This window comes from Paractinoplanes deccanensis (assembly GCF_016862115.1).
In the GTDB taxonomy this organism is placed as follows: Bacteria; Actinomycetota; Actinomycetes; order Mycobacteriales; family Micromonosporaceae; genus Actinoplanes; species Actinoplanes deccanensis.
The window spans coordinates 1-112516 of record NZ_BOMI01000148.1; the positions used below are offsets into that span (position 1 = coordinate 1).

Annotated in this window: 106 protein-coding genes, 1 tRNA gene, 1 other RNA gene and 2 pseudogenes (1 of these 110 cut by a window edge); 60 read left to right on the forward strand and 50 right to left on the reverse strand. The window is 71.7% G+C overall.

Annotated elements, in window-relative coordinates; all coding sequences use genetic code 11:
• The first annotated feature begins 103 nt into the window (after window positions 1-103).
• The 3 genes from Ade02nite_RS36405 (at window position 104) to Ade02nite_RS36415 (ending at window position 2849) form a co-directional block, all read left to right on the forward strand.
• Window positions 104-910 carry an ATP-binding cassette domain-containing protein gene (locus tag Ade02nite_RS36405; protein ID WP_239169315.1) on the forward strand — a complete coding sequence of 269 codons (807 nt, stop codon included), beginning with the start codon at window positions 104-106 and terminating at the stop codon, window positions 908-910.
• On the forward strand, window positions 907-1578 hold the full coding sequence (locus Ade02nite_RS36410; protein WP_203773737.1) for a hypothetical protein: 672 nt from the start codon (window positions 907-909) through the stop codon (window positions 1576-1578). Before Ade02nite_RS36405 ends, Ade02nite_RS36410 begins: the two co-directional genes overlap by 4 nt.
• 812 nt (window positions 1579-2390) lie before the next feature.
• Window positions 2391-2849, forward strand: coding sequence for a hypothetical protein (locus tag Ade02nite_RS36415; RefSeq protein ID WP_203773739.1), 459 nt, complete (start codon window positions 2391-2393; stop codon window positions 2847-2849).
• A 389-nt stretch (window positions 2850-3238) separates the two neighbouring features.
• Here Ade02nite_RS36415 and lexA read toward each other — a convergent pair whose 3' ends face one another.
• Window positions 3239-3856, reverse strand: a complete 618-nt coding sequence (lexA, locus tag Ade02nite_RS36420) for a transcriptional repressor LexA (RefSeq protein WP_203773741.1) — start codon at window positions 3854-3856, stop codon at window positions 3239-3241.
• Window positions 3857-3868: 12 nt separating this feature from the next.
• Window positions 3869-4957 (reverse strand): Lrp/AsnC family transcriptional regulator, encoded by a 1089-nt coding sequence (locus Ade02nite_RS36425; RefSeq protein WP_239169316.1) that lies wholly within the window; start codon window positions 4955-4957, stop codon window positions 3869-3871.
• Window positions 4958-5043: 86 nt separating this feature from the next.
• Here Ade02nite_RS36425 and Ade02nite_RS36430 point away from each other — a divergent pair, with 86 nt between their 5' ends.
• Window positions 5044-6243 (forward strand): M20 metallopeptidase family protein, encoded by a 1200-nt coding sequence (locus Ade02nite_RS36430; protein ID WP_203773745.1) that lies wholly within the window; start codon window positions 5044-5046, stop codon window positions 6241-6243.
• The gene (locus Ade02nite_RS36435) at window positions 6240-7628 is read left to right on the forward strand and encodes an MFS transporter (RefSeq protein ID WP_203773747.1); all 1389 of its coding nucleotides are present in this window, start codon (window positions 6240-6242) and stop codon (window positions 7626-7628) included. Before Ade02nite_RS36430 ends, Ade02nite_RS36435 begins: the two co-directional genes overlap by 4 nt.
• Before the next feature lie 127 nt (window positions 7629-7755).
• On the opposite strand, the gene Ade02nite_RS36440 is transcribed toward Ade02nite_RS36435, so the two are convergent.
• Window positions 7756-9720 carry a hypothetical protein gene (locus tag Ade02nite_RS36440; RefSeq protein WP_203773749.1) on the reverse strand — a complete coding sequence of 655 codons (1965 nt, stop codon included), beginning with the start codon at window positions 9718-9720 and terminating at the stop codon, window positions 7756-7758.
• A gap of 84 nt (window positions 9721-9804) precedes the next feature.
• Here Ade02nite_RS36440 and Ade02nite_RS36445 point away from each other — a divergent pair, with 84 nt between their 5' ends.
• Window positions 9805-10326, forward strand: coding sequence for an acyl-CoA thioesterase (locus tag Ade02nite_RS36445; RefSeq protein ID WP_203773751.1), 522 nt, complete (start codon window positions 9805-9807; stop codon window positions 10324-10326).
• A gap of 16 nt (window positions 10327-10342) precedes the next feature.
• The gene (locus Ade02nite_RS36450) at window positions 10343-12256 is read left to right on the forward strand and encodes an acetoacetate--CoA ligase (RefSeq protein WP_203773753.1); all 1914 of its coding nucleotides are present in this window, start codon (window positions 10343-10345) and stop codon (window positions 12254-12256) included.
• Here the strand turns inward: Ade02nite_RS36450 and Ade02nite_RS36455 are convergent.
• On the reverse strand, window positions 12240-12929 hold the full coding sequence (locus Ade02nite_RS36455) for a TIGR03089 family protein (RefSeq protein WP_203773964.1): 690 nt from the start codon (window positions 12927-12929) through the stop codon (window positions 12240-12242). The genes Ade02nite_RS36450 and Ade02nite_RS36455 overlap by 17 nt on opposite strands.
• A gap of 160 nt (window positions 12930-13089) precedes the next feature.
• Between Ade02nite_RS36455 and Ade02nite_RS36460 the strand changes: the two genes are divergently transcribed.
• Both Ade02nite_RS36460 and Ade02nite_RS36465 read left to right on the forward strand, forming a co-directional pair.
• On the forward strand, window positions 13090-14241 hold the full coding sequence (locus Ade02nite_RS36460) for a glycosyltransferase family 4 protein (protein ID WP_203773755.1): 1152 nt from the start codon (window positions 13090-13092) through the stop codon (window positions 14239-14241).
• An 18-nt stretch (window positions 14242-14259) separates the two neighbouring features.
• The gene (locus Ade02nite_RS36465) at window positions 14260-15381 is read left to right on the forward strand and encodes a mannose-1-phosphate guanylyltransferase (protein ID WP_203773766.1); all 1122 of its coding nucleotides are present in this window, start codon (window positions 14260-14262) and stop codon (window positions 15379-15381) included.
• Window positions 15382-15415: 34 nt separating this feature from the next.
• Here Ade02nite_RS36465 and Ade02nite_RS36470 read toward each other — a convergent pair whose 3' ends face one another.
• Window positions 15416-15592: a hypothetical protein gene (locus tag Ade02nite_RS36470; protein WP_203773768.1), complete on the reverse strand. Its 177-nt coding sequence runs from the start codon at window positions 15590-15592 to the stop codon at window positions 15416-15418.
• 599 nt (window positions 15593-16191) lie between these two features.
• Here Ade02nite_RS36470 and Ade02nite_RS36475 point away from each other — a divergent pair.
• On the forward strand, window positions 16192-16854 hold the full coding sequence (locus Ade02nite_RS36475; protein WP_203773770.1) for an HD domain-containing protein: 663 nt from the start codon (window positions 16192-16194) through the stop codon (window positions 16852-16854).
• Window positions 16855-17130: 276 nt separating this feature from the next.
• Here Ade02nite_RS36475 and Ade02nite_RS36480 read toward each other — a convergent pair whose 3' ends face one another.
• Window positions 17131-18183, reverse strand: a complete 1053-nt coding sequence (locus Ade02nite_RS36480; RefSeq protein WP_203773772.1) for a coenzyme F420-0:L-glutamate ligase — start codon at window positions 18181-18183, stop codon at window positions 17131-17133.
• 129 nt (window positions 18184-18312) lie between these two features.
• Window positions 18313-19269 carry a 2-phospho-L-lactate transferase gene (gene cofD / locus Ade02nite_RS36485; RefSeq protein WP_203773774.1) on the reverse strand — a complete coding sequence of 319 codons (957 nt, stop codon included), beginning with the start codon at window positions 19267-19269 and terminating at the stop codon, window positions 18313-18315.
• Window positions 19270-19385: 116 nt separating this feature from the next.
• Here cofD and Ade02nite_RS36490 point away from each other — a divergent pair, with 116 nt between their 5' ends.
• The 3 genes from Ade02nite_RS36490 (at window position 19386) to Ade02nite_RS36500 (ending at window position 23777) form a co-directional block, all read left to right on the forward strand.
• Window positions 19386-20447 (forward strand): hypothetical protein, encoded by a 1062-nt coding sequence (locus Ade02nite_RS36490; protein ID WP_203773776.1) that lies wholly within the window; start codon window positions 19386-19388, stop codon window positions 20445-20447.
• A gap of 236 nt (window positions 20448-20683) precedes the next feature.
• Complete coding sequence (locus tag Ade02nite_RS36495; RefSeq protein ID WP_239169317.1) at window positions 20684-23218, forward strand: bifunctional FO biosynthesis protein CofGH; 2535 nt, start codon at window positions 20684-20686, stop codon at window positions 23216-23218.
• Window positions 23219-23519: 301 nt separating this feature from the next.
• Complete coding sequence (locus Ade02nite_RS36500) at window positions 23520-23777, forward strand: WhiB family transcriptional regulator (protein ID WP_014688021.1); 258 nt, start codon at window positions 23520-23522, stop codon at window positions 23775-23777.
• A gap of 7 nt (window positions 23778-23784) precedes the next feature.
• Here Ade02nite_RS36500 and Ade02nite_RS36505 read toward each other — a convergent pair whose 3' ends face one another.
• A complete protein-coding gene (locus Ade02nite_RS36505) occupies window positions 23785-24246 on the reverse strand; it encodes a metallopeptidase family protein (protein WP_203773778.1) in 462 nt (153 codons plus the stop codon).
• Window positions 24247-24430: 184 nt separating this feature from the next.
• Here Ade02nite_RS36505 and Ade02nite_RS36510 point away from each other — a divergent pair, with 184 nt between their 5' ends.
• Window positions 24431-24796 (forward strand): DUF3499 domain-containing protein, encoded by a 366-nt coding sequence (locus Ade02nite_RS36510; RefSeq protein ID WP_203773780.1) that lies wholly within the window; start codon window positions 24431-24433, stop codon window positions 24794-24796.
• A gap of 28 nt (window positions 24797-24824) precedes the next feature.
• On the opposite strand, the gene Ade02nite_RS36515 is transcribed toward Ade02nite_RS36510, so the two are convergent.
• The 4 genes from Ade02nite_RS36515 to Ade02nite_RS36530 all read right to left on the reverse strand — a co-directional run bounded on the left by Ade02nite_RS36515 (window position 24825) and on the right by Ade02nite_RS36530 (window position 29285).
• Complete coding sequence (locus Ade02nite_RS36515; protein ID WP_239169318.1) at window positions 24825-25688, reverse strand: polysaccharide deacetylase family protein; 864 nt, start codon at window positions 25686-25688, stop codon at window positions 24825-24827.
• 391 nt (window positions 25689-26079) lie between these two features.
• Window positions 26080-26454 carry a DUF779 domain-containing protein gene (locus tag Ade02nite_RS36520; RefSeq protein ID WP_203773784.1) on the reverse strand — a complete coding sequence of 125 codons (375 nt, stop codon included), beginning with the start codon at window positions 26452-26454 and terminating at the stop codon, window positions 26080-26082.
• 2 nt (window positions 26455-26456) lie between these two features.
• Window positions 26457-27980, reverse strand: coding sequence for an aldehyde dehydrogenase (gene adh / locus Ade02nite_RS36525; RefSeq protein ID WP_203773786.1), 1524 nt, complete (start codon window positions 27978-27980; stop codon window positions 26457-26459).
• Window positions 27981-28016: 36 nt separating this feature from the next.
• On the reverse strand, window positions 28017-29285 hold the full coding sequence (locus Ade02nite_RS36530; RefSeq protein WP_203773788.1) for a GAF domain-containing protein: 1269 nt from the start codon (window positions 29283-29285) through the stop codon (window positions 28017-28019).
• A gap of 145 nt (window positions 29286-29430) precedes the next feature.
• On the opposite strand from Ade02nite_RS36530, the gene Ade02nite_RS36535 reads away from it, so the two are divergent.
• The 12 genes from Ade02nite_RS36535 to hpf all read left to right on the forward strand — a co-directional run bounded on the left by Ade02nite_RS36535 (window position 29431) and on the right by hpf (window position 42062).
• Window positions 29431-30810, forward strand: a complete 1380-nt coding sequence (locus Ade02nite_RS36535) for a phosphomannomutase/phosphoglucomutase (RefSeq protein ID WP_203773790.1) — start codon at window positions 29431-29433, stop codon at window positions 30808-30810.
• Window positions 30811-30850: 40 nt separating this feature from the next.
• The gene (locus tag Ade02nite_RS36540) at window positions 30851-31036 is read left to right on the forward strand and encodes a Trm112 family protein (RefSeq protein ID WP_203773792.1); all 186 of its coding nucleotides are present in this window, start codon (window positions 30851-30853) and stop codon (window positions 31034-31036) included.
• Window positions 31036-32268, forward strand: a complete 1233-nt coding sequence (locus Ade02nite_RS36545) for an SIS domain-containing protein (protein ID WP_379037197.1) — start codon at window positions 31036-31038, stop codon at window positions 32266-32268. Before Ade02nite_RS36540 ends, Ade02nite_RS36545 begins: the two co-directional genes overlap by 1 nt.
• Window positions 32265-33206, forward strand: a complete 942-nt coding sequence (locus Ade02nite_RS36550; RefSeq protein ID WP_203773794.1) for a cation diffusion facilitator family transporter — start codon at window positions 32265-32267, stop codon at window positions 33204-33206. Before Ade02nite_RS36545 ends, Ade02nite_RS36550 begins: the two co-directional genes overlap by 4 nt.
• Before the next feature lie 102 nt (window positions 33207-33308).
• The gene (gene manA, locus Ade02nite_RS36555) at window positions 33309-34496 is read left to right on the forward strand and encodes a mannose-6-phosphate isomerase, class I (RefSeq protein ID WP_203773796.1); all 1188 of its coding nucleotides are present in this window, start codon (window positions 33309-33311) and stop codon (window positions 34494-34496) included.
• A 471-nt stretch (window positions 34497-34967) separates the two neighbouring features.
• A complete protein-coding gene (locus Ade02nite_RS36560) occupies window positions 34968-35828 on the forward strand; it encodes a helix-turn-helix domain-containing protein (protein WP_203773798.1) in 861 nt (286 codons plus the stop codon).
• Window positions 35829-35834: 6 nt separating this feature from the next.
• Window positions 35835-36074 (forward strand): DUF397 domain-containing protein, encoded by a 240-nt coding sequence (locus Ade02nite_RS36565; RefSeq protein WP_379037195.1) that lies wholly within the window; start codon window positions 35835-35837, stop codon window positions 36072-36074.
• Between the two features lie 129 nt (window positions 36075-36203).
• A complete protein-coding gene (mtrA, locus tag Ade02nite_RS36570; protein WP_196414924.1) occupies window positions 36204-36893 on the forward strand; it encodes an MtrAB system response regulator MtrA in 690 nt (229 codons plus the stop codon).
• A gap of 45 nt (window positions 36894-36938) precedes the next feature.
• Window positions 36939-38576: an MtrAB system histidine kinase MtrB gene (mtrB, locus tag Ade02nite_RS36575; protein ID WP_203773800.1), complete on the forward strand. Its 1638-nt coding sequence runs from the start codon at window positions 36939-36941 to the stop codon at window positions 38574-38576.
• A complete protein-coding gene (locus tag Ade02nite_RS36580) occupies window positions 38576-40393 on the forward strand; it encodes an LpqB family beta-propeller domain-containing protein (RefSeq protein WP_203773802.1) in 1818 nt (605 codons plus the stop codon). Before mtrB ends, Ade02nite_RS36580 begins: the two co-directional genes overlap by 1 nt.
• Before the next feature lie 16 nt (window positions 40394-40409).
• Complete coding sequence (locus Ade02nite_RS36585) at window positions 40410-41153, forward strand: ComF family protein (RefSeq protein WP_203773804.1); 744 nt, start codon at window positions 40410-40412, stop codon at window positions 41151-41153.
• Between the two features lie 288 nt (window positions 41154-41441).
• A complete protein-coding gene (hpf, locus tag Ade02nite_RS36590) occupies window positions 41442-42062 on the forward strand; it encodes a ribosome hibernation-promoting factor, HPF/YfiA family (RefSeq protein WP_203773806.1) in 621 nt (206 codons plus the stop codon).
• A 15-nt stretch (window positions 42063-42077) separates the two neighbouring features.
• Here the strand turns inward: hpf and Ade02nite_RS36595 are convergent, their stop codons facing one another.
• On the reverse strand, window positions 42078-43211 hold the full coding sequence (locus Ade02nite_RS36595) for a GNAT family N-acetyltransferase (protein WP_344300899.1): 1134 nt from the start codon (window positions 43209-43211) through the stop codon (window positions 42078-42080).
• A gap of 149 nt (window positions 43212-43360) precedes the next feature.
• Between Ade02nite_RS36595 and secA the strand changes: the two are divergent.
• Together secA and Ade02nite_RS50995 are read left to right on the forward strand one after the other, a co-directional pair.
• Window positions 43361-45881 (forward strand): annotated as a pseudogene (gene secA, locus Ade02nite_RS36600) (preprotein translocase subunit SecA); the annotation flags it as partial.
• An 89-nt stretch (window positions 45882-45970) separates the two neighbouring features.
• A pseudogene (locus tag Ade02nite_RS50995) lies at window positions 45971-46279 on the forward strand (SEC-C metal-binding domain-containing protein); the annotation flags it as partial.
• Between the two features lie 254 nt (window positions 46280-46533).
• On the opposite strand, the gene Ade02nite_RS50835 reads toward Ade02nite_RS50995, so the two are convergent.
• The 3 genes from Ade02nite_RS50835 to Ade02nite_RS36615 form a co-directional block, all read right to left on the reverse strand.
• Window positions 46534-46932, reverse strand: a complete 399-nt coding sequence (locus Ade02nite_RS50835) for an Rv3235 family protein (RefSeq protein WP_203773813.1) — start codon at window positions 46930-46932, stop codon at window positions 46534-46536.
• A gap of 882 nt (window positions 46933-47814) precedes the next feature.
• Window positions 47815-48042 (reverse strand): helix-turn-helix transcriptional regulator, encoded by a 228-nt coding sequence (locus Ade02nite_RS36610; RefSeq protein WP_203773815.1) that lies wholly within the window; start codon window positions 48040-48042, stop codon window positions 47815-47817.
• Between the two features lie 25 nt (window positions 48043-48067).
• Window positions 48068-48535 carry an Lrp/AsnC family transcriptional regulator gene (locus tag Ade02nite_RS36615; RefSeq protein ID WP_203773817.1) on the reverse strand — a complete coding sequence of 156 codons (468 nt, stop codon included), beginning with the start codon at window positions 48533-48535 and terminating at the stop codon, window positions 48068-48070.
• 92 nt (window positions 48536-48627) lie between these two features.
• On the opposite strand from Ade02nite_RS36615, the gene Ade02nite_RS36620 reads away from it, so the two are divergent.
• On the forward strand, window positions 48628-49209 hold the full coding sequence (locus Ade02nite_RS36620) for a rhodanese-like domain-containing protein (RefSeq protein ID WP_203773819.1): 582 nt from the start codon (window positions 48628-48630) through the stop codon (window positions 49207-49209).
• Window positions 49210-49644: 435 nt separating this feature from the next.
• A complete protein-coding gene (locus Ade02nite_RS36625; protein WP_203773821.1) occupies window positions 49645-50154 on the forward strand; it encodes a DUF6912 family protein in 510 nt (169 codons plus the stop codon).
• Window positions 50155-50375: 221 nt separating this feature from the next.
• On the opposite strand, the gene Ade02nite_RS36630 is transcribed toward Ade02nite_RS36625, so the two are convergent.
• Entirely contained in the window at window positions 50376-51746 is a 1371-nt protein-coding gene (locus Ade02nite_RS36630) for a hypothetical protein (protein ID WP_203773823.1), read from the reverse strand.
• A gap of 322 nt (window positions 51747-52068) precedes the next feature.
• On the opposite strand from Ade02nite_RS36630, the gene Ade02nite_RS36635 reads away from it, so the two are divergent.
• The 8 genes from Ade02nite_RS36635 to ssrA all read left to right on the forward strand — a co-directional run bounded on the left by Ade02nite_RS36635 (window position 52069) and on the right by ssrA (window position 58636).
• A complete protein-coding gene (locus Ade02nite_RS36635) occupies window positions 52069-52584 on the forward strand; it encodes a PadR family transcriptional regulator (RefSeq protein WP_203773825.1) in 516 nt (171 codons plus the stop codon).
• Window positions 52585-52689: 105 nt separating this feature from the next.
• Window positions 52690-53802, forward strand: coding sequence for a peptide chain release factor 2 (prfB, locus tag Ade02nite_RS36640; RefSeq protein ID WP_203773827.1), 1113 nt, complete (start codon window positions 52690-52692; stop codon window positions 53800-53802).
• Window positions 53803-53957: 155 nt separating this feature from the next.
• Complete coding sequence (gene ftsE, locus Ade02nite_RS36645) at window positions 53958-54638, forward strand: cell division ATP-binding protein FtsE (RefSeq protein ID WP_203773829.1); 681 nt, start codon at window positions 53958-53960, stop codon at window positions 54636-54638.
• A 65-nt stretch (window positions 54639-54703) separates the two neighbouring features.
• Window positions 54704-55579 carry a permease-like cell division protein FtsX gene (gene ftsX, locus Ade02nite_RS36650; protein ID WP_203773831.1) on the forward strand — a complete coding sequence of 292 codons (876 nt, stop codon included), beginning with the start codon at window positions 54704-54706 and terminating at the stop codon, window positions 55577-55579.
• Between the two features lie 153 nt (window positions 55580-55732).
• Window positions 55733-56917, forward strand: coding sequence for a M23 family metallopeptidase (locus Ade02nite_RS36655; protein ID WP_239169321.1), 1185 nt, complete (start codon window positions 55733-55735; stop codon window positions 56915-56917).
• A 69-nt stretch (window positions 56918-56986) separates the two neighbouring features.
• Window positions 56987-57463 (forward strand): SsrA-binding protein SmpB, encoded by a 477-nt coding sequence (gene smpB, locus Ade02nite_RS36660; protein ID WP_203773833.1) that lies wholly within the window; start codon window positions 56987-56989, stop codon window positions 57461-57463.
• 44 nt (window positions 57464-57507) lie between these two features.
• Window positions 57508-58218, forward strand: a complete 711-nt coding sequence (locus tag Ade02nite_RS36665) for a cellulose binding domain-containing protein (protein WP_203773835.1) — start codon at window positions 57508-57510, stop codon at window positions 58216-58218.
• A 41-nt stretch (window positions 58219-58259) separates the two neighbouring features.
• Window positions 58260-58636: a transfer-messenger RNA gene (ssrA, locus tag Ade02nite_RS36670) on the forward strand.
• Between the two features lie 470 nt (window positions 58637-59106).
• Here ssrA and Ade02nite_RS36675 read toward each other — a convergent pair.
• The 3 genes from Ade02nite_RS36675 to Ade02nite_RS36685 form a co-directional block, all read right to left on the reverse strand.
• Window positions 59107-59481 carry a type II toxin-antitoxin system VapC family toxin gene (locus Ade02nite_RS36675; protein WP_203773837.1) on the reverse strand — a complete coding sequence of 125 codons (375 nt, stop codon included), beginning with the start codon at window positions 59479-59481 and terminating at the stop codon, window positions 59107-59109.
• Window positions 59481-59732 carry a type II toxin-antitoxin system Phd/YefM family antitoxin gene (locus tag Ade02nite_RS36680; protein ID WP_203773839.1) on the reverse strand — a complete coding sequence of 84 codons (252 nt, stop codon included), beginning with the start codon at window positions 59730-59732 and terminating at the stop codon, window positions 59481-59483. The genes Ade02nite_RS36675 and Ade02nite_RS36680 overlap by 1 nt, the downstream gene beginning before the upstream one ends.
• 150 nt (window positions 59733-59882) lie before the next feature.
• A complete protein-coding gene (locus Ade02nite_RS36685; protein ID WP_203773841.1) occupies window positions 59883-61268 on the reverse strand; it encodes a M1 family metallopeptidase in 1386 nt (461 codons plus the stop codon).
• Window positions 61269-61327: 59 nt separating this feature from the next.
• On the opposite strand from Ade02nite_RS36685, the gene Ade02nite_RS36690 reads away from it, so the two are divergent.
• Window positions 61328-62266, forward strand: a complete 939-nt coding sequence (locus Ade02nite_RS36690; protein ID WP_203773843.1) for an ArsR/SmtB family transcription factor — start codon at window positions 61328-61330, stop codon at window positions 62264-62266.
• 179 nt (window positions 62267-62445) lie between these two features.
• Here the strand turns inward: Ade02nite_RS36690 and Ade02nite_RS36695 are convergent, their stop codons facing one another.
• Together Ade02nite_RS36695 and Ade02nite_RS36700 are read right to left on the reverse strand one after the other, a co-directional pair.
• On the reverse strand, window positions 62446-63279 hold the full coding sequence (locus Ade02nite_RS36695) for a PHP domain-containing protein (protein ID WP_203773845.1): 834 nt from the start codon (window positions 63277-63279) through the stop codon (window positions 62446-62448).
• Window positions 63280-63308: 29 nt separating this feature from the next.
• Window positions 63309-63587 (reverse strand): hypothetical protein, encoded by a 279-nt coding sequence (locus Ade02nite_RS36700; RefSeq protein WP_203773847.1) that lies wholly within the window; start codon window positions 63585-63587, stop codon window positions 63309-63311.
• A 14-nt stretch (window positions 63588-63601) separates the two neighbouring features.
• On the opposite strand from Ade02nite_RS36700, the gene Ade02nite_RS36705 reads away from it, so the two are divergent.
• Together Ade02nite_RS36705 and Ade02nite_RS36710 are read left to right on the forward strand one after the other, a co-directional pair.
• A complete protein-coding gene (locus Ade02nite_RS36705) occupies window positions 63602-64225 on the forward strand; it encodes a hypothetical protein (RefSeq protein ID WP_203773849.1) in 624 nt (207 codons plus the stop codon).
• A gap of 72 nt (window positions 64226-64297) precedes the next feature.
• Complete coding sequence (locus Ade02nite_RS36710; protein WP_203773851.1) at window positions 64298-65167, forward strand: AraC family transcriptional regulator; 870 nt, start codon at window positions 64298-64300, stop codon at window positions 65165-65167.
• Between the two features lie 142 nt (window positions 65168-65309).
• On the opposite strand, the gene Ade02nite_RS36715 is transcribed toward Ade02nite_RS36710, so the two are convergent.
• Window positions 65310-65382, reverse strand: a tRNA-Ala gene (locus tag Ade02nite_RS36715).
• Between the two features lie 81 nt (window positions 65383-65463).
• Complete coding sequence (locus Ade02nite_RS36720) at window positions 65464-66021, reverse strand: YqgE/AlgH family protein (RefSeq protein ID WP_203773853.1); 558 nt, start codon at window positions 66019-66021, stop codon at window positions 65464-65466.
• Between the two features lie 124 nt (window positions 66022-66145).
• On the opposite strand from Ade02nite_RS36720, the gene Ade02nite_RS36725 reads away from it, so the two are divergent.
• From Ade02nite_RS36725 to Ade02nite_RS36750, 6 genes are all read left to right on the forward strand, one after another.
• Window positions 66146-66943, forward strand: a complete 798-nt coding sequence (locus Ade02nite_RS36725; RefSeq protein WP_203773855.1) for an S-methyl-5'-thioadenosine phosphorylase — start codon at window positions 66146-66148, stop codon at window positions 66941-66943.
• Window positions 66944-66967: 24 nt separating this feature from the next.
• Window positions 66968-67690 carry a class I SAM-dependent DNA methyltransferase gene (locus tag Ade02nite_RS36730; protein ID WP_203773857.1) on the forward strand — a complete coding sequence of 241 codons (723 nt, stop codon included), beginning with the start codon at window positions 66968-66970 and terminating at the stop codon, window positions 67688-67690.
• A 93-nt stretch (window positions 67691-67783) separates the two neighbouring features.
• Window positions 67784-68479: an aggregation-promoting factor C-terminal-like domain-containing protein gene (locus Ade02nite_RS36735; protein WP_203773859.1), complete on the forward strand. Its 696-nt coding sequence runs from the start codon at window positions 67784-67786 to the stop codon at window positions 68477-68479.
• Between the two features lie 75 nt (window positions 68480-68554).
• A complete protein-coding gene (locus tag Ade02nite_RS36740; protein ID WP_203773861.1) occupies window positions 68555-69352 on the forward strand; it encodes a class I SAM-dependent methyltransferase in 798 nt (265 codons plus the stop codon).
• Between the two features lie 292 nt (window positions 69353-69644).
• Window positions 69645-70151, forward strand: coding sequence for a hypothetical protein (locus Ade02nite_RS36745; protein ID WP_203773863.1), 507 nt, complete (start codon window positions 69645-69647; stop codon window positions 70149-70151).
• The gene (locus Ade02nite_RS36750; protein WP_239169322.1) at window positions 70151-70525 is read left to right on the forward strand and encodes a hypothetical protein; all 375 of its coding nucleotides are present in this window, start codon (window positions 70151-70153) and stop codon (window positions 70523-70525) included. Before Ade02nite_RS36745 ends, Ade02nite_RS36750 begins: the two co-directional genes overlap by 1 nt.
• Here Ade02nite_RS36750 and Ade02nite_RS36755 read toward each other — a convergent pair whose 3' ends face one another.
• Genes Ade02nite_RS36755 through Ade02nite_RS36765 form a run of 3 tightly spaced genes read right to left on the reverse strand, consistent with a single transcriptional unit; the run spans window position 70526 to window position 71939 of the window.
• The gene (locus Ade02nite_RS36755; protein WP_203773865.1) at window positions 70526-71119 is read right to left on the reverse strand and encodes a TetR/AcrR family transcriptional regulator; all 594 of its coding nucleotides are present in this window, start codon (window positions 71117-71119) and stop codon (window positions 70526-70528) included.
• Window positions 71116-71802, reverse strand: a complete 687-nt coding sequence (locus Ade02nite_RS36760) for a DsbA family oxidoreductase (protein WP_203773867.1) — start codon at window positions 71800-71802, stop codon at window positions 71116-71118. The genes Ade02nite_RS36755 and Ade02nite_RS36760 overlap by 4 nt, the downstream gene beginning before the upstream one ends.
• Entirely contained in the window at window positions 71802-71939 is a 138-nt protein-coding gene (locus tag Ade02nite_RS36765) for a hypothetical protein (protein ID WP_203773869.1), read from the reverse strand. The genes Ade02nite_RS36760 and Ade02nite_RS36765 overlap by 1 nt, the downstream gene beginning before the upstream one ends.
• 45 nt (window positions 71940-71984) lie before the next feature.
• Between Ade02nite_RS36765 and Ade02nite_RS36770 the strand changes: the two genes are divergently transcribed.
• Complete coding sequence (locus Ade02nite_RS36770; protein WP_203773871.1) at window positions 71985-74990, forward strand: toll/interleukin-1 receptor domain-containing protein; 3006 nt, start codon at window positions 71985-71987, stop codon at window positions 74988-74990.
• Here Ade02nite_RS36770 and Ade02nite_RS36775 read toward each other — a convergent pair.
• Genes Ade02nite_RS36775 through Ade02nite_RS36790 form a run of 4 tightly spaced genes read right to left on the reverse strand, consistent with a single transcriptional unit; the run spans window position 74987 to window position 77184 of the window.
• Entirely contained in the window at window positions 74987-75532 is a 546-nt protein-coding gene (locus Ade02nite_RS36775; protein ID WP_203773873.1) for a hypothetical protein, read from the reverse strand. The genes Ade02nite_RS36770 and Ade02nite_RS36775 overlap by 4 nt on opposite strands.
• The gene (locus tag Ade02nite_RS36780; RefSeq protein ID WP_203773875.1) at window positions 75529-76290 is read right to left on the reverse strand and encodes a hypothetical protein; all 762 of its coding nucleotides are present in this window, start codon (window positions 76288-76290) and stop codon (window positions 75529-75531) included. Before Ade02nite_RS36780 ends, Ade02nite_RS36775 begins: the two co-directional genes overlap by 4 nt.
• A 33-nt stretch (window positions 76291-76323) precedes the next feature.
• The gene (locus Ade02nite_RS36785; protein ID WP_203773877.1) at window positions 76324-76764 is read right to left on the reverse strand and encodes a response regulator; all 441 of its coding nucleotides are present in this window, start codon (window positions 76762-76764) and stop codon (window positions 76324-76326) included.
• Between the two features lie 12 nt (window positions 76765-76776).
• Complete coding sequence (locus Ade02nite_RS36790) at window positions 76777-77184, reverse strand: response regulator (RefSeq protein ID WP_203773879.1); 408 nt, start codon at window positions 77182-77184, stop codon at window positions 76777-76779.
• Window positions 77185-77327: 143 nt separating this feature from the next.
• On the opposite strand from Ade02nite_RS36790, the gene Ade02nite_RS36795 reads away from it, so the two are divergent.
• Window positions 77328-78158, forward strand: coding sequence for an LLM class flavin-dependent oxidoreductase (locus tag Ade02nite_RS36795; protein ID WP_203773881.1), 831 nt, complete (start codon window positions 77328-77330; stop codon window positions 78156-78158).
• On the opposite strand, the gene Ade02nite_RS36800 is transcribed toward Ade02nite_RS36795, so the two are convergent.
• The 10 genes from Ade02nite_RS36800 to Ade02nite_RS36845 form a co-directional block, all read right to left on the reverse strand.
• Window positions 78155-78802 (reverse strand): GntR family transcriptional regulator, encoded by a 648-nt coding sequence (locus tag Ade02nite_RS36800; protein ID WP_203773883.1) that lies wholly within the window; start codon window positions 78800-78802, stop codon window positions 78155-78157. The genes Ade02nite_RS36795 and Ade02nite_RS36800 overlap by 4 nt on opposite strands.
• A gap of 76 nt (window positions 78803-78878) precedes the next feature.
• Complete coding sequence (locus tag Ade02nite_RS36805) at window positions 78879-79487, reverse strand: type 4a pilus biogenesis protein PilO (protein WP_203773885.1); 609 nt, start codon at window positions 79485-79487, stop codon at window positions 78879-78881.
• Entirely contained in the window at window positions 79487-80173 is a 687-nt protein-coding gene (locus Ade02nite_RS36810; RefSeq protein WP_203773887.1) for a hypothetical protein, read from the reverse strand. Before Ade02nite_RS36810 ends, Ade02nite_RS36805 begins: the two co-directional genes overlap by 1 nt.
• Window positions 80173-81198: a type IV pilus assembly protein PilM gene (gene pilM / locus Ade02nite_RS36815; RefSeq protein WP_203773889.1), complete on the reverse strand. Its 1026-nt coding sequence runs from the start codon at window positions 81196-81198 to the stop codon at window positions 80173-80175. Before pilM ends, Ade02nite_RS36810 begins: the two co-directional genes overlap by 1 nt.
• 30 nt (window positions 81199-81228) lie before the next feature.
• Window positions 81229-82005 carry a prepilin peptidase gene (locus Ade02nite_RS36820; protein WP_203773891.1) on the reverse strand — a complete coding sequence of 259 codons (777 nt, stop codon included), beginning with the start codon at window positions 82003-82005 and terminating at the stop codon, window positions 81229-81231.
• Between the two features lie 44 nt (window positions 82006-82049).
• Window positions 82050-82553, reverse strand: coding sequence for a type IV pilin protein (locus Ade02nite_RS36825; RefSeq protein ID WP_203773893.1), 504 nt, complete (start codon window positions 82551-82553; stop codon window positions 82050-82052).
• A 50-nt stretch (window positions 82554-82603) separates the two neighbouring features.
• Window positions 82604-83836: a type II secretion system F family protein gene (locus Ade02nite_RS36830; RefSeq protein WP_203773895.1), complete on the reverse strand. Its 1233-nt coding sequence runs from the start codon at window positions 83834-83836 to the stop codon at window positions 82604-82606.
• 4 nt (window positions 83837-83840) lie between these two features.
• Window positions 83841-84986 carry a type IV pilus twitching motility protein PilT gene (locus Ade02nite_RS36835; protein ID WP_239169323.1) on the reverse strand — a complete coding sequence of 382 codons (1146 nt, stop codon included), beginning with the start codon at window positions 84984-84986 and terminating at the stop codon, window positions 83841-83843.
• Between the two features lie 99 nt (window positions 84987-85085).
• Complete coding sequence (locus Ade02nite_RS36840) at window positions 85086-86750, reverse strand: GspE/PulE family protein (protein ID WP_203773897.1); 1665 nt, start codon at window positions 86748-86750, stop codon at window positions 85086-85088.
• A gap of 77 nt (window positions 86751-86827) precedes the next feature.
• Complete coding sequence (locus Ade02nite_RS36845) at window positions 86828-87826, reverse strand: GlxA family transcriptional regulator (protein WP_203773899.1); 999 nt, start codon at window positions 87824-87826, stop codon at window positions 86828-86830.
• Window positions 87827-87879: 53 nt separating this feature from the next.
• Between Ade02nite_RS36845 and Ade02nite_RS36850 the strand changes: the two genes are divergently transcribed.
• Complete coding sequence (locus tag Ade02nite_RS36850) at window positions 87880-89169, forward strand: MFS transporter (RefSeq protein WP_203773901.1); 1290 nt, start codon at window positions 87880-87882, stop codon at window positions 89167-89169.
• Here the strand turns inward: Ade02nite_RS36850 and Ade02nite_RS36855 are convergent.
• Window positions 89159-90853 carry a putative bifunctional diguanylate cyclase/phosphodiesterase gene (locus tag Ade02nite_RS36855; RefSeq protein ID WP_239169324.1) on the reverse strand — a complete coding sequence of 565 codons (1695 nt, stop codon included), beginning with the start codon at window positions 90851-90853 and terminating at the stop codon, window positions 89159-89161. The genes Ade02nite_RS36850 and Ade02nite_RS36855 overlap by 11 nt on opposite strands.
• Before the next feature lie 213 nt (window positions 90854-91066).
• Here Ade02nite_RS36855 and Ade02nite_RS36860 point away from each other — a divergent pair, with 213 nt between their 5' ends.
• Together Ade02nite_RS36860 and Ade02nite_RS36865 are read left to right on the forward strand one after the other, a co-directional pair.
• Window positions 91067-91492 (forward strand): YbaB/EbfC family nucleoid-associated protein, encoded by a 426-nt coding sequence (locus Ade02nite_RS36860; protein ID WP_203773903.1) that lies wholly within the window; start codon window positions 91067-91069, stop codon window positions 91490-91492.
• A 49-nt stretch (window positions 91493-91541) separates the two neighbouring features.
• Window positions 91542-91874, forward strand: a complete 333-nt coding sequence (locus tag Ade02nite_RS36865; protein WP_203773905.1) for a hypothetical protein — start codon at window positions 91542-91544, stop codon at window positions 91872-91874.
• A gap of 18 nt (window positions 91875-91892) precedes the next feature.
• On the opposite strand, the gene Ade02nite_RS36870 is transcribed toward Ade02nite_RS36865, so the two are convergent.
• A complete protein-coding gene (locus tag Ade02nite_RS36870) occupies window positions 91893-92177 on the reverse strand; it encodes a DUF427 domain-containing protein (RefSeq protein ID WP_203773907.1) in 285 nt (94 codons plus the stop codon).
• Window positions 92178-92331: 154 nt separating this feature from the next.
• Here Ade02nite_RS36870 and Ade02nite_RS36875 point away from each other — a divergent pair, with 154 nt between their 5' ends.
• The 4 genes from Ade02nite_RS36875 to Ade02nite_RS36890 all read left to right on the forward strand — a co-directional run bounded on the left by Ade02nite_RS36875 (window position 92332) and on the right by Ade02nite_RS36890 (window position 95837).
• Window positions 92332-92886 carry a hypothetical protein gene (locus Ade02nite_RS36875; protein ID WP_203773909.1) on the forward strand — a complete coding sequence of 185 codons (555 nt, stop codon included), beginning with the start codon at window positions 92332-92334 and terminating at the stop codon, window positions 92884-92886.
• Complete coding sequence (locus Ade02nite_RS36880; protein WP_203773911.1) at window positions 92883-93947, forward strand: hypothetical protein; 1065 nt, start codon at window positions 92883-92885, stop codon at window positions 93945-93947. The genes Ade02nite_RS36875 and Ade02nite_RS36880 overlap by 4 nt, the downstream gene beginning before the upstream one ends.
• On the forward strand, window positions 93944-95347 hold the full coding sequence (locus tag Ade02nite_RS36885; protein ID WP_203773913.1) for a hypothetical protein: 1404 nt from the start codon (window positions 93944-93946) through the stop codon (window positions 95345-95347). The genes Ade02nite_RS36880 and Ade02nite_RS36885 overlap by 4 nt, the downstream gene beginning before the upstream one ends.
• A gap of 88 nt (window positions 95348-95435) precedes the next feature.
• Window positions 95436-95837 carry a DUF6232 family protein gene (locus Ade02nite_RS36890; RefSeq protein ID WP_275409977.1) on the forward strand — a complete coding sequence of 134 codons (402 nt, stop codon included), beginning with the start codon at window positions 95436-95438 and terminating at the stop codon, window positions 95835-95837.
• Between the two features lie 241 nt (window positions 95838-96078).
• Here the strand turns inward: Ade02nite_RS36890 and Ade02nite_RS36895 are convergent, their stop codons facing one another.
• From Ade02nite_RS36895 to Ade02nite_RS36915, 5 genes are all read right to left on the reverse strand, one after another.
• Window positions 96079-97869, reverse strand: coding sequence for a SpoIIE family protein phosphatase (locus Ade02nite_RS36895; protein ID WP_203773917.1), 1791 nt, complete (start codon window positions 97867-97869; stop codon window positions 96079-96081).
• 836 nt (window positions 97870-98705) lie between these two features.
• Window positions 98706-99380: an activator of HSP90 ATPase gene (locus tag Ade02nite_RS36900; RefSeq protein WP_203773919.1), complete on the reverse strand. Its 675-nt coding sequence runs from the start codon at window positions 99378-99380 to the stop codon at window positions 98706-98708.
• A 163-nt stretch (window positions 99381-99543) separates the two neighbouring features.
• Window positions 99544-100419 (reverse strand): bifunctional DNA primase/polymerase, encoded by an 876-nt coding sequence (locus tag Ade02nite_RS36905; protein WP_203773921.1) that lies wholly within the window; start codon window positions 100417-100419, stop codon window positions 99544-99546.
• A gap of 171 nt (window positions 100420-100590) precedes the next feature.
• Window positions 100591-101634, reverse strand: a complete 1044-nt coding sequence (locus Ade02nite_RS36910) for a beta family protein (RefSeq protein WP_203773923.1) — start codon at window positions 101632-101634, stop codon at window positions 100591-100593.
• A 16-nt stretch (window positions 101635-101650) separates the two neighbouring features.
• Complete coding sequence (locus tag Ade02nite_RS36915) at window positions 101651-102973, reverse strand: AAA family ATPase (RefSeq protein WP_203773925.1); 1323 nt, start codon at window positions 102971-102973, stop codon at window positions 101651-101653.
• Window positions 102974-103701: 728 nt separating this feature from the next.
• On the opposite strand from Ade02nite_RS36915, the gene Ade02nite_RS36920 reads away from it, so the two are divergent.
• Together Ade02nite_RS36920 and Ade02nite_RS36925 are read left to right on the forward strand one after the other, a co-directional pair.
• Window positions 103702-104370 (forward strand): hypothetical protein, encoded by a 669-nt coding sequence (locus tag Ade02nite_RS36920; protein ID WP_203773927.1) that lies wholly within the window; start codon window positions 103702-103704, stop codon window positions 104368-104370.
• A 63-nt stretch (window positions 104371-104433) separates the two neighbouring features.
• On the forward strand, window positions 104434-105222 hold the full coding sequence (locus tag Ade02nite_RS36925) for an SDR family NAD(P)-dependent oxidoreductase (RefSeq protein ID WP_203773929.1): 789 nt from the start codon (window positions 104434-104436) through the stop codon (window positions 105220-105222).
• Window positions 105223-105310: 88 nt separating this feature from the next.
• On the opposite strand, the gene Ade02nite_RS36930 is transcribed toward Ade02nite_RS36925, so the two are convergent.
• Complete coding sequence (locus Ade02nite_RS36930; RefSeq protein ID WP_203773931.1) at window positions 105311-106255, reverse strand: hypothetical protein; 945 nt, start codon at window positions 106253-106255, stop codon at window positions 105311-105313.
• A gap of 85 nt (window positions 106256-106340) precedes the next feature.
• Between Ade02nite_RS36930 and Ade02nite_RS36935 the strand changes: the two genes are divergently transcribed.
• Window positions 106341-111290 (forward strand): arginase family protein, encoded by a 4950-nt coding sequence (locus tag Ade02nite_RS36935; RefSeq protein WP_203773933.1) that lies wholly within the window; start codon window positions 106341-106343, stop codon window positions 111288-111290.
• Between the two features lie 111 nt (window positions 111291-111401).
• Here the strand turns inward: Ade02nite_RS36935 and Ade02nite_RS36940 are convergent, their stop codons facing one another.
• Entirely contained in the window at window positions 111402-112142 is a 741-nt protein-coding gene (locus tag Ade02nite_RS36940; RefSeq protein ID WP_203773935.1) for an alpha/beta fold hydrolase, read from the reverse strand.
• 91 nt (window positions 112143-112233) lie between these two features.
• Here Ade02nite_RS36940 and Ade02nite_RS36945 point away from each other — a divergent pair, with 91 nt between their 5' ends.
• On the forward strand, window positions 112234-112516 hold the beginning of the coding sequence (locus Ade02nite_RS36945) for an FkbM family methyltransferase (RefSeq protein WP_203773937.1). It continues 524 nt past the right edge of the window; 283 of the gene's 807 nt are visible here — the first part of the coding sequence; it begins with the start codon at window positions 112234-112236; the stop codon falls past the right edge of the window.

Consider the following 112516-nt stretch of genomic DNA (forward strand, 5'->3'; position numbering starts at 1 on the left):
ACGCGGCCTCGCCGCTCCCCGGCTCTGCCTTCCCGATGTCCGACCCGGCCTCGCCGCTTCCCGGCGCTGTTTCGCCGCGGACCGATGGCCCGGGGTCGCTCGCATGAGCGACTGGCCCCAGATGTTCGAGGCCGAGCTGCTGCGGCTCGGCCTCCAGCCCCGCCGCGCCCGCCAGCTGGCCGAGGAGACCACCCAGCAGGCCGCCGAATGCGCGGGCGCCCCCGCCGACGTCTTCGGCCCCGCCCACCTCTACGCCCGCCACCTGTGGGCCGAGCTCAACACCCCGGCCGACGGCCAGCGCCTGGCGCCCGGCCCGGTGCTGCTCAGCCTCGAAGGCGTCGGCAAGCGCTACCGCCGCCGCACCGTCTTCCGCGACGTCGACCTGCGCGTCCGCGGCGGCGAGGTGGCCGCGATCGTGGGCGCGAACGGCTGCGGCAAGTCCACCCTGCTGCGCATCTGCGCCGGCCTCACCCGGCCGAGCGCCGGGTCGGTCCGCCGCACCCGGCGCGTCGGTTTCGTGCCGCAGGACGGCGGCACGGCCGGCTGGCTGACCGCGGAGGAGCACTTCACGCTCTTCGGCGCGGCCGCCGGCATGGTTCCGGGACGGGCGCGCTCCACCGGCGTACACCTGGCCACGAAGCTCGCGTGGCGCCCCAGCCGGCGCCAGCCCGCCCAGCAGCTGTCCGGCGGCACCCGGCAGAAACTCAACCTGGTGCTCGGCGAACTGCACGCGCCCGACCTGCTCCTGCTCGACGAGCCCTACCAGGGCTTCGACCAGGGCACCTACCTCGACTTCTGGCAGCAGGTCTTCGCCTGGCGCGACGCCGGCCGGGCCATCGTCGTCGTCACCCACCTGCTGCACGACCTGCAAAACGTCGACCACGTGCTCGACCTGGGAGCCCGCTCATGACCTTCGTGGTGGCAAGCCTGTCGGCCCGCGAGGTCTCCCGGCGGTGGGTGGCGCTGGCCCTGGTGGTCGCGCTGCCGTTCTGGTTCTATCTCGTACGCCGCGACCTCGCCGGCCAGTCGACCCGCATGCTCACCCTCGGCATCGGCTGGGCAGTGTCCACATTGACGCTGTTTGTGGTGAACGCCTCCCGGGGCGTCGACCCCCGCCTCCGTCTGACCGGCGCCTCTACGGCCAGCATCATCGGCGGCCGCCTCCTCGCGATGACCGGCGTCGGCCTCTCCGTGGCCCTCGGCTACTGGCTGCTCGTGGGCATAGATCAGGACCTGCTGCACTGGTGGGCGGCCGGCCTGATGATGGCGGTGACCGCCCTGGTGGCGGCCCCGTTGGGCAGCCTGATCGGCGCCGTGCTGCCGCGCGAGCTGGAGGGTGCGCTGGCCTTGCTGAGCGTCTGCGCCGTCCAGATGCTGGCAAACCCCGACGGCACGATCGCCAAGCTGATGCCGTTCTGGTCGGCCCGCGAGATAGGCACCTACGCGGTGGACGGCGGCAGCTCGGACCTCGTGTGGCGCGGCTTGGGCCACGCGGCGCTGGTGTGGCTGCTCTGCGCGGGCGGCACGCTGGCCATCTTCCGGTGGCGTCTGCGGCTCGCCAGGTATCCGGAGCCGTAGGCGACCGGCCTCAGTGGACAGGCGGCGTGCACGCCGCGCCGTGCGGTGCGGATAGGCGCGCCGTCTTGCTCGCCACGCCGTCTTGCTCACCGCGCCGTCTTGCTCGCCACGCCGTCTTGCTCGCCACGCCGTTTTGCTCGCCGCACCGTCGCACCGCCCGCGACCGCCGCTCGGTGGCGCTACCCACGACCGCCGTCGCACCGCCCGCGACCGCCGCGCGGTGGCGCTGCCCACGACCCGCCGTCGCACCGCCCGCGACCGCCGCTCGGTGGCGCTACCCACGACCCGCCGTCCCACCGCCCGCAACCGCCGCTCGGTGGCGCTACCCGCGACCGGTAGCGGCCCCCGCCGCGCCACCACAGCCCGCCCTCCCAAGGGGGCCCCCGACCTACGAGGTCATTGTGGCTGAGATGGCGGGATCTTGCCGGTGGGCCTGTGGACAACCGCCACTGTGGAAAACCGCGATCCCGCCGTTGACAGCGGCGGCGGTCACAGGTTGTGCACGGTGCTGCGGGCTGTTCCCGGCACGGCCGCCGCGCGGTGCATTTATCCGCGTTTCTCCGGCCTGGTGGCGCTTGCGGGCGGCGCCGTCTGCCGCGCCTGCCGTCAGTGGCGCGCGGTCTTGAGGCTTCCGGTTAGCACTTGGCGCGGTCGGGTGGGGGTGGTCCGTGGTGTGCGTGGACGGTGGGAGTGATCTGCGGCACAAACGGTCAGGCAAGATCAGCCGAAAGTACGTATTCGCCTCCGCAAGACTCTTATGTCCGATATGCAACGATCTGTGGCGTAAGCGGAAAACAAGTTGGAGGTTAAATATGAACAAGGCAGTTCGGATGCTGACCATGGTCGGCCTGGGTCTGATGGCCGGCGCGACGGTGGGCACCGCCCCGGCCCTCGCCGCGGACGGTGGCTCCTCGGCCACGGCGAAGAGCAACACGTCGACCCAGGTGCAGCGGCACGACCGCGACCAGATCGTCGGCTTCTACCGGACGCTGCGGGCCTGCGAGAAGGCCGGGCGGATCGGCGAGTGGTTCGACCGCTGGGAGGACTACGACTGCGAGCGGGTTCGCTTCGGCTTCCGCCGCGGCTTCTGGGCTCTGGAGGTCGAGCGTGACTGGCGCTTCGGTGGCCACGGCCACCGCGACCGTGACTTCCGCGACCGCGACTTCCGCGACCGTGACCACGACTTCCGTGGCCACGACCACCGGGACGGCGACCACCACGACCGGGACGACCGGGACGACCGCGACGACCGCGGCCCGCGCGGCCGCTGACCCGGCTGCGACGACCGAGGCTCGTGCGGCCGCCGGCCTAACCGCGACGATTGCGACCGGCCGCGGCCGCTGACCCGACCGGGTCCGAGCCGCGGCCGGAGCGGCCGAAGCGGTTGAAGCGGCCGAAGCGGTTGAAGCGGCCGAAGCGGTTGAAGCGGCCGGAGTGGTCAAACGGCCGGAATGGTCGAAGCGGCCAGGGCAGTCGGAGCGGCCGGAGGCCGACTCCACGCCATGGCCGCGGTCGTCGGAGGCATGCATGACGCGTCGCCGGCCGTGACGTCCCGAACCGTCTCGGCCGGTGGCGGGTGGGAGCTCAGGGTCCCGTCCACGCTCTGAACCCCACGTCCACCCCGGTGCTCGGGCCGTGCCTGATGGCGCGGCCCGAGCGCTCATATGCGCCGCAGGACGCTGACGACCTTGCCCAGGATGGTGGCCTCGTCGCCGGGGATCACGTCGTAGGCCGGGTTGCGCGGGACCAGCTCGACGTGGCCGTTCGTGCGGCGCAGCACCTTGACGGTGGCCTCGTCGCCGATCAGGGCGGCCACGATCTCGCCGTCCTCGGCGACCTGTTGCCGGCGGACGACCACCGTGTCGCCGTCGCAGATCGCGGCGTCGATCATCGAGTCGCCCTTGACGCGCAGGGCGAAGAGCGTGCCCTTGCCGACCAGGCTGGCCGGCAGTGTGAGCTGCTCCTCGACGTGCTCGTCGGCGAGGATCGGGGCACCGGCGGCGATGGCGCCGAGCACGGGAACCGGCACGTTCGTGTCGGCGGGGGACTCGGGGCCGCGGATGTCGATCGCCCGGGAGCCGCGTGCGCCCCGGCGGATCAGGCCGCGGTCCTCGAGGACCTTGAGCTGGTGAGCGACCGACGACGGGGAGTCGAGCCCGACCGCGGCGCCGATCTCGCGGATCGTCGGCGGATAGCCGTGGCGGTCGATCCAGTCGCGGATCATCGCGTAGATCTGCCGTTGTCGATTGCTGAGGGGCACGTCATCCGGGGACGTCATGCGTGGATGATACTACAATCTTCGATCACCTGTACGAACACTTTCGGGTGACGGCGTCCCGCGCAGCCGTTCGAGCAGCTCGTTCTCCGCCACGTCCGCGTCCGGGTCCGACCAGAAGTCGAGCGGCACCGGCCGCAGGTTGCGGCCCAGCGGGTCGAGCAGGTGGCCGCCCAGCTTCATCACCCAGAGCGCGACCGCCCGGTCCGTCACGGTCATCTCGGGTACGCGCGCGGCCAGCCGGGCCTCGAACGCGGCGATCTCCTGCACCGAGCGCAGCCAGACCACGATCAGCAGGTTCGCCGTACCGGAGAGGGTCGCGCACAGCCGTGTCTCGCGCATGCCGCTGAGCTGGGCCACCACCCGGCTCGTCTCGGCGGGCGGCACACTGCCCCACAGCGACACCGAGATCGGCCAGCCGGACGCGTAGCGGGCGATCTCGCAGCGGTAGACGATCATGCGAGAGGCGTCGAGGCGGTCCAGCCGGCGCCGTACGGTCGTCGCGTTCATGCCGGCCAGCTCGGCTATCCGCGCGGCGGGACGGCGCGGATCCTCGGCGAGCACCCGGATCAGGTGCAGGTCGTCGGCGCTCAGCGGCCGGGACGCCGGCGGGGGACCGGGTGCCGGCCGGGGCTGGAGCTGTTCGCCCGGCTCGCCCAGCCGGTCCAGCCGCCACCGGCTGCCTTCCGTGTGCAGGGTGACGGCTATCTGCGTACGAGTCGCGGCTATCCCCGGCAGCGTGCCCAGCCGGAAGCCCAGGTAGCGCGCGAGCTGCACATGATCGGGGAAGAATGCGGTGACCAGCAGGTCGCGCGCGCCGGTCACGTGCTCGAGGGTCATCACGTGCTGGTCCTCGGCCACCTCGGCCGCCACCTCGTGCAGCCGGCCGGCCACGCAGTCGATCTCGATGAAGGCGAGCACGATGCCCGCCACCGCCAGCTGCGCCGGGAAGCAGCTGATCCACGCGTGCCCGCTGCGGTGCAGCCGGTTCCAGCGGCGGGCCGCCGTCGAACCGTCGACGCCGAGCGCCGCGCCGATGCGCTGCCAGTCGGCGCGCGGCGCCACCTGGAGGGCGGTCACGAGCTGGTAGTCCAGCTCCGACAAGCGCGTTTCCTGCGATTCAGGGCCGCGCATCGCAGGATCTCTGCAATCCGGCCGCCTCGACGATCATTCTCGGGACCATACCGCGCATGTTCTCGCTCGATGACGGCCATCGCCTGGCCGACAGCCTCACCGACCTCCGCCACGCGCTGCACCGGGAGCCGGAGCTCGGGCTCGATCTGCCGCTCACCCAGGCCAAGGTGCTCGCCGCCCTGCGCGGGCTGCCGCTGGAGATCGAGACCGGGAAGGCGCTCACCTCGGTCACCGCCGTGCTGCGCGGCGGCCGTCCCGGCCCGGCCGTGCTCCTGCGCGCCGACATGGACGCGCTGCCCGTGCAGGAGGACAGCGACGTCGAGTACGCCTCGCAGCTGCCCGGCCGGATGCACGCCTGCGGCCACGACCTGCACACGGCCGCCCTGGTCGGCGCGGCCCGCCTGCTGGCCGAGCGCCGCGACGAGCTGGCCGGCGACGTGGTGCTCATGTTCCAGCCCGGCGAGGAGGGGCAGGGCGGCGCCAAGCTCATGATCGACGAGGGGGTGCTCGACGCCGCCGGTGAGCGGGCCGTCGCCGCGTACGCCCTGCATGTGGCCGCCACCGCACTGCCGCTGGGCGCGATCGTCACCCGTCCCGGCAGCATCCTCGCGGCCAGCGACTCGGTGACGGTGACGGTGACCGGCTCGGGCGGGCACGGCTCGTCGCCGCACCTGGCGAAGGACCCGATCCCCGCGATGTGCGAGATGGTCACCGCGCTCCAGACCATGGTCACCCGCGGCGTCGACGCCTTCGACCCGGCGGTGGTCACGGTGGGTGCCATCCGCGCCGGCTCGGCCGGCAACGTCATCCCGCACTCGGGGACGTTCGAGGCGACGGTACGGACGTTCTCCACCGCCACCCACAAGGCCGTACGGGACGGGTTCGAGCGCGTCGTCCGGGGCATCGCGTCCGCGCACGACCTGTACGTGGGCATCGACTACCGCGAGAACTACCCGGTGACCGTCAACGACACGGCCGAGGCGGCGTTCGCCCTGCGTACGGCGGTCGGCCTGGCCGGGCACCAGCGGGCGTTCAACGCGCCGAAGCCGATGGCCGGGTCGGAGGACTTCGCCTTCGTGCTCAACGAGGTGCCCGGCGCGTACCTCGGCGTCGGCGCGGTGCCGCCCGGCATCGACCCGCGGACGGCGCCGATGAACCACGCGCCGCAAGCCGTCTTCGACGACCGTGCCATCCCGGTGTCGGCGGTCCTCCTGGCTCAGCTCGCGGCGCGCCGCCTGCAGGAAAGCGCCGCATGACCGCGCCGCCGCGGACCCGCCCGGCCGCCTCGGTCCGCGCGGTGGTGGGCCTGCTGGTCCTCTTCGAGATCACGAGCGGTTTCATCCAGGGCGGCGTGGTCCCGCTGCTGCCCGACCTCGGCGACGCGCTCGGCATCTCCACGGCCGACCTCAACTGGGTCATCTCGGTGCAGTTGCTTGCCGCGGCAGTGTCGGTGCCGGCGTTCGGCCGCCTCGGCGACCTCTACGGACACCGGCGCATGCTGCGGGTGGCGCTGATCTGCGTCGCGGCCGGCTCCCTGCTCGTCGCCGTGGCTCCCTCATTGCCGGTGCTGCTGCTCGGCCGGGTGCTGCTCGGCCCGCTCGCCGCCCTGCTGCCGCTCGAGATCGCCCTGGTCCGCGACCGGCTGCCCGTCGAGCAGGCGCGCTCGGCCATCGCCCGGCTCGTCGGCGCGCTGACGCTCGGCGTACTGCTGGGTGGGGTCTTGTCCGCCGGCCTGCACCAGGCGATCGGGAGCGTGCGCGGCACCCTGCTGGTGCCCGCCGTGCTCGCGCTGATCTGCGTGCCCATCTCGTTCGTGGCCGTGCCGGAGTCGGGCACCCTCGCCCGCGGCCGCCTCGACGTCCCGGGCATCGTCCTGCTCAGCCTCGGCATGATCGGCGTGCTCACCGGCATCTCGACGCTGTCCCACTCCGTCGTCCCCGGCCTGGTCCTGCTCGGCGCCGGGGTGGCGGTGCTGGCCGGCTGGGCGATCCTCGAACTGCGCACCGCCGACCCGCTGGTCGACCTGCGAGCCCTGGCGGTGCCGACCGTCGCGCCGTACTTCGCCTGCTCGTTCGTCTTCGGCATCGTCTACTTCGGCAGCCAGTCGCCGGACACCACGTTCCTGGCCGCGGACCCCGACACCGCCGGTTACGGCTTCGGCCTCTCGGCGCTGAGCATCTCGCTGGTCTCGCTGCCTGCCGCGGTCGCTGCCATCATCGGTTCGGCGGTGACGGTACGGGTCGCCGCCCGCCTCGGCTACCAGCGCACGCTCGCGGGAACCTTCCTCGCGATCGCCGCCGGTTTCACGGTGACCGCCCTGTTCCACGACGCCGTCTGGCAACTGGTGGCCATCAAGGTCATCCTGGGCCTGGCCCTGGGCGTCGCCCTGAGCGCGATGCCGACCGTGATCGCCGAATCCGCCGAGCCCGGCCGGACCGGCATCACGACGGCCCTCTACAACAACGTCAAAACCCTGGGCGGCGCGGTGGCCGGCGGCATCGTCGCGGCGATCCTGGCATCGGTGGTCCTCACGGCCTCCGACACACCGAGAGAGTCGGCGTACGTGACGGTCTGGCTGATGTGCGCCGCGCTCTGCGTGGGCGCCGCCACCTTGGCCGCCCGCACCCGCCGCGCCGCCTGAACGGGCGCGGTTCGCGCTCCGTGACGGACTCGGTTCGCGTCGCGTGACGAGCGCGCTTCGAGCTCGCCGGGTTGCCGCGTGACGGGCCGGCCGCCCGCGAACGGGATCCGGGGGCGGCCGGCGCCGGTCAGTCGTCGGCCGGCTTGCGCTGGGCGGGGATCTCGTCCGGCGGGCGCTCCATGCTCATGACGGTCATCTCCCGCTTCTCGGGCTCGCCGGTGCGAGGCGGGGGCGGAACCAGGCGGCCGGTCGGGTCGTCGGAGATGTCCGGTTGCTCCGCGTCCACGATGGAGACCGGCGCCAGGAGCTCCGGGCGGATGATCTCGGTGCGCTCACCCGGCGCCTCCACCGAGCCGGGACGGAGGTACTGCGTCTGCTCGGGATCCGGCTTCGGCGCCCGGATCACCTGAGTCTCGTCGCCGCCCACATCACCGGTGGCGGCGCCATTGCCAAGGTGACCGCCGTCGGTCGCGGCCGGCTCGCCCACCTTGATCGCCTGCGTCCGGTCCGCATCGGTCGCGCCGAGAGCGCGGGTGGCGTCGGGGTCGGCGGCGGTGAGCGAATGGGTCGCGTCCGGATCGGAGGTCGCCGTGTCCGGGGTTGGGGTGGCGGTGAGGGAGTGGGTAGTTTCCTCGCCGGCCGGCTTGGTGGCGGCGGAGTCCGTGGTTTCTTCGCCGGCACGGGTGAGGGCGTTCGTGGTCTCCTCGTCGGCCGCGGTGGTGGTGAGGGAGTGTGTGGTCTCCTCGCCTACCCGCGTGGGGAGAGAGTGCGTGGTCTCCTCGCCGGGCGGGGTGGTGCTGGGGCTGGTCGGCTCGGTGGCCGGCAGCTTGATCGCGCGGGTCTGGTCGGGGTCGGGCTCGGCCGGGGAGTCGGTGGGCTCGGGCTCCGGGTGGCCGTTGTCCACGGCGGCGACGGTGGCTGCCTCGTCCGAGGAGACGATCACCGCGGTGGGGTGCGGGCCGGGATCGACCAGCCGGGAGAGGGCCGATTCGAGGTCGCGCTCGCCGGAGGCGGGAGATGTCTCCACCGGCTCGACGTGCAGCGGCTTGGCGGGCGGCGCGGGGTGAGCAACGGTCGGCTCGTCGTCGGCGGCCACTGCCGATGTGGTGGCGAGGGCCGGTTCGCCGTCTGTCGCCGTCGCGGTGGCAACCGTGGGCTCGTCGCTCGCCGGAGCGTCGCCGTCGGTGGCCGGTTCGAGCCCGGCCGTGCCCCGCTCGTCACTCGCCGAGGCGGAACCGGCGCCGGACGCGGAGGCAGAGGCAGGACTGGCGGCGGTGGGCTCGTCGCCGGCAGAGGCGGGACCGGCGGCGGTGGCGGGACCGGTGGCGGGACCGGGGGCGGTGGCGGGACCGGGGGCGGTGGCGGGACCGGCGGCGGTGGCGGGACCGGGGGCGGTGGCGGAACTGGCGGCGGAGGCGGGACTGGCGGCGGTGGGCTCGTCGGTCGCCGTGGCCGGGTGGGCCGGGGCGACGACGATGGTCGGGTCGTCGGACGGATGCGGCGGGACCACGGCCGTCGTGTCGTCGGTTGTGGTGGGCAGGCGGATGGCGATCGTCGGGTCGCTGTCGGACCTGGTGAACGGCGTGCCGCTCTGGGGGATCACGGTCGTCTGGAGGACGGCGGCCGGAGTTCCCGGCGCGGGCGCGGCGCCGCGGGCGCGGCCGATCTGGCCGATCAGGGGGAGCACCGGCGGCTCGTAGCGTTCCCAGCGGCGGGCGCTCAACGCCGTACAGATCAAGGGAAGGGCGACCATCGCCGCCAGGCCGTAGCCCGGTCTGCTCAGGTCGAAGCCGTCCTTCGTCACGTTCTCGGGCCACAGGCCGGCGTACGCGTCCGGCGCGGCCAGGGCCCAGATCGAGACGCCCAGGAAGGCGAGGCCGGCCAGGAACGGGCCGAGCGGCGAGATGGGCGCGAACAGCAGGATCGCGAGGGCCGCGCCGGAGAGCAGGAGCAGGGAGAGGCCGCCGAGCGACTCCACGGCGAAGTCGTCGCGCCCGCGGGTGGTCAGGTCCTGGGTCAAGCCCGCGCCGGCGAGGATCCAGACCGCGGGGGCCAGGACGAGGGCGTACAAGATCGACCTGAGGTGGCGCAAAGCTGTCTCCCACGATTTTGCGGCTGCTCAGGCACCGTACCGTCGCCGGGCAAGGGCGGAGAAGGACGACGTAACGTACGCCGCATGAGCGAGCAGCCGAGCGGACGGCCGACGTCCTATTCGCGGGTCACGCTGAGCCGGATCATGACCGCGGTGGACGTCAATCTCTACGGCACCGTGCACGGCGGCGTGCTGATGAAGTTCGTCGACGACGTCGCCGGTGCGGCCGCGGCCCGGCACAGCGGGGGCACCGCCGTGACCGCCGCGATCGACGAGATCGTGTTCCTGGAGCCGGTGCGCGTCGGTGATCTCGTGCACGCGTACGCGCAGGTGAACTGGACCGGCACCAGCTCGATGGAGGTCGGCGTCAAGCTGGTCGCCGAGCGCTGGGACGTGGTCAGCCCGGAACCGCTCACCGTCGCCACCGCGTACCTGGTGTTCGTGGCCGTGGATGTGGCCGGACACCCCCGGAACGTCCCTCCGGTGTTGCCCGAGCACATGGACGACGAGCGCCGTTTCCGCGAGGCTCTGATCAGGCGTGAGCACCGGCTGGCCCGGCGGTCCGCGATTCAGCGGGCACGCGCCGAGGCGAACGTGGCTGAATGAACGTTAAGGTGGGCGCATGACGGGCACAGTGCTGTGGGAGCCACCGGCCGACATCCGCGAGACGTCGCGGATCGGCCACTACATGTCGTGGCTGGGCCGGCCCGGCGAGGACTACGCGTCGCTGTGGCAGTGGTCCGTCGACGACCTGCCCGGCTTCTGGCGGTCGATCTGGGACTACTTCGAGGTCGTCGCGCACGACCAGCCCACCGCGGTGCTCGCCGACGCGGCCATGCCGGGCGCGCAGTGGTTCCCCGGCGCCACACTCAACTACGCCGAGAACGTGCTCCGCATGCCGGGCGTCGGCGACGACGAGCCGGTCGTCATCTCGTACAGCCAGAGCCGTGAGCGCTCCCAACTGACCGCGCGTGAGCTGCGCGACGAGGTCCGCCGGGTCCGTGCCGGGCTGAAGGCCCGCGGTGTCGGCAAGGGTGACCGGGTCGCGGCCTATGCCCCCAACATCCCCGAGACGTACGTGGTGATGCTGGCCACCGCCAGCCTCGGCGCGATCTTCTCGTCGTGCGCGCCGGAGTTCGGGGTGCGCAGCGTGATCGACCGCTGGCAGCAGATCGAGCCCAAGGTGCTCGTCGCGGTCGACGGATATCGGTACGGCGACAAGGCCGTCGATCGCCGCGAGGAGGTCGCCGCGATCGTCGAGGCGCTGCCGTCGATCGAGCATGTGGTGACGATCGGTTACCTGCACGGCGGCGGCGACTACGACTCGCTGCGGCGGGACGAGCCGATGGCGTACGAGCACGTGCCCTTCGATCACCCGCTGTACGTGCTCTACAGCTCGGGCACGACCGGCCTGCCCAAGCCGATCGTCCACGGCCACGGCGGCATCCTGCTGGAGCACCTCAAGATGCTGGCCCTGCACCACGATCTCGGGCCGGGCGACCGCTTCTTCTGGTTCACCACCACCGGCTGGATGATGTGGAACTTCCTGGTCAGCGGCCCGGCGGTGGGCGCGGCCATCGTGCTGTTCGACGGCAACCCGGCCCATCCGGGCATGTCGGCCCTGTGGGACCTGGTCGACGAGGCCGGCATCACCTACTTCGGCACGTCGGCGCCGTTCCTGATGGCCTGCCGCAAGGCCGGGCTGACCCCGCGCAAGCGGCTCAAGGGCCTCGGCTCGACCGGCGCGCCGCTGCCGCCCGAGGGCTTCGACTGGGTCTACGAGGCGGTCGGCTCGGAGCTGCAACTTCAGTCGCTCTCCGGCGGCACGGACGTGTGCACCGGGTTCGTCGGCTCGGTACCGCTGCTGCCGGTCACCGCGGGCAAGATCGCCTGCCGCGCCCTGGGTGCCAAGGTCGAGGCGTACGACCCGGCGGGCCACCCGGTGATCGACGAGCTGGGCGAGCTGGTGATCACCGCGCCGATGCCGAGCATGCCGGTGGGCTTCTGGAACGACCCGGACGGCAAGCGCTACCGCGAGGCGTACTTCGACCACTTCCCGGGCGTCTGGCGGCACGGCGACTGGATCACCATCGGCGCCGACGGCACCTGCGTGATCACCGGGCGCTCCGACGCGACGCTCAACCGCGGCGGCGTACGCCTGGGCACCGCCGAGTTCTACTCGGTCGTCGAGAGCCTGCCGGAGATCGCCGACTCGGTCGTCGTCCACCTCGAACAGGCCGGCAACCCCAACGGCGAGCTGCTGCTCTTCGTCGTCCTGGCCGAGGGCTTCACCCTCGACGACACCCTGCGCAAGCGGATCGCGTCCGAGCTGCGTGCGGCGCTCTCGCCCCGGCACGTTCCCGACGAGATCCATGCCGTACGGGCGGTGCCCCGCACCCTGTCGTCGAAGAAGCTCGAGGTGCCGGTGAAGCGCATCCTCACCGGCACCCCTGTCGAGTCGGCGGCGGCCGCCGGCGCGCTGGCCAACCCGTCGTCGCTGCTCGAGTTCGCGGAGCACTTCAGAGCACGAGGGTGACCTTCTCGGTCTCGGCGCGGGCGGCCACCTTTGCCGCGTCCAGATTGGCGCAGAGCACGATGGACGCGCCGGCCACCAAAGGCGCGAGCAGCCACTCGACCGGGTCGGGGTGGGCGTTCGCGTCGATCAGCACGCGGGCGCCGGCCGGGATGCCCCGGTTCGCCGCCTCGGTGAGGACCTCACGATGCGTACGGCCGTCGAGCGCCTTGTCGTCGGGAGCGACCGGCTGCCCGGCGAAATAGTCGCCGTGCTGGCGCACTTCGAGCACATAGTCGGCGAAGCCCGCCGGAAGCTCGCGTAAAGGCATCGCGAACGGGAGCAGGCCCGTGGCGTACCGGTCTGGTGCTTTTGTCGTGGTGGTCTTTTCCGGCGTGGTCAACACGACATCCGCGGACTCTGTGTCCCCGGTCTCGGCCGCCACGCCCGCGGACCAGACGCCGAGCAGGATCGCGGCCGTCTGCCAATGGGGCGGCAGTTGCACGGCCGCGGTGTCGCCATTGCCCAGACCGAGGCCGTCGACCAGCAGATTTGCCGTCTTCGACACCCAATTGCCCAGGGTCGTGCCGGACAATTCGGTGCGGTCACCACTGGCGTCGTCATAGAAGGTCAGCAGCGGAGAAGCCGGGTCATTCCGGACGGCCGCGGCGAAGACCTGGGGAATCGTGGGTTGCACTTCGACCACGATAGTGTCGTGACTTTGGGTAATCGATCCTGGACGCGCGATGAGTTCGCCGAAACGCCGGAAACAAGGCGGTGTCGCCGTCACATGCGCGATGCATTCCGGGCGTAGGCTTGCCAGTGGTCTGAATTACAACCTCTTTGGGAGTTGCCTCGTGACCGCCGGTCGCCCCCCGCGAGTGCTCGTCGACGCCACCAGCGTCCCCGCTGACCGAGGAGGCGTCGGCAGATACGTCGACGGCCTGCTCGGTGCCCTCGGGCGGATGGACCCCGAGCGGGTCGATCTGGCCGTCGTGGCCCAGCGCTCGGATGCGGAGCGTTACAGCCGCATGCTCGACGACAAGGCCGAGGTCATCGCCGGTCCGGCCGCCGTCGCCCACCGGCCCGCCCGCCTCGCCTGGGAGCAGACGGGGTTGCCGCTCCTCGCCCAGCAGGTCGGCGCCCAGGTGCTGCACTCGCCGTTCTACACGTGCCCGCTGCGCGCGGGCTGCCCCGTCACGGTGACCGTGCACGACGCCACGTTCTTCACCGAGCCGGAGCACTACGACAACACCAAGCGGACCTTCTTCCGCAGCGCCATCAAGACGTCGCTGCGCCGGGCCGCCCGCGTGATCGTGCCGAGCAAGGCCACCCGCGACGAGCTGATCCGTCTCCTCGACGCCGACCCGACCCGCATCGACGTCGCCTACCACGGCGTCGACCAGGCCGCGTTCCACGCGCCCACCGAGGAGGAGAAGGCGCGCGTCCGGGCCCGGCTCGGCCTCACCGACTCCGGATACGTCGCGTTCCTCGGCGCCAAGGAGCCCCGCAAGAACGTGCCCAACCTGATCCGCGGCTGGGCCCGCGCGGTCGCCGACTGGCCCCACCCGCCCGCGCTGGTGCTCGCCGGCGGACAGGGCCACGACGACGAGATCGACCGCGCGGTGGCCGAGGTGCCGTCCCACCTGCGCCTGCTCCGCCCCGGCTATCTGCGGTACGCGGACCTGCCCGGCTTCCTCGGCGGCGCGCTGGTCGCCTGCTACCCGTCGTTCGGCGAGGGCTTCGGGCTGCCGATCCTCGAGGCGATGGCGTGCGCCACGCCCGTGCTCACCACCCCGCGGCTGTCCCTGCCCGAGGTCGGCGGCGACGCGGTGGCGTACACAACGGAGGATCCCGACCGCATCGCGTCGGACCTCGCCGACCTGCTCCACGACGAGCCGAGGCGGTTGACGCTCGCCAAGGCCGGCTTCGACCGCGCCAAGGAGTTCACGTGGCAGTCCAGCGCTGAAGTGCACGTCACAACCTGGAAACGAGTAGCGGCCCTCTGACCTTTACACTCTGTGCACATGAGCGATCAACTCGGTGGACTCTACGGTGTCGTGCTGGCCGGCGGCACGGGCACTCGCCTCTGGCCGCTGTCCCGGGCGGGTCACCCGAAGTTCCTGCACCCGCTGACCGGCACTGACGCCTCGCTGCTCCAGGCGACCGTCCAGCGTCTCGACCTGCTCGCGCCGCTCGACCGCATCTTCGTGGTCACCGGCGTGGCCCACGCGGCGGCGGTGTCCCGCCAACTCGACACCATCCCCGACACCAACGTGCTCGTCGAGCCCTCCCCTCGCGACTCCTGCGCCGCGATCGCCCTGGCCGCGGCCGTGATCGCCCGCCGCGACCCGCACGCGATCATGGGCTCCTTCGCCTCGGACCACCTGATCGCCGACAAGGAGCGCTTCACCGAGGTCATCCGCAAGGCGATGGCCGGCGCCCAGCAGGGCCTGCTGATGACGCTGGGCATCACGCCCACCCGCCCCGAGACCGGCTACGGCTACCTCCAGTGCGGCGGCGCGATCGGCGACGGCCCGGTCCTGGCCGTCGAGGAGTTCAAGGAGAAGCCGTCGTACGACGTGGCCGAAAGCTACGTGAAATCGGGCAACTACCTGTGGAACGCCGGCATGTTCGTCTGGCGCGTCGACGCGTTCCTGGCCGAGCTCTCCCGCCAGCAGCCGCAACTGGCAGCGGGCGTCTCCCGCATCGCGGCGGCGTGGGACGCCCCCGAGCGCGAAGAGGTCCTCGGCGAGGTGTGGCCGACCCTGCCGCGCATCTCCGTCGACTACGCGGTGATGGAGGGCGCGGCCACGGTCGGCCGCGTCGGCACGGTCCCCGGCGACTTCGGCTGGAACGACGTCGGCGACTTCCACACGCTGGGCGAGGTGCTGACGGCTGACCCGTCGGGCAACGTGGTGGTCGGCCAGGCGGTCGAGTCGGGCCCCAAGGCGGGCGTCCTGCTGCGCGACACCGAGGGCCTGGTGGTGGTCCCGACCCAGGGCCGCCTGGTGGCAGCCATGGGCGTCCGCGACCTGATCATCGTGGACACTCCCGACGCCGTGCTGGTGTGCCCCCGCGAGCGCGCCCAGGAGGTCAAGCACCTGGTCGACGAGCTGAAAGAACTGGGCGAGCACGACTACGTCTGAGCCGCGCGGCCGTTCCACCCGACCGCACTCGACTTCACTCGACCAGCGGCCGCACTTTCTTCGGCACTTCTTCGGCCACGAACCGCACAAAACCGGCGAGGTCGTTTTCTCGCTCCAGAACCACCTCGGTAGCGCCGGCGGCAGCGAATGAGCGAGTCAGCTCAGCGACGTCGCCGGCCCAGTCGTGCTCTCCGCCCCTGGCGAAGACCACGACCTCCCGCTTGGCGCGCGGTGCGCTGTCCCGCTTGTCGCGCGGTCTCTGTCCCGCTTGTCGCGCGGTGCGCTGTCCCGCTTGTCGCGCGGTCTCTGTCTGATGCTCTCTCAGCGGCGTTCTCTGGCTTTCTCTTTTGCGCGCTCTCGCCCGCGCGCTCCCGCTCGTCCCCTCCTCCCACGCCGATCACCCGTGCGCTTCGGTCGTCCCTTCTTCCGTGCGCTTCGGTCGCCCCTTCTTCCGTGCGCTCCGGCCGTCCCCCCGCCGCCCCTTCGTCCGCCCTCCTCTCGCGCTGTTCGACCGCGCGCTTTCTCGCTCGTCCGCCTCTCATCCCGCGCGCTCTCTGCCTGCCCCTCCCACGCGCTTCTGGCCGCCCCTCCTCCCGCGCGCTTTCTGCCTGCCCCTCCCACGCGCTTCTGGCCGCCCTTCCTCCCGCGCGCTTTCTGCCTGCCCCTCCCACGCGCTTCTGACCGCCCCTCCTCCCGCGCGCTTTCTGCCCTGCCCGCCCCCCTCCTCCTTTCGCGCTTCTCGCCCCGCGCTCCTCTGACTACGGCGCTGCGGAACATTTCGGGAAAGTCGGACTGCGATAGAGTGCCCGGATGTCTGATGACGACTTTCGGGCCGGGGTGGTCAGCGCGGCCGAGGAGTTGGTGCGCGAGCGGCTGGGTTCGGACGCCACCGGGCACGACTGGTTCCACGCGGACCGGGTGCGGCGGATGGCGTTGCGGATCGCCCGGGAAGAGGGCGCGGACCTCTTCGTGGTGGAGTTGACGGCGCTGCTGCACGACATCGCCGACTACAAGTTCTCCGGCAGCGAGGAGGCCGGGCCGCAGCTCGCGCAGGCCTGGCTGATCGGCAAGGGCGTCGACGCGGGCACCGCGGAGGCGGTCGCCCACATCATTCGCCACCTGTCGTTCAAGGGTGCCGGGGTGGCCGACGTGCCGCTGAGCCTGGAGGGCCAGTGTGTGCAGGACGCCGACCGCCTCGACGCGATCGGCGCCATCGGGGTGGGCCGCGCCTTCGCCTACGGCGGCTGGGACAAGCGCCTCATGCACGACCCCGACGTGCCGCCCACGATGCACGCGGACGTGGCCGCCTACCGGGCCGCGAAGGGCACGACGGTCAACCACTTCTACGAGAAGCTGCTGCTGCTCAAGGACCGCATCAACACCAAGGCCGGCGCCCGCATAGCCGAGCACCGCCACCAGGTCCTGTCGAACTTCCTCGACGAGTTCCTCGCCGAATGGGACGCGAAAGCCTGACCCGCCCCACCCGGCAACATCGCCCGGCACCAGCCAAGGCCCGCCCAACGAAGGCCCGCCCAACGAAGGCCCGCCCAACGAAGGCCCGCCCAACGAAGGCCCGCCCAACGAAGGCCCGCCCTCCCAAGGGGGCCCCCGCCTCTGCGCACCATTGTGCCGAAAGTCGAGCGATGGCGCGGAAGCCTGTGGACAACCAGAGACAAGCGGCGGAAGCCTGTGGACAACCAGAGACAAGCGGCGGGCGCCTGTGGACAACCAGGTCGGCGGCTGATGTGTCTAGGCGCCGGAGAGGTCGAGGCGGATGCCGTCCTCGTGAGGCAGTGACAAGGTGATCACGCCCTCGGCGGCGAGGGCGGCTCGCAGGCGGTGGGCGTCGGCGCCCAGGCGCATCCAGCCGGCGGGGCTCGCGTCTCGGGTGCTCAGGTGGAGGGCGGCTGTGGCGCCGCTGCCGGCAATGGCTTCGGCGGGCTGCAGGACGGTGGCGTGGGCGAAGTCGACGGCGGTCAGGGCCCGCTCGACGGCGGCCGGGTCGACCGGGTTGCCCGGCAGGGCTGCCTTGGGGCCGTCGGGGAGCTGGGCGGCGTCGCGCAGGCCGGCGGCTCGGGCCTCGGTGGTGCCGAGGCTGAACATGTCGGTGGCGGCTTCGCGTAGCAGGACCCGGGCGCCCTCGGCGTCGCGGATGCCGGTGCGGGGGTAGCCGCGGACCACGGCCACCGGTACGGCGTCGATCTTGCCTTTGACGAGCTCGCCGGCGGCGGCCAGCTCGTCGATCACGGCCATCTGGGTGATTTCGAGCTGGTTGCCGTACGGGTCGGTCTCGCCGCGGTGGTCGCGGAACGGCTCGATGCCGGCGGCGCCCAGGGCCACGTCGGTGAGGCCGTTGCGCCAGGCGCGGCCCATGGTGTCGGAGACGATGACGCCGACGTCGAGGCCGCGCTCGCGCAGGGCGTCGCGGAGGTGGCGGGCCGAGGCGTCGGGGTCGGCGGGAAGCAGCACCAGGTGGGTCTTGTCCACGTTGGAGGCGTCGATGCCGGCGGCGGCCATCACGAAGCCGTGGTGGGTCTGCACGATGGTCGTCGGGCCGCGGCGGGCGACCACGCGCGCCGTCTCGGACTCGAGCGCGGCGGCGCGGGCCGCGTCGCGCTCGGGGCCGTCGGCCGGCACCTCGACGAGGCGGCCCTCGGCCTTCGAGACGATCTTGCTGGTGACGACGAGGACGTCGCCGTCGGCCAGCCACGGCGCGGCCGTGGTGATCAGCTCGGCGAGGTCGTCGCCGGCCACCACGTCGCCGATGCCGCGCACCGGAAGGATCTCGAGCCCGTCAATCACGCTGCCTCCAAGTCTCGAAGTGGGAGTGGGCCGACGGGAACGGAAGGGGCGGAGGGGTGAGGGCCCGGCGACGAGGACCGACCCAGCATGCCCCCGCGGTGTCGCGGGCAGTCGCCGGGGAGAGGAGCGTCACGCCACGCCGGCCAGGGACAGGGCGTCCGCGACCATCTGGGCGGTCGCCTGCTCGGAACTCATCCAGAGCGGGACCGCGCGGGTCGCGACGCCGGGGACCTCGGCGCCGGCGTCGCTCGTGTCGACCAGCCAGCCGTCGAGCACGCCGCCGGCGGAACGGGCGCCGTAGAGGCCGCCGACCGCGGCGGGGGTGACCTCGACGCCGATCGTGGCCAGGCACTTGTCGGCCATGCCGCGGATCGGCGAGTCGCCGATGATGGGGGAGAGGCCGATCACCGGTGCGGAGCCGCTCACCAGCGCCTCGCGCAGCGGCGCGACCGCCAGGATCGGGGCGATGCTGACCACCGGGTTGCTCGGCGCGATCAGCACCACGTCGGCCTCGGCCAGCGCCTCGAGCACGCCGGGGGCCGGCTTGGCCGCGTCGGCGCCGACGAAGACGAAGCGGTGGGTCGGCACGTCGCCCCGGTAGCGCACCCACCACTCCTGGAAGTGGATGGCCTTGCGCTCGCCCTCGACGTCGGCGACCACGTGGGTCTCGAGCCGGTCGTCGGTGGCCGGGACGATCGTGACGCCGGGCTGCCATCGCGTGCACAAAGCCGCCGTGACCTGGGACAACGGGTAGCCGGCGGTGAGCATCTGCGTGCGTACGAGATGGGTGGCGGTGTCCTTGTCGCCCAGGCCGAACCACGACGGCTCGGCGCCGTAGGCGGCGAGCTCCTCCTTGACCACCCACGTCTCGCCGACCCGGCCCCAGCCGCGCTCGCGGTCGTGGGCGCCGCCCAGCGTGTACATCACGCTGTCGAGGTCGGGGCAGATCTGCAGGCCGTGCATGCGCACGTCGTCGCCGACGTTGACCACCGCGGTGACCTCGGCGCCGATCGCTCTCGCATGGGCGCGCACACCGACCAGGAATTTGGCGCCGCCGATGCCACCGGAAAGGACCACGATCCGCATGCCCACCATCCTCGCGTACGGGTATGACAGAACCGCCCGCCGGGTATCCGGGCGCCGTGCGGGGCCGGACTACGCTGAGCCGACCCGCCATCCCCATCGTTCGTCAGGGAGACTCCGTGACCAGCCAACCGCAGCCGCCGCCGGGCGAGGGCAAACCGGCCGGCCAGTTCCTTCGCCCGCTGCGCGACCTCGCGGCGTACGCGCTCGTCGGCGCGCCCGCGCTGCTGCTCTTCGTGGCGATCGTCCGGCTGATCCCGGACAGCAACGTCGGCTTCGGCCTGCGCACGCAGGACATCTTCGACGACTTCGTGAACGTCGAGACGATCTTCTTCCCGATCGCGGCCGTGCTGCTCGCGCTGCTGGTGCAGCCGCGCCATCCGAAGGCCCGGCTGATCGTGCTGGCCGCCCTGGCCGAATACGCGGTGGCGGCGTTCTTCGCGGTCTTCTTCGGCGTGCTGATCGGCCTGATCAACCTGGCGAGCAACAACGGCGCCCGGGTGGCCTTCGAGGAGCTGCTCGTGCGCGTGGCCTGGCTCGCCGTGTTCGGCGTGGCGGCCTACGCGGTGTTCCGCATCTGGCAGGGCATGTTCTTCGTGCCGCGGCCCAAGACCGAGCCCGGGGTGTACGGCCGTCCGCAGTACAACCAGCCGGGCGCCTACCCGGGCCAGCCGGGCTACGGTCCGCCGCCGGGCTACGGTCCCCCTCCGGGCCAGCCGCAGCCGGGCGCCTATCCGCCGCCTCCGCCGGGCGCCGCTCCCTACGGCCAGCCGGTGTACGGCCAGCCGCCGCAGGGCCAGCCGCCGCATGGCCAGCCGGCGCAGGGCCAGCCGGCGCAGGGCCAGCCGGTGCAGGGCCAGCCGGTGCAGGGCCAGCCGCAGCCGCCCTCGTGGAACCAGCCCGCCGTCCCGATCCCGGCGTCGGGCGTGCCCGCCCACCCGGCGGCACCGCCGTCGTCCGCCCCGCCCGCGCCCGCGTTCCCGGCGTCGGCCCCGCCCGCGCCGGCTCCCGGTTTTCCGGCGCCGTCCGCGCCTGCGGTCCCGCCCGCGGCCTCGCCGTTCAGCGAGCCGACCCAGGTGGTTCCCGCCGAGCCGCAGAAGGCGGGCGAGGACCGCACCGAGAAGATCCCGGACGAGCGCCCGGGCTTCGGCCCCGCCGACCAGGACCCGCCCCGGCACTGACCTCCGCGAGTCCCGTCTCCCGAACAGCGCGAAAGAGCGCGAAAGGCGGGAGACGGGCCGCCGGAAAGAGGGTTCGTCCGGCGCGCCAAGCGAGCGTCAGGCCGCTCGGAAAAGAGCGGTGGGGCCGCCCGGAGAGAGCGCGCGGACCGCGTGCGACGGGCCGCCGTGTCCTATCCCACTGCGTGCGGCCGGGCACCGCCGGGGCAGTCACGCGGAATCCGGCCTAGGCTGCTCTGGTGGTCGAGGTCAACGCCGTACAAACCGTCAGCATCACGCCCACCGAGAAGGCGCCCACCGAAGCGCAGATCAAACGGGCGTTGCGCCGCGCCGCCGACGGCAAGGCCGTCGATGCCGAGGAGGCCGCGGCGCTGCTCGCCGCGACCGGCGAGAGCTTCGACGAGCTGCTCGCGATCGCCGGCGGCATCCGCGACGCGGGTCTTCGGGAGGCCGGCCGTCCCGGTGTGGTGACCTATTCGCGCAAGGTCTTCATCCCGCTCACCCGGCTCTGCCGCGACCGGTGCCACTACTGCACCTTCGCCACGGTGCCCCACCGGCTGCCCGCCGCCTTCCTGGAGCGCGACGAGGTGCTCGCCATCGCCCGCGAGGGTGCCGCGCAGGGCTGCAAGGAGGCCCTGTTCACGCTCGGCGACCGCCCCGAGGAGCGCTGGCCGGCCGCCCGGCAGTGGCTCGACGAGCGCGGCTACGACTCGACGCTCGACTATGTGCGCTCGGTCGCCATCGCCGTGCTGGAGGAGACCGGCCTGCTGCCGCACCTGAACCCCGGCGTGATGAGCTGGGCCGAGCTTCAGCGCCTCAAGCCGGTCGCCCCGAGCATGGGCATGATGCTCGAGACCACGGCCACTCGCCTCTGGTCCGACAAGGGCGGCCCGCACTACGGCTCTCCCGACAAGGAGCCGGCCGTACGCCTGCGCGTGCTCGACGACGCCGGCCGCGTGGGCGTGCCGTTCACCACCGGCATCCTGATCGGCATCGGGGAGACCCGCGCCGAGCGGGTGGACGCGCTCTTCGCGATGCGCCGCGCCGCCCGCGAGTACGGGCACATCCAAGAGGTCATCATCCAGAACTTCCGCGCGAAGCCGGACACGGCGATGCGCGGCATGCCCGACGCCGAGCTGCGCGAGCTGGCCGCCACGGTCGCCGTGGGCCGGGTCATCATGGGCCCGCGCGCCCGCATCCAGGCGCCGCCCAACCTGATCGACGCCGAGTTCGCGCTGCTGCTGCGCGCCGGCATCGACGACTGGGGCGGCGTCTCGCCGGTCACCCCGGACCACGTCAACCCCGAGCGTCCGTGGCCCCAGATCGAGCTTCTTCGCGAGATGTCGGAGAAATCGGGCTTCCAGCTGCGGGAGCGGCTCACGATCTACCCGGAGTACGTCCGCCGGGGCGCCGAGGGCTGGCTCGACCCGCGCCTCGCCGCGCACGTGAGCGCGCTCGCGGGCGCCGACGGGCTGGCACGCGAGGACGCGCAGCTGAAGGGCCTGCCCTGGCAGGAGCCCGACGATGCGTACGGCCAGGGCCGCACCGACCTCTTCGCCACGATTGACACCGACGGCCGCACGGGCGACCGCCGCTCCGACTTCGACGACGTCTACGGCGACTGGAACGAGGTCGCCGCGCACGTCACGACCGACACCCGCAGGACGCTCGACAGCGATGTGGTCAAGGGCCTCAAGCTCGCCGGCGAGGACCCCGCCAAGCTGCTGCTGCCGGAGCACGAGGACGAGGCGATGGCGCTGTTCAACGCGGACGGCCCGGCCCTCGACGAGCTCGCCCGCATCGCCGACGACCTGCGCAAGCACGTCAACGGCGAGGACATCACGTACGTGGTGAACCGGAACATCAACTTCACCAACGTCTGCTACGTGGGCTGCCGGTTCTGCGCGTTCGCCCAGCGCGAGAAGGACGCCGACGCCTACCGGCTCTCCGTGGAGCAGGTCGCCGACCGCGCCGAGCAGGCGTGGCGCGACGGTGCCTCCGAGGTGTGCATGCAGGGCGGCATCGACCCCAAGATGCCCGTCACCGCGTACGCCGATCTGGTGCGTGCCGTGAAGGACCGCGTCCCCGGCATGCACGTCCACGCGTACTCCCCGATGGAGATCGTCACGGCCGCCGCCAAGGCGGGCGTCTCTGTGCGCGAATGGCTCACCGAGCTCAAGGCCGCGGGCCTCGGCACGATCCCCGGCACCGCCGCCGAGATCCTCGACGACGACGTGCGCTGGGTGCTCACCAAGGGCAAGCTGCCCGCCAGCGCCTGGGTCGACGTGGTCACCACCGCCCACCAGGTGGGCATCCGGTCGAGCTCGACGATGATGTACGGCCACGTCGATCATCCCCGGCAGTGGCTGGGCCATTTCCGGGTGCTGGCCGGCATCCAGGACGTGACCGGCGGTTTCACCGAGTTCGTGGCGCTGCCGTTCATTCACACGAACGCGCCGATCTATCTCGCCGGCATCGCGAAGGCCGGTCCGACCTGGCGGGAGAACAGGGTCGTGCACGCGATGGCCCGGATTCTGCTGCACGGCCGGATCGACAACATCCAATGCTCGTGGGTGAAACTCGGTGACGACGGAACGCGAGTGATGCTCAACGGCGGCTGTAATGATCTCGGGGGAACCCTGATGGAGGAAACCATCTCCCGAATGGCCGGTTCGGAGCACGGTTCGGCGCGTACGGTCGCCGAATTGAAGGAACTGGCAGCGGCGGCCGGCCGGCCTGCGGTGGAGCGGACGACCACCTACGGTCGACGGTAGGTCACAAATCGGGTTAAATTGGACTCGTGAGGTCGCGAGCGCGTTACCAACCGGGGCTCCGGAGAGATAGGGCAGGAACGGGACCACGACGCGCCGAAGGCGCGCCGGGGAAACGGGCCTATTTATCAGGTTCGGCTTGACGACGCACGTCTTACACGCGTGTAATTTCGGTGGGGTTGTGGGCTGCGACGCCGCGGATCCGCGGTCAGGGAATCCGTGTCCGGCTCACAAAAAACACGCACGCGTGCGTGGGGGGTCAGCGCCGGCATCGCTGCCGGCGCGGAAATTGGGAGGCACGCCGATGGAAGCGCAGGTTGAAGGGGTCGACCTGCTCGGGGACGCGCCCGAGTGGCAGGAGCGGGCGCTGTGTTCGCAGACAGATCCGGAGGCTTTCTTCCCGGAGAAGGGTGGGTCCACCCGGGAGGCGAAGAGGATCTGCGGCCGCTGTGAAGTGAAGGCCGAGTGCCTGGAATACGCGCTGGGCCACGACGAACGCTTCGGCATCTGGGGTGGACTGTCCGAGCGGGAACGTCGCAAGCTCAAGCGGCGGGTCGCCTGAGCCAGGCTCAGGACAGCTCGTCGGGATCCACCCCGAGCAGGTTGGCTACCTGCTCGATGATCACATCGTGGACGAGGTCGGCGAGGTCCTCGCGGTCCATCGCCCGGAATTCCAGCGGCCGCCGGTAGAGCACGATCCGTGGGGGGAGCTCCTGCCGGCCGGGGCGGCCGGGCAGCAGGCGGGCCAGTGGCACCTCGCCGTCCTCGAGCACGTCGGAGTCGTAGACGTTGAGCTCGGGCGGCACGTCCTCGACCGCGAACTCGACGCCGGCGAGCTCTTTGGCGTATCGCCGCTCGAGGCCCTCGACGGTGTCGAGCACGAGGTCGTCGAAGATCTCGGCCTTGGTGCGGGCCAGGGGGACCGTCGCCGGCACCAGCCGCCCGCGCAGCCCGCGGCCGTGCCGGTCGCGGCGGGCGGGATGGCCCGGGCCGGATCGGCGGGGCGAACGGGGTTCGGGGCTGGTGGTCACCGGACAACTCTAGTCCTCCGCCGGTGTGGCGCGGCTCCAGGCCACGTCACAAGCGTGTCGTGCCCGAATTCGCCCCATCGGGGCGGCGTGTCTGCCGCCCATCGCCGAATCGTGATGCATCGTGAGTCGGCGTGTCGCGGGCCTTCCGCGCCCACGCGGCCCTCCGGAGCGATAACGTGCCGCCGTGAGGTCACCACGGCGCTGCTCCCGGAACGGCTGTCCCCGACAGGCGGTCGCCACTCTGACCTACGTCTACAGCGACTCGACCGCCGTCGTCGGCCCCCTGGCGGCGTTCGCCGAGCCCCACACGTACGACCTGTGCGAGCCGCACGCCCGCAGCCTCACCGCCCCCCGAGGCTGGGATCTGGTCCGCCACGACGGCGACTTCGCGCCGCCCCCGCCCACCACGGACGATCTGGTCGCCCTGGCCGACGCCGTCCGCGAGGCTGCCCGCCCCGCAGCCCCGCCGCCGCGCACGGACGAGCAGGACGCCCCCGGCCACCAGACCGGCCGCCGGGGACATCTCCGGGTGATCCCGCCCTCGCACTGACCCGCCGCGCCCGCGGCGCGCCGGGTGGTCAGGGCAGCGCGACGAGCTGGAACCGCTTGCGCAGGTAGGGCAGCAGGGTGCGGTACGCCGCGATGGTGTCCGGCTGCGCGTAGTCGTGTGACAGGATGATCGCGCCCGGCCGGGCGTGCTTCTCGATCGTGGAGATGAGGCGCGCGCGGTGGGCCGCGGAGCTCTCGCCCTTCTTGTGGTCCCAGTCGCGCGGGTCGAGCTTCCAGTAGATCGACGTCATGTGCAGCTTGTTGGCCACCGACACCAGCCGGGGCGTGAAGTTGCCGCCCGGGGCGCGGAAGTACTTGACCTTCGCGTTCGGCGCGGCCCGCAGGATGGCGTTGTTGGTGCGCATCAGATCGGTGCGGATCTTCGCTTCCGGGTCCTTGCCGATCTTGAGGCTGTGGTCCCAGGTGTGGTTGCAGAGCGTGTGACCGCCGGCGACGATCTGGCGGACCAGCTCGGGGTGCCGCGCGGCGTTCTTGCCGACGAGGCAGAAGGTGGCCTTCACGTGCTGCTGGGCGAGCATCTTGAGCAGCTGCGGGGTGGTGGCCGGGTCGGGGCCGTCGTCGAACGTGAGCGCGATGCCCTTGGTGCCGGTCATCGTGCGGCTGCCGGCGGGCCCGCCCGCGTACGAGATGTTCTTGCCGTTGGGGTTGCCCTTGGCGGGTTTGCCCTTGGGCGGCGCCTGGATCGAGGGCTTCGTGGTGCTCTTCGGCGGGGCCGGCTTCGACGTGGCGGGCGCGGCGGGCTGCGAGGTGGCGGGCGCGGCGGCGGGCCGGGTGTCCGGCTCGTCGGGTGTGGACTGGGCGGCGGCCCGGCCGGTCAGGCCCACGGCGAGCACCACCACTCCGAGCAGCACGGCCTTTCTGGCGCGCGACATCCGCATGACAGCCTCCCCGAACGTTCCGGCTGCCGACGATGCCGCGTTCGAGGGGTGATTCGCCATGTCTGAGGCGCTTTCGGCACGATCGGGGGAGGCCGCGGCGGCACGATCGTTGCCGAATATGACGGATATCAGCCAGTTGTCGGCCCGGGCGAGGAAACGGCCGACGACAGCGAGGACCTGGCCGGCAACTGTGCGTACAGGAGCGAGGCGGCTGAAGGTTTTTCGCATGTCACGCAGGCTGGCATAGGCCCGCGACGGGAGGTTCGGCACGTTCGTCCTCTGTGATCCGGCACAACGACACGATGGAGTACGTGCCACAGTGGCCCACCGGATCAAGGCCGGGACCGGGCCGCACGGCCGGCCCGGCCCCGGGTACGGGGGATGTCTAGGCGGAGAGCTCGGCCAGCTCCTCCTCGGTGAGCAGGCGGGAACGGATCAGGAACCGTACGCCCTCGGGCGCCTCCAGCGAGAAGCCGGAACCGCGGCCGGGGACCACGTCCACCGTCAGGTGGGTGTGCTTCCAGAGCTCGAACTGCGCGGCGGACATCCAGAACGTGATGGGCTCGTCGACGCCCTCGATCCTCAGCGACTCGAGGAGCACGTCGGACTGGCCGGTGCGGAACTCGCCTTCGAGGTAGCACATGGGGGAGCTGCCGTCGCAGCACCCGCCGGACTGGTGGAACATCAGCGGACCGTGCTGTCCCCGCAGCCGCCGCATCATGTCGGCGGCCGCGGGGGTCACGTCGACCCTGGTGGCCATCTCTAGAAGAAGCCCATCGCCTTCGGGCTGTACGACACCAGCAGGTTCTTGGTCTGCTGGTAGTGGTCCAGCATCATCTTGTGGTTCTCCCGGCCGATGCCGGACTGCTTGTAGCCGCCGAACGCCGCGTGCGCCGGGTAGGTGTGGTACGAGTTCGTCCAGACGCGACCCGCCTTGATCGCGCGGCCGGCCCGGTAGGCCAGGTTGATGTCGCGGGTCCAGACGCCGGCGCCCAGCCCGTACAGCGTGTCGTTGGCGATTTTGATCGCGTCCGCGTAGTCGGCGAAGGACGTCACCGAGACGACCGGCCCGAAGATCTCCTCCTGGAAGATCCGCATGGCGTTGGTGCCCTCGAAGATCGTCGGCTGGACGTAGTAGCCGCCGGACAGGTCGCCGGGCAGCTCCGCGCGGGCGCCGCCGGTCAGCACCTTGGCGCCCTCCTGCCGGCCGATGTCCAGGTACGAGAGGATCTTCTCGAGCTGGTCGTTGGAGGCCTGCGCGCCGACCTGGGTGTCGGTGTCGAGCGGGTTGCCCTGCTTGAGGTTCTCCACCCGCTTCACGCCCGCGGCCAGGAAGTCCTGGTAGATGCTCTGCTGGATGAGCGCCCGGGACGGGCAGGTGCAGACCTCGCCCTGGTTGAGGGCGAACATCGCGAAGCCCTCGAGCGACTTGTCGAAGAAGTCGTCGTCGGCCCGGCTGACGTCTTCGAAGAAGATGTTCGGGCTCTTGCCGCCGAGCTCCAGGGTGACCGGGATGAGGTTCTCCGAGGCGTACTGCATGATCAGCCGGCCGGTGGTGGTCTCGCCGGTGAAGGCGACCTTGGCGACCCGGTTGGACGAGGCGAGCGGCTTGCCGGCCTCGACGCCGAACCCGTTGACGATGTTGAGGACGCCCGGCGGCAGCAGGTCGGCGATGAGCGACATCAGGTAGTGGATCGAGGCCGGGGTCTGCTCGGCGGGCTTGAGCACTACCGCGTTGCCCGCGGCGAGCGCCGGGGCCAGCTTCCAGGTCGCCATGAGGATCGGGAAGTTCCACGGGATGATCTGGCCGACCACGCCGAGCGGCTCGTGGAAGTGGTACGCCACGGTGTCGTCGTCGAGCTGGCCCGCGGTGCCCTCCTGCGCGCGGATCGCGCCGGCGAAGTAGCGGAAGTGGTCGATCGCGAGCGGCAGGTCCGCGGCGAGGGTCTCGCGGACCGGCTTGCCGTTCTCCCACGCCTCGGCGACGGCGAGCTTCTCGAGGTTCGCCTCCATCCGGTCGGCGATCTTGTTGAGGATGACGGCCCGCTCGGCGGGCGACGTGCGGCCCCACGCGTCCGCGGCGCCGTGCGCGGCGTCGAGGGCCTTCTCGACGTCGTCCGCGGTGCCGCGGGCGATCTCGGTGAAGTCCTGGCCGGTCACGGGCGACGGGTTCGTGAAGTACTGGCCCTTGGCGGGCGCCACGTACTCGCCGCCGATGAAGTGGTCGTACCGGGACTGGTAGCTGACGATGGCGCCGTCGGTACCGGGCGCGGAATACACGGTCATGAGCTGCCTCCGTACCTTCCTGGGGTACGGGCGACGCTAATTACGGGGACGTTGCACGAACGTTGCAAGCCCGTACTCGTTGCTGAGCTCGCGGATGCGCGCCCGGGCCAGCGGGTTCGAGGGCAGGAGCTTGGCGTACGCCTCCCAGACGGCCAGGTCGTCCGAGCCCCACGACGAGTTGAGCCAGCCGCGCAGCACCTCGGTGTCGCGGCTGGCCAGCACGGCGGCCCGGAGCTGGCCGTCGACGAGGCGGCGCAGGCGCACCACGCCGGGTGCCTCGGAGCCGGGGAGCAGCGGGCCGGCGTACTGCCGCAGGGCGTCGAGGGGACGCCGGGCCTCCAGCAGGCGCGGGACCGTACGGAAATCGGCGTCCAGCTCCGCGCGCAGGCGGTAGGGGCGCGACTCCATCAGCTCGGGGCCGAGGGTGCGGCGCAGCCGGGACAGCTCGGCGCGGATCGTCACCGGGCTGACGTCGTCGCCGTACAGCTCGAAGCCCAGCTCCTCGCCGGTGCTGCCGGCGGGCCGGGCGAGCAGCAGGACGAGCAGCTCGGAATGCCGCCGGCCGAGCCGCCACCGGCGCCCGCCGAAGGTCAGCAGCGCCTCGTTGCGGCCCAGGGCCGAGACGGTGCCCTCGGTCGGGGTGTGCACGCCGTGGCCGCGGAGGTAGGCCTCGGCGGCGAGCGCGGTCGCTCGTACCAGGGCGAGGCTGTGAGGGTTGGCCAGGTGATCGCCGCCGGTCACGTCGATCGCGCCGAGCAGCCCGCCGGTGGCCGGGTCGTGGATGGGCGCCGCCGCGCACGTCCAGCGCTGCACCGGGCGGCTGAAGTGCTCGGTCGCGAAGATCTGCAGCGGATGGTCGACGGCGAGCGCCGTGCCCGGCGCGTTGGTGCCCGCGTGCGCCTCGTCCCAGCGGGCGCCCGGCACGAAGTTCATGCGCTCCGCCCCGCGCAGCACGCTCGCGGTGCCTTCGACCCAGAGCAGCCTGCCGTACGCGTCGCAGACCGCCATCAGGTGCTCGCCGTCCTCGGCGAGCCCGCCCAGCAGGTCCCGGAAGATCGGCAACACCCGGGCCAGCGGGTGACCGGCCCGGTAGGCCTCCAGCTCGCCGTCGCCGAGCTCGATGGGCGCGGTGCTGTCCGCGCTCGGCAGGGCGACCGCCGAGCGCCGCCACGACTCGGCCACGACCGGCCGGATGTTCCCGCCCGCCTTCTCGCCGCCGACGAACCGCTCGTGGGCGCGCCCGACCTGCCGGATGCGCTCCGCTGGGTCGGCACCGGCGTCGAGGGCGAGCCACGGGTTGGCCACGGGAGCACCTCCAGACACCATCATCGTGACCCCCATCACGCCGGGCGACAAGCGGCACCCGTAATAGTGGTGGTACGGCGTTCCGCCTTTTCGTTCTTCCGGCTCCGCTACTCTCGGCGGGTCATCATGAGGAGCAGGGGGAGCTGTGTCCGATCTGTCCACCATCATCAAGGCGTACGACGTCCGCGGCACGGTCCCCGACCAGTTCGACGAGCGGATCGCCCGAGCCATCGGCACCGCCTTCGTCGAGATGTTGCGCGAGTCCGGCGACAACGCCGACCGGATCGTCGTCGCCCACGACATGCGTGAGTCCGGACCGGGCCTGGTCGCCGCGTTCGCCCGCGGCGCCAACGCGAGCGGCGCGGCGGTCGTCACCATCGGACTCGCCTCGACCGACGAGCTCTACTACGCCTCCGGCTCGCTCGGCCTGCCCGGCGCGATGTTCACCGCCAGCCACAACCCGGCGCAGTACAACGGCATCAAGATGTGCCGCGCCGGCGCCAAGCCGGTCGGCCAGGACAGCGGCCTGGCCGTCGTGCGCCGCCGCGCCGAGCAGCTCCTCGACGACCTGAACGCCGAGGCGGACGGTCCGTCCCAGGTGGAGGCCCGCGACCTGCTCGCCGACTACGCGGCCCACCTGCGCTCGCTGGTCGACCTCTCCGGCATCCGGCCGCTCAAGGCGATCGTGGACGCCGGCAACGGCATGGGCGGCCACACCGTCCCGGCCGTCCTCGGCGACCAGGTGCTGCCCGCGCTGCCGCTCGAGATCGTCCCGCTCTACTTCGAACTCGACGGCTCGTTCCCCAACCACGAGGCCAACCCGCTCGACCCGGCCAACCTGGTCGACCTCCAGCGGGCGATCCGCGAGCAGGGCGCCGACATCGGCATCGCGTTCGACGGCGACGCCGACCGGTGCTTCATCATCGACGAGAACGGCGACCCGGTCTCGCCGTCGGCGATCACCGCGCTGGTCGCCAAGCGCGAGCTGGCCAAGTTCCCCGGCAGCACGATCATCTACAACCTGATCACGTCGGCCGCGGTGCCCGAGATCATCTCGGAGAACGGCGGCAAGCCGGTGCGCAGCCGGGTCGGCCACTCGTTCATCAAGGCCGAGATGGCCCGCACCAACGCGGTCTTCGGCGGCGAGCACTCCGCGCACTACTACTTCCGCGACTTCTGGTTCGCCGACACCGGCATGCTGGCCGCCATGCACGTCCTCGCCGCGCTCGGCGGCCAGGACCGCCCGCTCTCCGAGCTCGCCGCCGAGTTCGAGCGCTACACCGCCTCCGGCGAGATCAACTCCACCGTGGCGGACGCCTCCGCCAAGATCGCCGAGGTCCGGGCCGCCTTCGTCGGCGCCGAGTTCGACGAGCTGGACGGCCTCACCGTCGCGCTGCCGGACGGGGCCTGGTTCAACCTGCGTGCGTCCAACACGGAGCCGCTGCTGCGCCTGAACGTCGAGGCGGCGAAGCCGGACCGCATGGTGTCGCTGCGCGACGAAGTGCTCGCCATCGTCCGCGGTTAGGATCGGCCTCACTGAACATCGCGACAGAAGGAGCCGTTCGGTGGCCCTCGATCCGCAGTTGCTGGACATCCTGGCCTGCCCGGACACGCATCACGCCCCGTTGACGTACGACGCGGCCGCGCAGACCCTCACCTGCACCGAGTGCGGGCGGATCTTCGAGGTCCGCGACGACATCCCGGTGCTGCTGCTGGACGAGGCCCGGCAGCCGCAGGGAGGTGCGGCCTGATGGCGGGCCCGCTGGAGGGCGGCGCGGCCGGGGTCCACGGCCACCGGCACGCCGACGAGAGCCTGCTCGACGACGAAAAGGCGATGCTCGCCAACGACCCGGGCGGCATGCTGCGCGCCACCGCGTCGGCCGGCGCGCAGGTGCGCGAGTCGGCGGCGCTGGCCGCCGAGACCGACCTGACGATGCTGGCCGACGAGGGCCGCCCCCGCGCGGTCGTCGTCGCCGGCATCGGCACGGCCGGGCTCACCGGCAACATCCTGGCCACGGTGGCCGGGCCGCGCTGCCCGGTGCCGATCATCGGGCACCGCAGCGCGGGCGTGCCCGGCTGGGTCGGCGCCGCCGACGTGGTCATCGCCGTCTCCGCCTCGGGCCGCAGCCCCGAGGCGCTGGCCGCGGCCGACGCGGCCGCCCGCCGGGGCGCCCGCCTGGTCGCCATCGGCAACCCCGACTCCGAGCTCCAGGCGGTGGCCGCCCGCGCCCGCGCGCCGTTCATCCCGGTGCCGCGCCGCGCGCCGGCCCGCGCCAGCCTCTGGGGCCTGACCGTGCCGGTGCTGCTCGCGGCTCGCGCGATCGGCCTGGTCAAGGTCGCCGAGGCCGACCTGGCCGAGACGGCGCTGCGGCTCGACGCCGACGCCGAGCGCTGCCGCCCGGCCGCCGACTCGTTCGTCAACCCCGCCAAGGCGCTCGCGCTCGGCCTGGCCGGCTCGATCCCGATCGTCTGGGGCTCGTCGCCGCTGGCCACCGTGGCGGCCCGCCGGTTCGCCGACACCCTGGCCGCCAACGCCCGCTACCCGGTGATGGCCGGCGCGCTCGGCGAGGCCGGCCGCGGCCGGGTGGGCCTGCTCGACGGCGTCTTCGGCGGCCTGGCCGAGTCGTCCCGCGACATCTTCGCCGACCCCGACGACGACACCGACGAGTCGGCCGCCACCCGGCTGCGGCTCGTGGTCTTCCGCGACGGCGGCCTCAACCCCGAGGACGACGCGGACGAGCCGGTCGCCGTCGAGGAGCGCCGCGCCGACGCCGTGCAGACGCTGGCGGAGCGCCGGGGCGTGCGCTGCGACGTGCTGACCGCCGAGGGCGGCTCGACGCTGGAGCGGCTGGCGTCGCTCACCGCGGTGCCCGACTTCGCCTCGCTCTACCTGGCGCTGGCGCACGGCCTCGACCCGATGGCCGTGCCCGCGATCAGCGAGATGAAGGAGCTGTCGAACCCGATGCCCGAGGCTATTCAGTGAGCGCTGAGGGCGGCACCAAGGCAATTCTGGCGGCGCTCGCCGCCAACCTCGGGATCGCGGTCACGAAGTTCATCGCCTGGCTGCTCACCAGCTCCTCGTCGATGCTCGCCGAGTCGATCCACTCGGTCGCCGACTCGGGCAACCAGCTGTTGCTGCTGCTCGGCGGCAAGCGCTCCCGGCGCCAGGCGACCCCCGAGCACCCGTTCGGCTTCGGCCGCGAGCGCTACATCTACGCGTTCATCGTGTCGATCGTGCTCTTCAGCCTCGGCGGCCTGTTCGCGCTCTACGAGGGCTACCACAAGGTCTCCCACCCGGAGCCGATCGAATCCTGGCAGTGGGTGCCGGTGGCCGTGCTGATCGTCGCGATCGGCCTGGAGTCCTACTCGTTCCGCACGGCGATCAAGGAGTCGAACCACACCCGGGGCAAGACCTCCTGGGTCGAGTTCGTCCGCCGCGCCAAGGCCCCCGAGCTGCCCGTGGTGCTGCTCGAGGACTCGGGCGCGCTGCTCGGCCTGATCTTCGCCTTCTTCGGCGTGGTGCTCACCCTGATCACCGGTGACGGTGTCTGGGACGGCATCGGCACGCTGCTGATCGGCGCGCTGCTGGTCTGCATCGCGGTCGTCCTGGCGATCGAGACGAAGAGCCTGCTGCTCGGCGAGGCGGCGAACCCCGAGGCGACCCGCAAGATCGAGCAGGCGGTGCTCGCCGGCGAGGGCGTGGAGCGGATCATCCACATGAAGACGCTGCACCTCGGCCCCGACGAGCTGCTCGTCGCCGTGAAGATCGCGGTGCCGAGCTCCGAGCGCGCCGACGAGGTGGCCCGCCACATCGACGAGACCGAGGCGCGCATCCGCGCGGCGGTGCCGATCGCCCGGGTCATCTACATCGAGCCCGACATCTACCGGCCCGCGCAGGCTTCGTCGCCCGCTCCGGCCTGACCCGGCCGGGGTGGGCGGCGTCGTCTGCCCCGGCCTCCGCCGGCCGGGGCGGGCTTCAGCCGCCCGCTCCGGCGCCACAATCGACCGAGAGACTTGTCCGCTATGAGCGTCTTCCCGCTGACCGGGGTCGTCCGGCCGTACGCCTGGGGTTCCCGCACCGTCATCGCCGAGCTCCAGGGCCGGCCCGCGCCGACCGGCGAGCCCGAGGCCGAGTTGTGGCTCGGCGCGCACCCGGGCGACCCGTCGACCGTCACCGCGAGCGACGGCCCCGCGAAGCTGGACGCCCTCATCGCCGCCGACCCGAAGGCCCAGCTCGGCGAGCAGGTGGAGGCGGCGTTCGGCCCGCGCCTGCCGTACCTGCTCAAGATCCTGGCCGCGGAGAGCCCGCTCTCGCTCCAGGCACACCCCGACTCGGCGTACGCGAAACAGGCGTACGCGAGGCAGGAGGCCGACCCGAACCTGCCGAAGAACTACACCGACGCCTACCACAAGCCGGAGATGCTGGTCGCCGTCACGCCGTTCGAGGCGCTGTGCGGCTTCCGGGCCCCGTCGGCCGCCGCGGACGCGATCGAGGCGTTCCAGCTGCCGTCGCTCGCGCCCGTGGTGTCCGCGCTGCGCGGGGGAGACCTGCGCACGGCCGTCGAGACCCTGCTGACGTGGCCCGCCGCCGACCGCCCGGCCCTGATCGACGCGGTGACGGCCGCGGCCCGCGCCGCCGGCCCGGCCCAGCCGCAGGCGGCGTCGTTCGCGCTCGCCGAGTCGCTCGCCGGCCACTACCCGGGCGACCCGGGCGTCCTGGTCGCGCTGCTGCTCAACCACGTGCGCCTCGCGCCCGGCGAGGCGATCTGGATGCCGGCCGGCAACCTGCACGCCTATCTGCGCGGCGCCGGCGTCGAACTGATGGCCGCCAGCGACAACGTGCTCCGCGGCGGCCTGACGCCCAAGCGGGTCGACGTGGCCGAGCTGCTGAACGTGCTCCGCTTCGAGGTGCTCGACGACCCGATCCTGCACTCCACGACGGTGGCGCCGGGCGTCGACACGTGGCAGGTCCCGGTCGGCGACTTCGTCCTCTACCGCATCACGCTCGACGGCACCCGCCCGCCGATCGAGGTGCCGGTCGGCGGCCCGCGCATCATCGTCGCCACCGCCGGCGACACCTTCGTGGGCGAGAGCGTCGACGGCACCCCGGTCGAGCTGACCCCGGGCACGGCGGCCTTCGCGCCGGCGGACGCGGGCGCCATCAAGGTCGCGGGCACCGGGCAGGTCTTCGTGGCGGCCGTACCGGCCTGACGCTCCTCCGGCCGTCGGCGTGGTGCCGCTCGGCGCCCCCATGGCGCACCCAAAGTGATCCCTTCGTCACCCTGAGCGTCATCCAAAATAGGAAATTTCCGGATTTGCTTGACACGGGCATGTGCGGAGTGTGAATCTATAAACACGCAGCGTCATTGGTGATCGGGGGGTCCCACGGACGCGCGCGGTACCAAACCGGGGGGATGAACGGGGCGGTGGGTCTAGGCCCGCCGTCCCGTTCGCTATGCGCGCTCCGGGCACCCGCGCGCCGACGCTGATCACGCGCCAAGAGTCGGGCTCCCGTCCGCCCGCCGGACGGGAGCCCGATCCCTTCGGGCCCGGCCGCGTTTGCCGCCACCGCCGGTCCCGTCGTTCGCCCCCTTATTACTTCATGGCCTCTGACCTGCGTGCAAGTGCATAGCGTGCGATGCAAGTTGCAGACAGCGACCGATATGCCGTTATGGTGTTCGCGTGGCGAGGGCGACATCGACGGCGCGGCATGAGCTGGGCAACGAGCTGCGCCGCCTGCGGGGCGAGCGGCGGGCTGCCGATGTGGCGATGGCGCTCGGCTGGTCCGAGTCCAAGCTCTCCCGCATCGAGACCGCGCACACGGGCATCAGCGAGGCCGACCTCGACCGGCTGCTGACCATCTACGGCGTACGGGTGGAGGACCGCACCCGGCTGCGCGACCTGGCCCGCCGTGGCCGCGCCCGCGCCTGGTGGACGCCTTACCGGTCCTCCGTGCCCGACCCGTACGACGAATATGTCGCCCTCGAGGCCGAGGCCGTCCTGATCAGCGAGTGGGAGTCGCAGATCGTGCCCGGCTTGCTCCAGACGGACGAGTACGCACGGGCCGTGATCGAGGTCGGCGCCGATGTCGGCGAAGCCGAGACGATCCAGCGCCGCCTCGCGCTGCGGATGGCCCGGCAGGCCGTTCTCACCCGGGAGCCACCGCCCCAGCTGCGCGTCGTGATCGACGAGGCGGTGCTGCACCGCGAGGTCGGCGGCCCCGAGGTGCTGCGCCGCCAGCTGGCCCGGCTTCTCGAGGCCGCCGGACGGCCGGGCGTCGAGCTGCTCGTGCTGCCGTTCTCCGCCGGGGCGCACGCCGGCATGACCGAGTCCTTCATGGTGCTGGAGTTCGAGCCCGGCACCCGCGCTCCCGTGGTGCACATCGAGGGACTGACCGGTGGTCTCTTCCGGGTGAAACCGACCGACGTCGACGTCTACCGCGACGCCCTGTCTGACCTGCGAGAACGCGCCCTGTCCGAGGAGATGAGCCGAACGGCCATCGCTGAGAGGGAGGAAGCGCTGCGCCAGGTCGCCACTTCCTGAGCTGAAATGGAGCTGCATTCCATCCTGGAAGGGGACACCACGATGCAGGACGCCACTCTCACCTGGCGCAAGAGCACTCGAAGCGGGGCCGCCGGGCACTGCGTCGAGGTCGCCAACGTTCCGTCGGCCGTGCTCGTCCGCGACTCGAAGGACGCCACGGGCCCGGTTCTCGCCTTCAGCGACCCGGATTGGGCCGGTTTCATCGCCGGCGTCCGGGCCGGGGAGTTCGACAGGCCCGCCGCCTGACCTCAGGTCCGGGGCGGCCCCCGCGGGGGTCGCCCCATCTTGCCGGTTCGCCTAAGCTGACCTGTGCATTCCGGCAAGATCGCCCCCGGGGTACGTGGGGTTCGGGAGGACAGTGCAATATTGGACCGCATGAGAGCCCGGGTACTCGTCGTCGATGACGACCCAGCGTTGGCCGAGATGCTCGGCATCGTTCTGCGCAGCGAGGGTTTCCTGCCCTCGTTCGTCGCCGACGGTGAACGCGCCCTGGCCGCCTTCCGGGAGAATCGTCCCGACATCGTCCTGCTCGACCTGATGCTCCCCGGCATGAGCGGCATCGACGTGGCGCGCGCCATCCGCGCCGAGTCGGGCATCCCGATCGTCATGCTCACGGCCAAGAGCGACACGGTCGACGTCGTGCTGGGCCTCGAGTCCGGCGCCGACGACTACGTGGTCAAGCCGTTCAAGCCCAAGGAGCTGGTCGCCCGCATGCGCGCGCGGCTGCGCCGGGGCGAGGACGCCGCGCCGGAGATGCTCACCATCGGGCCGCCCGGCAACCAGATCACCATCGACGTCCCGGCCCACACGGTGTCCCGCGACGGCGACGAGGTCAAGCTGACTCCGCTCGAGTTCGACCTGCTGGTCGCCCTGGCCCGCAAGCCGCGCCAGGTGTTCACCCGCGAGGTGCTGCTCGAGCAGGTGTGGGGCTACCGGCACGCGGCCGACACCCGCCTGGTCAACGTCCACGTCCAGCGCCTCCGCGCCAAGATCGAGCCGGATCCGGAGCGCCCGGAGATCATCCTGACCGTCCGCGGGGTCGGCTACAAGGCGGGCACGGGCTAAGGGGCTACTCTTGCCCGCGTAATGCGCGCACCCTCATGGCTTCCGATGCCGATCCGCCGCACCCTTCGCGTGGTGCGGCGGTATTGGCGTGTGGCCGCGCGGCGGCTCGAGGTGCACTCGGCGCCGGCGCGGCGGGCGTGGCGGCGGTCGCTCCAGCTGCGCGTCGTCACGCTCACCCTGATCGCGTCGAGCGTGCTGGTCGGGGTGTTCGGCTGGTTCATCGCCGCGCGCAGTGCCACGATCCTGCTCACGCGGGCGCAGGAGGAGGCCAAGGTCTCCATGCGCAACAAGATCGACTATGCGGAGCAGCAGCTCACCGTCTATCCGCAGTGGCGCGATCCCAAGCTGCCCAGCACGTTCGACCTGATCGTCGGCCAGCTCGCCGACGGTGATCCGGCCGAGTCCGGCGGTTCCGTGGTGTCGATGCGCGCCGGGCAATATCCCGAGCTGCGCGCGGCGACCCTGCCGACGAACGTGGACACCGGCGAGCTGATCACCCGCGACCTGGCGAGGACCGTCTCCGACGACGAGAAGGAGGCCAGCCAGGTCGTCACGGCCACGATCAACGGCCAGACCACCAAATACCTGGTGTACGGGGCTCCGGTCCCGACCAACTTCGGCCACGTCGAGCTCTACTACATGATGCCGCTGACCACCGAGGACAGCGCCGCCAACCAGATCCGTACCACGGTGCTGCTCACCGGCGTCGCGCTGGTGATCCTGCTCGGCGTGGTGGCCGGGCTGGTGACCCGCCTGGTCGTCACCCCGGTGCGCATCGCGGCCCGTACCGCCCAGCGCCTGTCGGCGGGCCTGCTCGACCAGCGCATGAAGGTCGACGGCGAGGACGACCTGGCCCTGCTCGCCGCCTCGTTCAACCAGATGGCCGCCAACCTCCAGCGGCAGATCGTCCGGCTCGAGGAGCTGTCCCGCCTCCAGCGCCGGTTCACCTCCGACGTGTCCCACGAGCTGCGGACCCCGCTGACCACGGTACGGATGGCAGCCGACCTGATCTTCGCCGAGCGCGACGAGTTCGACCCGGCCGTGGCGCGCAGCGCCGAGCTGCTCCAGGCCGAGCTCGACCGCTTCGAGAGCCTGCTCACCGACCTGCTCGAGATCAGCCGGTTCGACGCGGGCTTCGCCGCCCTCGACGCGGAGCACACCGACCTGGTGCCGATCGTCGAGCGGGTCGCCGAGCGGCTCACCGGCCTGGCCGAGCGGGTCGGCGTCACCATCGAGCTGCGCCTGCCGGAGACGCCGGTGATCGCCGAGGTGGATCCGCGCCGGGTCGAGCGGGTGCTGCGCAACCTGGTCGGCAACGCGGTCGAGCACGGCGAGGCGCGGCCGGTGGTGGTCACCCTCGCCTCCGACGACGCGGCCGTGGCGATCACCGTGCGCGACCACGGCATCGGCCTCAAACCGGGCGAGGAGCGGCTGGTCTTCAACCGGTTCTGGCGTGCCGACCCGTCCCGGGCACGGCAGACCGGCGGCACCGGGCTCGGCCTGTCGATCAGCGCGGAGGACGCGCGGCTGCACGGCGGCTGGCTCGAGGCGTGGGGCGCCCCGGGCGAGGGCGCCCAGTTCCGCCTGACCCTGCCGGTGCGCTCGGGTGACCGGCTGCTGGCCGCGCCGCTGCCGTTGATCCCGCGCGACCGCGCGGTCCTCGAGGCCCCGGAGGTGTCCTGATGCGTCGCTGGCTGCTGGGCGCCGTCGCGCTCGCCGTGCTCGTGCCCGGTGGGTGCGGCATCCCCGACCGCAGCGAGGTGACCGTGATCGGCGACGGCCGGGCCGCCGGGGTCTCGGCCATCGACGAGGGCACGCCCCCGACGCAGTACACGCGTGCCGAGGCCGCCAACCCCCGGGAGCTGGTGCAGTACTACCTCCAGGCCGCGGCCGGCGACCCGGAGACCGCTGTCGCCCGGGTCAAGGCGTTCCTCGCGCCCGAGGAGGCCGCCCACTTCCCGGCCAACACCGACGTCAAGGTGGTACGGGAAGCCGAGTCGATCCTCTACTCGCCCACCGACCCGGTGGTGACCATCACCGAGCAGCAGGTCGGCACGCTGACCGCGAACGGTGAGCTGGAGCCGGCCGACCCGTCCCCGTCCTCGACCGAATACAAGATCCGGGTCGGCTCGGTGGAGGGGCAGAGCGGCCTCTGGATCCTCGACGCGCCCCAGGTGATGCTGCTCAGCGTCGACGCCCTGAGCGCGTTCTACCAGCGCCGCGCGATCTATTTCTGGAACAAGGACAACACCAGCCTGGTGCCCGACCTGCGCTACATGCCCAAGAGCCTGCCGGCCGTCCAGCAGCCGACGACGATCCTCCAGTGGCTGGCCGCGGGGCCGGCCGACTGGTTGCGCGACGCCGTGCAGGCGCTGCCGCAGGGCACCGCGGTGGCCGACAACATCCCGGCGATCAACAACGAGACCCTCCAGATCAACCTGACCGCGCAGGCGCTGCCGGCGGGCGGCGACGCGGCGGCCCTGGACCGGCTCCGGCGGCAGCTCCAGTGGTCGATCTACCCGCTGGAGCCCCGTACCCTCGAGATCAAGATCGGCCGGCAGGACCCGGTGGTCTTCAAGGACGCCGACTACCGCGACAGCAACCTGGCCTTCTGGCTGGCCGACGTGCCCGAGCGCTTCGTCCTCTTCGGCGGGGTCGTGCGCCGGCTCAAGGACACGCCGCACGAGGACGACCCGGTGCCCGTCCTCAAGGACGCGGCCAACCGGGGCATCGCCACCGCGGCCTTCAGTGCCTCGCCCACCCACGCGTTCGCGGCGGTGGTCACCGGCTCGGGCGCCGGCGCACGGTTGCGGGCCGGGTCGGCGACCACCGGAGCGCAGGCCGATCTCCGGGAGGTCGGCGGGCTCAAGGGCGCTCTCGGGCAGCCGGTCTGGGCGCTGACCGGCGCCAAGGACGCCGCCGGTGCGGTCGGCCTGATCACCATGGGCGGCCGGCTCTACAGCTTCACCGCCGACGGCAGGCCGGCGCAGCGGGTCGAGTGGCAGGGCGACCCGGGCTCGATCACCGCGATCTCGGTGGCGCCCGACGGTCGCCGGGTCGCCCTGGTCAGCGGCGGCAAGCTGTATCGCACGGTGCTGAGCAGCAGCGTCGACGGCGTCGTGCTGAGCGGGCCGGAGCAGGTGCTGCCGCCCAACCTGAAGTCGGTCACGGCGGTGGCCTGGAGCAGCCAGACCTACCTGGCGGTGGCCGGGGTGCGCGCGGACAACAACCGCGTCTCGGTGATCGATGTGACGGTCGACGGGGCGCTGTCCACCTCGCGGCTCGGCGACATCGGCGCGGAGCCGGTGACCTACCTGGCGGCGTACCCGGAAAATCCGATCTCCGGCACCGAGACGTCCGACTCGGAGGCGTACGTGGCGGGCGGCGAGGCCTGGGACGTGTTCAGCGAGCCCAACCCGATCACCCGGGCGAACCTCGCGGGCGCCCCGGCCGGCGCGCCGGCCACGGTCAAGCCGACCACGCCGCTGTTCCTCAACTGAGCTCGCCGGCCCCGCGTTGAGCCTGCTGGCGGACCTCGCCGACCTGGTGCTGCCGAGCGCCTGCGCCGGCTGTGCCGCCGAGCGGGTGGCCCTGCGGTACGGCGCCTGCGCGGAGTGCGCCGCCCGCCTGGAGGCGCTGCGGCCGTTTCGTGCCGCGCCGGTGCCCTCTCCGCCCGGCCTGCCGCCGTGCGTCGCCGTGGGGCCCTATGCGGGGCCGCTGCGCGGTGCCCTGCTCGCGTACAAGGAAAGGGGCCGGCACCGGCTGGCGCGGCCGCTGGGGGCGCTGCTGGCGACCGCCGTGGCGGGCCTCGCGCCGCGCGGTGGGCCGCTGACGCTGATCCCGGTGCCGTCGACGGCGGCCGCGGCCCGGGAACGGCACGGCGATCACATGACGCGGCTCGCCGCACAAGCGGTGCGGCGGCTGCGCTCCGGCGGCTGGGACGCTGTCGTCCAACACCCTCTCGAAGCGTTACCCCGTCCTGACTCAACGTCACTGAGCGTGGCCGAACGCCGCGCCGCGGCTGAGAGTTCGCTGCGAATCCGCCGTGTCCTGATCGGGTTTTCCGGGCGCCGGAGGCCGCGAAAAGGCACGCTGGTCGTAGTGGACGACATCGTCACCACCGGGGCCACGCTGGCCGCCGTGACGAGTCGCCTCGAGGAGGCGGAGATGCAGGTCACAGGTGCTGCCGTCCTGGCCGCGACCCAATTGCGGCGATCGCCGCGCGGCGTTATCGACGGGATTGTGGGCCCGAGTTCCTGAAAGGTGGAACGTCCGGCATCTGGTATCCCGAACGAGGGGTGACGCGAGAGCATCGGCACGTTAGCGTCTTGGTGACGAGGGTATGAGCTTCCGCCTACCCACACCGCCGGCAAGGCGCAGCGTTCCGCGAACCGCCGCACCGGAAAGGAGTCGTCTCACTCACGATCGGTTACGCCCGGTGTCCAAGTCCCGGCGTAGCCAGAGCCAAGCACCACCGCGTCGCAGTTCGGCGCCCCCGGCACCCCGTCGCAGGGCGCCCGTTACACAGAACGTTGGGGGAGGTCACGAGTGGACATTGTCGTCAAGGGCCGCAACGTAGAGGTTCCCGATCACTATCGGGAGCACGTCGCCGACAAGCTGAGCAAAGTCGAGCGTTACGACCAGAAGCTGATGAGGGCGGACGTCGAGTTGTTCCACGAGCGCAACCCGCGCCAGTCGGACAATTGCCAGCGAGTCGAGATCACCGTCATGACGAGAGGCCCGGTCGTCCGAGCCGAAGCCTCCGCCAAGGACTTCTACGCAGCCCTGGACTGCGCCATCAACAAGCTCGACGGCAGGTTGCGCCGCTCGGCCGACCGCCGTCGCGTCCACCGCGGGCGCCGCGCGCCCGTCTCGGTAGCGGCCGCCACCGCGAGCCTGCCCACCGACCTCAGCCTCGCCCAAACGGCAGAGGCGTCCTCGTCCGTCGCCACCGCGCTGGCCGAGCACGACGAAGACCAGCCCTGGCGCATCGTGCGGGAGAAGGAGCACCCCGCCGACCCGATGACCGTCGACGACGCCCTCTTCCAGATGGAGCTCGTCGGCCACGACTTCTATCTCTTCCTCGACAAGGACAGCGGCCGCCCCAGCGTCGTCTACCGCCGGCGCGGCTACGACTACGGCATCCTGTCGTTGGAGACCACGGGGTAGCCGAGCCCTCGCCGGTTACCCGTCAAGCCGAGGGCCTTCGGCCAGGAGGTCCTCGGCGAGGAGGACGTACTGCACGTCGTCGACCCGGCCACCGTCCGGGCCGGGCAGGCGCGAGCGCAGGTACGCCTCCCGCTTGAACCCGGCCTTCTCGAGCACCCGCTGCGAGGCCAGGTTCGCCGGCACCGCGCCCGCGATGAGGCGGGCCACACCGGTCTCGGCAAAGACCCAGAGCGACAGCAGCTGGGCGGCCCGGGTCGCGAAACCGCGCCCGCGGAACGCCGGGAGCATGCTGTAGCCGATCATCGCCTGGGCCGTGGCCGGCTCGTCGTTGAACAGGCCGATGTCGCCGGCCGGCTCACCCGTGGCCGCGTCCTCGATGACCAGGTCGGCGCGGTTGCCGGCGAGCCAGTGCGCCTCGGCCCAGAAGCACCGCTGACGGATCTTGCCGGGGCTCGGTGGCTCCGGCGGGACGCTCGTCGCCACCACGTCGGGCAGGGTGATCAGCTCGGTGAGGAAGCCGAGGTCGCCCGGGCCCAGCGGGCGCAGCCGGACGACGCCGTCGGTGAGCTCGCCGCCCGGCAGGTCGGGCAGCAGCCGGGCGATCGGCTCGCCGTCGTCCTCGGCGAGCCGCGCGAAGGCGAGCATGTCGTCGCGGCCGCCGTCGCGCCGCGGCTGCGCGCCACGGCGTACGCCCTCTCGCCGGAAGCCCGAAGCCAGGGCGACACGCTGGCTGACCGGGTTGTCCCAATGTGTCAGAAGTTCCAGGCGCTGGAGACCATGCTTGAGGGCGTGCGCGCTCATCGCCCGTACGGCCGCGGTGGCCACACCCCGGCGGCGCGCCCACGGGCCCACCCAGTAGCCGATCTCGGCCTGGCCGCGGCTGGGCACCGACTTGTCGAAGCCGACCCCGCCGAGCAGCTCGTCGGTCTCGGGATCGGCGACCGCGTAGAAGGCGCCACCCTCGGCGAACAGGGCGTCGATCCGCTCGGCGATGAAGGTCTCGGCGTGCGCCACCGTGAAGGGCGAGGGGAGCACCGTGAGGAACCGCTGGGACACCGGATCGTTGTAGCCCTCGGCGAGCGCTTCGGCGTCCTCCGGCCGGAAAGCTCGCAGACGCACCCCTTCACCGTTGATCTCCGCGGTTCGCACGCGGCCCATCCTGCCCGAAGAACTGCGCTGTCAGCGAACTTGATGCACCGTTTCGCCCTTTTTGTGCGGTTAACCGGAGGCTCGGGTCACAGCTTCGGCGGAAGGGTGCCTACCATGGTTCCGCAGACTGTCTAGGGGAGCGCTGACCCGTGTCGATATTGGAAAAGGTCCTACGCGCCGGCGAAGGCCGCATGGTGCGCCGGCTCAAGGCGATCGCGGAAGCGGTCAATTCGATCGAGGAAGACTACGTCGACCTCACCGATGACGAGTTGCGCGAGTGCACCCAGCAGTTCAAGGAGCGATACGCGGACGGGGAGTCGCTCGACTCGCTGCTTCCCGAGGCGTTCGCGGTGGCCCGCGAGGGCGCCAAGCGGGTGCTCGGCCAGCGCGCGTACGACGTCCAGCTCATGGGTGGCGCCGCGCTGCACTTCGGCAACATCCCGGAGATGAAGACCGGTGAGGGCAAGACCCTGACCGGTGTGTTCCCCGCCTACCTCAACGCGTTGAGCGGCAAGGGCGTGCACATCATCACGGTGAACGACTACCTCGCCCAGCGCGACGCCGAGTGGGTCGGCCGGGTGCACGTCTTCCTCGGCCTCACCGTGGGCGTGATCCTGCCCAACCGGCCCGCCGCGGAGCACCGCGCGGCCTACCTGTGCGACATCACCTACGGCACCAACAACGAGTTCGGATTCGACTACCTGCGCGACAACATGGCGTGGTCGAAGGACGAGCTGGTGCAGCGCGGCCACAACTTCGCGATCGTCGACGAGGTCGACTCGATCCTCATCGACGAGGCCCGCACCCCGCTGATCATCTCGGGTCCCGCCGAGCACTCCGCCCGGTGGTACGGCGAGTTCGCGGCCCTGGTCAACCGCCTCCAGCGCGGCAAGGACGGCGAGGGCGACTACGAGGTCGACGAGGCCAAGCGCACGGTCGCCATCACCGAGCGCGGCGTCGCCAAGGTCGAGGACCGCCTCGGCATCGACAACCTCTACGAGTCGGTGAACACCCCGCTGGTCGGCTACCTCAACAACGCCATCAAGGCCAAGGAGCTCTACAAGCGCGACAAGGACTACATCGTCAACGAGGGTGGCGAGGTCCTGATCGTCGACGAGTTCACCGGGCGCATCCTGCACGGCCGCCGCTACAACGAGGGCATGCACCAGGCCATCGAGGCCAAGGAGGGCGTCGAGGTCAAGCAGGAGAACCAGACCCTCGCGACCATCACGCTGCAGAACTACTTCCGCCTGTACGACAAGCTCGGCGGCATGACCGGTACGGCGCAGACCGAGGCCGGCGAGTTCAACAAGGTCTACAAGGTCGGCGTCGTGTCCATCCCGACCCACCGGCCGATGATCCGCATCGACCACCCGGACGTCATCTACAAGACCGAGAAGGCCAAGTTCAACGCGGTCATCGAGGACATCGCCGAGCGGCACGCCACCGGCCAGCCGGTGCTGGTCGGCACGGTCTCGGTCGAGAACTCCGAGATCCTCTCCCAGCTGCTGCGCCGCCGCGGCATCCCGCACAGCGTGCTGAACGCGAAGTTCCACGCCCAGGAAGCCACGATCATCGCGCAGGCGGGCCGCAAGGGCGGCGTCACGGTCGCGACGAACATGGCCGGCCGTGGCACCGACATCCTGCTCGGCGGCAACCCGGAGTTCCTCGCCGCGACCGAGCTGGCCCAGCGCGGCCTCGACCCGGTGGAAAATCCGGACGAGTACGCGAAGGCCCTCGAAGAGGTCCTGCCGACGTGGAAGGAGGCCTGCGAGGCGGAGGCCGCCGAGGTGCAGGCCGCGGGCGGTCTCTACGTGCTCGGCACCGAGCGCCACGACTCCCGCCGCATCGACAACCAGCTGCGCGGCCGCTCCGGCCGGCAGGGCGACCCGGGCGAGTCCCGGTTCTACCTGTCGCTGCAGGACGACCTGATGAAGCGGTTCCGGGCGGGTGCGGTCGAGGCGGTCATGGAGCGCTTCAACATCCCCGAGGACGTGCCGATCGAGTCCAAGATGGTGACGCGCCAGATCCGCAGCGCCCAGACGCAGATCGAGGGCCAGAACGCCGAGATCCGCAAGAACGTCCTCAAGTACGACGAGGTCCTCAACAAGCAGCGCCAGGTGATCTACGCCGAGCGCCGCCGGGTCCTCGACGGCGAGGACATGCACGAGCAGGTCCAGCACATGATCGACGACGTGGTCACCGACTTCGTCATGGCCGCCACCTCCGAGGGCTACGCGGAGGACTGGGACCTCGACCAGCTCTGGACCAACCTCAAGCGCCTCTACCCGCTGACCCTCACGATCGAGGACATCGTCGAGGAGTCCGGCGGCGAGCGGCAGGCGATCGACCAGGAGTTCCTGGCCGAGCAGCTCAAGCAGGACGCCCAGGCCGCCTACGTGGCCCGCGAGGAGGAGCTCGGCGCCGAGGCGCTGCGCGAGCTCGAGCGCCAGGTGCTGCTCAACGTGATCGACCGCAAGTGGCGCGAGCACCTCTACGAGATGGACTACCTCCAGGAGGGCATCAGCCTGCGCGCGTACGCCCAGCGCGACCCGGTGGTGGAGTACCAGCGCGAGGGCTTCGACATGTTCAACGCCATGATGGAGGGCATCAAGGAGGAGGCGGTCGGCTACCTGTTCAACCTGGAGGTCCAGGTCGAGGAGCAGCCGACGGTCACGGTCGACCCGAGCAAGGCGGTGCCCCTCCCGGCCGGCGGCGTCATGGCCGACCAGAGCGACAACGAGACCGAGTCCGACCGCGTCGAGGTCCGCGCCAAGGGCCTGGGCGGCGCCCGCAGGCCGCAGAACCTCCAGTACACCGCCCCCGCCATCGACGGCGAGGCGGGCGAGGGCTCCCCGGTCATCCAGCCGCAGCAACAGCAGCAGGCTCCCGCCCTCGGCATCGGCCCCGGCGGCTCCCCGGTCCCCGCGTCCCCGGCCCACACGCCCCAGCGCCGCGGCGGAGCCCACGCCCAGTCGGAGTCCAACGGCCCGTCCCGCAACGCCCCGTGCTACTGCGGCTCAGGCAAGAAGTACAAGCGCTGCCACGGAGCCCCCGGAGCAGCCTGACCCACCCCGCCCGCTCGATCGACCCACCCGTCGACGGGTGGGTCGACGGACCCACCGCGCGACCGGTGACCGCTGCTCGACCGGTCACCATTGCGCGACCGGTCACCGCCGCTCGACCGGTCACCATCGCGGGACCGGTCACCGCCGCTCGACCGGTCACCATCGCGGGACCAGTCACCGCCGCTCGAACGACGGCCCGCCGGCACTCCTCGCCGGCGGGCCGTCGCTCTGGCCGGCCCGGGACGCTCGCTGCCTCAGTGGTCGGCGAGCGCCTCGGGGAACCGTGGCGGGTGATAGGCGTGCTGGATGAGCCGCAACGCGGTGGCGACCCACGCCTGCTGGTAGAACTCCATGCGCAACGCCATCGCCCACGTGTGCTCGCCGATCAGCAGCGGAGCGGCCGCCTCCACGACACCGGACCGCGGCTCGCACAGATGCAGGCTCAAAATCGCCACAGGCACCGGCTTGCGCGACGGATGCCGCCCCGCCCGCAGCGCCGCCTTGCGCACCGCGTTGAGCCGCTGGGCCCCCAGCAACCCCTCCGACACCACCTCAGCGGCCTCGAACGGCCGCGAGAGGCGCCGAAGGTGTGCCGAGGGCCGATAGCCGTTCAAAACCTCGACACAGGCATACAGGAACCGCTTGACGGCCAACGTGGCGTCCCGAGACACCCCGGACAGCGGCGCCCGCCCCGAAGCGGCAAGATGAGCCGCCCAGAACGGATATCCCACCGGCGGCGAATCAACGTCCCAGGCCCGCTCACCCACCGGCGCCGATCGGCCGCCCCGCGCGGGACGACCCACACCTGCTGCGTGCCCCGCGCCCGCTGCCTGGCCGGCGCCCGTTGCCTGCCTCGCGTCCGTTGTGTGTGCCGTGCCAGCTGCGTGCCCCGCGCTCGTTGTGTGTGCCGTGCCCGTTGCCTGCCTCGCGCCTGTTGTGTGCGCCGTGCCCGTTGCCTGCCTCGCGCCCGTTGTGTGTGCCGTGCCCGCTGTGTGTGCCGCTTCCGCCGCTCCTGCTGCGCCCGCCCTGACCGCGCCTGCGGGTTGGCCCCCTGCTCCCTCGGCTCCGCCGGCCGCGCGCACCAAACCGGCCTCGCCCGTCCGGCCTTCTCCCTCCACCCCACCGGACTGGTAGGCCGCCGTTGCCGGGGGATTGCCACCTGGCGGATGACTCGCCGCCGTTTCCCGGCCGGCGGTCGCTGAAGGGCCCGCCGAGGGCTCGGGGTGGCGCCGCTCCGGCGGTCTGCCGCGAGCCGGGCGCGCCGGAGCGGGCCGCGGCAGGTCGAGGGCCAACTGGTAGCGGTGGGTGGTGTGCCAGATGGCGGGGCCGAGCTCGTCGTCGAAGGGTGGCTCGCAAGGTGGGGCCGGGCGAAGGTCGATCGGCTGTCGCATCGGGCACTCCATCCTTGCCCTCCATCCCTCTAACGCTTTCGTTTGGCTTCGTTTGCCTTCGATGACGATTCTCCCGGAGCGTGCGAGGGAGGGTCAACGGCAAACGGAAGGCCTGGTTCGATGCGGGAAGAGGGGCAAAACGGGTCAGTCGGCCTCGGGGTTGACCAGCGGGTTCTCGGCCACCCACGCGGCCGTCTCGGCGTACTTCTGCTCGATGTAGGCCTCGAGCTTGGCGCGCTCGACGCGCCACTGGCCGCGGCCGCCGATCTTGATGGCGGGGAGCTCGCCGCTGCGGACCATGTGGTAGACCTGCGAGTCCGAGACGTTCAGCTCGGCGGCAACGTCTGCCAGCAGCAGGAATCGGGGCTCCATGCTGCGTCAGTTTGCCACTGATTGCCTACGACTGCTTGTCCTGCGGGGCGGCGACCGAGCGGCTGGGCAGCGGGCTCGAATAGACCACGCTGGTGGTGACGGCGCCGAGGCCGGAGATGCGGCCGGTCACCTCTTCCAGGTGACGCATCGAGCGGGTGAGCACCTTGAGGAAGAAGCAGTCCTCGCCGGTCACGTGGTGCGCCTCGATGATCTCGGGCGTCGACTCGAGCAGGGCGTGGAAGGGCCGGTAGTTGCCGGTGGGGTAGCGCAGGCGCACGAAGGCCATCACGTGCAGCCCGACGCGCTCCGGGTCGACCTCCGCGCGGTAGCCGGCGATCACCCCGGCCTCTTCGAGCCGGCGCACACGCTCGGCCACGGCGCTGGCGGACATGGCCACGGCACGGGCCAGATCGGCGTACGACGAACGGCCGTCCCGCTGCAACTCGGCCAGCAGGCGCCAGTCGGTGCGGTCGAGCGCGATTTCCGTGGCCATGGCGCTCATCTAAGCGCGTATCCCCGGCCCGACGCCAATCGCGCCGTCGAACCGGCATGGAGCAAGATCGTCGGCCGCCCTAGCTTGGTGGCATGACGACGACACCTCAGATCGAGAGCCTGTACGCGACCGACCGGTACGACCCGCGGCAGGCGGCAGCCTTCTTCGCGGCACGGCTCGGTTTCCAGACCGACGTGTCCGACGTGCGCGCCGGCCTCCTCGCCGAGAAGCCCGGTTTCGTGCTGATCGACTCGCGCTCGCGGGCCGCCTGGGACCAGGGCCACATCCCCGGCGCCCTTCACCTGCCCACGGCGGAGATCGCCGACCGGGCCGGTGAGCTGCTCGACCCGTCGGTGCCGGTGGTCACCTACTGCTGGGGCCCCGGCTGCAACGGCGCCACCCGCGCGGCGTTGGCGCTGGCGCTGGCCGGCTACTCCGTGAAGGAGATGATCGGCGGGATCGAGTACTGGATCCGCGAGGGCTTCCCCCTGCGCACGCTGACCGGCGACGTCACGGCCGCCGCGGATCCGCTCACCGCGCCCGTCACCTCGGCCACCGTGCCCGTCACCCGGGCCACCCCGCCCGTCGCCCCGGCCACCGCGCAACCGCTCGCCGCCCCCGTCACCGCGGCGGGTCTGGTCAAGGTGGGGGAGGGTCCCTCCTGCGGCTGCTGAGACGGCGCGCACGGTCGACGCGGTGCGGCGGAGGCCGTCGCAGGGGCGGTGGTGGGGGCCGTCGCTGGACGGTTGTGGTGCGGGCCGTGACGGGAAGGTGGTGGGGGCCGTCGCTGGACGGTTGTGGTGCGGGCCGTGACGGGAAGGTGGTGGAGGCCGTCTCGGGAAGGTGGTGTGCTGACCGACTCGAGAAGCCTGTGGCGGAGGCCGTCGCGATAAGGCGGTGGTGGCGGCGACCGTTGGGAAAGCGCTGCGGGTGGAAGGCCGCGGGGAGGCGGCGGTCGAGCCGGTCGCGGGAGGGCGGTGCGGCGAAGGCGGCTGCGGGACGGAGGCGGTGACCCGGCACGCCACGATCCGGACACGACTGGTGGAATGGGCCTTCCCGTACCCGCTGCGGCGGTGTACTACGGGGACGGTTCGAACGCAGGAGGAGACGTGCCGATCACCGAGCTGGTCCGGGTGTATGTGCCGGCCACCGTGCCGCTGCTCGGGGCCCTGCGCGCCTCCGGGCAGCTGGGCGCCGGGTCGCTGGAGGCGCACGCGGTGACGCCCGCGCTGCGCGAGTGGTATGCGGAGGGCGACGAGGAGGAGCTCGAATACGTGGCGTTCACCCGCGCCGCGCAGGCCGCCCTTCAGCTGTTGCGGCACGACCCGGCCGCTCCCCGGCGCCGGGTGGTGGTCTCGGCCGACGTGCCGGCGTCGTCGCTGGTCGTCCAGGACATCGAGCTCGGCTCGAGCACCGTGGAGATCCCGCAGCCGATCTCGCTCAAGGAGGTCGCCTCGATCCACGTGGACGGCGCCGACGCGGCCGAGTCGGTGGCCGCCGCGGCGGAGGTCGTCGACGAGGCCCTGGCGGGCGACCCCGACGCCCAGTTCACGGTCGACAGCGCCGAGGACCACGAGCTGGAGTGGTACGCCGTCTCCGAACTCGACGAACTGATCTGACCACCCCGCCGACTGCCCGCCGCGCCGCCGACCGAAGTGCGGCTGTGGTGCCGGCCGACCGAAATGCGGCTGTGGCGTCGGGCGGCCGAAGTGTGGCTGTGGCGCCGGCCGACCGAAGCTTGGCTGTGGCGCCGGCCGGCCGAAGTGCGGGTGTGGCGTCGGCCGACCGAAGCTTGGCTGTGGCGTCGGGCGGCCGAAGTGTGGCTGCCGTGCCGGGCGACCTAGCTGGAAGCCTCGCCGCGCTTCGCGCCGGCCGTCTCAGCGGTGATCTTGTCGCCGTCGGAGTCGCTCTCCGCCTCCGAGGCAGGCGACGCCTCCGAGGCCGGCGACGCCGCCGAGTTGGGCGACGCCGCCGAGTTGGGCGACGCGGCCGAGTTGGGTGAGCCAGCCGAGTTGGGCGACGCGGCCGAGTTGGGCGACGCGGCCGAGTTGGGCGACGCGGCCGAGTTGGGCGACGCGGCCGAGTTGGATGAGCCGGCCGAGTTGGGTGACGCCGCCGAGTTGGGCGAGGCGGCCGAGGCGGCGGCGCGCGGCTCGGTGGAGGCGTCGTCGGTGTCCGGATCGGCGGCGCTGTCCGCGGCGACGGTCGTGGCGGCGGCCGGCTCTTCCGGGGTGCGGCGGACGCGGCCCGAGCGGGACACCGGCGCCGCGGCCGGCGGCTCGTCGTCTTCGTCGTCCTCAGTGGGGCGGATCGTGCGGCCGACCGCGAACATCGCGGTGAGCGCGCCCACGAACAGCACCGTCAGCGCGCTGTTGAACCGCGCCCCGCTGAGCATCTGTTGCACCACGAGCTCCAGCTCGCTGACCTTGCCGGCCAGCTCGAGCACCCGCGACCCCGCCGTCCGCGTCAGCAGCTCGGCGATCACCAGCAGCAGGCCCGGGCCGCCGCCCGCGACGGCGTAGAAGCCCCACGGCACGTCCAGCTCGCCGCTGCGCCGGCGGGCGCGCCGCAGCAGCCGGTAAGCCACCAGGCCCGCCGCGAGACCACTGAGGAACGCCTGACCGTAGGAGAACCACTGCGCCGCATTGGCCTGTGAGGACTGTGAGTCGCGCGAGCCCAGTGCCGACAGCAGCGGGCTCTGGAAAAGGTTGAGCACGAAGCCGACCAGGAACACCGCGACCGAGCCCCACCCGACCGCGTTGATCACACGGGGGATGCGGAAGCCGGACAGCGCGCCGCCGATCGTGGCGGCGGCGGCGACCGTGCCGCCGACCACCGCGTACAGCCAGCCCTCGGTGTTGATGGTCACGATGGAGAGAGCGCCAAGCAGGCCGATCAGCAGGCCCGTGCCGGTGGCGACCGCGAACCGCGTGGTGGCGCCGAGCGCGCGGCGGCGTGAGATCAGGTTGAGCACCGCCAGGCCGGCCGCGGCACCGGTGACCAACGCGGCGGAGATCGCGCCGGGCAGCGCGTAGGCCGTGGAGGTCACCTCCATCTCCGCGTCCTCACGCCCTGTGATCGTCGCGCGGGCCGACCAGAGCATGGCGGCCATCCAGACGAGGGTGGCGAGCGCGAGCAGGAGACCCGTCGACGAGGGTTGCTCGGCGCTGGCGTCCGCTTGCGGCGCCGTTGGGGTGTCCTGCTCAGTCATGGGCCTCAGAGTAGCCGCCGAAGCTGGCGGGGCCGGTCCGGTGTCCGCAGCCCGGCTTGACCGGGAATGCCGCTTTTAAGGCTTGGAACGCCGAATTCCGGAACGTCTACGTACCTTTTCGGCCGTTTGCTGCCCGGCATCGCCGTCTGACCGTTTAGGACGCGCCATTTTACCTGGTCACAAGCAACTTTCACGGTCGAACGCGCCATCGCGACTCTCGAAGTCGGACTGTCTGTGCGGGACAGTCGTTTGTGGAGACGCAAAATGGACGGATCGGGCGAAATCCTGGACGTCGGCGCGACAAAGTGGCAGCTTAGAAGGCATGCCCGACTCTCAAATCAATCCCACGGCTGCCGCTTTGCTCGGCCTGCTTCACGAGGGGCCCATGACCGGCGGACAGCTCATGGCGGCTGCCGAACGCCGCCTCGGGCCATACTGGTCGATGACGCGGAGCCAGGTCTACCGCGAATTGCCGGTTCTTGCCGAAATGGGCTATGTGCGCCTCGGTAAGCCCGGCCCCAGATCCAGCCAGCCCTACGCCATCACCGCCTCCGGCAAGCGTGCCTTCAGCCGGTGGCTCGCCGAGTCTCCGGGCCGGGACGCCCTGCGTAATCCGGTCGCTCTCCGTGTCGCTTTCGGGGAGCAGCACAGCGGCAATCAGTTGCAGACCCTCTACACCGGCGCGAGCGAGTACCACTCCGAGGCGCTCGCGATGGCCAAGGAACAGGCGAAGGAGGCGAAGAAGGCGGGGGACCAGTACGGTGCCGCCGCCCTCGAGTTCGCCGTCGCCTATCACAAGGCCGCGCTCAGCTGGCTCAAGATCGCACCGGCCAATTGACGCGAGGCCTGCTCACGACCTGCGCGAGTGTGCGGCTCGTCGTGAGCGGCCCGCACCGTGCCGCCCCGGCCAGATCTTGGCCGGGGCAGCGTAGTCTTGACTGTCGTGACCGCTGCCGACTATCCCGAGCAACTCAAGGCCCTCGACGCCACCCTGCGCAACATCGAGAACGTCCTGGACGTCGACAAGCTGCGCCGGGACAAGGCCGACCTCGAGGAGCAGGCCTCCGCACCCGACCTGTGGGACGACCAGGCCCGTGCCCAGGAGGTCAACAGCCGCCTGTCGTACGTCTCCGGTGAGATCAGCAAGCTCGAGCGGCTCCGCTCCCGGCTCGACGACGCCGGCCTCCTGCTGGAGATGGCCGAGGCCGAGGGCGACAGCGCCTCGATCGACGAGGTCGGCGAGGAGCTCGTCACCCTCACCAAGGCGATCGAGGAGATGGAGGTCCGCACCCTTCTCTCCGGCGACTACGACGCCCGTGAGGCGGTGGTGTCCATCCGGGCCGGCGCCGGCGGCGTCGACGCGGCCGACTTCGCCGAGATGCTTCTGCGCATGTACCTGAGGTGGGCCGAGCGCCACGGCTACCCCACAGAGGTCTACGACACGTCGTACGCGGAGGAGGCCGGCCTCAAGTCGGCCACGTTCGCCGTCAAGGTGCCGTACGCGTACGGCACGCTCAGCGTCGAGTCCGGCACCCACCGGCTGGTCCGGATCAGCCCGTTCGACAACCAGGGCCGCCGCCAGACGAGCTTCGCCGGCGTCGAGGTGATGCCGGTGGTGGAGCAGACCGACCACATCGACATCCCCGAGAACGAGCTGCGCGTGGACGTCTACCGTTCGTCGGGTCCTGGTGGACAGAGCGTGAACACCACCGACTCCGCTGTGCGCCTGACGCACATTCCGACGGGCATCGTCGTGACGTGTCAGAACGAGAAATCGCAGCTTCAGAACAAGGCCTCGGCGATGCGGGTGCTCCAGGCGCGGCTCCTCGAGCGCAAGCGCCAGGAGGAGGAGGCGAAGCTCGCGGGCCTCAAGCAGGACACCACTGGATCATGGGGCGATCAGATGCGCTCGTACGTGCTCCACCCGTACCAGATGGTCAAGGATCTGCGCACTGAGCAGGAGACGGGCAACCCGAGCTCGGTCTTCGACGGCGAGATCGACGAGTTCATCGAGGCCGGCATCAAGTGGCGCAAGACGAGCCAGAAGGCCGAGTGATCCACCCGTCCTCCGGGTGATCCACAACCGGCTGTACGCATGGCGACGGTGTCCGGACGGACTGTCCGGACACCGTGATTTTTTGCCACCGCGGGTGCAATTTGGCGGACCCGGCGGACTTGGCGTTTCCGTTACACCGCGTAGACTGCGTTCCCGTGATTCAGCTCGAGAACGTGACGAAGACGTACCCCAAGGCGTCTCGGCCGTCGTTGGACGATGTCAGCGTCGGTATCGAGAAGGGTGAGTTCGTCTTCTTCATCGGCCCCTCCGGTTCCGGCAAGTCGACGATCATCAAGCTCCTCCTGCACGAGGTGTCGCCCACTCGCGGCAAGGTGATGGTGAACGCGAAGGACGTCACCACCCTGCGCTCGTGGAAGGTCCCGCACTTCCGCCGTTCGATCGGCTGCGTGTTCCAGGACTTCCGCCTGCTGCCCAACCGCACGGCGTACGAGAACGTGGCCTTCGCCCTCGAGGTCATCGGCAAGACCAAGGCGGTCGCCCGCCGGGTCGTGCCCGAGGTCCTCGAGCTGGTCGGCCTCGGCGGCAAGGAGCACCGCTACCCGCACGAGCTCTCCGGTGGTGAGCAGCAGCGTGTCGCGGTGGCCCGGGCGTTCGTCAACCGGCCGCTCATCCTGCTCGCCGACGAGCCCACGGGAAACCTCGACCCGGACACGTCGATCGAGATCATGCGCCTGCTCGACCGGATCAACCGGACGGGCACCACGGTCGTGATGGTCACGCACGACTCCAACATCGTCAACCAGATGCGCCGCCGCGTCATCGAGATCGAGAGCGGCCGCATCGTTCGTGACCAGGCCCGTGGCGTCTACGGCTGAGCCGGCTCCGCTACACAACATCCCCTAGCTGAAGTTCTGCGCGGAGTCCCGGAAGGAACCCCCCGATGCGCTTGAAGTACGTCCTCAACGAGGTCCTGGTGGGCCTGTGGCGAAACGTCACGATGACGGTCGCCATGATCATCACCATGTCGGTCTCGCTGACCATGCTGGGCGCTAGCGTTCTGCTGTACTTGCAGGTCGACCAGATGAAGAGCTACTACTACGGGAACATCGAGGTCTCGATCTTCCTGCGGTCGGACGTCACCGAGGCCCAGCGCCAGGCGATCGACCAGGCGATCTCCTCCAACCCGTTGGTCGCCGAGCGCACGTACGAGACGCGCGAAGAGGCCCTCAAGCGCTTCCAGGAGCTCTGGAAGGACTCGCCCGAGTTCGTCAAGTCGGTGGGCCCCAACAGCCTGCCGGAGTCGTTCCGGGTGAAGCTCAAGAACCCGGAGGAGTACAAGACCTTCGCCGACCAGATCCAGGGCCTGCAGGGCATCCAGGACGTCATCGACCAGCGCACGCTGCTCGAGAAGGTCTTCAACATCTTCAACGCCATCCAGGTGGGTGCGCTGGTGGTCGCGGGGGTGATGGCGTTGGCCGCGCTGCTCCTCGTCGGAAACACGATCCAGGTCGCGGCGTACAGCAAGCGGCGAGAAGTCGCCGTGATGAAGCTGGTCGGCGCCTCGAACTGGTTCATCCAGGCACCGTTCGTGCTCGAGGCGGTGGTCGCCGGCCTGATCGGCGCGATCCTGGGCTTCATCGCGCTGTTCGTCAGCAAGGTCGTGCTCTTCGACAACAAGCTGCAAGCGCTGACGAACATCCTGACGCCGATCGACAACGGCAACGTCTGGCTGATGTTGCCGCTGCTCGCCGGGGTCGGCGCCGTGGTCAGTGCGGTCACCGCCTGGGTCACGCTGCGCTTCTACCTGAAGGTCTGACAATCCCGAAACGCTGAACTCACGCGACGGCCGCATCTCCTCGACCGAGGGGATGCGGCCGTTGGGCGTTTTCGGGGGTTAGCGGCCGATACCGGAGTACGGTGGCACTCTGTGGGGTCCTATATCCGGGTTTTTGCCTTCTTGGCGATTTGTGTGAGTCTGCTCGCCGCGCCGGGTGTGGCCCGTGCCGACCCGAACGACCCCGGCAGCGCCGCGCGTGCCGTCCAGCGCGCCGAAGCCGTGCTCGAGGACGCCACCGAGACCGCCCGTGCCGCGGCCCGCCGTCTCGAAGCCGCGACCGCGGCCATGCCCGCGGCCCAGAAGCGCGTCGCCACCTCCCGGGGCGCGGTCGCCGCCGCCGTCACCGCCGCCAACACCGCCACCCGCCGCGCGCAGGCCGCGCGCGCCGCGTACGACCAGGTCGCCGCTCGTTTCCAACAGGCGCGGGACCGCGTCGACGAGTCCCGCGCCCGGGTCGACGAGATCGCCCAGGCCAGCTACATGGGCGGCAACATCGCGCGGATCAACCTGCTGGTGGAGGCGAGCGGGCCCGGCGACATGATGGACCGGTTGAGCCTGGTCGAGCAGATCATGCGTACGCAGCAGCGCGAGGTGGACACGTTGATCGACGCGCGCCGGGTCGCCCGTACCGAACAGGACCGTGCCGGGCTCGCCAAGCGCGAGGCCGAGGAGGCCGAAGCGGCGGCGAGGGCGAAGCTGACGGCCGCGAAGACGGCTCAGGCGGCCGCCGAACGAGCCCGGAAGGCGCTGGAGACCCTGGCCCTCAGCCGGGCCGAGGCGCTGCGCATGGCCAACTCGCAGCGAGCCGCGGTGCTCGCCCGTTATCGCGTGGCCAAGGCCGAGGAGGCGCGGATCCAGGCGGCGCTGCGCGGCTACTCGGTCAAATCGGGCGACAGCCGGTACGAGGGCGGGCGGCTCTACATGCCGGTCAGCGGCTGGAAGTCCAGCGACTACGGCCAGCGCTACGACCCGTACTACCGGGTGTGGCAACTGCACGCCGGTACGGACTTCGCCGCGGGTGGCGGCACACCGATCCATGCCGCCGCGTACGGGCGGGTGATCCGCGCCGGGTGGGCCGGCGGCTACGGGCGCTACACGTGCATCGACCACGGGCGGATCAGCGGCGTCGGCTTCACGACCTGCTACGGCCACCAGTCGGCGATCCTCGTGCACGTCGGCGAGTACGTGCGCCGCGGCGAGATCATCGGGCGGGTCGGCACCACGGGCGCCTCGACCGGCAACCACCTGCACTTCGAGACCCGCTTCGACGGGGAGCCCCGCAACCCCCTGAACTACCTGCCGGCGTGCCTCTGTTGACCGAGTAACATTGTGGGGTTGGCTTCAGCCGCACGCCGGCTTCAACCGTACAAAGGAATGGTGGGTCTCATGCCACGCGAACAGGGGCGCAAGGTCGTCGCCTCCAACCGCAAGGCCCGCCACGACTACAGCATCCTCGACACGTACGAGGCGGGTCTCGCCCTCACCGGCACCGAGGTCAAATCGCTGCGGGCCGGCCGCGCGTCCCTGGTCGACGCGTTCGGCAGCGACGACAACGGCGAGCTCTTCCTGCACGGCATGCACATCCCGGAATACACGCAGGGCACGTGGACCAACCACGAGCCGCGCCGCACCCGCAAGCTGCTCCTGCACCGCGACGAGATCGCCAAGATCCGCGGCAAGCTGCGCGACGAGGGCATCACGCTCGTCCCGCTCCAGGTCTATTTCAACAACGGGTACGCGAAGGTCGAGATCGGGCTCGCCAAGGGCAAGAAGAGCTACGACAAGCGGCAGGACCTGGCGGCCCGCGACGCCCAGAAGGAAATCAACCGGGCGATCGGACGACGTGCGAAGGGCATCTCCTGAGATATGCTCCGCCCGCTTCTTGATCATCGCGGGGGGATTCGCCGTTGTCTGCCAAGCACGCCGTGCGCCTGTTCGGCACCGCCCGGTTCGTTCTGAGCTTCGGGGTCGCGATCCTCGTCCTCCTGGTCGTCTGGATCGCCGTACGGGCGGTCGGCCCGGCCGAGGCCGCGCGGCAACCCCCGGTGACCCTGCCGTCGATGCCACAGGTGCCGCTGGTCGTCTCGGAGCCGCCGGCCACCTCGGCGCCCGCCCCGGCGGCGTCGCGCTCGGCCTCCCGCTCGGCCTCCGCGTCCCCGTCCGCCACGTCGCCGTCACCGACCCCGTCGCGCACGCCGTCGACCACGCCGCCCACCTCTGCGCCGCCGACGTCCGCCGCGCCCACCTCAGCGAGCCCGCGGCCCGAGGCGACGACCCAGAAGCCGACGTCGCCCGCCCCGCGCAGCGAGATCAACGCCCAGCTGTCGGTCACCGCGAGCTGGGACGGAGGCTACGTCGCCTTCGTACGCGTGGAGAACGAAGGGGAGGCGGCCGCGAACTGGCACGTGAGCGTCACCCACTCCGGCCTCGACGATCTCGAGCTGCGCGGCGTGTGGAACGCCTCGGGCAACCGGAACGGCAGCACCCTCGTCTTCGACGGCGGCTCCCTGGCCCCCGGCCGAAGCGCCACCTTCGGATACCAGATCTCCAAGAGCGGCCGAGGCGACGCCCGCCCCGCCGGCTGTAGCTCGGTGGGCGGATCTTGTAGCGTGCGGTAAACTTTTGTGGTTGCCGCCCGGGCTTGCGGGTGGCTCGACGAGGGGGTGACTGGTTTCGACTTCGTACGTGGAGACAGGGGAAGCGAGCCGAGGAAGCCGACGTCGTCTCGAGAATCGGTCGTCGGAAACTTATAAGCGCCAAGGATAACTCCCGCGCTGACTTCGCTCTTGCCGCCTGAGGTAATTGCGAGTCTGTCGGTCTGAGATCGCCTTCGACTCAGTTCACCGGCATCAGCTAGAAGGCTGGCCAAACAGTCCCAGTCGTGAGGACTGTGCGGCGAGATAAAACACGACTGGGCCCGTCATCCGGACTTGCTCACGTGAGCCGGAGGGCCGAGTAGAGGCATAGTGAGCTGCGCTCGGAGAAGCCCTGACGAAGCAACGAAGGACCCGGGTTCGATTCCCGGCACCTCCACTGCCTGGCGGCCCCCTGCTCGCGGAAAGCGCGAGCCGGGGGCCGTTCCGGTATGTCTGCTCAGGGGGCCGAGCCCCCTGAAACCCCACGGTGTCTGGTGGTTGCGCTCCGGGATGGTCGGGCTGGATTCAAGTACGCGGACACCACCCCCACTGCCTGGCGGCCCCCTGCTCGCGGAAAGCGCGAGCCGGGGGCCGTTTCGGTATGTCTGCTCAGGGGGCCGAGCCCTCTGAAGCCCCACGGTGTCTGGTGGTTGCGCTCCGGGATGGTCGGGCTGGGTTCAAGTACGCGGACACCACCCCCCACCGGAGGAAGCGGCACTGCCTGAACGGGGGTGCCGCCTTTGTTGGGCGTTGTCGACCGGCAGAGGCATGGGATCGGCCAAGTCGGCGGCGGCGTTCGGTTGGGCTGGCGTGGCGACGGTGGCGGCTCGCTCAGTGCTGAAGCCGGCGGGGCGGCTGCCGCGTGCGGGTCTATGCCGCCAAGATTTGAAGGTCGTATTTTGCGATCTCGGCGTCGCGGGTCACCAGTGTCAAGCGCTCGACTTTTGCCTGCGCGATCAGCATTCGATCGAACGGGTCGCGGTGGATGAGCGGGAGTCGGCCGGCTGCGATGGCATGTTCGGCGTTGATGTCCAACTGCCGGAAACCGCTGTCTCGGATACGCTCAGGGAGATCCTCGGGCTTCTGTAACTTGCCGATCGACTGTTTGACAGCCACTTCCCAAATCGTCGCGACGCTGACGTAGACGTCTGGTTCGTGGTCCAGCCGGTCCTTGATCTCATTGGCGAGGGTGGGGTCGTCCGATAGCCACCACAGCACGATGTGAGTGTCGAGGAGGAGGCTCATCAGGCGAGCCCGAAGTCCCGGGCGATGGCGTCGTTCACGTCAGCGGAGTCCCAGTCGTCAGTCATGACTAGCTGACCGGCGAGGCTTCCTCGGCCCGCCCGGTCAACCCGGCGGCTCAGGGGGATCACCTTGGCGACCGGTGTGCCGGAGCGGCTGATGATGATCTCTTCGCCGTGTTCGACGCGATCAATGATCCGCGAGAGGTTCGTCTTCGCGTCGTGGATGTTGAATTGTGCTGCTGCCTCCGCCATGACGACCTCCTTAGCTAAGAGGTTAGTCCAGTGCCCGCCTGATCGGCCAGTGGTGCCGCGGGTGGTTGCGCTTCTGGGTGGTTGTGCTGAGTTCAAGTACGCGGAGACCGCTTCCGGGCTGCGGTGGTCCGGCGGATGCCGGGCGTTCGCTCAGCCGGCGGTGTTGCGCCAGCGGATCCAGAAGTCGCCCAGGTCCATCGTCGTCGCCGACTGCAGCGCGGCACGCAGCTCCGCCGGTCGCGCCACGCCGAACTGCTGGGCGGCCAAGTAACGCCGCAGCCCGGTACGGATCGCGTCCCCGCCGATCAACGCCTCCAGCTCGTGGAACATGCAGGCCCCGTCGCCGTAGACGGCGGGAACGTACTCGTCGCGGCGGAGGTCGTAGTAGTCCATTCCGGCGTCGACGCGCATGGTGTCGGAGAACCAGAACGGCGCGCCGGCGCAGTAGTCCGGGATGCCGAGCAGCTTCGTGGTGGTGTAGTGGGTCAGCGACTCGTCCAGCCACGGATGGGCGTACTCGTCGTTGCCGACCAGGGCGTACCACCACTGGTGCGCGGCCTCGTGCACGGCCGGCAGCGTGGCCGGCTCGGTCAGGATGAGGGTCGGGTACTCCATTCCGCTGAAACCGTCGAAGCCGCCGATCACGGTGTCCATTTCGGGGTACGGGTACGGGCCGTACTCGCCGGCCGCGAACTCCATCGCCCGGGCGACCTGCCCCTGCACCTCCACGGCGGCTTCCGCGGTCACGTCCGGCGTGTACCAGGTGCGCAGGCGCACACCGGTCGCCGTGCGCGTCTCGGCGCGGCGGAACGGCCCCGCAGCCCAGGCGAAGTCGCGCACCAGCGGCGCGGTGATCGTCGTGGTGGTGCGGCCGCCGTTCCGCTTCTCCGCCAGCACGGTTCCGGTGGCCGGCACGCTGAGCGCGTCCGGGTGGTTCAGCGACACGGCGAAGTTGCTGGTCAGCGAGTAGAAGCTTTCCGCGTTCGCCACGTACGGGGGTAGCTGCCAGCCGCGCTCGTCGCGTACGGCGAGCAGCGGCAGGGCGTTGCCGAGGAACGAGTACGGCCCGACCCGGCCGAACCGGTCCGCCCGCTCCGGCACCCGGATGGTCAGGTCGAAGGCGACCACGGCGGGTGCTCCGGGTGCGGCCGGGCGGCTCAGGCGTACCGGCAGCGCGGTGCAGCCGACGGCGAGCGGGCCGGCCTTGCCGCCCTCGACGGCCGAGACGGCGATCGCCGGGGTGGCCGTACAGCCGTCCGGGCCGTTGCCCCACAGCCGCAGCCAGACGGTGTCGAGCGTGTCGGAGCCGTTGTTGACGAAGGCGACCCGCTGATGGCCGCGCCAGGTAGCGCCGGTGTCGTCGGCCGAGAGCCGGACCTGGTAGGCGACCGGCTGCGGCCCGGTGGCCGGGTAAGTGGCGGAGGCTGACCCGGCGACGGGTGCCGTGGCCGCGTCCGGGGTGGCGTACGCCGGCACGGCAGGTATGGCGGCCGCGACGACGATGGTCGCGGCACTGAACAGGCGTGCGTGTCTCATGGCGGTCAGGATCGGGGGCCGGGATCGACGTACGCGATCCTTTCGGGCAGGGTCGAAACATGCTGCGCCTGTTGTTCGAACCCGCCGACCGGGGCCGGGTCATCTTCGACATCGCCTGGCACGCGGAGACCATCGGCAGCGTCCAGGCGCTGCGGCAGCCCGTGTCCGGGCCGTTCCTGGACCGGTGGCGGCAGACCGTCCGGCCCCGGGTACCCGGTGCGGCGGCAGCCCTCTTCGACGTGATCCCCGCAGAGGGCCTGGTCCCGGACTTCCTGACCCCGGAGGGATACAGCGGATGGCCCACCGACCGGTTCGCCAAGGCGCTGCGCGCTACCGGCACGGCGACGGCCTGCGGCGAGCTGCGGGGGATCGACGACGCGCACCGCCGTACCCTCGCCGGACTCGCCGACGCGCTGGAGGCGTACCACCGGATCTGTATCGCACCCACGGTGACCACCGTCGACGCGCTGCTGCGCGCCGAGCTCGCGCACCGCGCAGGATTGATCCTGACCGACGGCGTCGATGCGGCGCTGGCCACCCTGGGCCCGGACATTCGCTGGACGCCGCCGGTGCTCGAGGTGCGCTCGCCCGCCGAGGGCGAGGTCCGGCTGGGCGGGCGCGGGCTGCGCCTGGTGCCGTCGGTGTTCTGGAGCCGCCCCGGGGTGATCGCGGAGGCGAGCGGCTGGCCGACGCTGACCTACCCGATCCATCCCGCCCCCGCGACCTGGGCGGAGCCCCGCGACGACCCGCTGGCCGCGCTCGTCGGCCCCACCCGCGCCCGGGTGCTGCGCGCCCTGGTCACCGGCCGCAGCACCACAGAGCTGGCCCGGGATCTGCGGATCAGCGCCGCCTCCGCGTCCGGGCACGTCACCGCGCTGCGGGCCGCCGGCCTGGCGGCCACCCGGCGGGCCGGGCGCGCCGTTCGGCACACCCTCACCCCGCTGGGCCTGCAAGTCCTCGCGTCGACCCGGCTCAGGGCAGGTCGAACGGAAGCTTGATCCCGGTGAACGCGCGTCTGCCACCCACCTCCGTCACCGGCCTCTCTGCCACTGACGAGGGTTGCCGGGATGCGGCTTCACCAGGGCGGCGCGGAGCGACCTGACGTCGCCGACCGAGTCAAGTAAGCGGAGAGCATGTCCACGAGACGGTGGGCGGCGCGTGTTCGCGGGGCTGTCGGCTAGGCATACCACCTGTCGTACGGGTGGCGGCCCGCGCGGAAGCCTGACGCCTCGACCAAAGCGACCGCTTCGGCGAAGCCGTTGCCGATGAAGGACGGGGCGTGTGCGTCGCTGCCGAAGGTGATCACCTCGCCGCCCACCTCGCGCCACCACCGGACGATCTCCGGGAACGGTTTGCGGTTGGTGTTGACCTCCAGGGCCCGGCCGGTCGTAGCGACTGCCGTCAGCGCGTACCGGAACTCCTCCTCGAAGTCTGCGGGGTCGAAGGGGCCCGCGGCGGCCGGCCAATACCGGCTGACGAAGTCGATGTGGGCGAGGGCTTCGAAGTCGGTGAAGCCGGCCACCAGCCGTGGTATCTCGGCGAGGTAGTCGCGGACCACGTCCGCGGCCGGGCGCTGCGCGAAATGCTCGCCCGGCTCGTTGAGGCCATCGCCCAGCGGCAGGGTGTGCAGGGAGGCGAGCACGCGGTCGAACTGGCCCGCTCCGAGGACCGTGGCGACCCGGTCGCGGTGCCAGTGCGGCTCGCCGGCCTCGACCCCGGTGAGGATCAGCAGGCCGGGGAATCGGTCGCGGCAGCGCTGGACGCAGGACAGGTAGCCCTCGACGTCGAGTGGTGGCGGGGTCAGCGTGCCGTCCTCGCTGATGAGGCCGGTCACCTTGGCGGGAGCGTCCGGCGCCGGCTCCACGTTGGTCCAGACGGTGAAGTCGAGGTGTTCGGTGAAGGCGACGGCCGGCAGGCCCATCCGCAACGCCCGGGCGCAGCTGGCCTCCATGTCGCCGGGCTCGCAGTCCCACGACCATTCGGTGTGCACATGGCCGTCAACGGGCAGCATGGACACTCACCTGCGCCACTGTCCGGACGTCAGAGACGTCGGGGTGTTGCCGGGCCCTCCAGGAAGAGCAGCACCTCGCGGTCCCCGCCCTCCTCGCGCCAAAGCTCGGCGGTGATGACGGTCCGCCGCTTCGGTTTTCGTTGCGCCTTGCGCCGGGTCCACATGCGGGCGACCAGCTCGCGCTTGTCCGCCCCGCCCGCGACCGGGTCCGCACCGCACCACTGCACCAGCCAGTCCCCGCTCCACGCCGCTGCCTCATCCGGCTCGACCCAATCCCGCACCCGTACCCACCCCTGCACACCCACCATGCAACCATTCGACGGTGATGGATGGGGAGCGTTTGCTGAGCGCTGCTGTGGTCGGGGCGCTGACTCGTTCTGTGGGCGCTGTGCCGGACGAGCGGGCTGTTCTGGGGGCGTTCTTCGAGGGGCTGCTGGCGGATTTGCCGTGGTGGGACCGCGCCTGGCGAGTTGTTGACGTGGGGGCGCCGCGTGCCAGTTCTTCGTCACGGGCGCTGACGCCCGGGGATGTGCAGGTCGTCGAGGTCACGGTGCCGGGCTTCGTCGGCCGGGGCGCGGGCGAGGTGCTGGCGTTCTCGGCGCGAGTCAGGCTGCTGGAGGACCGGCTTCTCCGGTGGCAGATGAAGGTCGGGGAGACGGTCATCGGGCCCGCGCTCGCCCCGGCCGGGGAACGCGAGCCGCATCCCTTCGGTGCCGTGTTCCAGCTGCTGGTGACGATGCGTGGCCTGAGGGTCCAGGAGGTGGCCTGGCGCACCGGGCGAGCGGTGTCGACGATCAGGATGCTCCGTGACGGCCGGCTGGCTCCCGAACGAGCGCTGATCGAGGAGGTGGCCCTGGCGCTGGACCTGCCGGCCGAGGATCTTGCCGTGATCGCCGGACTGGACCCGGCGGACCCCGGACGGGCGCAGCCTCGCACGCCCACATGATCGGATCGGACCGTGACGATCGGGCGCCGGCGGTGGGCTTCCCGGCAAGGTTGAGGCCGAGAAGGGGAGCCGATGATCTCTGCGCTGAACCGGCTTGTCGACCTGGTCGAGGAGCACCTTACGACGGGCTTCGACGTCAACGATGTGGCGGTGCAGCTCGGCACGACCGAGCATCACCTGCGGCGGATGTTCTCGTCGTTGGCCGGCATGCCGCTCTCGGAGTACGTCCGGCGGCGTCGCATGACCGTGGCTGCCGCCGAGGTGGTCCAGCACGAGCGGGACCTGTTGAGCGTCGCAGTCCGGTACGGCTACGGCTCGGCCGAGGCGTTCGGGCGGGCGTTCAAGGCGGTCCACGGTGCGAGCCCCGGCGACGTGCGCCGTGACGGCGGCCCCCTTCGCGCACAACCGCAGCTCAGGTTCCGCCTGAGCGTCGAAGGGAGCAATCGCATGGAGACCCGCATCGTCGACCGTCCCGCGTTCCGGCTCGTGGGGCACGCGGCCCGCGTCCCGCTGATCCACCAGGGCGCCAACCCGCACATCCAGCAGCACATCGCCGGGCTGCCGCAGGAGGAGCACGTACGCCTGAAAGCGCTGAGCAACGCCGAGCCGGCGGGCCTGCTCGCGGTCAGCGACGACCTCGATCCCGACCGCGCCGAGGGCAGCGAGCTCACATACCTCCACGGCGTCGCTGTCACCCTGGAAACGTCGGCGCCCGATGGCCTGGACACCATCGACGTGCCGTCCGGCCGGTGGGCGGTCTTCCGGGCCGAGGGGCCGTACCCGCGGACGTTGCAGGACACGTGGGCCGCGACCGCCACCGAGTGGTTCCCCTCCAACCCCTGGCGGCTACGTCCGGGCCCGGAGATGGTCGCCGTGTTGAAGCACGCGGACGACTTCAGCACCGCAACTTGTGAGCTCTGGCTGCCCGTCGAACCGGCATGACCTACGCCACACCATCCGTAACCGATACGCCGTGCGGGCCCACCGCACCGTGGGGTCTCCGGGGCTCGGCCCCGGAGCAGACATAACGAGAGCGACCCCTGCTCGCGCTGTCCGCGAGCAGGGGTCGCTCAATTTGCTCTCGTGGAGCTGAGGGGACTCGAACCCCTGACCCCCACACTGCCAGTGTGGTGCGCTACCAGCTGCGCCACAGCCCCTTGCCGTCCCCGGTTCACCCGGGCACGGAGGAAATACTACACACCTTCCGAGGGGAGCTGACGGGACCCCCTCCCCCCGGGTCAGTTGAGTGCCGGGTCCGGCGGGAAGTGGGCCACCGCCGCGAGGATGTCGCCCTGGCGGCGCAGGACCATGGCCCACAGGTCGTCGGGGCGGTTGATGAAGGGGTCGCCGGGGAGGGCGTCCAGCAGGAACCAGGAGCCCGCGGCGATCTCCTCCTCGAGCTGGCCGGCGGACCAGCCCGAGTAGCCGGCGAAGACGCGGACGCCGGCGACGCTGTCGCGGAGGCGTTCGGGGTCGGTGGAGAGGTCGACCGTGCCGAGGGCGCCCGACACCTGGTGGAAGCCGGACAGGCGCTTTTTCACCTCGGGGCGGGTGCGGGCCAGGCAGATCGCCGACTCGGGCTGCACGGGGCCGCCCTCGAAGAGGACCGCCGGGTCGCCGGCCAGCTCGCCCCAGGCGCCGAGCACGTCGGAGACGGGGACCTCGGTGGCCCGGTTGAGCACCACGCCGAGGGCGCCGCCGGTCTCGTGGGCGACCAGCAGCACGACCGTACGGTCGAAGTTGGGGTCTTTGAGGGTGGGTGTCGCCACCAGGAGCCGGCCGGTCATCGACTCCATCGACCGGCCTCCGATCCGCTGACCCTCGCTATTCACGGGTAGTCCGCAGCGCCACGCACAACGCTTCCACCAACGCCATGAACGCACATTAGCCCGAGTTTCCGGCCACCGATAAGGTCTGGCCATGAACGCAGCGGCGGAGATCGGCGTCATCGGCGGCTCGGGGCTGTACGCCCTCCTGGATGGCGCGGCCGAGCATGTGGTGTCCACGCCCTACGGTGAGCCGTCCGATCCGATCACTGTCGCCCGGGTGGGTGACCGTGACGTGGCGTTCCTGCCGCGCCACGGGCGCGATCACCGCTACCCGCCGCACAAGATCCCCTACCGGGCCAACCTGTGGGCGCTTCGCTCGTTGGGGGTACGCCAGATCGTCGCGCCGTGCGCCGTCGGCGGCCTGCGTCCCGAGCTGGGTCCCGGCACCTTTGTGGTGCCCGACCAGCTCATCGACCGCACGAGCGGGCGCGCGCAGACGTACTACGACACCGGCGCGGTGCACGTGAACTTCGCCGACCCGTACTGCCCGGACGGTCGCCGTGCCGTCCTGGAGGCCGCCCGGCCGGTGGAGCCGGTCGACGGCGGCACCATGGTGGTGGTCGAGGGCCCGCGCTTCTCGACGCGCGCGGAGTCCCGCTGGTTCACCTCGATCGGCGGCACGATCGTGAACATGACCGGGCATCCCGAGGCGGTCCTGGCCCGCGAGCTGGGCCTCTGTTACACGGCGATCGCCCTGGTCACCGATCTGGACGCCGGGGTCGAGGGCGAGCACGGGGTCACCCAGGAGGAGGTGTTCCGGGTGTTCGCGGACAACACCGCGCGGCTGCGTTCCGTACTGCTGGATGCGGTGACCAAGCTCCCGGCGGAGCGCACCTGCCCCTGCGCGTCGGCGCTGGACGGCCTGAAGCTGCCGATCGACCTGCCGTAGGCCGTCCGGCGCTATGGTCGGGCGATGACGGACACCGATGGCTTCTTCGGGGAGAAGGTCGCCGAGCGGTACGACATCCCGAACACTCCACCGTTCGATCCGGCGGTGATCGCCGAGACCGCCGACACGCTGGCCGAGCTGGCGGACGGTGGCCGGGCGCTCGAGTTCGCGATCGGCACGGGACGGGTGGGGCTGCCGCTGGCCGAGCGCGGCGTCGAGGTGCACGGCATCGACCTGTCCCGCGCGATGGTCGCCCGCCTGCGGGCCAAGCCCGGCGCCGACCGGATCGGCGTCACCATCGGCGACTTCACCACGACCCGGGTGGGCGGCGAGTTCGACCTGGTCTACCTGGTCTTCAACACGATCATGAACGTGACCACGCAGCGCGGCCAGGTCGAGTGCTTCCGCAACGCCGCGGCCCACCTGCGCCCCGGCGGCCGTTTCCTGATCGAGGTGATGGTCCCGGAGCTTCGCAAGCTCCCGCCGGGCCAGACCGCCGTCCCGTTCACCGTCACGCCCACGACGCTCGGCTTCGACACCTACGAGCCGGCCACCCAGGCGATGAGCTCGGTCCACGTGGTCGACGGCGAGATCTCCACCATCCCCTTCCGGTACGTGTGGCCGGCCGAGCTCGATCTGATGGCCCAGCTCGCCGGCATGGAGCCGGAACATCGATGGGCATCGTGGTCCCGGGCGCCCTTCGGCAACGAGAGCGGCGCCCACGTCTCCACATGGGTCAAGATTTGATGTGACTCATGCCACATCCGCGTTGTGCTGTTTCGCGAACAGGGTGCCGTGCGTGATGGTATTCGCCGTTGATCCTCGGCGAAGGGACTCCTCGTGGAACGGCGATGGGGCCGCGTCGGCGTGCGCGCGGCGTCGGTGGGCTTGCTGGTGGCGGGTCTGCTCGGCGGCGTCTATCTCGGCAAGGACCGCGTGACCGAGTCGCCCGCCGGGGCCGCCCAGGTCCTGGACCTCCAGGTCGAGTCGCAGGACCTCACCATGCTCAAGCAGCGCCAGAGCGAGCACGCCGCCGCCCGCGCCTGGCAGCGCGAGGCCGAGGGTGCCGCCGCCGCCAAGGCCGCCGCCGCCACGAGGCTCACGGCCGCCCGCGCCCACGACCTCGAGCAGGAGGTCATCGCGGACAAGAAGGCGGAGGAGGCGAGGAAGAAGGCGCTGGAGAACGGCGGCCCGGTCCCCTACGACGGCCCGATCCCCGGCTCCTGCAACGAGTTCAGCGGCAGCCGCCAGATCGGCTGCGCGCTGATGCTCGACTACGGCTTCGGCATCGACCAGTTCCCCTGCCTGAACAACTTGTGGACCAAGGAATCCGGCTGGAACTACAAGGCGACCAACAAGTCCTCCGGCGCGTACGGCATCCCGCAGGCCTACCCCGGCAGCAAGATGGCCTCCGTCGGCGCCGACTGGAAGACCAACCCGGCCACCCAGATCAAGTGGGGCCTGGGCTACGTGAAGGGCCGCTACGACACCCCGTGCGGCGCCTGGCAGAACTTCCAGAACAACGGCAGCTACTGACCCGCTCCCGGCTGTCGTTTACTGGAGGGCGTGGGCGACGGCGAGCCACTTCCTGGCCGGGCTGACATCAGGGCGATGTCGGCGGCCACCTACGCGGCCACCGTCGATCACTTCGACCACCCCGCCCTGTCGTTCTGGGACCGGTTCGGCCGCCGGACCGTCGGCCGGATCGGCCTGCGGGCGGGTGACCGGGTCCTCGACGCGTGCTGCGGCACGGGCGCGTCCGCGCTGCCGGCCGCGCACGCGGTGGGTGACTCCGGCCGGGTGCTCGGCGTCGATCTCGCCGAGCCGGCGCTGGCCCTGGCCCGGTCCAAGGCTCGGGCCCAGGGCCTGACCAACGTCGAGTTCCGCGTCGCCGACATGGAGCACACAAGGCTGCCCTCCGCATCGTTCGACGCCGTCATCTGCGTTTTCGGCATCTTCTTCCTGCCCGACATGCCCGCCGCCCTGGGCGAGCTGTGGCGGCTGGTGCGCCCGGGCGGCACGCTGGCCGTCACGGTGTGGGGCTCGGCGTTCCTCGAGCCGGCGACCACCGCGTTCTGGACCGCGGTCGCCACCGAACGCCTCGACCTGGTGGGCGCCTTCCACCCGTGGACCAGGGTCACCGACCCGGCGATCCTGTCCGGCCTCTTTCGGCAGGCCGGCGCGGCCACACCCGCCGTCGAGGCGGAGCCGGGCACACACGAGCTGGCCGGCCCCGAAGACTGGTGGACCATCGTGCTCGGCACCGGATACCGGGCCACCGTGGAGCAACTCACCCCGGCCGCCGCGCTCCGAGTGCGAACGGCCACCACCGCCTGGCTGCGCCGGCACGAGGTGCGCCGGCTGGAAACCAACGTCGTCTACGCCCACGCCCGAAAACCGGCCACCTAGCGCACCCACCCTCGTCATGCCTCTGCATCGTGCACCGATAGATGGACTTCGCTCGTTAAGCTCGCGTTGTGCTCAGGTGCCTCGGATCGGGTGAAGGGTGACCGGGCGTTCCAGGCCGCACGGCGGGGACGAGGGCCCGTCGCCGCGGCGAGCTCCTTCGGCGCGGAGTGTCGAGGAGGGTCAGCGGTCGGTCGCCGATGTGGCGGTCCGGGGCAGACCCACAGCCGGTGATCGTGGAACCGAGGGGCCGAAGCCGGCGGCACAACCGCATGACGCCGAGCTTGCCGCGGTCATGGATGTCTACGACCGGCTCGGTGACGAGCCGCCGGTGTTCAACGTCGCCCGGAATGATGACGCCTTCGAGGGGCAGGGGGCGCACACTGTCGACCGGCACGGGCCCGACATCCCGTTGCGGCGCGAGCCCGGAACCAAGACCGTGGAGGGGCGGATCTACGGCGACCACGGGTGGGACCGGCCGGACAACTGGTCGCTGCAATGGACTGATCACACGACCATGAACCGCGAGATCAACACGTACGTGCGGAAGAACTGGGACGCGATTCGGACCGATCTGTCGACCGAGGGCTCGCACACCGGCGCGTTCGATGCCGGGCACCGGGTCGGCGAGGGTTTCTTCAACAACGGCATGTACGGGGCCGGGCCGCGGCAGGCTCAGTACACCGCGGCGAGCCTCGTCAGGATCTCCATCGACCTGGTTCCGGGATCGGACCCGCCGCAGCCCTTCATCGTGACCGCCTTCCCGGCGGGCGTGCTGCCACCCGGGACTAGTGTGAGCTGATGGAGATGGCCGATCTTCCCGATTCGGTGCGGGCGCGGCTCGCCCAGCAGGGCGAGCGTCCGCCGCTGGAGGTTGTGCGGGAGTTTCTCCTGGGATACGTGGCCGACGCGGAGAGCCTGCACGAGGTCGAGACCCGGCTGCGGCGGATCGCCGGGACCAGCACCCGGATGCATCGGCGCGTTCTCGGCGCTCTGGAATCCGTTCTGGCGACGGAACTGCGGGAGGGAACGGCGGCTCAGCTCGTCGGGTGGGACGGCAACTGGGTGCTCGACGACCCGTCGGACGCCGGGGCGGCCGAGTTTCTCCGCGGGCTGGCCGGGATGCTGCGGTCGGTGATCGATCAGGCGGGCCGGGATGCAGCGGCCGGTGATTGATCAGGCGGGCCGGGGCCAGCTGCGGAGGCCGTGCAGCAGGAAGTCCAGGCGGCGGGCGTAGTCCGCGCGCGACTGGCCGGCGCAGGCGCGCAGGGCCGCCCCTCGTTCGAGGATCAGGTAGGTCAGGTCGGCCGGCGTGAGGTCGGGGCGGATGGCCCCGGCCGCTTGGGCCTCCTCCAGGAGGCGCCGGCCGAACCTGTTCGCCTTGTCGCAGAGGGTGGTCAGCTGGACGGAGTCCGGGAGGACCCTGGTCAGGACGTCGTTGGCGGCGGGCTCGTCGTATTGCAGCAGCCACATGCGCAGCAGGTAGTCCTCGAAGCGGGCCAGCGGGTCGTCCAGGGCCTCCACCGCCTCGATGATGTCGCGGAGGCGCTCGGCCACCAGGTCGTCCACGACGGCGTCGATCAGGGCTCGGCGGCTGCCGAAGCGGTGGTAGATGGTGCCCTTGCTGACGCCGGCGGCCTTGGCCACCTCGTCGAGCGGGGTGGTCAGGCCGGAGGTGCGGAAGACGTCGAGGGCGGCCTGGCGGATGCCCTCGACGTTGCGCCGCGCGTCCGCGCGCAGCCGCGGCTGGGGCGGACGTGGGTGGGTCATGCCGGCTGAGTCTCCCTGTCCTGCCAGGAGAGGTCCAGGGCGCGGCGGAACAGCTCCACCGGCTGGGCCCCGGAGACGGCGCGTTTGTCGTCGAAGACGAAGAACGGGACGCCGGTGATGCCGAGCTCGCGGGCGCGGGCCAGGTCGGCGCGGATGTCGTTCTCGTACGCGCGGGTCGCCAAGGCCTTTTCCGCCTCGGCGCGGTCGAGGCCCAGCTCGGCGGCGAGGCCGGCGAGGACCTTGTGGTCGGACACGTCGAGGCCGTCGGTGAACTCGGCGCGGAACAGGCGGTCGACCATGGCGCTCTCCTGGCCGTGCGCCTTGGCCAGGTGAATGATCCGGTGCGCGTCCAGCGTGTTGACCATGAGGGCTCGCTCGAAGCGGTAGTCGAGGCCGGCCTGGGCGCCGCGGGCGGTCAGCTGGGCGTGCGAGGCGGCGATCTGGGCCTTCGGCATGCCGTGCTGCCGCGCCAGGTAGTCGTCGGCGAGGACCGTCTCGCCGGGCGGGAACCCGGGGTTGAGCTGGAAGCTGTGGTAGCGCACCTGGACGGCGGAGCCGTGCGGGAACTGCTCGACGGCCTCGCGGAGCACGGCGTGGCCCAGGTAGCAGAACGGGCAGACGACGTCGCTCCACACGTCGATCACGATGGGCTCGGCGGCCCGGCCGAACACGCCGGCGGTCATCAGTCGCACCACCCGTCCACGGAGCAGGCGCCGGCGTCGTCCGCGGGCTCCAACAGGATCAGCGCGGCCGGCGCCGAGGGCTCGGCCGCGTCCGGGGCGGCCTCGGCGGGCTCCGGCTCGAGATTACTTGACTCCATAGTCAAGAAATGTAGCTCGCGTACGATCCCGGGCGGGGAGGATGTGTGGACGGGCACTACTTCGTCAGCTACTCGCGCCACGACGGCGCGGACTTCGTGAGCCGGCTCGCCGACACACTGGCGGCCGGCGTTCCCGCGTACCGTCTGTGGGTCGATGTCCGTGAGCTGCAACCGTGGCAGCAAGGGTGGGACGAGCAGATCGCGCAAGCGATCCAGGACTGCCGCGGCCTGCTCTTCGTGATGACGCCGGACAGCGTGCGCCCGACGTCGATCTGCCGGGACGAGTGGGGCTGGGCGCTGAAGTACAAGAAGCCCGTCATCCCGCTGCGGCTCGGGCCGGGCGCGGGACTGCCGTTCCGGCTCCAGTCGCGGCAGTACATCGACTTCGACGGTGCCTTCGACCAGGGGGTCGCGCGGCTGCGGCTCTTCCTCACCCAGCTGGACGGGCCCGAGGGCGTCCTGCGCGAGCTGCGGTTCCGCGTGGCCGACGCCGAACGCGACCTGCCGAGGGCCCGCGACGACAACGAGGCCGCCCGGATCCAGCAGGAGATGCGGGAGCTGAGCCGGCAGATCGCCGAGCAGGAGCGGGTGGTGGCCGACCCGGAGGGCGCGCTGACCCGCACCGACGTGCGCATCGCCACCGACATCGCCGTGCAGCGCGAACCCGAGCGCACGCCCTCGTCGCCGGTCTCCGGTGTGCGCGTGGTCAACCGGCCGCCGATGGACCGGCCCAGCTTCTTCCAGGACCGGCACGTCGAGACCGAGATGCTCGCCGGCTTCCTGCGCGCCGAGGACACCCGGCTCGCGACCGTGGTGGGCCGCGGCGGCGTGGGCAAGACGGCGGTCGTGTGCCGCCTGCTCCGGGGGCTGGAGACCGGCCGGCTCCCGGACGATCTGGGCGAACTGCCCGCGGACGGCATCGTCTACCTGAGCACGCGCAGCCGTCACCCGGTCAGCTTCGCCAACCTCTTCACCGACCTGTGCGCCCTGCTCCCGCCCGAGACCGCGGAGCCGCTGCTCGGCCGCTACCGTGATCCGCACGAGACACCCCAGGGCCTGATGTACGCGCTGCTGGAGGCCTTTCCGTCCGGGCGCACCGTCGTCCTGCTCGACAACTTCGAGGACCTGCTCGACCCGGAGCCGGGGGCGATCACCGAGGCCGCGCTCGACGAGGGCCTGCGCGCGCTGCTGTCCGCGCCCGCGCACGGCGTCAAGATCGTCATCACCACCCGGTTCGGCCCGCGGCCCCTGCTGCTGCACGAGCCCGGCCGCCAGCGGCGGATCGATCTCGACGAGGGCCTTCCCCACCCGTACGCGGAAATGCTCCTGAAGGCCCGCGACCCGGACGGCAAGCTGGGCCTCCGCGACGCCCCGCAGGAGCAGCTGGCGCTCGCCCGGGAACGCACCCGCGGCTATCCGCGCGCGCTGGAGGCGCTGGCCGGCATCCTCGCCGCCGACCGCGACAGCACCCTCGCCGAGATCCTCGACCAAACCGCCCGGCTGCCCGACAACGTGGTGACCGCTATCGTGGGGGAGGGCTTCCTGCGCCTCGACCCGCTCGCCCAGCAGGTCATGCAGGCGCTCGCCGTCTTCCCGATGCCCGTGCCGCCGGTCGCCGTCGACTACCTGCTCCAGCCCGGCCGTCCGACGATCAACTCGGCGCCGGTGCTGCGCCGGCTGGTCAACACGCAGTTCGCGCGGCGCGACGCCGGCCGCTACTACCTGCACCAGGTCGACCGGGAGTACGCGCTGGGCCGGCTCGCCCCGGGCGTGCTGGCCGAGCTGCGGTCACGGGGCGCCGACTACTTCACGCGGGTGCGCCCGCCGCAGGACAAGCTGCAAACCCTCGACGACCTCGCCCCGCACCTCGCCGAGTTTGAGATGCGCTTCCAGGCCGGCGACCACGACACTGCCGCCCAGCTGCTGCTGTCGATCGACTTCGCCTATCTGATGCAGTGGGGCCACTACCGGCAGAGCATCGAGCTGCACTCGCGGCTGGCGGGGCGCGTCACCGATCCGGCGCTGCGCGCGTCCAGTGTGTACAGCCGGGGCCTGTGCCACTCGTACATCGGCGACTTCCCCACCGCGATCGAGCTGCTGTCGTCGGCGCTCGACGGCTTCCGCGAGGCCGGCCTGCGCGAGAACGAGGGCACCGCGCTCTGCGGTCTCGGCACCTGCTACGCCGACCTGGGGCAGACCGGCAAGGCCATGTCCCTGTACGAGGAAGCGCTGTCGATCAGCCGCGAGATCGGCGACCGTGAGGGCGAGGCCGCCGCGCTCGGCAACCTGGGCAACCGTCACTCGGCGGCCGGGCGGATAGACCGGGCGATCGAGCTGTACGAGCAGGTGCTCGCCATCGCCCGCGAGGTCGGCTATCAGCAGGGCGAGGCCAACCAACTGCACAACCTCGGGGAGCGGTACGCCGAGCTCGGCCAGTACGACAAGGCGATGGCCCACTGCCGTGCGGCGCTGGAGCTGAGCACGCGCATCGGATACCGCCTGGTCGAGTCGGCCGCCACCAACAACATCGGCCGCTGCCTCGCCCAGCTGGGCCGCTGGCCGGAGGCGATCGACCACCAGCGCCGCGCCGTCGAGACGGCCGACGAGATCAGCTCGGTCCAGTTCCGCGCCGAGGCCCGCCGCGGCCTGGCCGAGGCCCACCTGGGCGCCGGCGACACGGCGGCCGCCCGAGCGGTGATCGACGAGGCCCGCACCCTCGTCTACCCGCCGTCGCGCGCGGGCATAGCGGTCCTCGACGGCATCATCACGCTACGCGCGGGAGGCGAGGCGGCGCCGGCCTTCGCGGAGGCGGTGACCCTGGCGGACCAGATCCTGGCGCACAACCCGGCGGACTACGAGACCCTGGACAGCAAGGCGCTGGCGCTGGCGGGGCTGGCCCTGAGCGGCCGTCCCGCCCTTGTGGACGAGGCCCGGGCGACGTTCCGCGCGGCCCGAGCGGTGTGCGCGGCACCCGGCGTCACGGCCCAGGTGAGCGCCCGCCTCGCCACGATGGCCCCGGCCGACCCCACCGGCCTGCTGAAAGACCTCTAGCCTGCGTCCCCGCGCTGGGCGGCCGCCCCGTCCCGGTCGAGAGCGTCGAGCTCGTCGGCCGCGAGGCTGATCGGCGGAGGGTTGTCGGCCCGGTCCTGCCAGCCCGCCATGCGAACGGCGACGTATTCGAGGTTGACCTCGCCGTTCTCGGTGTGGAAACCACCGCCCCGCTCGAAGAGCAGGACCAGGGGCTCGAAGGGGTCCTCGAGGTCGCCGGGCAACTCGACACCAGGGGTGGCACGCAGGGCGGCCCAGTGCAGGATGAACGGCACCACGCGGGGAACCGACCGGTTGCCCGGCCCGATCTTGCCGATGACCTCGTCGGCCACGCGCGGATCGGCGCGAACCCCCGGATCGACACATGCGGCGATGTCGTAGAACGGCACCGACGCCTCGCAGCCGTAGGCCCGCTGCCAACGAGCCGCACGGCGGAAGTACTCCTTCAACAGGGCGGCCTTGGACCACGACTTGTCGCCGCGGCGCTTCCAGTCGACGGCCTTGAGGCGCTCGGCCATCGCACGCACAGCTTCGTCGGGTGTCATCGCCCCAATCCTCCCAGCACCGCCTGCACGACCGCATCGAGGTTGGACAGGTCGGGCGCCATCTCCAGCGCGGATCCGTCCAACCCGAACCTTTGCCAATGCTCCAGCGGGGCGTCCGGCCGCCAGGCGTGCGGCGCCAGATCGTGGGCCCCGGGATGGAGACGGTTGACGACGTTGTCGCCCTCGGCGTTGAAGGAGTCCGGGTGCGCGGAGCGATACGGCAGCCCGGCCTCCATCAGCTTGTTCTCGACGTATTCGTGCGCCACGAGCGCCCGGAAGTCGGCCAGTCTCGTAGGCCCGAGCGTCCCTCGCGCCGCCGCGTCCCACAGCTCGGCGATGTCGTCGTCCGGCGTGAAGTAGCCGCGCTCGACCCGGTTGGGGCCGACCGCGACGTCGTGCTGCTCGACGAAGAGATTGCGGCGCATTCTTTCGACGACCGCGGGGTCGATTCCCGTGTGCGATGCGACGAGGGCCGTGTCCTCGGGGCTGTGGCGGATGCGCCGGTAGGCGTCGGCGGCCTCCGGTGAGAACCCGCCGCCGCTGTCGATGAAGTCGGCGCCGCGCGGGAATCCGGGCCGGAACTCGGCGGCGGGGCCGTGCGGGACGCCGGTGCCGCCGGCCGCTGCCGGGCGGCCCGAGCGGGCGATGGCCGCGACCGCTTCGTGGGCCTGGGCCACGGAGCCGGCGGCGCCCGGGCCGCGGCCGCGCCGGCCGGGCGACGGGGTGTCGTCGCCCGGTCCGCGGGGCCGTCCGCTCACCTCGCCGAAGCTAGCAAGCGATGTCCATCTATCTCAGCTGGACATGAGGAGCCAGTTGACCCGGCGCATCATCTCGTGGGAGGTGAAGGGCTTGGGCAGGAAGTCGTCGGCGCCCGTGGCGAGGAGGCGGGCCGGGTCGCCGGAGCTGCTGATCATCAGGACCGGGATCTCGGCGGTGGTGGGCGAGTTGTGCAGCTCGGAGCAGACCGTCAGGCCGTCGAGCTGGGGCATGGTCACGTCGAGGATGATGACGTGGGGGCGGCGCTGCACGGCCAGGGTCAGCGCCGAGAGGCCGTTGTCGGCGGTGAGGGTGCGGAAGCCGGCCACCTGGAGCCGGAACTCGATGATGTCGCGGACCTCGTCGTCATCGTCGGCGATGAGGATGCTGGGGCCGGCCGGGGCGCTGAACGGGCGGGAGGTCATGGCCCGGGTGAACGCGTCGGCGTCGGTGGGGCGATCGAGAAGCGCGGTCATGGGTCGTTCCTCCTAAGAGCGGGGCTGCGGGCCGGACGGGGAGCGGGACTCGAGCAGGTCGCGCAGTTCGGCGACGACCCGCGGGGGTGAGATCGGCTTGGGCAGGTAGCGGTCGGCGCCGGCGCCCAGGCCGGCGTCGATGTCGTGGGCGTGGGCGTTCGACGAGATCATGAGGATCGCGGTGTCGCGGATCGCCGGGTCGCGGCGGGCGATCTGGGCCAGTTCCATGCCGTTCAGGGCGGGCATCCGTACGTCGGTGATCAGGCCCGCCGGGCGGGCGACCCGGAGGATCCGGGCCGCGGTGTTGCCGTCCTTGGCGGCGACCGTGGCGAAGCCGGCCGACTCCAGCGTCACCGTGAGCAGGTCGCGGATGTCGCGGTCGTCCTCGGCGATGAGGATGAGGTGCTGGTGCTGTGCCATCGGACCGGCCTTTCTCTCGGACACCCGCCCCATCGGCCGCGCCGGGGTGACCTCCAGGGAGATTCCGGTTGCAGACCGGTAGCGCATTCGCCGATCGCGAAAAGGGCTGTCCGCCGGCCGAGGGCGGCGGCGAGGATCGGCGGATGGTGACCTTCTCGCTGCAGGCGCAGCCCACGACCGCCGCCGACTGGATCGGCCTGGCGCGCACGGCCGAGGATCTCGGCTTCGACGCGCTCTACGTCGCCGACCATCCGGGCGCCGCCGCGTCACCGTTCGTCGCGCTGGCCGCGGCCGCCGCGGTGACGTCCCGGTTGCGGCTGGGGTCGTACGTCTCGAACGCGGGCGTGCGGGAGCCGATCCTGCTCGCCTCGGACGTGGCGACCCTCGACGTGGTCTCCGGCGGCCGGGCGATCCTGGGCATCGGCGCCGGGCACACCCCGTCCGAGTGGGAGGCGGTCGGCAGGACCCGCCCGGACATCAAGGGCCGCGTCGACCGCTGCATCGCCGTCGCCGAGGAGACCGCGCGGCTGCTCGCCGGCGGCCTGGAGAAGCCGCGCCCGGTGCAGGACAAGGTGCCGCTGCTGTTCGGTGGCGGCAACACCCGGCTGCTGCGCTGGGCCGCCGCGCACGCCGACCTGATCGGCCTGTCCGGGCTCGGCCGTACGCTGCCCGACGGCCACATGCACGAGACCCGGTGGAGCGTCGCCGAGATCGACGCGCAGGTGGAGCTCTGCGGCGACAAGCCGAAGGAGGCGCTCGTGCAGCGCTTCGAGATCACCGACGACGCGGGTGCGGGCTATGCCGCGTATGCCAAGGAGACCGGCGAGACGGAGCGCGACCTGATCGCCGCGCCCTTCGTCCTGATCGGCACCACGGGCGAGATCGCCGCCAAGCTCAGCGAGATCGAGCGGCGATGGGGCATCACCCGGTTCGCGGTACGCACGACCGACGCCGCCGAGCTCATCGAGCGCTAGTCGAACAGCTCGCGTTCGACGCGGGCGCGGTAGTCGACGTAGATCTGCCGGTAGCGGTTGAGCGCGCCCTTGCGGTCGCCGGCCTCGAGGAGCTCGAGGATCGCCTCGTGACCCTCGATCCAGGTGCTCCAGAGGTCACTCTCGGCGGTCATCGCGAGGATGCGCATCGTGCGCGCCACCACGAGGTCCACCATGGATTGCAGCTCGCGGTTGCCGCTGGCGAGGATCACGATGCTGCTGAAGTCGGAGCCGGCGGCGCCCGCGGCGAGCACGTTGCCGGCGCGCAGCGCCTCGACGAACTCGTGCTGCCGCCGGCGCATCAGGTCGATGTGGGTGATGGTGAGGTTGTCGACGCCCCACTCGAAGCCCGCGCAGGCGAGCACGCTCATCACGTCGATCAGCTCGAGCGCGTTCTTCTGGGTGACGCGGGTGACGTGGCGGGTGCGGTTGGGCGCTATGTCGATCAGGCCCTCGACGGAGAGCTGGGCGATGGCCTCGCGCACGGGCGTGATGCTCACGCCGAGGCGCGCGGCCAGCTCCGCGTCCTTAATCAGGGTGCCCGGTGACAGCTCGCCCGTGACGATCTCGTTGCGCAGCTGGCGGACGACCGCGGCGGTGCGGGTCGGCGGGACCGCGTATGACATACGGGCAGGGTACTCAGGGTGACAATCGCCCGGGACGCCTACCCACCGAGTTCACCCGTTGTACCCGCCGTGAAGATCAGTTACCGGTCTTGCAGGTGTCGCTGCCGGTCGGTTCGTCGCCACTGTCGTGGATCTCCGTGGTGGTGCAGAAAGCGGTCAGGCTGATGTTCGCGCTGACCGTCTTGGTCTTCGCGTCGGTAGAGAGGCTGACCGACTTCAGCAGCACGGCACGGTCCTGGACGTCCTGGAGGCGCACCAGGAACCTGTCGATGTTGGCCTGGGTGCCCTTCGCGGTGAGCGCGATCGGCATCTCGAAGGCCGTGGTCACGGTCGTCGAGGCTTGCGCGTTGCCCGCGGTGAAGCCACTGACCGCCACGTTCGTCGCCGTTCCGGTGGTCTGAAGCATGCGCAGGAAGTCCGGTTCGCCGTAGCTCTCCGGCAGGTTGTCGGCGAGATCGTCCACCGCGGCCTGGTAGGTGCTCTTCTTCTTGTCCTGCGCGGCCAGCGTGGACACCTCCTTGTTGAGGCGCAGCAGCTGGATGTTGACGTCCTCGGCCTCCGCCTGCACCGAGTCGGCCTCGGAGAGCTTCGGCGAGATCAGCAGCAGCCAGGAGGCGAGGACGAGCAGGACGATGGCCGCGGCCCCGCCGGCCAGCCAGATCTGGTTCGAGCGCCGGGCGTCCATCAGTCTCCCGTCCCGCAGGTGGTGGTGAAGCGGCCGCAGAGGGCCTTGGTGGTGAGGCCGACGGTGAGCGCGAACTCGTACTCCTTGCCGGTCTCGTCGTACGTCACCGTGGTCACGTACGGGAGCGTGAGCTGCTCGCGGTCGGCGAGCTTCTCGACGAAGGAGGCGATCTTCTTCTTGTCCGGCCCGCTGCCGTTGACCGAGATGGAGGCGACGGCGGCGCCGGACGAGGTGAGGGACGCATCGGTGAGGGTGCCGACGACCTCGGAGATCGTGACCCCCGCCGCCGTGGCGTCGGTGCGGATGTAGCCGAGGTCCGTCGACCAGGGCGTGTCGTCGGCGAGCAGCGACTTCAGCTCGCCCTGCACGCGCGTCTGGTCGTTCATGAGGTCGGTCACCGCGGAGTACTTGCTCTTGTTCTTCTTCGCCTGAGTGACCATCTCGTTCGCGGTGTCCAGATTCGACTGCGCGGCGTCCAGCTGCTGGCGGGCGTGCAGGTACCACGCCACCAGGACGCCGATCACGATGATCACGGCGCCGATCAGCAGGAAGCGCGTCCGGCGCGCGTTGCGGCCGGCCTTGAGCTCGCCGGGCAGCAGGTTCGCGCGGATCGGCAGGACCCGCGCGGCCCGCTCGGGCGTCACGGCGGGGTCGATCGGCATCAGGGTCGTCGTCGTCGTCGCCATCAGGCTGCCGCTCCCAGGGTCAGGCCGATCGACACGGCGGCCGACGGCACGAAACTGTCGAAGCCGCGCTCGCGGCCCTTTCGCGTGTCGCGCAGGCGGCTGGCGCTGTCCGCGTACATCACGGTGATCCGCAGCTGCTCCTGAAGGTGCTCCGCGAGTCCCGGCATGAGCGCGCTGCCGCCGCAGAGCGCGAGCCTGGTGACCTGCTTCTGGCGCTCGCCCGAGGCCAGATAGGTGAACGAGCTGCGCAGCTCGCTGACGAGCGGGCGGACCGCCTCGATCGCCGCCTCGACGGTCTCCGGCCGGCCGTCGCCGTGCAGGCCGAAGCGGCACTTGAGCATCTCGGCCTCGCCGGGCGGGACGCCGAGCCGGGTGGCCATGGCGTCGGTGATCTCCTGGCCGCCGCGCGGCACGGTCCGCACGATCAGCGGCTCGCCGTCGGCGTGCACGATCACGCTGGTCACGTCGTAGCCCACGTCCACGATCGCCTCGACCTGGGTGTCCAGCCGGGAGGCGGCGCGCAGCATCGCGAACGAGGCCAGGTCGACCGCCTTGACGTGCAGGCCGGCCTTCTCGACGGCGGCCACCGAGGTCATCACCGCGTCCTTGGGCATGGCGATGAGCAGGCCGCGCACGGTCGCGTTGTCGCCCGGCGCCTCCAGCGGATAGAAGTCGAGCAGCGAGCGCTCGACGGCCAGCGGCAGTGCGTCCTTGACCTGGAAGGGCAGCGCCAGCTTCATCTCCTTGGGCGGCAGGTTCTGCAGGCTCAGCTCGCGGACCACCAGCTGGGGACTGGTCACGCCGATGCTGACGTTCTTGGAGCCGAACTTGCAGGCCGCCCAGAGCTGCTTGATCGCCGCGGTGACCATCAGCGGGTCCTGCACCACGCCGCCGGCCACGGCGCCGGGCGGCAGCGGCACCTGGCCGAAGTTGGTCAGCGTGTAGTCGTCCTTGCCGCGGCGGACCTCGACGGCCCGGATGGACGACGAGCCGATGTCCAGCCCGATCGGCGGTGCGCCAGCCATCGCAGTCCTTTCAGACGGTGGGGTACGAGGTCAGACGGTGGGTACGAGGAGCGACGAGTACCAGTCGGCGATCGGCGCGCCCGCGAAGACCGCGAGGAAGGCGCCGGCGAGCATGTAGGGCCCGAAGGGGATGCGGGACTTGCGGTGCGCCCGGCGCAGGCCCATGAGCGCGGCGCCGACCAGGCCGCCGAGCAGGAACGCGGCGAACGCCCCGATCACCACCGAGCTCCAGCCGAGCCAGCCGAGGTAGAAGCCGAGCAGCGGGGCGAGCTTCACGTCGCCGCCGCCCATGCCGCTCGGCAGCGCCGCGAGGATCCAGTAGAGGACGTAGAGCACCGCCGCGGCGATCAGGCCGCGGCCCGCTTGCTGCCAGCTGTGGTGCGCGATCACGGCCGGCGCGATCAGGACCAGCGCCACCGCGTACGAGGGCAGGACGATCTTGTCGGGGAGGCGCATGACGTCGAGGTCGATCACGGCGAGCGCCACGGCGATCGCCGCGAGGTAGAGGTAGGCCGGCAGCTCCCAGGTGAGGCCGAACTTGGCGGCCACCGCGACGAACAGGGCGGCGGTGACCGTCTCGACCAGCGGATAGCGGGGGCTGATCGGGGCCTCGCAGTCGGCGCACCGGCCGCGCAGCATCAGCCAGCCCAGCACGGGGATGTTGTGCCGGTTGCGGACCTCGCTGCCGCAGGCCGGGCAGTGCGAGCGGGGGTGGATCAGCGACTCGTCGCGCGGCACCCGGTAGATGACCACGTTGAGGAACGAGCCGACGGCCAGGCCGAGGAGGGCCACCACGATCAGCAGCATCGCAGTCGCCCTCCTCTCTCAGAGCCGGTGGATCGGTCGCCGCGTCAGGCGCAGGTCGTCATGTTCTTGCTCGCCAGGACCTTGACCGAGCCGCCGACGGCGCTGTCGTAGGCGTAGACCTTGCCGCTGCCGTTGGAGTTCGTGGCGCAGACCTTGTAGGTCGCGATCTGGCTGCCGCCGGTGGTGGACGCGGCCCCCGGGACGTAGGTCAGGAGGGAGCCGTCCGACAGCGTGACCCAGCCGGCCGGCGCGGTGCTCTGGGCGGTCGTGGAGCCGTCCGAGAGCTGGAAGCTCGCCGACTTGTTCACGATCGTCGTGATGCTCGGGTACGAGTTGTTGTTGTCGGTGTAGTACTGCTCGATCGTGCTCACCGCACCCCGCACGTCGGACTGCGCCGACTTGTCCGCCGCGCCCTTGCGGTAGTTCAGGTAGACCGGCACGGCGATCGCGACCAGGATGCCGATGATGACCACGACGACCAGCAGCTCGATGAGCGTGAAGCCCTCGTCGGCCTTCTTGGTGCGGAGCCGGTTGATGACGTCCTGCATTGGGGGTGCCTCCATGGCGATGTGGGGTGGGGAGCGAGGGCGGGGGCCCGTTAGTTCGTCTGGATGTTCTGGTAGATCGTGAACATGGGGAGGTAGAGACAGACCACCATTCCGCCGACCACGGCACCCATCACGAGGACCATGATCGGTTCGATCGAGGCGGTCAGGCTCTCGGCGGCGCTGTCGACCTCTCTGTCATAGAAATCGGCAACCTTGTCGAGCATCTGACTGATTTGACCGCTTTCTTCGCCGACTTCGATCATCTGCGTGACCATGGCTGGAAAGATCGGATGGTTGCGCAGCGCCGACGACATGGTGTTGCCGTCCCGGACGGCGTTCTGCACGTCCTTCATGGCGTGGTTGATGACCTCGTTGCCGGTGGTCTCGCCGACCACGGTCAGCGCCTGCATCACCGGCACGCCGACGTTGAGCAGCAGGCCCAGGTTGCGCGAGAAGCGGCTCATCGCGAGCTTGCGGAACAGCGGCCCGAAGACCGGCAGGCGCACCTTGATCCGGTCGACCCGCAGGCGGAACTCCTCGCTGGCGCGCATCTGGCGCTTGTACGCGATCGCCCCGCCGAAGCCGGCGGCGAGCACCAGCGGCCCGATCCAGCCCATGTTGTGGCTGGCGGTGACCAGGAACTGGGTGATCGCGGGCAGTTCGCCGCCGAGGCTGGCGAACATCTTCTCGAAGATCGGCACGATGAAGATGAGCACCGCGGCGATCATGACGAACGTGAACGCGAGCACGATGGCCGGATAGGTCATCGCGCTCTTGATCTTGCCGCGGAGCGCGGAGTCCTTCTCCAGGCTGTCCGCGATCTGCTCCAGCGCGCGGTCGATCATGCCGCCCGTCTCGCCGGCCCGGATCATCGCGATCATCAGGCGCGGGAAGACCCGGTCGTGCTTGGCCATCGACGCCGAGAGCGAGGCGCCCGCGGAGACCTCGGTACGCAGCTCGGCGATCGCCCGCTTCAGCGGCGGCGACGAGGTCTGCTCCTCGAGGATCGCCAGCGACCGCAGCAGCGACATGCCCGAGGCGGTCATCGTGGCGAACTGGCGGGCGAAGATGGCCAGGTCCTTGAGCTTGACCCGGCTGCCCAGCCCCGGAATCTTGATCTCCCGGTCGAGGCCCTTGCCCGCCTCGCTCAGCTCGAGCGGCGTCTCGCCGCGCTGGCGGAGCACGTGCTGGGCGGCGGCCTCGTTGGGCGCCTCGACGGTGCCCCGGCCGCGGTGGCCGGCGGCGTCGATGCTGCTGTACCGGAAGACCTTGGTGGCCGGCATGTGATCACATCCGTCCCACGAGCCGCTTGAGCTCTTCCTGGGAGTGGCAGAGCTCCAGGGCGGTCGCCATGGTCACGGTCTGCTCGCGCACCTTCTCGGCCAGGTGCTGGTCGAAGGCGAGCATGCCGTCGCCGGCGCCGGCCTGCATGAACGAGGGGATCTGGTGCGACTTGCCCTCCCGGATGAGGCTGCGGATCGCCGGGGTCGCGGTCAGGATCTCGGCGACCACCACGCGGCCCTTGTTGTCGGCGCGCGGCGCCAGCGCCTGGGTGACGACGCCCTGGAGCGAGGCGGCCAGCTGCGCGCGGATCTGCAGCTGCTGGTGCGGGGGGAAGATGTCGATGACGCGGTCGATGGTCTGCGTGGCGCTCTGCGTGTGCAGGGTCGCGAGCACGAGGTGACCGGTCTCGGCCGCGGTCAGCGCGGTGGCCGTCGTCTCCAGGTCGCGCAGCTCGCCGACGAGGATGATGTCCGGGTCCTGCCGCAGGGCGTGCTTGAGCGCGCTGGCGAAGTCCTCGGTGTCCGAGCCGACCTCGCGCTGGTTGACCACGCTGCGCTTGTGCGGGTGGAGGAACTCGATCGGGTCCTCGATGGTGATGATGTGCGCCGACCGGGTGCGGTTGGCCAGGTCGAGGATCGAGGCGAGGGTGGTGGTCTTGCCGGAGCCGGTCGGGCCGGTCACCAGCACGAGGCCGCGCGGCAGGTGGGCGAAGCGGGCCACCGACTCGGGCATGCCGAGCTCGTCCAGCGGCTTGATCTCGTGCGGGATGGCCCGGAAGACCGCGCCGCACGAGTTGCGCTGCACGTAGAGGTTGCCGCGGAAGCGGGAGACGCCGGCGATGCTGTGTGCGAAGTCGAGCTCCTGCTTCTCCTGGAACTGCTGCCACTGCTCGCCCGTGATGGAGGCGCGGGCGAGCAGCGCGGTGTCGGCGGAGTTGAGGTTGCCGTAGCCCTGAAGCGGCCGCAGCGACCCGTTGACCCGGATCATCGGCGGCGTGCCGACGGTCAGGTGCAGGTCGGAGCCCCGCGACTCGACCAGGGTGACGAGCATCTGGTTGAGCACGGCCAGATCGCCCGGCGCGGGAGCGGCCGGCTCGAGGGGCGCCGCCTGCTGCGGCACCTGCTGGGTCGTGTACATCTGCTGCGGCATCCTTTTCGTTGGGTGGCGCCATCTGTATTCGGCACTTCGCCCGGCCGGTTGAGGGGCTGTTTAGGGCTATTCGGGTGAACCGCTCAAAAAACGGCTAAGCTAAACCGCCACTCGGGAGACCTCCCGTACGGAGGTCAGCCCACCGGCCGCCTTGGCCAGCCCGTCCGCGCGCAGCTCGTACATCCCCTGGTAGAGCGCGACCTCGCGGATCTCGTTGGCCGAGGCCCGCCGGATCGTCAGCGACTCGATCTCCGGCGAGATGGGCATGACCTCGTGTACGGCGATCCGGCCGCGATAGCCCGTGTTCGCGCAGTTGCGGCAGCCCTTCGGCGTGTAGAGCACCTCCGGCACGGCCAGGTCCTCGAACGGCCAGCGCGCGCCGACGAGCTCCGCCTCGGTCGGCTTGTACGCCTCCTTGCACCAGTCGCAGAGCCGGCGCGCGAGCCGCTGGGCCAGCACACAGTCGAGCGACGAGCCGACCAGGAAGGGCTCGATGCCCATCTCGGTCAGACGGGTCACCGCGCCCGGCGCGTCGTTGGTGTGCAGGGTCGACAGCACCAGGTGACCGGTGAGCGACGCCTCGACGGCGATCTGCGCCGTGGCCGCGTCCCGGATCTCGCCGATCAGCACCACGTCGGGGTCGGACCGCAGGATCGCCGGCAGCACGGCCGCGAAGGTCAGGCCGGCCTTCGCGTTGACCTGCACCTGGTTGACCCCGCGCAGGCGGTACTCGACCGGGTCCTCGACCGTGATCACGTTGACCTCGGGCTTGCTGATCCGGCCCAGCGTGGCGTACAGCGTCGTCGATTTGCCGGACCCGGTCGGGCCGGTGACCAGGACCATGCCGTGCGGCTTGGAGAACGACGCGGCGAAGCGGTCGAGGTTGTGCCGGGTGAAGCCCAGCTTGTTCATGTCGAGGTCGATGCCGCCGGTGTCGAGCACCCGCAGGACGATCTTCTCGCCCCAGACCGTGGGCAGCGTCGCGGTCCGCAGGTCGACCGTGCGGTCGCGGATCAGCACGGTGATGCGGCCGTTCTGCGGCACGCGCTTCTCGGTGATGTCGACGCCCGACATGATCTTGATGCGGGAGGTGAGCGCCGCCATCACGCCGCGCGGCACCACGTCGACCTCGTGCAGCACCCCGTCGATGCGGTAGCGCACCCGCATGTCGTCCTCGGTCGGCTCGAGGTGCAGGTCGGAGGCGCGGTTCATGACGGCCTGCTCGATCAGGCTGTTGACGTACCGCACGATCGGGGCGTCGTCCGCGCTGGTGGCCTGCGCGGCCATCGCGGACGGGTCCTCCTCCTCGTCGGCCAGCTCGCCGAGGTCGCTGGCCTCGCGCTGGAGCCGCTCGATGATCCGGCGGACCTCGCTGCGGGCGACCACGACCGGGCGCACGGTCATGCCGGTCGCGGCGCGGACGTCGTCGAGCGCGACCACGTCGCCGGGGTCGGTGACGCCGACGACCAGCTCGCCGCCGGACATCGACAGGCCCAGCACGCGGTGGCGCAGCACGACCGGCAGCGGGATGCGCTTGAGGGCGGCCGGCTCGGGGGTGAAGCTGACCAGGTCGACCGTGTTGATGCCGAACGCCTGGGCGGCGGCCTCGGTGAGCTGCTCCTCGGTGACGACGTTGTCGTTGATCAGGACGGCGCGGACCGACCGGCCGCTGCGCTGGGCCTCCTCGGCGGCCGCGTCGACGGCGCGCGGATCGATCCCGATCTGCTTGAGCGCGTCCAGCAGCGGGCGGAAGGTCTGGTCCATGACGTCCTTTGCATCGGGCTTGTCGGTGCTTGCCTCTGCCCATCGGACGTGCGCGGACCCAGCTGAGCCGCGCCCGGTTAGGACGCGGTTGGCGCGGGTTGCCGGAAGGTTCGCCGATACGCCGTCGGCGCGACGCCGATCGTGGCCTGGAAGTGCTGCCGCAGGGCGGTGGCGCTGCCGAGACCGGAGCGGCGGGCCACCGACTCGACTCCCAGATCGGTCGACTCGAGCAGCAGCTGAGCGTGGGCGACGCGCTGCCGCAGCAGCCACTGCCGCGGGCTGGTGCCGGTCTCCTCGCGGAAGCGCCGGGTGAAGGTGCGCACGCTCATGCTCGCGTGCGCGGCCATCTCCTCCAGCGTCACCGGCTCGGCGAGCCGGTCGAGCGTCCAGGCTCGGGTCGGCGCGGTGCCGCTGCCGGCGGCCTGCGGGACCGGGCGCTCGATGTACTGTGCCTGGCCGCCCTCGCGCCAGGGCGGGAGCACGCAGCGGCGGGCCGCGCGGTTGGCCACCTCGGTGCCGTGGTCGCCGCGGACGATGTGCAGGCAGAGGTCGACGCCGGCGCCGACGCCGGCCGAGGTGAGGATGTCGCCGTCGTCGACGAACAGGACGTCGAGGTTCCAGCGCACCCGGGGGTAGAGCGCGCCGATCGTCTCGCCCCAGGCCCAGTGCGTCGCCGCAGGGCGGCCGTCGAGCAGTCCCGCCGCCGCCAGCACCGAGGCGCCGGTGCAGATGGACACGATGCGGGCGCCGCGCCGGGCCGCCGCCAGCAGCGCATCTCGGACATCTTCCCGAAGTGTGCCCTCCGTGACAGTGGTCCCGGCGTCGACGCCGGGCACGACGATCGTGTCGGCCGTCGACATAGCGGACAAATCGTAATCAGGTGTCACCGTGAAGCCGACGGAGCTGCGGACCGGCCCCGGGCCGCAGACCACGGTCTTGTAGAGCCGTCGCATGTCGGCGTCGCGCGCGGCGCGGAACACCTGGACGGCTGTGCCGAGATCGAAGGGGACGACTCCGTCGAGAACCACGACCGCTACGAGATGGCGTCCATCATGCATGGCCCGATTCTTGCGCATGATGGCCTCTCGGCCACTCGTCCGGCCCGGCGAAGATTCGCAAACTGGGAGACGTGTTCAAGACCCGCATTCATCCGGCCTGGTTCGTCGCCGTTGTCGCTTTCGTCGCTCTCGTCGGCGCCGCCGGGTTCCGTGCCACCCCGTCCGTGATGCTCCGGCCGCTGCACGACGAGTTCGGCTGGTCGCTCGGCACGATCTCCGCGGCGGTCTCGGTCAACCTGTTGCTCTACGGCCTCACCGCGCCGTTCGCCGCAGCGCTGATGGAGCGCTTCGGCATCCGGCGCGTGATCATGGCAGCGCTCGTGCTGGTCGCCGCCGGTTCGGGCCTCACGGTCCTGATGCGGACGAGCTGGCAGCTGATCCTGCTCTGGGGCGTGCTCGTCGGGCTGGGCACCGGATCGATGGCGCTCGGCTTCGTCGCCACCATCACCGGCCGCTGGTTCGTCAAGCACCGCGGCCTGGTCACCGGCATCCTGACCGCCGGTGGCGCGGCCGGCAACCTGGTCTTCCTGCCGGTGCTGGCCTCGCTCACCGAGAGCCACGGCTGGCGGGTCGCCGCGCTCACCGTGAGCGGGGCCGCGCTGCTGGTCGTGCCGCTGGTCTGGTGGCGCCTGCGCGACCACCCGGCCGAGCTGGGCCTCGGGCCGCTGGGCGGCGCCTACGAGGAGCCGAAGCCCATCGCGCACACGGGCGCGGCCCGGATCGCGCTGCGCTCGCTGCGCGACGCCGCCCGGACCAGGCCGTTCTGGCTGCTCGCCGGCGGCTTCGCGATCTGCGGCGCCACCACGAACGGGCTGGTCGGCACCCACTTCATCCCGGCCGCGCACGACCACGGCATGGCCGAGACCACGGCGGCGAGCCTGCTCGCGCTGGTCGGGCTCTTCGACATCGTCGGCACGATCCTGTCCGGCTGGCTGACCGACCGGGTGGACAGCCGGATCCTGCTCGGCGCCTACTACTTCCTGCGCGGGATGTCGCTGCTGGTGCTGCCGTCGCTCTTCGCGGCGACAGCGCATCCGAGCATGGTGGTGTTCATCCTGTTCTACGGGCTCGACTGGGTGGCGACCGTCCCGCCGACCGTGACGCTGTGCCGGGAGTACTTCGGCGACCGCGGGGCCGTGGTCTTCGGCTGGGTCTTCGCCTCGCACCAGATCGGCGCCGCGGCCGCCGCCACCGCCGCCGGCCTCGTCCGCGACCAGCTCGGGGCGTACACCTGGGCCTGGTACGGCGCCGGGGCGCTCGCCGTGCTGGCCAGCCTGCTGAGCCTCATGCTCTTCGCCGGCAAGAGGCTCCGGCCGATCGCTGCGGGCATCGGGCTGGCCGCGGACCCGGTCAAGGCCTGAGCGCGCCCGCCTGCCGGGTGAGCAGCCCGGTCAGCTCGTCGGCCGGCATCGGCCTGGCGAAGTGGTAGCCCTGCGCGTGCACGCACTCCAGCTCGCGCAGGCGGTCGGCCTGCTCGCCGTCCTCCACGCCCTCGGCGACCGGCGCCAGGTTGAAGGTGCGGGCGATCTGGAGGACCGCCTCGGCCACCGATCCGCCGACCGAGCTGTCATGCATGGCCTGCACGAACGACTTGTCGATCTTCACGACGTCCACCGGCAGGGCGCCCAGGTGGCTCAGCGACGAGAAGCCGGTGCCGAAGTCGTCCAGCGCGATCCGTACCCCCAGGGTCTTGAGCGACCCCAGGATGCGGGCGGACTCCTCGAGGTCGGTCAGCGCGACCGACTCGGTGAGCTCCAGCACCAGCAGCTCCGGCGGCATGCCGGTCTCCTCGAGCACCGCACGGACCTCGCCGGTCAGCTCCGGGCTGGCCAGCTGCGAGGCGGAGAGGTTGACGTTGAGCTCGAAGCCGGGGTTCGCGCGCTGCCACTCGACCGCGCGCAGGCAGGCCTCGCGCAGGATCCAGAGGCCCAGCTTGGGCATCATGCCCATCGCCTCGGCCAGGTCGAGGAAGGCGGCCGGCGGGAGCAGCCCGCGGGTCGGGTGCTGCCATCGGACCAGCGCCTCGACGCCGACGGTGTGCTCGCCGGCCAGGTCGACGATCGGCTGGTAGAAGACCTCGAACTGGCCCTCCAGGAACGCGCGGCGCAGGTCGGCCTCGTCGCGGCGGCGCCGCTCCATCTCGGCGAAGCGGCCCGGATCGAACCGGCGCACGACGCCCTTGCCGTCCTCCTTCGCCTGGTAGAGGGCCTCGTCGGCCTCGCGCAGCAGGGTGTCCACGTCGTGCTCGCCGCCCCGGGTGATCGCGATGCCGGCGCTGGCCCGGATGGTCAGCACGACCTCGCCGATGGCCAGGGGCTGTTCCAGGTCGCGCAGGATCCGGCCGGCCACGGTGTCGGCGATCGCGTCGTCGACCAGGCGGGGGAGCAGCACCACGAACTCGTCGCCGCCGAGGCGCGAGACGGTGTCGTTGGCGCGCACGTTCGCGTTCAGCCGCTCGGCGGTCACCTTGAGCAGCTCGTCGCCGGCCGCGTGGCCGTACGTGTCGTTGACGCCCTTGAACCCGTCCAGGTCGAACAGGATCACCGCGGTCATCGTCTGGTCGGCGTCGGCCAGCGCATCCGTGGCGTGGTCCATGAACATGGCCCGGTTGCCGAGCTGGGTCAGCGGGTCGCGGAACGCCTGCCGGGCCAGGATGGCGCGCTGCCGGGTGAGGTCGCGCATCAGGCCCTCGTTCGTGTGTGAGCCGAGGAACTGCCGGACCAGGATGATCCCGGCCACGATGATGATCATCCAGGTCAGCCCGGGATCGGCGCCGCCGAGCTCGCCGTGCTGCACGCCGGCGGTCACCACGGCGGCGCCGACCGGCGCGTACTGCACCAGCGGCCACGTGTCGGCGAGGCGGGCCACCGCCGCGCCGATCAGGACCACCCCGGCGAGGGGGAGGATCCAGCCCATCGCGCTCGCGTCCTGCTCGGTGAGCCACTCGAAGAGGAACGGCCACGCGAGCGCGAGGAGCGACGCGAAGATCAGGGCGTCGTCGACACCGCGGCGCACCCTGTCCATGGCCTTGCCGGAACGAACCATGGCCGTCCCATCGGCGGGGCACCGGGGCAGTTGAGAAGAGTCACGTAACCCGACGGTGCTACCAGCGGCGGTCGATGTGTTGCGTGCGGGTTACGGTGGTCGCCAGGTCGAGTGATGGCCCGGCGGGCGGGGTAGGGGTGTGCGGCACGACGTTGCGTCATCGTGATCTCATAGAACGCCAACAGCACGAATGTCGGCAACGGAGGACAAACTGTGCCGAGTGGAAACCTCGCGGAGCGGCTCGCCACGCTCACCGCGACCGCGACGGACGACGACGGCGTCGTCACGGTGACGGTCGCCGGTCCCGGTGTGGTGACCGGGCTGCGGCTCGACGACCAGGTGCGCCGGCTCAGCGGCGCCGCGCTCTCCGCCGAGATCCTGCGGACCATGCGCCGGGCGCAGGCCGAGCTCGCCGAGCGGGTCACCGCCGCTGTCGACGAGACCGTCGGCGCAGGCACCGAGGACGGTAAGGCGCTGGTGGACAGCTACACCCAGCACTTCTCCGACGACCTGGACGAGCCGCCGGCGCCGGTGATGCCCGCGGCGCCGCCCTTTCCCACGTTCCAGAACACGCCGTCGCTGCCGCACCAAGCGCCCGGCAACGGCTTCGAGAGCGGGCGGGACAGCCGTGCCCGGTGACGTTCCCCCCTCGCTGCCCCGGCGTGGCCCGGCCCCGCCGGTCGAGAACATGTCGAACGCCGAGCTCGCGCGCATGGTCGAGGCGGAGCACCCCTATCGCGGCAAGGCGCTGTTCGAGCTCTGCGACCGGGTCCCGCTCGACGACGACGCGGCCACCAAGGTCGCGATGCTCAGCCGGCTGACCTCGCTGCGGCGCGCGCGGCTGTTCGACCGGGTCTCGCTGGCCTGGTCGGGGATCATCGCGCTGCTCGCGGCCGAGACCGAGCACTCGCGCACGGTCGCCTACGAGGCGTTCGGCGCGCTCGACCCGGCGGAGCAGCGGGACATGCTGGACTATCTCGAGGTGTCCACGATCGAGGAGGCCCACCCGCGCATCGCGTGAGCGGGCCCCCGGGGGTGGCTACGCCTCGACGCGGACGTCCTTCCAGAAGGCGACACGGTCGCGTACGGCCTTGGCATCGGGCTTGGGTTCCGGGTAGAACCAGACAGCGTCGGGGGTGGTGTGCCCGTCGGCGGTCAGCGTGTAATAGGACGCCTTGCCCTTCCAGGGGCAGACGGTGTGGGTGTCGGAGGGCGCCAGCACGTCCTCGCGCAGGGATGCGCGCGGGAAGTAATGATGTCCCTCGACAACCACGGTGTCGTCGCTCTCGGCGATAACTTCGTCGTTCCAGATGGCCTTAGGCATAGTCCGAACGTAGCGCGGACCAGCTTGATCGTCCGATATGTGGATGTTAATCGCTATCGGGGGTGAAACGTGCGGATCCGTCCGTGCATTGCCGTTGCTTTGTACGAAGATCTACGCTCGGTCTTCGCTCGGCCCGAACCCCGAAGAGACGAGTATGCGGATCCCGATCACCCTTCCGAGCACCGGTGAGCAGGCGCGGCGCGCGCTGCTGCTGCTCGGCGCGCCCGCACCCGCCCGGCTCGTGGTCGACGTGCACGCGGCGCTCTTCGACGGCGACCTGTCGATGCCAGCGCTCGCGGCCGTCGTGCGCGAGCGGGCGGCGGGGCTGTGCGCCGCGCTCGACACCCAGCTCGCCCCGGTGCCCGGGCTGATCGCGCTGGCGGACTGGCCGCTGGAGCGCCGGGTCGTGACCCCGGCCGGGCGGCGGGCCTCGGCGCTGGCCATGGTCATCCGGGTGGTGGAGTTCATCGGGATGCGCCCCTCGCTCGGTCCCGCGGAGCACCGGCTGCTGCGCGAGCTCGCTCGGGGCGTACCGCACGCGGATGCCGACCTGGCGGACGCGGCGCGGGCGGCGCTCTCGTCGGTGAGCGCGGCCGTCGAGGCCGAGGAGCCGCTGCGCCTGGCGGCGGTGGCCCGCGCCGAGACCCTTTCTCGAGACCAGCAGCTGTACGGAGTTGCGGCGTTGCCCCACCAGCGAGGACGCGAGTGAGTCGAGTGGATCAACTGCGGGGCCCGGCCCCGCGCAAACGGCACAACGCGCGCACGATCGCCGCGCTGACCGGCAACCCGGGCTGCACGCGGCGGGCCGTGCTCGACGCCGCGGGGGTCGACAAGCCGAAGCTCGCCGAGACGATCGGGTTCCCGGGCAGCTTCGGGCAGTCCCGGTTCGCCCTGGCCCGCGGCAACGCCTTCGAGGCCATGCTCAAGGCGGACGACTGCGCCCTGCTGCGCTCGGTCCTCGCCGAGGCCGGCTCGACGCCCGTGTCTGATTCATTCGTTTTTGGCGGCAGTTACGAGGATCTGGGGGAAGACAGCGACGACACGCTGGATGCTCGGCACGCGCGGACTCGGGAGGCACTGGCGGCCGGAGACATCGGGTTGCTCGACCATCCGCTGCTCACGCTGTCGGTGGCGGGGCAGACCGTCTATCTGGAGCCCGACCTGATCGCCGCCCAGCGCGGCGACATGCTCCAGGTTGTCGAGATCAAGTCCTTCGCGATCGTCGACGGGCAGGCGGACAGCGCGGCGGTCTCGTCGGCGGCCGTGCAGGCGGCGGTCTACGTGCTCGCGCTGCGCCGGCTGCTCGGCGACGACCGGGTGAGCCACGAGGTGGTGCTCGTCTGCCCCGAGAACTTCTCGCTCCAGCCGGTGGCGGTCGTTCTCGACGTACGCAAGCAGCTCTCCACCCTGAGACGGCAGCTCTCGCGGCTCGCGTCGGTGTCGTCCCTGATCGACGCCCTGCCCCCGGGCGTGACCTTCGACGTGGCCCAGCCGGTGCCGGCGCTGCTCGCATCGCTGGCGGCCGTCGACGCGCGCTATGCGCCGGAGTGCTTGTCGGCCTGCGAGCTGTCGGTCTACTGCCGGCACGAGGCGACCGGGTCGACCGCCGCGCTGGGCCGCCCGGTCCGCGACGCGCTCGGCGGGGTGGCGACGGTCGACGAGGCGCTCGGTCTCGCGGCCGGCACCGTGCTGCCCACACCGGAGCAGACCGAGGCGGCCGCCCTGCTCGCCGCCGCGGCCCGGCTGCGCAACGAGGCCCTGTCCCGGTGAGCACGCTCGTCGCCCTCGCCCGGGCGCAGGCCTTCGCGGCCGGCCGGGCGCAACCCATCGCCACCGTGCGCCACCTGCACGTCCACGACGAGCCGATGGTCCTCATCCCGCTCGCCATGGCCGGCGAGGCGAACGCGCCGCTCGCCGCGATGATCGGCACCTCGGTGTCCGCGCCGCGGCTGCTCGTCGTGTCGCAGCCGCGCAACCGGGACGAGCGGTTCGCCTTCACCGCCGCGCTCGCCGAGGAGCTGCTGCCCTACCTGGAGTCGTTCGCGACCGAGACCGAGGCGGTGCCCGTCGACCGGGGACGCGACGTGCGCCACCGCTACGTCGACGCGCCGCAGGTATGGGTGCCCAACCCGGGCGGGGCCGACTTCCTGCGCCTGCTCGGCCGGTCCACCCGATTCCGCCGTACGGACGGCGACCACCCGGTGCCCCCGGTGGTCCCGCTGCTGGGGCAGTGGCTGACGTTCCTGGCGTCGGCGGCCGAGATGCCCGGGTCGGCGCTGCTGGCCAACGCGGTGCAGGCGCTCGGCATGCACTGGGCGACCGGGCAGAGCGCGGCCGAGGACGCGCAGTTCGGCTCGCTGTACGCGTGGATCACGGCGGGCGCCGCGGCGGCCCGCGAGGCGGAGCGCGGCCCGGTCGCCGGGCCCGCCACCGATCCCGAGTTCGACAACAAGGTGCTGGCGCCGCTGATCACCGCGTCCTCCCCGGACCTGCCGGAGGTGATCCGCGACCTGCTCACGCCGACCTGGGAGCGGATGTGGCACTCGCTCGACCTGCTCCGGTCGTTGCCGGCCGGCGCCCGGGTGGCCACGCGCTGGGACAGCGACCGGGACACGTACTCGGCCTTCGTCGAGCATCTGGCCGAGGACGGCGCCCCGCAGCCGCGCCGCGACGGGGCGGTGGCCGCGGCGTCCCGCCTGCAGCGGCTCGAGAACGCGGCCGCCCGGTACGCGGTGCAGCGCGCCTTCGACGACCCGCTGGTCATGGCGGAGTACAGGCTGACCGGGGCCGCGTTCGGCGGCGTCGTGACGCTGGCCAACCCGGATCGCGTCGACGACAGCGGCAAGCGTCCCGTCCTGCGCCCGCGCATCATGGTGGCCACGACCGAGCCGGTACGGGTGGAGGCCGGCGCGAGCCTCACGTCGCCGGCGCGCCCGTCCCAGAAGGCCAAGGTCATCTCGGTGACGCCGACCGCGGACGGCTGCGACGTGCTGCTGGAGCTGTCCGGCGGCATGGGCCGCAAGCTGGTCGCCGAGCCGGGCAGCGTGCCGGCCGTGGGCGAGCGCATCCTGCTGACGACCTTGAGCGAGGCGTACCGTCCCGGCGCGGCCTTCCCGGATCCGGCCGAGACGCCCTGGACCCACGGCGGCCCGCCCGTAACGTCCGCGTAACACGCCCGGGTCAGACGCTGTCGATCATGGAATGGCGTCTATAGGGTGACGCCGTGTGCTCCACAACGGTGTTGGGCTCGGCGAACACATGACGGTCTACTATCGTGGGCCCGCGGGGATAGTGACCGGCAGTCACTTCGTGACCCATTCGCCCGACGGTTCGGCGTACGACCTGAACGACCTCCGCAACATCATGCGCGTCCGCAGGCGTGGCCCCCGATTCGCCCTCCTGCTGCTCGCCGCCACCGCCGTCGTGGCCGCGGCCGGCGCCGCCGTGGCCTGGCTCATGGGCCCGTTGTGGAGCCTGCCGGCCGCCCTCGTCGCCGTGATCGCCGGCGTGTTCGTGCTGCGCCTGGCCAGCCCGGTCTACATGTTGCGCGCCGATCATCGGGACCAGCCGGTCCTGCTCTACGCGACAACGGACAAGGTCGACTTCGAGCGCGTGTGCCGCAACCTGGAACGGGCCCTCGAAGACATGCGCCCCGCCTGACCCGGCGGCGCGGTCGGCTCGCCTGATCCGGCCGCCTGGCCCGCTCCGCCTGATCCGCCCACGTGTTCGGCTCCGGCTGACCCGCCTCGTTTGACCCGCTCCGCCGCGAGCCTGCGTCCGGTCACGGTGCATGGTGATGGCTGTCAAGCCTTCGTTGCAGGACAGCCCGGCGGCCGCGGCAGGGGGAGGGACCACGACGGTGCCGGGCTCGGCGAGCGGGGGCCTTTGCCACCCCGTACCTCTAAAGAAGCCTGGCCAGAAGCAGAGCGATGTCGTCGTTCCGGCGTGGGGCCGCGTTGATCAGGCTGGTGCAGAGGTCTTCGGCGGGGCGGCCGGCGCCGCCGCGAAGGACCGTGCAGAGGCGGGCGATGCCCTCGTCGATCAGGTGGGCGGGATCTTCGACCAGGCCGTCGGTGTAGAGGACCAGCGTGGAGCCGGCGGGGACGCGGCGGCGGTGGGTGGTGCGCTGTTCGCGGGGGAGGAGGCCCAGCAAAGGCTCGGGCGACTCCCACCAGATCTCCACCTCGCCGTCGGGGAGCAGCAGCAGCGGCGGGGGATGGCCGGCGTTGGCGAAGGAGACCAGGTAGTCGTCGCCGTCGCGGCGCAGGCGGGCGAGGACGGCGGTCGCGGCGGCGGGCACGTTGAGGCCGCGCAACGCCCGGTCGAGCTGGCCGAGCAGGGGGCCGGGGGCGTCGGTGCGGCCGTACGCGTCGCCGCGCACGAGGTTGCGGACCTGGCCCATGGTGGCGGCGGCCTCGATGTCGTGGCCGGAGACGTCGCCGACCGCGAGCATGAGGCTGCCGTCGGGCTGGGCGAACGCGTCGTACCAGTCGCCGCCGACCTCCGCGCCCGCCTCGGCCGGCAGGTAGCGGCCGTGCAGGTCGACACCGTCCACCTTGGGCAGATCGGGCAGCATGCTCTGTTGCAGGACCTCGGCGACGTGCCGTTGGTGGCCGTAGAGCCGGCTGTTGTCCACGGCCATGCCGGCGCGGCGGCCCACCTCGGCGGCGGTGTGCTCCTCGGCGTCGGTGAACGGTGTGCCGTTGTTGGCGAGGACCACGACGCCGAGCACGCCCTTGGTCACCGGCGCGGTGATCGGCGCGACGAGCAGGTGCGAGCAGCCCATCGAGGCGGCGGTCTCGGCCAGCGTCGGCGCGTGCCTGTGCAGCAGCCCGGCGCCGGTGATCTCACGCCGGATCGGGCGGCCGGTGCGCTGCACCGCCACGATCAGGGGCTTCAGGTCGGCCTTGCGGGCGAGCTCGGTGAGCTGCTGGGCCTTTTCGGCGTACGCCGGATCGTGGTGCGCCGCGGACATGTGCCGGATCGCGCCGGACGGCTCGGCGAGCGTGATGAAGCACCAGTCGGCGAGCCGGCCCGCGACGAGCTGGCCGAGCGCGTTCAGCGCGGCGTCGATGTCCATGGTCGCCGCGAGCGCCTCGGTCAGCTCGCCGAGCAGGATGAGCTGGTCGTGCGCCGACTCGGCATGCCGCCGCGCCTCGTCCGCGATCTCCCGCGCGATGCGCAGCCGCAGCTCGGAGGAGCAGACCTCGCCCAACTCGATGAGAAGCGCGATCTCGCTCTCGGTCCACCGGCGCCGCTCCCGGTCCATCACCGCGAGCGTGCCGAGCACCAGCCCGTCCGAGTCGGTGAGCGGCACCCCCGCGAACGCCACAGCACCCAGGTCGCGAATGGACAGATTGTCCCGCATGCGCGGATCATCCCGTACGTCCGGGACGACCAGCACCTCGCCGGCCTCGACCACATGCCGGCTGAGCGAATGGGCCAGCCCCATCTCGCGCGCTTCCCCGAACGGCGCCGGCAGACCCACCTGCCCCGGCAGATGCTGCCGATCCGCACCCAGCACCGTGACAAGAGCCACAGGCGCGTCGATCAGCCGCTCGACAATCCCGGCAATGCGGTCGAACGCCGGATCGGCCCCCGACCCGAGCCCCAGCCGCGCCACCGCACGCAGGCGCGCGGGATCAGTGATCACCCCGCTTCCCGCGCCCTCGGTCACGTCTTCGCGCAGCACACTCGCTCCTGGGCAGGACCGCCGCTCACCAGCAGGTCGGACCTGTCAGGCTACCGGGGCGTGCGGGCAGTCAACGACCTTCGCGACCCTCCTCCCGCATCCCGCGACAATCCCCATCCCGCCACGCGCGGGTGGGTCGCCGCGTCCCGAGCCACCGCCTGCCGAGCCACCGCATGCCGAGTTGCCGCCTGCCGAGCCGTGGGCCGTCGGGTTGCCGCCTGCCTGCTGCCGGCCACCGCCTGCCGAGTTGCCGCCTGCCGAGCCGCTGGCCGTCGGGTTGCCCCCTGCCTGCTGCCGGCCGCCGCCTGCCGGCCGCCGTTCGCCGTCCGCCGGGCCGCTGTCCGTTGGGCGCCGGGCCGCTGTCCGCCGTATGGCGTGCCTGGCGATCCGGGCGGTTGGGTGGTGGGCAGGTTGGCTGCCGACCCGGTCCGCGTGGTCGAGCGGGACAAGTGGCTACCGACGGTTGTGGGGCAGGCAGAAGGGGATGGTGGGCGGGGCCGCTGACGGTACTTGGAGCGGCCAGGGGGCGACGGGCCATGGCGATCGGCGATTGGGGTGGGGACGGGGCGATGGGTGGTGGCGGGGTGATTGTTTGGGCGGGGCGGAAGGGGCGAACGGTGAGGCCGGTAGCGAATAGGCGGCGGGGCGGAAGGCGGGGACGGGTGGGCGGTGATGTTGGGCGGGGCGGAAGGCGGCGAAGGGTGAGGCCGGCTGCGATTGTGCGGCCGGGCGAAGGTGCGATGGGCGGGGTGGCTGGCGGTTGGGGCGGCCGCTCAATTGCCGGCCACCCCTCGTCCGGGCTGGGGGCGGCGTCGCGCTTGTGTGGGTGGCTGGTGTCAGGGGGTCGGGGCGGGGGTGTCGGCCGTGGTGAGGTTGGCGTCGGCGGCCACGGGGGCCCAGTGCTTCGCCCAGGTTTCGCGGACGGTTTCGAAGGCTGCGTCGTCCAGGCCGAAGGTGGAGACGGTCACCTCGAAGCGGGCCGCGGACGGGCTGTCCAGGGGCACCCGGCCGGCGACCACGACCAGGTGGCCGTCGGGGTCGACGGTCCAGGCGACGCGCGGGCCGAACCGGTGCCACTCGCCGGTGGCCAGCGACAAGGCCTGCTTGCCTGTGGTCTCGCCGGTCAGGTAGACCGTGCGCCGCCGGCCCTTGGGGCGTTCGCGGAGCAGGAACGACAGCTGGATCAGGAACGCGCGCCATCCCTCCTCGATCGCGTCGTAGACGTCCGGGCCGTCCGCGCCGGAACCCTCGCGCGCCACGCGGATGCGTGCCTGGTCGTCGTCGCCGTCGACCTCCAAAGTGGAGCCGTCGGCCCATCCCATGCGCTCCGGCGCCCAGAGCGTCGCCTCGTCGACGAAGATCTGGCGGATCTCCGCCTCGAGCCCGTCGTAGTCCCACCCGAACCACTGATGGAGCACCTCCGGCTGGGTGACTGCCTCCCAGACCTGGTCGCGCCCCACCGGTACGGAGATCTCCACGTCGTACGGCTTGAGCGCGCGTCGATCCGTCATGCCAAACCCCCGGCTGTAGTCATGTCGGTCATGCCCCCATCTTTGGGGTGAAGAGCCGATCACGCCAAGCGGCAGCCGGATGCGGGCGGTGAACGGTCGACGACGATCGGCGACCGGACGAAAGCGGTCCCGGACGCTCCCGGGCGCGGAGCCGGTGGAGGGGTCAGGCCGCTCGGTGGGTGGGGTCGGGGGTGAAGGGGGCTCGGCGGCCGGCGGACATGCCCGAGCGGATGGTGCGGCGGGTCTCGGCGCGGCCCAGGCCGGCGAACTGGGCGGCCGCCTCCAGGGACTGGGCTGCCTCTCGGGGATCCAGCAAGGCGGCTGCGGCCAGGCGGCCCAGGGCGAAGGCGGCACGGTTGAGAGTGTCGTTGCGGGTGCCCTTGGGGGCGCGGGCCACGCGGTCGGTCTCGGCGGTCAGCACTGCCTGGGCGTAGCGCTCGGGGTGGGCGATCGGGCGATGGAAGGGGACTGTGCGGGCGTCGGGGTTGCCGTGCCAAGGAGGATGCGGGCCCTCGATGAGCTCGCGCAGGGCCGGCGGGCCGCTGGGCAGGTCGTCGGTGGGGCGGTGCACCCAGCGGTAGTCGGCGCCGGTCGCGTGGCGGGAAGGCGGGGCCACGACGTAGCCGCCGCTGCCGCGCCAGTCGAGGCCGGGGAGCAGGCGGACCCGGTTGCCGAAACCGGTCGGCGAGAACCAGAAGTGCCAGCCGCCACTGCCGGTGCGCACCGCGGGACCCTCGGGCAAGGAGCCGCCGAGCACGTGACACAAGCCGTGCCAGCCCTCCTCGGAGTCGACGTCGGCGACATCCATCACGACTCCGGTGCGCAGGCCGACGTTGGCCGAGGGCCATCGGCGCCACCACGTCTCGATCAGGCGTGGGTCGGTGGTCGCCTCGGTGAGGCCGTGGCGCAGGCGAGGGTGCTTGCCGGGATGCTCGCATCGCTCTCCTCTGTCGCAGGAACAGCCGTCGGGGCCAGCCGTGTGCACCGGCAGGACGGGTATCCCGTGCCGGGCGTAGGCCAACGCGGCTGTCAGCAACATTAGAACAAGCGTACGACAAAAATCGGCGCCGCAGGTGGCGGAGGCGTGCGGCGGGCGGGCGGTCGTCGGGGCTTTCGTTGCAGGACAGCCCGGCGGCCGCGGCAGGGAGGGTGACCACGACGCCGGCGTGGCTCGGTCTCACGGGAGCTTGCGGAACCCCGTACTTCCAAGTCAGCGCAACACAAGTGTCTGCAGGACGTGGGCGATGTGGTGGGAAGTGCTCCAGGACATCCAGCTGGCCGGGCTGCCGCCACCCCGGGCCGTGCGGGCTCGGCGGGCGAGCTCGGCGTCGCCCCAGGAGAAGCGGGCGCCGGTGGGTGGCCAGTGTGCCGAGGTGACGAGGGTGCGGCACAGGTCGTGGCATCGGTCGTCGCTGCGGCCGCCCCGGCGGGACCAGCGATAGATCCACCAGTTGTCCTCGTCGGTGTAGCGCAGGGTGGGCAGCTGGCGGTGTCGCTGCACGCCGAGGCGCCGGACGGGGGACGTGACGCCGTAGTCGGCGTAGCCCACGCCCGGCTCGGCCAGCCGCTGCCAGACGCGGGCGTCGAGACGGCCGACGGTGACCGGGCGATCGGTGGGCAGATCGTCCAGATTGGGCGGCATGGCGCCGGACGCCACGCTGACCGAGCGCCACGGCATCGAGCGCGCCCACCGCAGCACCCGGCGGCACTGCTCCTCGAACCGGTCGGCGTGCGACACGCAGGCGGTCTCGGCGAGGTCGATGAGCAGGTCGACCTCCTCGGCCTGAAGGCCCGCGCCGCTCAGCATGCGGCCGGTGACCTCGTTCGCCTGGGCCGGGTTGGCGGCGTCGACATGGGGCTGGAGACGGAGCACGGCGCGTCCCAGGTGCATGCGCGCGGCCAGGCCGTGCGCCACCAGCCGGCGGCGGCTCTCGTGCGCCCGCAGGACCGGCAACATGGCCACGCCCAGGCCGGCCAGCTCCTCGGCGAGGTCGAGCGACGGGGTCGCGGGCGGCTCGGGAGCGGCTCTCTCGGGAACAGCGCTGAAGTCGACTGCGATGGCCCCGGTGCGCGGCGGCAATCTGCGCAGCAACGACGCGACCGCGGAGATCTCGTCGACCTCCAGGATCGGCGTGACCCGGGCGGCGTCCTCGGCCGCCAGGTGGGTGAGCGCCGCCAGCTCGCCGCGGCGCGGGCGCAGGATCGGCCGGTAGACGCCGTCCTGCATGGACCCCGCCGTAGTGAAGACCGCCATTCACTTAAAGTAGCGGCTATTGTCGGCTAAGCGACACCGCTCGATGCAAATGTGCGAGGATCGCCTGATTTGCCTCCCAGCCGTCGGGGAACTTCACGGGAACGTTGAGGTGCACCGGCTCGGTCGACGGATGGGCGTCGAGCAGCTCGGCGATGCCCTCGCGGGCCACCACCACGCACGCGTGCCGATGTCGCGACGTGAGCACGCAGAGGCGGCCCGACTCCAGGTGGAACGCGGTCGCGTCCTGCCGGCCGGAGAGCGGGTGCAGCACGATCGTCAGGTCGTACTCCCGGCCCTGAAGCCTGTTGGCCGTGTCGACGGTGACCCCCGCCGCCTCGGCGGGCAGCAACGAGCGGATCACCGCGACCTGATCCCGGTGGGCCGCGCCGATGGCGATCCGGTCGGCGGTCAGCGGGCCGGTGCCCGACTCGGACGACGCGACAGCGTGGCGAGCCAGGGCCCGCACGGCCAGGGCGGCGCAGGCGGAGGCGGCCTCGGCATCGGTACGGACGGTGAAGCGCGCGGGCAGCTCGTGCAGGCCCCAGCCGGTCTCGGCGGCCACGTCGAGCACCTCGTCGAGCGGCTCGGTGGCGCCCCGGCTGAAGGCGAGGCTGCGGTCGCCCGGCCCGGTGCCCGACCGGAAGCCGGTGAACGGATAGAAGGCCTCGGCGACGACCGGGGCAGCGGTGTGCGGCAGCCGCCAGGACACGGGCAGGCGGTGCACCGGCAGGTCGGGGTTGTGCCGCAGCAGCACGGCGACGGCGCTCTGCATCGGGTCCCAGGAGAGGCCGGTCCAGCGGTCGACCTCGACGGTGGAGAACGGGTCGAGCTGGCCCGGGTCGCCCACGAACAGGGCGCGCAAGAAGCGGGGAGCGACGCGGAGCAGGGCGTCGGAACGCATCTGGTACGCCTCGTCGACGATCGCCCACGGCCAGGAGCCCTCGGTGACGGTGGCCCACTTCGCCGCCGTGCCGATGGTGACGGCGGGCGAGCCCAGCTCGGCGACCTTGGCACCGACCCGGCACCGCGGATGATCGCGAACCCGGTCGGTGGGCTCGTAGTCGACAGCGGACAGCCGGCCGACCGCGACCTCGGGCGAGCGGGCGCCGAGCCGGGCGATGAGGTCGTCGACCTGTTCGTTGGTCTGGGCGACGATCATCAAGGGCTCGCCGCTCGCGGCCAGCTCGCCGGCCGCGCGCACCACAAGAGTCGACTTGCCGGCGCCGGGCGGGGAGTCGACGACCACGCCGCGATGGTCGCCCTCGCGCAGGTCACGCAGCACGGCGTCGATGACACGGGCGGCCTCGGCGGCCGGGCTCAGGGGCTGGTGCGCAGTCACCGGGGCACCGTAGCGCGGTCTTCGGGGTGGTCGGGGGTTATCCACAATCCGCGTTGTCCACAGGGGGTGTGCGGCGGGTTCGGGGCGGGCTGTGTCGGGGCGGGCTGTGTCGGGGCGGGCTGTGTCGGGGCGGGCTGTGTCGGGGCGGTGGCGCGGGTTCCGGCGGCCGCGGGGCCGATGTGGACGGTGAAGTGTCTTAGGTTTTGGGCCGTCCGGGGAAGCTGGCACTGACGGAAATCTGACAGCGGAGCAGTCGTGGATCGTCTAGCGCTCCGCCGCGTTCGGGAGGCCGTCGAGAGTTTCGCGGACCGTGATCTTCAAGTTGATCTCGGGGCCGGAAATGGGAGCGTTCACAAATCATCCGGGGTGCTCCGGGCCCTCACTTCGCGGCCGCGCGGTATCGCAGGTGAGGGCATTGTGGATCGTCACGGTAGGTGGATGTTTGCTTCTCCGTCACGGACTTGAAATATCTGAGTGATTCACTGTCCGTACCGGTCGAATAGCGAAGCCGACATGCAACTTGCACGTGCGGTTCGCCGTGCAAGTTGCATGTTTCGCAAGGTTCCGACCTGCTGCTCCGTCGCCGTGGCAACGTTTTGATCGTCGCTCTCGATTTCATTCACGGGCGTTTTTGGGATCTAGTAAAGGGAACTCTTCCAGTCGATCACCGGAAGTGGAACTCTTCTAGCCAGCAGTAACGCCAGCGACACGGACGGTGGTGGTAACGAATGCGCCCAGACGTTCTGGTCGGTCCGAGCGAGTGGGTGGTCGAGCAGTTCGGCGACAAGGTTGCCGGCGAGCTGTGGACCCGGGTGCCTGAGGCGTTGAGCACCGCGATCGATCGCGAGGTTCACGCGCACCCCGCCATGACGCAGACTACGGAACGAGTGCTCGCGAATCCGCGATGGCCGCTCCCTTACGAGGAGCTGGTGCTCTTCCTCGGCACGCTACCCGGCGCCGAGATCATCAGTGTCCCGAAGTCGGTCTATCAGCTCGTGGTCCTCAACGGGCACGTGGTCGTGCCGTGGTGCTACGGGCAGTCAGCCCGCGACTCGATGCGCGACGCGCCGGTCGGCCGGTCGTTCGGCCGCCTCGCCCGTGAGCTCCTGCGCCGGTTCGGCCCGCCGTGGCGGCGGTCCCAGGCCGAGTCGCCCCTGCCGCTCGACGCCGTCGACGAGCGCGAGGTGGCCAAGATCTGCGCGGCGATCGCGAAGATCGACCCGAAGCCCGAGGTCGTCATCGCCGGCTACGCGGGCGCGCCCAACCTGGGCCTGCTCCGCGCCTGCCTCGGCGAGATCAAGTCGACCGACAACGGCTCGCTCAATTGGAGTCACCTCGACGACCTGCCGCTGCCGCCTCCCGTGATCCCCCGCCCGCGCCGCATGCAGTTCCCCTGACGCGGCCCGACAGCCTGTGAACGCCCCGGTCACCACCGGGGCGTTCTCTATATAACTGGGGTCATGAGCTATGTGGTCACCGGAGGCGGCCGCGGCATCGGCCGCGCGATCGTCGAGCGCCTCGCCGCGACGGGCGCGACAGTCGTGGTCGTCGAGTTCGACCCCGAGGCGCTGAGCTGGGCCTCCGGCGACGACCGGATCGTGCCCATCATCGGCGACTCCCGGGACGAGGACGTGGTCGCCCGCGCGGCGTCGGCCGCGGAACCGTTGCGGGGCTGGGTGAACAACGCCGCGATCTTCGCGGACGCCTGGCTGCACGAGACGCCGGCCGCCGAGATGAGTGCCCTGATCGCGCGCAACGTCGACCCCGTTCTCGCGGGGTGCGCCGCGGCGCTGCGGAGCTTCCTGGCCGGCGGCGGTGGCGGTGCCATCGTCAACATCTCGTCCCACCAGGCGCAGCGGCCGGTGCGCGGCGCCTTCGCCTACGCGACGGCCAAGGCGGCCGTCGAGGGACTGACGCGTGCGCTTGCGGTCGACTACGGGCGTTTTGCTGTACGGGTGAACGCGCTCGCCCTCGGATCGATCGCCACCCGGCGATCGGACTCGCACGTCGCGTCGCTGCCCGCCGAGGAGCGCGCCGGGTTCGAGCACGAGATCCGCCTGCTCCAGCCGCTCGGCCGGATGGGGCGCCCCGAGGAGGTGGCGGACGCGGTGGCGTTCCTCCTCTCCGACCAGGCCGCCTTCATCAACGGCGCGGTGATCCCGGTCGACGGTGGTCGATCGGCGGTGGGCCGCGACCCGGAGGAACAGGACGCGGACGATCACCAATTCAAGGGCCGGGAGGAGGGGTGAGGCGGCGCAAGCAACGTGGACAGCGCCGCAAGGAGAGGTGAGGCGGGGCAGGCGAGGGCGCGCCGGGTGAGCGCGCCCCCAGGGCCGGCTAAGCGAGGTCGGCGGTGCGGAAAGGCTCCACGCGAGCCCGCATGTCGGCGTACGTGGTCAGCAGGAACGGGGCCACGACGACGCCGCTGACGAGGGCGGAGGCGACAGAGGTCACGCCGCCCGTGATGCCGGTCGGGTCGAGGGCCGTGATGAAGCCGGAGATGCCCTCGATCACCGCGAGCGCGATCTGCACGGCGGCCAGGGTGGCGACGCGGGCGATCGACGAGCCGAAGTCGCCGTGGAAGAGGCGGAAGGCCCGGCCGATCGCGGCGCCGCGCTCCACCAGGACGATCACCGGGAGGGTGGCCAGGGCCGCGCCGACGTAGAAGGCGGGGAGCACGCAGAGGAGGAAGCCGACCAGCACGACGAGGCCCCCCAGCAGGCCCCAGCCGGCCAGGGCGGGCAGGCGGCGCAGGCCGGTCCGGAGCGCGGCGGCGATGGAGACCGGGCGGCCGGTCGCGTGCTGCACCGCGACGTCGAGCGTGGCCAGCTGGACGAGCAGGGACAGCAGGATGGCGGCCAGCACGATCGGGAGCAGGACGGCCAGCGCGGTGGCCACGTCGTCGCTGTCCCACGAGTCGGCGAAGCCGGCCGGCGTGAAGCCCACCCCGAAGATCACGGCCAGCACCAGCAGCGGCGCGGCGCCGATGAGCTGCACCAGGGCCATCGGGCGCCAGGCCGCCGTCAGCAGGGCGACGGTGCGCTGCCACCAGCCGTTGTAGTCGGCGCTGACCAGCGGGTCGGCCGGGCCGGCGTGGAACGTCGCGCGGGCGCCGGCGGTCCACGGACCCTGGTAACCGGGCGGTGGCGGAGCGTAGGGCGGCGGCTCGGGCGGGCCGGTGAGCGGCTGATAGCCGGGCGGCACGGGATACCGCGGCGGCGGCGGAAACTGCCCGGGCGGGACGGCAGAGGGGTCCGGGTCGTCCGGCGGGGTGGTGCTCACGTGGTCACGCTCCAAGATCAGGGGCGGTCACCATAGCGGTTCGGCGTGCGGCGCGGACGGGACCGGGCGTCCTAGACTTCGGAGGATGTCCGAGCAGCTGGAGTCGCCCACGACGATCCGGGACCGGGCCGTCGCGGTCGCCGACTATCTGCTCGCCGTGCGCGCCCAGATGGATCGGCCCGCCCGGGTCGTGCCCGCCGACGCGTACCGCCTCGATGAACTGCCCGACCACCCGGCCTGCCAGACCGGTCCGGCCGGCGACGGCACGTCCTGGCTGCGTGTCGGGCTTCCCGCCCTGCCGCCGCCGGTCGCCGTCCCGGCCGCACTGCGCCGCCACCTCCGAGGCGACGTGACGGCCGGCGAGGAACCCGCGCCCGACAAAAGCGGCGACGTGACAGCCGGCGAGGAACCCACCCCCGAAGAGCCCGGAACGGACTTCGAAACCTGGCGCGACGAGGTCTGGCGCCCCTGGGCCTACGCGACCGGCGAGGCCGAGAAGGCCCGCACCCTGCACCGCCGGCTCTTCGACCTGATGCACCAGATCGACATGAGCGCCGCCACCACCGAGCTGGTCTGGGGGCACGGCCTGCTCGAGACCGTGGTCAACGGCGAGCGCGTGCGCTACCCGCTGGTCGCCACGCCCGTGCTGATCGAGTACGAGCCCGACCGCTCCCTCGTCACCGTCTCGCCCGCCGGGCCCTCCCGGCTCCAGACCGATGCCCTCGCCGGCCTCGACGAGCGCTACCTGAGCCAGCTCCTGGGCCTGGCCGGCCCGGCCGGCACGCTCGAGGTCGACCTCTGGAACGACCTGGAGCGGCGCGAGCTCTTCGAGCGGGCGCTGGGCCGCCTCGGCTACGACCGGCTGATCACCGGGGCGGAGACCTCGCTGCCGCACATCAACGACGTCGGCGTGCTCTTCGCGCGCCCCAAGCAGCGGCTGCTGCGCGGCTTCCTCGAGAGCCTGCGCAACCGGCTGCTGGCCGGCGACACCGCGAGCATCGGCGCGCTCGCCGCGATCGTCGCGCACGAGCCGAGCAAGCTGCGGATGCCCGACGACCGGCCGGAGAGCTGGCGCCGGGTCGGCGAGCGCCTGCTCATGCCGCTGCCCACCAACGAGGCGCAGGAGTCGATCGCCCGGCGCCTGGCCCAGCACCGCAACGTGGCCGTGCAGGGTCCGCCCGGCACCGGCAAGACCCACACGATCCGCAACCTGATCTGCCATCTCATGGCGAACGGCAAGCGGGTGCTGGTCGTCGCGCAAAAGGAGGACCCGCTGCGGGTGCTGCGCGACGGCCTTCCCGAGGAGATCCAGGCGCTCTGCCTGGCGGTTCTGGGGCGCACCACCGATCAGCTCGTCCAGCTCCAGCTCGCCGCCCGCGAGCTGGCCGACCGTGCCGCCACTTTGGACCGTGACGCGGAGGCCCGGCGGGTGGAGCGGCTGACCGGGCTGCTCGAGGAGGCCGAACGGGAGCTGGCCGCGGCCCTCGGCGGCCTGCGCGCGATCGCGGAGAACGAGGCGGTCACGTATCCGATCGACGGGGCTCCGCTGACTCCCGTCGAGGTGGGCGCCTGGCTGCGGGAACGGGCGGCCACGCGCAGCGGCATCCCCGATCCGGTCGACGGTCCGCCGCCCCTGGACGCCGCCGAGCTCCAGGCGCTGCTGGCCTCCGCCGCACGTCTCTCGCCCGCCGACCGGGCCGCCGCCCTGCGCCCCCTGCCGCGCACCGATGATCTGCCGGACGCCGCCGGGGCGGCGCGGACCCGGGCCGAGCGGGACGTGCTCTCGGCGCGGGTGTCGCGCTTGGCGTCGGCCGGGCTCGATCTTCAGGCCGTACGGGGTGAGGACGTCGCCGCCGTGCGGGCCGGCCTGCACGACGCGCTGACGTGGCTGCGCCGGCGCGAGGGCGCCTGGACCGACCGGCTGGGCCGGCTGCTCAACGACCCCCATTGGCGCGTGGTCTGGGCCGATCACGTGGCCGCCACCGAGGCGCTGCTGGCCGAGCTGGCCACGCTGACCCGCACGCTGGCCGGCCATCCGGTGACCGTCCCGGGCGCGTACGCGGCGGAGCCGAAGCGGCTGCTCGCCCAGCTCGCCGAGGTGCGGCAGCGGTTCGCGAGCGGCCGGGGGCTGAGCCGGCTGCTCCAGGCCGCCCTCTACCGGCTCGCCGACGAGGTGCGCGTGGACGGCGAGCCGCTGCGCACGGTCGAGGACGTCGACGTGGCGGCCGCGTCGGTGCGGCGCGAGCTGGCGCGGCAGCGGCTGGGCGGCCACTGGGCCGAGTGGATCGGCCGGCTGACGATCCCGGCGCCGGCCGGTGACCCGGAGATCTGGGCGGGCACGCTGCTGGCCGAGGCGCGGCAGTCGCTCGACTGGGACGTGCACCAGTGGCCCGCGTTGGCCGGGCGGCTCGCTCACCTCGTACCGCAGCGAGACCTTGACCTCGACACCCGCAATCTCGCCGAGGTCGCGGAGCTGCTCGACGGGGCCGATGCGGTCGCCGAGCTGGACGCGCTCGACGGGCGGCGCCGCGAGATCGCCGAGCGGCTGGCTCCGTGGCGGCGGCTCGCGGAGGCGTGGGACACGCTGGACGGCTGGGACGCGGAGCTGGCCGAGGCACGCCGGATCGAGGAGATCAGACCCGAGGCCCAGCGGTACGCCATGCTGCGCGACCGGCTGCGCCCGGCGGCTCCCGAGTGGACCGCGTCGATCGAGGCGGGACGGGTGCCGGCGGTCTCCGGGCAGGCGTGTCTCGACGCCTGGCAGTGGCGGCGGGCGCAGACCTGGTTCGACGAGGTGATCGGCAGCGTCGACCCGGCCGTGCTGGCCAAGCGGGTCGAGAGCGCCCGCGAGAAGATCCGGCGGCGGACGGCCGAGCTGGTCGTGGCGTCGGCCTGGCTCGAGGTGTCGCGCGGGCTGGACGATCGGCGACGGGCCGCGCTGGCCGACTGGACCACCGCCCTCCGCAAGATCGGCAAGGGGACCGGGCGGACCGCGGCGGCGTGGCAGGCGCACGCGCAGCGGGCCATGGAGCAGGCCGTCGAGGCGGTGCCGGTCTGGGTCATGTCGGTCGACCGGGCGATCGAGCAGTTCGCCGGCGGCGCCCGGTTCGACGTGGTGATCGTCGACGAGGCGTCGCAGGCCGACCTCTTCGCGCTGCCGGTGCTGTCGCTGGCCGAGCGGGCCGTGGTGGTCGGCGACGACCAGCAGATCGGGCCGCAGCTCGGCTTCGTCGGCACGGTCGCCGGCCTGATACACGGCCATCTCGGCGACGTGCCCTCGGCCGAGCACTTCGACCCGGAGTCGTCGCTCTACGACCACGCGGTGCGGCGGTCGCCGGAGCGGATCCTGCTCACCGAGCACTTCCGCTGCGTGCCGCAGATCATCGAGTTCTCGTCGCGGCACTACTACGACGGCAAGATCATGCCGTTGCGGGCGGACCGGCCGTCGCTGGCGCCGATTCGCACGGTCTTCCTGCCCGCCGGGGTGCGGCAGCAGCTGTCCGGCTTCGGCGACGTGAACGCGGACGAGGCGCACGCGCTGGTCGCGCAGGTGGCGGCCATCGTGCGCGATCCGGCGTACGCGGGAAAGACGCTCGGCGTGATCTCGCTGCTGAGCACGAGCGGGCAGGCGCCGTACCTTCTTCATCTGCTGCGCGAGGAGATCGGCGAGGACGAGATCCAGGCGCGGCGGCTGCGCGTGGGCGACGCCTACACGTTCCAGGGCGACGAGCGCGACGTCGTGCTGGTGTCCATGGTGGTCTCCGACAACGATCCGCGGGTCGCGGCTTTCACCAAGCGTGAATATCACCGCCGGGTCAACGTCGCCGCGTCCCGTGCCCGGGACCAGCTCTGGATCTTCCACTCGGTGCGGCCGGGCTCGCTGCTCGCCGACGACGCGCGGGCGCTGCTGCTCTCGTACGCGCTGCACCTGACCCCGGCCGAGGAGGCGGCGGACCTGGCCGGGCGCTGCGAGAGCGACTTCGAGCGCGAGGTGCTCAAGCGGCTGCTGGCGCGCGGGTTCCGGCCGATCCCGCAGTTCCGGATCGGGGCGTACCGCATCGACTTCGTGCTCAACGCGCCGGACGGCCGACGGCTGGCGATCGAGTGCGACGGCGACGCGTACCACGGTCCGGAGCAGTGGGAGAGCGACATGCGCCGCCAGGCGGTGCTGGAGAGGGTGGGCAACTGTGTCTTCGTCCGCATCCGGGGCAGCATCTTCGCCCGCGAGCCGGAGGCGGCGATGAGCCCGCTCTGGCAGCGCATCGCCGAGCTGGGCATCGTCGCGCCGCCGCGCCGCACGGTCCTCGAGGTGGGGCAGTGGCAGGGCTCCGGCTCGCCGACCGCGGCCCGGCTGGCCGACGGGGCGGCCGAGCTGGCCCGCCTGATCCCGGCCGACCGGCGGGTGCGGGTGCCGGTGACCGACTCGCTCGGGGACAATCTGGCGGCCGTCCGGGCCGCGGTCACCGACCCGCCCGTGGTCACGGCCGGCGGCGACTGCGGTGTCGAGCTGGCCCCGATCGAGGCGGCGCTCGACCGGTACGGCGACGGGCTCGTGGTGGTCTGGTTCGACGCGCACGGCGACCTCAACACGCCGGAGTCGTCGCCGTCCGGCGCGTTCCACGGCATGGTGCTGCGCGCGCTGCTCGGCGAGGGCCCGGCCGATCTGAAACCGCGGCGCGTGCTGCGGCCGGACCAGGTGGTGCTGGCCGGCGTCCGGGCGCTCGATCCGGCGGAGCAGGAGTACATTACCGACAATTCGATTATTGTCGCCCCGGTCGCCGACGTCGCCCCGGCGGTGGCCGCGGCGGGTGCGCGGGCCGTCTACATCCACATCGACCTGGACGTGCTCGACCCGTCCACGTTCTCGTCGGTCGGCAGCCCGGCGCCCGGCGGCGTCACCCCGCGCCGGCTCGCCGAGGCGGTGCGGGCGCTCACCGAGCGGTTCCCGCTCGCCGGCTTCGGCATCACCGAGTACGAGCCCGCCGACCCCGCGGACCGCGACGTGCTCGCCGGCCTGGTGCGCGCGATCTTCTGAGCCGCCACCCGGTAAGCCGCAGCCATGGAGCTGTCGCCTTGTGGGCCGACGCCTTGGAGCTGCCGCTTTGAGCCGCCGTCTGTGGGTCGCCGCTGGTGAGCGGCCCGCGCGTCAGCGGGACGCGAGATAGGCGGCGATCGCGGCGGCGGAGCGGCGGCCCGAGGTGGTCAGCACGTTGTGTGCCGCGCCCGGGATGGTCACCGACGTGCCGCCGGTCATCTCGGCCACGGTGGTGCGCCAGCTCAGCGGCGCCACGGTGTCGAGGCCGCCGCCGAGCACGAGCGGCGCCACCGGCAGCCTCAGCAGGTCCTTCTCGACCTCGTTGCGCACCGAGTGGCCCACGGTGGCGAGCACCCGCCACGGCTTGGCGTCGGCCACGTCGCGCACCAGGATCGGCGCCTGCCAGGGCGCCTCGACCAGCGTGTCCACCAGCCAGCGCCCGATCAGGCCGCGGCGGCTGCGGGCCCGCGGGTCGGTGGTCGGGCCGGCCAGCACCAGGCCGGCGACCGCGCCGGGCCGGCGGACGGCGAGCCGGGCGGCCACCTCCGCGCCGAACGAGTGCCCGACGAGGCACGCGGCGCCCACGCCCCGGGCGTCGAGCCAGTCGCTCAGGAGATCGGCGTGCGCGCTGACGTCGTACGCGCGAAAGGGTTTGTCACTGAGCCCGAAGCCGGGCAGGTCGGGCACCACCACGGGATGCCGGGCGGCGAGCGCCCGCGCCGTGGGCATCAGGTAGCGATGCGAGACGGCGAGGCCGTGCACGAAGACGACGGGCACACCGGCGGCGTCCTGTGCGGCCGTGTCGTGGATCCGCAGCCCTCGCGCGAGTGTCCAGTGGCGGCGGAAGACCATCCTCCTGCTCTACCCGCTGCGTGGACCGATATGCCCCGCATGAATCGGATCGGACGGGGCATTCCGGACGCCCACGTGCCGGAGGAGGACCATGATCGACGACACCGCTCGGCTGCTCGGCGAGCTGCGGGCCGACCCGAGCCTCGCCATGATCGGCCACTCGCTCGACTACTACTACGGCGACGCCGGCCGGGCCGCCGCGATGGACGCGTTCTACCGGCGCTTCGTCCGCCCGGGTGATCTCGTCTTCGACGTCGGCGCGCACGTCGGCGACCGGGTCGCGAGCTTCCTGCGGCTCGGCGCCCGGGTGGTCGCCGTCGAGCCGCAACCGCCGTGCGTGCGGGCGCTGCGCCGGCTGTACGAGGGCCGGCCCG

Coding starts and splice junctions, on each gene's coding strand:
- lexA (WP_203773741.1), bottom strand. CDS start 3,856: ATGACGTCCCCGGATGACGTGCCCCTCAGCAATCGACAACGGCAGATC.
- Ade02nite_RS36825 (WP_203773893.1), bottom strand. CDS start 82,553: ATGCAGGACGTCATCAACCGGCTCCGCACCAAGAAGGCCGACGAGGGC.
- Ade02nite_RS36745 (WP_203773863.1), top strand. CDS start 69,645: ATGGATGTCTACGACCGGCTCGGTGACGAGCCGCCGGTGTTCAACGTC.
- Ade02nite_RS36830 (WP_203773895.1), bottom strand. CDS start 83,836: ATGCCGGCCACCAAGGTCTTCCGGTACAGCAGCATCGACGCCGCCGGC.
- Ade02nite_RS36500 (WP_014688021.1), top strand. CDS start 23,520: ATGGAAGCGCAGGTTGAAGGGGTCGACCTGCTCGGGGACGCGCCCGAG.
- Ade02nite_RS36820 (WP_203773891.1), bottom strand. CDS start 82,005: ATGCTGCTGATCGTGGTGGCCCTCCTCGGCCTGGCCGTCGGCTCGTTC.
- Ade02nite_RS36405 (WP_239169315.1), top strand. CDS start 104: ATGAGCGACTGGCCCCAGATGTTCGAGGCCGAGCTGCTGCGGCTCGGC.
- Ade02nite_RS36720 (WP_203773853.1), bottom strand. CDS start 66,021: ATGGAGTCGATGACCGGCCGGCTCCTGGTGGCGACACCCACCCTCAAA.
- Ade02nite_RS36900 (WP_203773919.1), bottom strand. CDS start 99,380: ATGACGGATCGACGCGCGCTCAAGCCGTACGACGTGGAGATCTCCGTA.
- Ade02nite_RS36475 (WP_203773770.1), top strand. CDS start 16,192: ATGTCTGATGACGACTTTCGGGCCGGGGTGGTCAGCGCGGCCGAGGAG.
- Ade02nite_RS36765 (WP_203773869.1), bottom strand. CDS start 71,939: ATGGAGTCAAGTAATCTCGAGCCGGAGCCCGCCGAGGCCGCCCCGGAC.
- Ade02nite_RS36855 (WP_239169324.1), bottom strand. CDS start 90,853: ATGGTTCGTTCCGGCAAGGCCATGGACAGGGTGCGCCGCGGTGTCGAC.
- Ade02nite_RS36435 (WP_203773747.1), top strand. CDS start 6,240: ATGACCGCGCCGCCGCGGACCCGCCCGGCCGCCTCGGTCCGCGCGGTG.
- Ade02nite_RS36790 (WP_203773879.1), bottom strand. CDS start 77,184: ATGGCACAGCACCAGCACCTCATCCTCATCGCCGAGGACGACCGCGAC.
- Ade02nite_RS36580 (WP_203773802.1), top strand. CDS start 38,576: ATGCGTCGCTGGCTGCTGGGCGCCGTCGCGCTCGCCGTGCTCGTGCCC.
- Ade02nite_RS36685 (WP_203773841.1), bottom strand. CDS start 61,268: ATGAGACACGCACGCCTGTTCAGTGCCGCGACCATCGTCGTCGCGGCC.
- Ade02nite_RS36710 (WP_203773851.1), top strand. CDS start 64,298: ATGATCTCTGCGCTGAACCGGCTTGTCGACCTGGTCGAGGAGCACCTT.
- Ade02nite_RS36785 (WP_203773877.1), bottom strand. CDS start 76,764: ATGACCGCGCTTCTCGATCGCCCCACCGACGCCGACGCGTTCACCCGG.
- Ade02nite_RS36800 (WP_203773883.1), bottom strand. CDS start 78,802: ATGTCATACGCGGTCCCGCCGACCCGCACCGCCGCGGTCGTCCGCCAG.
- Ade02nite_RS36740 (WP_203773861.1), top strand. CDS start 68,555: ATGTCGGCGGCCACCTACGCGGCCACCGTCGATCACTTCGACCACCCC.
- Ade02nite_RS36430 (WP_203773745.1), top strand. CDS start 5,044: ATGTTCTCGCTCGATGACGGCCATCGCCTGGCCGACAGCCTCACCGAC.
- Ade02nite_RS36935 (WP_203773933.1), top strand. CDS start 106,341: ATGTCCGAGCAGCTGGAGTCGCCCACGACGATCCGGGACCGGGCCGTC.
- Ade02nite_RS36845 (WP_203773899.1), bottom strand. CDS start 87,826: ATGCGCAAGAATCGGGCCATGCATGATGGACGCCATCTCGTAGCGGTC.
- Ade02nite_RS36725 (WP_203773855.1), top strand. CDS start 66,146: ATGAACGCAGCGGCGGAGATCGGCGTCATCGGCGGCTCGGGGCTGTAC.
- Ade02nite_RS36415 (WP_203773739.1), top strand. CDS start 2,391: ATGAACAAGGCAGTTCGGATGCTGACCATGGTCGGCCTGGGTCTGATG.
- pilM (WP_203773889.1), bottom strand. CDS start 81,198: ATGGCTGGCGCACCGCCGATCGGGCTGGACATCGGCTCGTCGTCCATC.
- cofD (WP_203773774.1), bottom strand. CDS start 19,269: ATGCGGATCGTGGTCCTTTCCGGTGGCATCGGCGGCGCCAAATTCCTG.
- Ade02nite_RS36730 (WP_203773857.1), top strand. CDS start 66,968: ATGACGGACACCGATGGCTTCTTCGGGGAGAAGGTCGCCGAGCGGTAC.
- Ade02nite_RS36755 (WP_203773865.1), bottom strand. CDS start 71,119: ATGACCCACCCACGTCCGCCCCAGCCGCGGCTGCGCGCGGACGCGCGG.
- Ade02nite_RS36630 (WP_203773823.1), bottom strand. CDS start 51,746: ATGACTGAGCAGGACACCCCAACGGCGCCGCAAGCGGACGCCAGCGCC.
- Ade02nite_RS36620 (WP_203773819.1), top strand. CDS start 48,628: ATGACGACGACACCTCAGATCGAGAGCCTGTACGCGACCGACCGGTAC.
- Ade02nite_RS36680 (WP_203773839.1), bottom strand. CDS start 59,732: ATGGCGGAGGCAGCAGCACAATTCAACATCCACGACGCGAAGACGAAC.
- Ade02nite_RS36565 (WP_379037195.1), top strand. CDS start 35,835: ATGGAGCTGCATTCCATCCTGGAAGGGGACACCACGATGCAGGACGCC.
- Ade02nite_RS36610 (WP_203773815.1), bottom strand. CDS start 48,042: ATGGAGCCCCGATTCCTGCTGCTGGCAGACGTTGCCGCCGAGCTGAAC.
- adh (WP_203773786.1), bottom strand. CDS start 27,980: ATGACCGTGTATTCCGCGCCCGGTACCGACGGCGCCATCGTCAGCTAC.
- Ade02nite_RS36875 (WP_203773909.1), top strand. CDS start 92,332: ATGCGGATCCCGATCACCCTTCCGAGCACCGGTGAGCAGGCGCGGCGC.
- Ade02nite_RS36805 (WP_203773885.1), bottom strand. CDS start 79,487: ATGGACGCCCGGCGCTCGAACCAGATCTGGCTGGCCGGCGGGGCCGCG.
- Ade02nite_RS36910 (WP_203773923.1), bottom strand. CDS start 101,634: ATGGCGGTCTTCACTACGGCGGGGTCCATGCAGGACGGCGTCTACCGG.
- mtrA (WP_196414924.1), top strand. CDS start 36,204: ATGAGAGCCCGGGTACTCGTCGTCGATGACGACCCAGCGTTGGCCGAG.
- Ade02nite_RS36865 (WP_203773905.1), top strand. CDS start 91,542: ATGTCGAACGCCGAGCTCGCGCGCATGGTCGAGGCGGAGCACCCCTAT.
- Ade02nite_RS36515 (WP_239169318.1), bottom strand. CDS start 25,688: ATGTCGCGCGCCAGAAAGGCCGTGCTGCTCGGAGTGGTGGTGCTCGCC.
- Ade02nite_RS36810 (WP_203773887.1), bottom strand. CDS start 80,173: ATGGCGACGACGACGACGACCCTGATGCCGATCGACCCCGCCGTGACG.
- Ade02nite_RS36690 (WP_203773843.1), top strand. CDS start 61,328: ATGCTGCGCCTGTTGTTCGAACCCGCCGACCGGGGCCGGGTCATCTTC.
- Ade02nite_RS36835 (WP_239169323.1), bottom strand. CDS start 84,986: ATGCCGCAGCAGATGTACACGACCCAGCAGGTGCCGCAGCAGGCGGCG.
- Ade02nite_RS36695 (WP_203773845.1), bottom strand. CDS start 63,279: ATGCTGCCCGTTGACGGCCATGTGCACACCGAATGGTCGTGGGACTGC.
- Ade02nite_RS36940 (WP_203773935.1), bottom strand. CDS start 112,142: ATGGTCTTCCGCCGCCACTGGACACTCGCGCGAGGGCTGCGGATCCAC.
- Ade02nite_RS36520 (WP_203773784.1), bottom strand. CDS start 26,454: ATGGCCACCAGGGTCGACGTGACCCCCGCGGCCGCCGACATGATGCGG.
- Ade02nite_RS36925 (WP_203773929.1), top strand. CDS start 104,434: ATGAGCTATGTGGTCACCGGAGGCGGCCGCGGCATCGGCCGCGCGATC.
- Ade02nite_RS36700 (WP_203773847.1), bottom strand. CDS start 63,587: ATGGTGGGTGTGCAGGGGTGGGTACGGGTGCGGGATTGGGTCGAGCCG.
- Ade02nite_RS36795 (WP_203773881.1), top strand. CDS start 77,328: ATGGTGACCTTCTCGCTGCAGGCGCAGCCCACGACCGCCGCCGACTGG.
- Ade02nite_RS36750 (WP_239169322.1), top strand. CDS start 70,151: ATGGAGATGGCCGATCTTCCCGATTCGGTGCGGGCGCGGCTCGCCCAG.
- Ade02nite_RS36450 (WP_203773753.1), top strand. CDS start 10,343: ATGACGGGCACAGTGCTGTGGGAGCCACCGGCCGACATCCGCGAGACG.
- ftsX (WP_203773831.1), top strand. CDS start 54,704: ATGCGCTTGAAGTACGTCCTCAACGAGGTCCTGGTGGGCCTGTGGCGA.
- mtrB (WP_203773800.1), top strand. CDS start 36,939: ATGCCGATCCGCCGCACCCTTCGCGTGGTGCGGCGGTATTGGCGTGTG.
- Ade02nite_RS36410 (WP_203773737.1), top strand. CDS start 907: ATGACCTTCGTGGTGGCAAGCCTGTCGGCCCGCGAGGTCTCCCGGCGG.
- Ade02nite_RS36545 (WP_379037197.1), top strand. CDS start 31,036: ATGGCGGGCCCGCTGGAGGGCGGCGCGGCCGGGGTCCACGGCCACCGG.
- Ade02nite_RS36760 (WP_203773867.1), bottom strand. CDS start 71,802: ATGACCGCCGGCGTGTTCGGCCGGGCCGCCGAGCCCATCGTGATCGAC.
- Ade02nite_RS36675 (WP_203773837.1), bottom strand. CDS start 59,481: ATGAGCCTCCTCCTCGACACTCACATCGTGCTGTGGTGGCTATCGGAC.
- Ade02nite_RS36775 (WP_203773873.1), bottom strand. CDS start 75,532: ATGACACCCGACGAAGCTGTGCGTGCGATGGCCGAGCGCCTCAAGGCC.
- smpB (WP_203773833.1), top strand. CDS start 56,987: ATGCCACGCGAACAGGGGCGCAAGGTCGTCGCCTCCAACCGCAAGGCC.
- Ade02nite_RS36635 (WP_203773825.1), top strand. CDS start 52,069: ATGCCCGACTCTCAAATCAATCCCACGGCTGCCGCTTTGCTCGGCCTG.
- manA (WP_203773796.1), top strand. CDS start 33,309: ATGAGCGTCTTCCCGCTGACCGGGGTCGTCCGGCCGTACGCCTGGGGT.
- Ade02nite_RS36615 (WP_203773817.1), bottom strand. CDS start 48,535: ATGGCCACGGAAATCGCGCTCGACCGCACCGACTGGCGCCTGCTGGCC.
- Ade02nite_RS36465 (WP_203773766.1), top strand. CDS start 14,260: ATGAGCGATCAACTCGGTGGACTCTACGGTGTCGTGCTGGCCGGCGGC.
- Ade02nite_RS36920 (WP_203773927.1), top strand. CDS start 103,702: ATGCGCCCAGACGTTCTGGTCGGTCCGAGCGAGTGGGTGGTCGAGCAG.
- Ade02nite_RS36870 (WP_203773907.1), bottom strand. CDS start 92,177: ATGCCTAAGGCCATCTGGAACGACGAAGTTATCGCCGAGAGCGACGAC.
- Ade02nite_RS36445 (WP_203773751.1), top strand. CDS start 9,805: ATGAGCGAGCAGCCGAGCGGACGGCCGACGTCCTATTCGCGGGTCACG.
- Ade02nite_RS36840 (WP_203773897.1), bottom strand. CDS start 86,750: ATGGACCAGACCTTCCGCCCGCTGCTGGACGCGCTCAAGCAGATCGGG.
- Ade02nite_RS36890 (WP_275409977.1), top strand. CDS start 95,436: ATGACGGTCTACTATCGTGGGCCCGCGGGGATAGTGACCGGCAGTCAC.
- Ade02nite_RS36905 (WP_203773921.1), bottom strand. CDS start 100,419: ATGTTGCTGACAGCCGCGTTGGCCTACGCCCGGCACGGGATACCCGTC.